Origin of the sequence: Cyclobacterium sp. SYSU L10401 (assembly GCF_010993705.1) — a bacterium.
Taxonomy (GTDB): domain Bacteria; phylum Bacteroidota; class Bacteroidia; order Cytophagales; family Cyclobacteriaceae; genus Cyclobacterium.
The window spans coordinates 1-115343 of record NZ_WOFO01000002.1 but is presented as its reverse complement, the minus strand read 5'-3'; the positions used below and the strand labels follow the sequence as shown (position 1 = coordinate 115343).

Below are 115343 nucleotides of genomic sequence, written 5' to 3'. Positions count from 1 at the left end.
TCTTTTATATACAGTAAATTGATTTTCAAAGACTTAAAAATACCTCCGGGTTAGTTTTCATTTTTTAGGGAGAGGAGTGAGATGCGGAATCGAATAATAAATACATTGTTTCTTAAGGGAGCGAACGAGGCGGATGATCCCATTTACCGAACCAGGATCACCATACTTTCATGGGCTTACTTATCCACCGCCCTTTGTTTTATTCAGTGTGTCATTTTGGTAGGGATATTTGGAGAAATACAGGCAAATTCATTGGCCTTTATCCCATTTATGTTGTTGCATCTTGTGCTTTTTTTCCTACTCATCTATAAGGAATGGTTGGTGTCACTGGCGCATGTAAAGATCATGATGTTGCTGGTACCCATATTGTTGAACCTGTTTTTAATGCAGGACAGGGCCTTGTTGATGCTGGATATTGCTTCGATTTTCAACATATTGGTTTTTAGCCTGATTATTCTTTCTCTGCGGTGGACCATTTTTTATTTTATATGCAGTGTAGTTCCTGTTTGTTTGGGTTATTTTTTTTACAATAACCACCAATTTTATGAGCTTTTTTACGGGTACGCGGCCGGTGATTATGTGTTTGCCTCGGTATTGGCCTATCTTTTTGTTATGGCTTTTATTTCTTTGTTGTGGATTAAAAATGCCCTGATGAAATCCATTTCCAACCTATCCGATCTGTCCAGTTTACTGATGAAGCAAAGGTCCAACCTATTGCTCCAATCCAAGGAATTGGAGAGAGCAAACAGAGATTTGGAAAACCAACGGCTTGCAGAGCAAAAAGCCCGTGAAGCTGCGGAAATGGCCAACAAAGCGAAAAGTACCTTCCTTGCCACCATGAGCCACGAAATCAGAACCCCTTTGAACGGGGTGTTGGGCATGGCCGGGTTGCTGAAAGAAACCCCATTGGACGAGGAGCAACGGGAATTTACTGATATCATCTGCAACAGTGGCGAATCCTTGTTGAATGTCATTAACGATATACTGGATTTTTCCCGGATGGAGTCCGGTGATGTTGAAATTGCTCCCCATGATTTCAATCTGAGGAGCAGCATTGAAGACGTATTGGATTTATTTTCCAGACAAGCCTCCAAAAAAGGAATAGACCTGCTCTATCATTTACCAGAAGGGATTCCTTGTCAGCTTTTTGCGGATGGGATGAGGTTGAAGCAGGTGTTGATGAACCTGGTGAATAATGCCATTAAATTTACTTTTTCAGGAGAAGTATTGGTGGAAGTGGAGGTGGTGAAGCACAAAGGAGCGGACTGGTGGCTTACCTTTCAAGTGAAGGATTCTGGTATTGGCATTCCACCTGAGAAAATCTCACGGCTATTCAAATCCTTTTCTCAGGTGGATGCTTCAACTACCAGGAAATATGGAGGAACAGGCCTGGGATTGGCCATTTGCCATCATTTGGTAACACTTATGGGAGGTAAAATAGGGGTAGAAAGTAAGGCGGAAAAAGGAAGCATATTCTATTTTACCCTACCCATGAAAGCTTCGACGAGCGGAACTATTTCTGAGAATCTAAAACCGGATAACCGTATGCTGAAAGGTCGGAAGGTGCTTATTGTCGACGACAATCTTACCAATTTGAAAATTCTTGGCCTGCAATTGGAAAACCTGAGCATGAAGCCCTTTTCAGCTTCTTCGGCTGATAGGGCTTTGAAAATATTAGAAAAAGAAAATGAAATTGAACTGATAATCACCGATATGGACATGCCGGAAAAAAACGGGGTGCAACTGGCAAAGGAAATTCAAAAAGGTTTCCGGAACAAAGCCATCCTGTTGTTAAGCTCCATAGGTGATCAATCCAAAAAAACGCATCCGGGATTGTTTACCACAGTCCTGACCAAACCGGTAAAATATACCCAGCTCATTCAGGCACTTCATGCAGGATTGAACAGTAAAGCAGTAGTGCCGCCTTCCTCACACAAACCAGAAAAAAAGCTGGACTTCGATTTTTCCGAAAAATACCCCTTGTCTATTCTTGTGGCGGAGGATACACCCATTAATCAAAAATTGATTTTAATGATTCTTCATCGCCTGGGATATCAGCCTGAATTTGTCAATAATGGTTTGGAGGCAGTTGAGAGGGTGTCCGAAAAAAAATTCGATTTAATTTTAATGGATATTCAAATGCCGGAAATGGATGGACTGCAGGCATCCAGGGAAATGCGGAATCAAAAGCATCAAAATACACCTCTGATTATCGCCATGACAGCGGGTGTCCTGGAAGAAGACAGGCAGCGCTGCGCTGCAGCTGGGATGGATGGCTATATTGCCAAGCCTCTTGAAATTGATAAGTTAAAGGAAATATTGAAAAAGTCTGGCAGAAAAATGCCATCTAAGGTTTAACTTGACCCTATGTCCGGTGGTCCCAACGGGATAGGACCTGTTAGGCCAAATCAATCCCTTGTCAAACTGTTTTCTCAGCAGTCAGGAAATAATTCCATACATTTTTTAAAGCTTTCATAAAAGGACCTCTCCGTTCATGAAAATCCGGGGCTGCACAGGAGAAAGTTGTTCCCAAAGGTAATGCCATCACTTCTAAGCCCTTACCCTCCTCAGCATGCTTTTGGTATTTGGGAATAAATCCTGGAATTTGGGAAATTTGGTGTTTCGTGGAATTGTCATGAGCACTTTTTTGATTTTTTTATTAAATTGACGCTTAAACAAGCAATTAATCGAAATAAAAATCCAGAAATCAATCAATAATTTTGTAAACGCATTCCAATATCATTTATGGACTCAGCACTAAACAGAAGAAAATTTATGGGAAAGGCAGCCTTGGCGGGTGTAGGCCTGAGCCTCGCACCACAGGCCATGACCTTTGCTTCCGCTCGCCCCAGGAACGAAAAGCGGGTGGGCATTATCGGCCTGGACACCTCGCACAGCATTGCCTTTACCAAAGCCTTTAATGCTTCAGATGCGGCGGCGGACCTGGGAGGCTATAAAGTGGTGGCGGCCTATCCACATGGCAGCAAGGATATACCCTCCTCAGTAGAACGAATTCCGGGATATACAGAAGAAATTCAAACCCTGGGCGTGGAAATCGTCGACTCCATCGCCTCCCTGCTGGACAAGGTGGATGTGGTGCTTCTGGAGACCAACGACGGGCGGCTTCACCTGGAGCAGGCCATGGAAGTATTCCAATCCGGGAAAACCGTTTTTATAGACAAGCCGGTTTCGGCATCCCTGGTAGATGCCATCGCCATTTTCGAGGCGGCAAAAAAATACAAGGTACCGGTATTTTCCAGCAGCTCCCTACGGTACATGGAGAATGCCATTGCGGTCAGAAACGGAAAAATAGGAAAGGTGATGGGAGCAGATGCCTTTAGCCCAGCTACCCTGGAACCTACTCATCCGGATTTGTTTTGGTATGGGATTCATGGTGTGGAAACGCTTTATACCCTAATGGGGACCGGTTGTGAAACCGTTCAGCGGACTCATACGCCCGGCGCAGATGTGGTGGTGGGCACCTGGGATGGAGGCCGGATAGGCACCTTCAGGGGTACCCGTTCGGGTAAAAGCGGTTATGGCGGAAGGGCCTTTGGTGAGGAAGGCATTATGGATATGGGCTCCTACGGAGGCTACCGACCACTTTTGGTGGAAATCGCGAAGTTTTTTGATTCCGGAAAAGCACCGGTATCTGAAGAAGAAACCATTGAAATCTTTGCCTTTATGCAAGCTGCAGACGAAAGCAAGAAAATCAATGGACAGGCCGTCTCCCTGCAGGCCGTTTTGGACAAAGGTAGGAGGGAAGCCGCTCAAATCAGCATTTAATTTATACCCAACATGATGAAAAATAGCAGAAGAACGTTTGTAAAAAAAGCAGTAGCAGGAGCAACCCTGGCATCGGTAGGAGGCATGCTACCCGGCATGTCCGCCAAAAGTTACGGAAAAATTATGGGAGCCAATGAGCGCATCCTGGCAGCCAGCATGGGCGTAGTGAGCAGAGGCCATGCCGTGGGTACCAACTTTGCCAGTCAGGAACAATGTGAGGTAATCTATAGCTGCGATGTGGATAGTCGCGCCGCCGAAAAGTTTGCGGGTTCGGTGAATGAGATTCAGGGGAGAGCACCTAAAATCGAAAAAGATGTGCGCAAAGTACTGGAAGACAAAGAGGTGGACGTACTGATCGTCACCGCTCCCGACCACTGGCATGCTCCGGCTGCCCTGATGGCCCTGAAGGCCGGAAAGCACGTGTACCTGGAAAAACCCTGTAGCCACAATCCCCATGAAGGCGAACTCCTGATGGACGCCCAAAAGAAATACAATAAGGTCATTCAAGTCGGCAATCAGCGCCGCTCCTGGCCCAATGTGATGAAAGGGATTGAGGAATTGCACAACGGCGTGATCGGCAGGCCCTATATGGCCAAAACCTGGTATGCCAATAACCGGGGCCCCATAGGGGTAGGAAAACAGGTGCCGGTGCCCGAATGGCTGGACTACGAACTCTGGCAGGGACCCGCACCCAGGGAAGCCTATAGAGACAATATTTTGCATTACAACTGGCATTGGTTCTGGAACTGGGGCACCGGGGAAGCCCTGAACAATGGTACCCACATGGTGGACCTGGCCCGATGGGGACTTCAGGTGGATTATCCTAACCGGGTCAATTCCTCCGGTGGCAGGTACCGGTACGATGACGACTGGGAAACGCCCGATACCCAAATCATCAACCTGGAATTTGACAACAATTCTGTAATCACCTGGGAGGGCAGAAGCTGTAACGGCAAGCATATTGAGAGCGGCAGCGTGGGCACTTTATTCTATGGAGAAGAGGGAAGCCTGTTGATTGAAGGAGGCAATTCCTACAAAATTTTCAACCTAAAAAATGAATTGGTAAAGGATGTGAAAAACGATCAGGTAATCGACCCGACCAACCGTACCAATCCGGCGCAGGCCCTGGATGCCTTGCACATCCAGAACTTTTTTGATGGCATTTCGAATGGTACAGAAGTTCGTTCAGAGATTGTAGGTGCCCACAAAAGTACACTACTGGTGCAATTGGGGAATATTGCCCAGCGGGTGGGCAGGACCCTGGATATTGATCCCAAAACCGGAAAGATACAATACGATCCTACCGCTATGGAACTCTGGAAAAGGGAATACGAACCCGGTTGGGAACCAAGCGTCTAAGTTTTCTTACTTATTTAAAAGGCCAAACAAACCTGGTTTGGCCTTTTTTCTTTCACCACCTTAATTGTCTGTTATGGAGTTGAGTACCCTTGACCTGATTGTGATTGGTCTGTTTTTTTTATTGATGCTGCTGATTGGCGTCTGGTCTTATTTCAGGAATACAGATTCAGAAGATTACTTTGTGGCCGGAGGTAAGCTGCCCTGGTGGCTATCGGGTATCAGTCACCATGTTTCAGGGTACAGTGGGGCAGTTTTCGTGGCCTATGCCGGCCTCGCCTATACGCATGGCTTTTCAGTGTACATCTGGTGGGCTTTGACCATTGGATTGACCGTGATGATTTCGGCCAAGGTATTTCCTGTATTCTGGGTCAGGCTTAGAAAGCGGTTTAAAATCCAATCTCCTTTGGAATTTTTGGAGACACGTTACAACCTGGCGACCCAGCAGTTGATGGCCTGGAGTGGAGTTATTTTGAAATTGTTTGACATCGGCGCCAAATGGGCTGCCATAGCCATTCTGCTAAATGTCTTTACCGGTATTTCCCTGACATGGGGGATTTTGATTTCGGGAGGAATTTCCCTGCTCTACATCACCTTTGGAGGACTATGGGCGGTGATCATCACCGATTTTGCCCAATTTGTCGTACAAATAATCGCCGGACTGGTCATGTTTGTGGTGGTCCTTCAGAAATTGGGTGGAGTGGATGCGATATTCACGGTTTGGGAGCAATTGCCCGAGGGCAATAGCCAGGCCTTTAACGATCCCTATACGGTTGGTTTTGCCCTGGCCTTTTTGTTTATCAATTTCCTTTCCTATAATGGCGGGCAGTGGAACCTGGCCACCCGCTACATTTCCTCTCCTACGGAACAACAGGCATCAAAAGCCGCCTGGCTCTCCGGCGCCTTGTACCTGGTTTGGCCATTGATTTTGTTTTTTCCCATGTGGGCTGCGCCGGTTCTCCTGCCCGACATGGAAGACCCCACCCAATCCTACGGTATCCTAACCATGGAGCTGCTGCCCATTGGACTGATTGGTTTGGTGATCGCTTCCTTATTTGCCAACACCATGTCCATGACTTCATCCGATATCAATACCATTTCGGCTGTGATCTCCCGGGACATTTTGCCGGCGGTCAATAAAAAATTCCGAAAGGAAGCCACCTCCCTCACCACTGCCAGGATTACCACTTTTCTGTTTACCCTGGGGACCATTGTGATTGCACTGCAGTTTGAACGGTTTGGTGGGGTACTTGGATTGATCATCAGTTGGTTTGGAGCTTTGGTAGGACCCATTGCTATTCCCATGTTGTTTGGCCTGATTCCCTGGTTCAAATCCTGCGGCCCAAAGGCAGCCATTGGATCCATACTGGTGGGGCTGCTGGCCTTTGTGATCACCAAAAATGTGGAATTAAACAGCCTGGCCCTGGAAGTAAGCCTGCCGGTACTTTCTTCTGCTATTACCTATATTCTAATCGGCTTTCTGGAAAGGGATACGGTACCCGATAAAGTCAAACAAATGCTATCGGATATAGCGCAGGAATAGCCTTGCGATTCCCAATCCTCCTTGCCAGGGTGCACCACAGATTACACAGATTTGCACAGATAATAATTCTGGGTGAAGTATGCTACTTCACCCAGGGGGTGCAATTGCAACCCACACCCAGAGAGGGTTTTGGGGATTACAAATCCCCTTTTTTATCTGAACCACGGAATTACAAATTCCGAGGAGCGGAGCTGTTCGACATTTGTAATGTCGAACTTCAGATAAACAGGATTTGCAATCCTGGTTTCGTGACCAACTTTGGATCTACTGCACATTCTTTAGATAAACGTTGATAAATGGGTGGCTACCGGAGTTTGCTCAGATTAACACAGATAATAAGATCAGGATTTGATGAAGTATGCGAATTACCCTGCTATTTTCGGAATCATAAACGGATAAAACCTGCCAAAAAGCCATTTATAATGGCTTATCGTATGCGTTTTAAATTACGGTTGGTCTTTGGTTTCCGGCATTGCAAATGCCTCGTTTGCGTAACGCACCGGATACCTGGTATGTAGTTTAAAATTACACCCAGAAAGGGGCTGTTCCATGGTAAACGGGTGTCGGATAGTTTTGGGGATTACAAATCCCCCATATCTTAACCACGGAATTACAAATTCCGGGGAGCGGAGTTAAAAAATGTCAAAACTATTTTTTATTTATCTATATACCGTATTTTTAGGTAAAATTACCTCTAGGTACACGATATGACTGATTTTTCCAGGAAATTAAAAGTGTTGTCTTGCTTTATGCTTTTTCAAGCTTTTATTTTCAGTGGATCATCCCAGGGGATCAGAGGTTTGGTCACTTCTGAAGAAGGCGAACCCCTGGCTTACGCTACTGTTTTTGCACGGAACCTGAATGATGGCATCCCCACCAACCAGGATGGGCGGTTTGAATGGAAATTACCACCTGGAAACTATGATATCATTGTCCAATACCTTGGCTACCAGTCCAAATTACAGACAGTGGAAGTAAAGGACAGTTGGGTAGATCTGGATGTAAGTCTGGAAATGCAAACGTTTGCCTTGCAGGAAGTAGAGGTAAAGGGGGATCAGGAAGATCCGGCACTTACCGTCATGCGTAAAGCCATAGCAAAAGCAAAATTTCACCGCCTGCAGGTTCAGGAATACAGCATGATGGTATATATTAAAGGAACGGGAGAACTGACCAATGCCCCCTTTTTCCTGAAGAAGAAACTGAAAGAGGAGGGAGTTGGACTCAATGAAGCCTATACTTCAGAATCGGTTTCTGAAATTCACTTTAAGCAGCCGGATGAAATTACTGAGACGGTCATCAGTATACGGTCCAGCGGTGAAAACAACCAGACTTCACCTGCTCCCTATATCGGGGCCAGTTTCTACGATGACCAGATCAATGGTGTGGTTTCTCCCCTCTCCAGGTCCGCCTTTGTTTATTATCGGTTCCGGTTAGAAGGTAATTTTTTCGATAACGGAATTTTGGTAAATAAAATAAGGGTTACGCCCCGTTCAAAAGGAGAAAAGGTATTTGATGGATATATTTATATCATTGAAGATTTATGGGCCATTCATAGCCTGAATTTGAAAACTTCCCTCATGGGTTTCGATATTGGAGTAACCCAACAATATGCTCCGGTGAAGGAAAACATTTGGATGCCCCTGACCCATACCTACACTTTCGGGGGAAAGTTTTTTGGTTTTGCAGGGGAGTACCAGTACCTGGCATCAACCAGGGATTACCAAATCACACTGAATCCCGATCTTCTGGTAGCTACCAAAATTCTGGATGAAAAGGTAGAAGAGATTCCCGATCACCTTCCGGAAGTTACCAAAAGCGCAGACCCCATAGCGCAGTTGGCAGCCGCTGATCAGATGAGCAGAAAGGATTTCAGAAAAATGGTCAATGCCTATGAAAAGGAATCCTTGAAGGAAAGAGAGCAGGCGGAAGTCCTATCCGAAAGAAACTATACCGTAGATTCCATGGCCACCAAAAGAGATCTTGTATATTGGGATAGCATCCGGCCGGTTCAGCTGACAGCCAAAGAAATACAAGGCTATCGCAGGGACGATAGTTTGGCTGTGGTGGAGGCGGCCCGTGAAAGTGATGTTGACTCCGTGGCCCAAAAAGCCAAAAGAAAATTCCAACCACTTGATTTTCTAACGGGAGGAGATTATAGTTTTGGGAAAGGCAGGTCTGCAGGTTTTCATTCCAATTGGACCAAAATGTCATTCAATACAGTAGAAGGGTTTAAAATCGGATTTTCAGGATACTACCGGGCTGAGAAGAACACAAAAATGGCAGACAGTGTAACCAACCACTTGCGGTCCTGGAATTTCAGACCGGAATTCAGGTATGGTTTTGCAAGTAGAAAGCCCTACGGAATGCTGCACATCAGGCGCTCCGTGACCAAAGGAAGGCCGGGCCATACCTGGGGAATAGAAGGAGGGAAGTACATTTTCCAATACAGTGGAGAGGACCCCATCAATGAGCAGGTCAATGCCCTTTATTCCTTATTTTTCAGGCAAAATTACATGAAATTGTATGAGAAAACCTTTACCAGATTATACCTGGCTCATAGAATTACGGATGCCTTCACCTATAGGGTGAATTTCCGATTCGAGGATCGGGTGAATCTGGAGAACAATTCCAATTACAGTTTTTACAATAAGCCGGAACGAATGTATAGTTCCAATCTACCAATCAACCAGGAAGCAGGGAACGAGGCCTTTGCAAATAATGAGGCCGTATTGGTAAGCGGCTCCATTGAGTGGCGTCCTGGATTGAAATACCGGATAAGAAACGGAAGAAAATTCCCGCTTATGGAAACGGCACCCCTGGTAAAATTTAACTATAACAAAAATTTTTCAGGAGCTGGCAAATTCGATCACCTGGAAGTAGGGGTGGAGCATGCACTTAATTTCGGAGTAAGTGGCAAATTGGATGTAAACGTGCAAACGGGTACTTTCCTGAATCATTCTCAGGTCTATTTTACGGACTTCAAACATTTTGGGGGTAACCGGACCATCTTTAGCAATATGGGAGCGGCCAGCAATTTCCGATTTTTGGATTACTACCAATACAGCACCGCAGGTCCTTATTTCAGTAGCATCATGCATTATCAATTCAGGAAATTTCTTTTTACCCAATTGCCGGTGCTCCGGTTTTCAGGCATCCGGGAAAATCTTTTCTTCAATTATCTAAAAACCCAAAACGCGCCCCATTATTGGGAGTTGGGTTATTCATTGGACAACCTGTATCGGATTTTTCGGGTAGAGATTGGTGCTGGTTTTGAAAACAGCAAGTACAAACGAGGCGGGATTCGCTTTGGTATCGCTACTTTCATTCAGATCAATGTAGGGGAATGAGGTTTGTTTGTGAGCGATTGTACACCTGGGAAAAATGTTCAAAATTAAACCGTCAGGTTAGCTGTTTTTTAGCCCATTAACCTTCGTATTATTTTTTTGCCCCGGGTTCTAAGAAGGCGGGAAAAAACGGTAAGAAGCCAACTGGTGTGATGCTGGCATTTTCTGATCGTATACCGATGACGGGTTTGGTCGTCACTGCGAGGGTGAAGACGGGAATAAAAAGGAATCGAAAATAGCCATCCACCCGCGGCAGTCTAAAGAGGTATGTAGACGAGCTTTCGATCCTACTCCCATTTCCCGATGGATTAATGTTGCCGCTCCGAATCAGATCGCTCCCTTCGACAGGCTCAGGGGCCAGCTGTGCTACCATTGACGGTAGGTGTACCGATGACGTATCCAAAACCGTTCTAAACTTAGAACTCAAGAAATAATTAAATAAAAACGAAGAACAATATTTAATAACGCAAAGAGCGCAGGCCCGACAAAAAACCGGGGAGTGCGGCAGGCTTGCGGGCAGAAGGATTTTTTTGTCTTGATTTTTTGGTACTTTTGGATCAAGCCAAAAGTACAATAAAAATAATATAAAATACTATAAATACCCTTTAACTCACCATTATACAATAAAAATTAATAAATTTATAATCCCATAAAATGAAAAAAACTAACGTCATCCCGATTTCTTCGTTTTTTAAAATTTTAGGTCTCGTAATGACACTATTCCATTCCAAAAAGGGACAGATGACAGGAAAAGGCTACTAGCTTTATATGATTGGAAATTTTCTTATCGATAATCGAAGTTCTCCAGGACAGCATTTTAAATCAGGCCTTTCCGGCCTTCAAAGGTTATTGCTAATTTGGGAACTTTATTGATGCTGTTTTATGAAAAGTAGGTTTATGATCCCGATGATGTTATTTTCAGTAATCATTTTGATGGCTTACGGGTTGTTATATGCTTTTCAGGAAAAGTTTCTTTTCTTCCCAGAAAAACTGAAAAACAATTTCCTCTTTCAATTTGACCAAAAATTTGAAGAAATGAACATTCGGATGAAAGATGGCATTTCATTGAATGCATTGCTATTCAAAACGGATCATCCAAAAGGCCTTATTTTTTACCTGCATGGAAATGCAGGGTCATTGAGGACCTGGGGCGGGGTAGCTGAGGTTTTTACCGAATTTGGTTATGACCTGTTTATACTGGATTATAGAGGTTATGGCAAAAGTGAAGGTACGATTCAGGGGCAGAAACAAATGTATCAGGATGTTCAAAGGGCTTATGATGTGCTCAAAAACGGGTATCTTGAGCAGCAGATCATCGTTTTGGGCTATTCTATGGGCACTGGTCCGGCTTCAAAATTGGCTTCCGTCAATCAACCCAGGCTTTTGATTTTGCAGGCACCTTATTACAGCTTATCCGACCTGGTGAATCATTATTTCCCTATTTTTCCCTCATTTTTGCACAAATATCCTTTTGAAAATTTCCGGCACATCCAAAACTGCAACATGCCGGTGGTGATTTTTCATGGTGATCAGGACGAAGTCATTTATCCAGGGTCCTCCCTAAAATTAAAAGAACATTTTAAAAAGCAGGACTCTCTGATCCTGCTTAGCGGTCAGCAGCACAATGGGATGACGTTTAACCCTGAATATCAATTAAAAATGAAAGAAGTATTGAGCCAATGACCCGCAACTGAACACTTTATTTGTTTTATATTAACCTGAAATGGTAAATTCTAAACGAATACAGCAGAGCGGCAAAGACGAAACCCAAGGTAGAAAGTGGAAATTGCTGAATTACCTGTTTAAAGCTGAATTGGTGCCATTTAGACGGGCTGAGGAAACTCCCGGGAAATACCGTTAGTAGTAAACCATACCAGTCCTAATCCCCCTTACCAAGGGGGAATGGGGGATTTTTACGCAGGCATCATTCCTTTTCAGTCCTTTCATTAAGGTTTGCAAGGCATTAAATATGCATTACAGTAACAACGATAGTTTTATTTAGGAACGTCTTTGAAAAACGGCTTTATCGTCACTGCGAAAACTAACCTTTTATAAGACAAAGTAATCGGAAGGACGATTTTTTTGTAATTTATGGGAAAATAAACATCTCATTGTTAATGGATAATTGTGAGTTAATGGGTTTTTTGTCGGGCCAGCGCTCTTTTTGTATTAAATTTTATACCTTCTTTATTTTACAGATTTTTCAGGGTTTCTTTTTAATAAAAAAACAACTGATGCAATTACGTCACCGGTAGGCTAAGGTCTTTATTGACAATATTTACTGTTTTTTATTATTTGATAAATACCTAATTCAATGGATTTTTTCCATTCCACCCAACATTTCTAACAAATTAGTTTCATTTCAACTAAAAAATAACTAGGTTTAACACCTTGTAAGCCACGTTAAAAAATCGACCAGGTCAATGGAACGCTTCTCCGGCTATTTGGAAAATAAAAATAGAACCTTAATGCTGTTTGGGTTAATTCTGATGGCATTGGGAAACTCCTGCACCAAGGACCAGTCCCTTAATCCCTTGCCCCGGGATTATACAGCACGCATGACCCTGCTTCCCTCAGATACCCTGAGAATCCCCATTGGGTACCGCTCGAATGTTTACAGCAAGTACATCAAGAAATGTGAGATTAATGGCGTCCCTTTCCTGGGAGTAGTCAATGAAAACACCAATGAACTGGAGTTTTATTCCTTAACCAAAAGAAAAGAAGACTTCAAGATTCCATTTCAGGCGGAAGGACCGAACGGGGTGGGCTCGATCAGGGGTTTTGAACTTATCTCAGACAGTACGCTGCTTATCGGAAGCTCCCTACGGATCCGTTTATATGTCACTGATTTGGAGGGTAACCTACAAAAAACCTTAAAAACAGATATTATAGAGCGTAAAGGCCTTCCGTTTGTTCAGCTATACTATACCTACCAGCCTTTGATGTTTAATAGGAAAAAAAATGATTTGTTCGTACTTGCACGGGCGGATACCGATGTTAACTTTCCAGGGAAATGGACGGGAACTGTGTTTCTGAAGATTCCCGAACTGGATGATGAATCAGCCAGACACATATTCGAACTGCCTTCCCATTTAGGCAAATATGTGCACGGCGCCTATTTTACCCACAGTTCCCATCTGTTGATGGACGACCGTTATCTGGTTTTGGCGATACCCTTTTACAATGATATCCTGATATATGACCTAGAGACGGAAGAACTGATTGAAAAACCAGCAGGAAGCAAACACTTTGGAGACGCTCTTCCTTGGGATAATGCAGTGAGTGGTATGAGCGAAAGCTTCTACGTTCCTTCCAACTCCTACAGAGAGATTGCCTATGATAAAGAAAACCAACTCCTCTATCGGCTGGCTTACCAAGGAGTGGATTATATCGGACCGGATGGACAAAGGCGCAACTGGGACAATAAACCCCCATCTGTAATTATTATCAATAGCGACTTTGAGAAGATAGGAGAGGTAGATCTCCCAGTCAATACCATCTATACCCGCATGTACTTTACCCATGACGGTAAGCTGTACCTTTCCCTAAACCATCCCGATAACAATCCATCGGAAGACCAGATGGTGTTTGTAGGGTTTAAACCGGAGGAGTTATGAAAATAATGATTTTATATACGGTTGATCATTGGTATCCGGCATTATAAATGCCTCGTATACGAAACCAATGAGATACCTGGGATGTAGTTTCACCCATAAATAAATAAGATGAAAAAAGGCCATTTAAAGATAATGTCCGGTTTTGTCTATAGATGTCCGAAACTGTCTTTTTTTGACCTATTTTTTACGGAATAATAGCTATACTTTTAAATATCATAAATTTTATAACATTTTAAACAGGTATTATTATGAAAAATGTAGTAAAAACAAGCAAATGGCTGCGATGGACTGCTGCCGGAGCGTTCGGGCTGATGCTGACGCTGAATGTAATGGTTGGTTTGGATTTTGAGAAGGGAAATGTATTGCCCTCCATAACCTTATCAAGCTTGAGCAACACCGCCAATGCCCAAAGTGAAACCGGTCACAATTGGAATGAGGACAATGGTATTAACTGCTGCTACGGATCAGGTAATTGTATGGTTTCTGATCCGAAAATTTGCTAAAAAATTAATGAAATTTGTCATCCAACTCCCTTAACTATGATTATCCATGGTTAAGGGTTTAATCAGTTTCACTATGATTAGAATACTTTTATTATTTTCTATTTTGTTAATTTTTATAATTTCCTGTAAAGAAGCAAACAATTTAGATCCTTTGCCTAGAGACTTTAACCCGTCGATGACATTAATTCCAACAGATACATTAATTTTTTCCATAGGCAACCAATCCAATGTTTACAGTAGATACATTAAAAAGGTAGTGATTAGCGGAGTTCCCTACTTGGGTGTAGTCAATGGAAATACGAATGAATTGGAGTTTTATTCACTTTCTAATGAGGTCGAAGATTTTAAAGTCCAATTCAAAACAGATGGTCCGAATGGAGTAGGTAAATTGATGGCATTTGAATTGATTTCTGATGATACCCTCCTGATAGGAAGTACCTACCGGATTCGTTTATATGTTACAAATTTTGAGGGGGACATTGTTAAAATATTAAAAACAGATATTGTAGAAAGGAAAGGGTATCCCTTTGTTCAGAATTATTATACCAATCAGCCATTAGTAAATAATCAAAGCAAGAAAGACCTATATATATATACTGGAGTAGACACTGATTACAATGGTCCAGGCATATGGTCTGGTACCATGTTTTTAAAGATACCGGATTTGGAGGATGAAGCGGCCAGCCATGTGTTCGAGCTTCCAGACCATTTCTTTGGGTATGTGCATGGTGCCTATTTTAGTCACAGTTCCCATCTGCTTATGGAAGATCGTTTTATAGTGTTTGGAATTCCATTTTACAATAACATATTGGTTTACGACCTGGAAAAGGAGGAACTGATGGAAAAGGAGGCAGGAAGCAAGCACTTTGGGGATGCACTGCCATGGGATGATGCCGAAAGTGGCTTCAGCGAAAGTTTTTATGTTCCTTCCAATTCTTATCGTGAGCTGGCCTTTGATGAGGAAAATCAAATGCTCTATCGCTTGGCATATCAAGGAGTGGACTATATCGGACCGGATGGACAACGGAGAAATTGGGACAATAAACCACCTTCCGTGATCATGATCAATCGTGACTTTGAGAAAGTAGGAGAGGTAGACCTGCCCCTTAATACGATCTATACCCGCATGTACTTCACCCATGATGGCAAGCTGTACCTTTCCCTAAACCACCCTGATAACAATCCCTCAGAAGACCAGATGGTGTTTGTAGGATTTAAACCGGAGGAGTTGTGAAAATGATGATTTTATATAAGGTTGATCTTTGGTATCCGGCATTATAAATGCCTCGTTTACAAAACCAATGAGATACCTGGGATGTAGTTGCAAACTACACCCATAAATAAATAAGATGAATAAAGGCCATTTAAAGATAATGTCCGGTTTTGTCTATAAATGTCCGAAACTGTCTTTTTTTGACCTATTTTTTACGGAATAATAGCTATACTTTTAATTATTATTAAATTTCTAACATTTTAAACAGGTATTATTATGAAAAATGTAGTAAAAACAAGCAAATGGCTGCGATGGACTGCTGCCGGAGCGTTCGGGCTGATGCTGACGCTGAATGTAATGGTTGGTTTGGATTTTGAGAAGGGAAATGTATTGCCCTCCCTTACCTTATCAAATTTGAGCAACACCGCCAATGCCCAAAGTGAAACCGGGCATAATTGGAACTGGGATAATGGTAGTGATTGCTGTAGTGGATCGGGTAATTGTATGGTCTCAGATCCGAAAATTTGTTAATAAAAATTTTTCAACAAATATCCGTAAACATGCTGAGCCATGTTTACGGATATATTAGCTTTTATTATGATTGAAAGAATAATATATTATTCGGTTTTGTTTTCTATTTTGATTTCCTGCCAAAAAAAGCATGACTTGGATCCCAATCCAAGGGATTTTAGTTCAAAAATGACGTTAGTTCCTGCAGATACCTTGACCATACCTATAGGATATAGGTCAAATGTGTATAGCAAGTATATTAAAAAAGTGGAGATCAACAGCACTCCTTATCTTGGAGTAGTCAATGAAAACACCAATGAACTGGAGTTTTATGCACTTTCTGAAAAGGAAGATGACTTCAACGTTCGATTCCAACTTGATGGACCAAATGCTGTAGGACAGCTTAAGGCCTTTGAAGTTATTTCAGACTCTACCCTACTTATAGCAAGTACCTATAGGATTCGACTCTATGTAACAGATTTTGATGGAAACCTCAAACGGACGATAAAAACAGATAATCCTGAGAGAATTGATAAACCTTATGTACAGATTTACTATTCAAACCAACCTCTGGTAATTGACAAGGATAAACAGGATGCCTACGTATTTACCAGGGTAGACACGGATTACAATGGACCTGGTATATGGTCAGGAACGATGTTTTTACAGACATCAACAAAAAAAGACGGATCAAATAACCATATATTTAAGTTACCTTCTCATTTTGACAGTTATATCCATGGTTCTCATTTCTGTCATGGCTCCCACGTGTTGATGGATGATCGTTACCTCGTTCTTGGAATAACTTTTTACAACAATATATTAATATACGACTTGGAAAAAGAGGATATGATGGAAAGGAAAGCCGGAAGTAAGTATTTTGGTGACGTATTTCCAATGGATGAACCAAAATCAACTTCGGATTTACATGAAAAATTCTACATTACATCCAATTCGTATCGGGAAGTAGTATCTGACGACTTTAACCAGATGCTCTACCGACTGGCTTACCGTGGTGTGGACTATATTGGACCTGATGGACAACGGCGAAATTGGGACAATAAACAGCCTTCTGTTATCATGATAAATAGCGACTTTGAGAAAGTAGGAGAGGTAGATCTCCCCATCAATACGATTTATACCCGGATGAACTTCACCCATGATGGCAAGCTGTACCTCTCCCTAAACCACCCTGATAACAATCCCTCAGAGGACCAGATGGTGTTTGTAGGGTTTAAACCGGAGGAGTTATGAAAACTCAAAGAAATTTTGTTTTATACGCTATATGTTTTTTTGTTATCGTTTCATCCTGTCAAAAAAAGGATGGCGATAGCGAAATATTTTCCAAATTGGAATCATTACTTCCGGATAGGGATTTAGGCGAGGTTGGTGCAGTGATAATTGTTCCTTTGGAAAATGCCTGTTCTTCTTGCTCCATATCAGCCTTACAGCAGCTTTCTCGAATAGAAAAAAGACATAAATCCAGAGTTCAGTTAGTCCTTACGGCAAAGTCCTTTAAACTAATTGATCAAGTCGCAACTGATTTAGACCTTTCAGGCTTTTTTCTCCATAGGGATGGGAATTATTCATTTTGGAAACATCAAATGGTGATGAATAGCCCTTCATTTTATCTGATAAAGGGTAACACGATAATTGAGGATGGAAATGTAGCAGTACAAGAGGTGCCTGATTTTGTTGAAAAATTATTGAACCATTTGGAAATTTAATCAGAATGAATATGCCCGTTAAGTATTCCCTATGGAGTATTTATATTGTATTCTGTATTATTTTTATGATACTTCCAAGTTTTACTTTTGGTATTGACATACCTGTCGGGAGTAAATCTTTGGGAAAAACTCTTTTTCTGCTATTTTCAATATCCATAATAGCAGTTCTTTATTTAGTTATTTTTCTTTTTAAGAAGGATTCGAATTTTTTGTTTAAACTATCTCTAAGTGATGGTGTTATTGCGATTTTAGTTTTATTTGTTTTAATAAACAGCACCATATTTCAACAACACCTATCCGTAAACTATCGCTTATATGATTTTGGTGCACTAATCTTCCTTTATTTAGCTGTAAGACTGATTGACTCAAAAAGTCTGATTTTATTTTCTGCTTTTTTAGTTATTGGAGGATTGATTCAGATTATATATGGAGAGCTTCAGCTTTACAATTTCTATCCCTCATTGAATATAAATTTCCCTATCACAGGTAGTTTTTTTAATCCCGGACCTTATTCAGGTTATCTTACTGCTGTATTTCCAATTGCTCTTGGGCTCTATTTTTTTATTGATCAGTGGAAACGTGATGATATTACTCCTTTCCGGGATTTGATTAAAATTACTGCTATCGTAACTGCGCTGGGTGTGATATTGGTACTTTCGGTAAGCGCATCAAGGGCTGCCTGGATAGCTTTAGTTATCTCTGGAGGTTTTTTAATGTTTTTCCGATTTCGCTGGAATAGGAGATTTCTAGAGGCTTTAGATACTCCAATTAAAAGAACAATTGGGATTTTGCTTGGCCTGGCCATAGTAGTTGGAGTGGGAACAGGTCTTTATTATTTGAAAAAGGACTCTGCCGATGGGAGAACATTAATCTGGAAAGCATCCTGGGAAATGATCCGGGAAAACCCATTGACCGGGTTGGGATTTGATCGTTTTCAGGCTGGCTATATGGAATCACAGGCGGCCTGGTTTCGCGGCAATCCGAATGATCCGGCGGCTTCCCTGGCTGATGACGTGGTCTATGCTTTTAATGAGGGGGTCCAGCTTATGGTGGAACAAGGGCTTTTTGGATTAGGATTGGTTCTAATATTGCTTTTTGCTGTTTTTAAAATACGGGGGTCATTGGAAAATCCGGAAATCTTGATAGCGCAGGCAGGCCTGGTATCCATATTGGTTTTTGGTATGTTTTCTTACCCCTCCCATATATTGTCTATAAAAATTTGTGGCATTTTCTATCTGGCTATTTTGGCTGGCAGAAGTCAGATTTTAGTTGATTGGAAGGTAGATCAATATGGGAAAACAGTCAAAGGTATTTTTGTTTTATTGGCTTTTTTCGTTGCGATGATAGCGTTTGTGACATCAAATAGCCTTTATAAGGCTGTAAAGGAGTGGAATTATGCCTATAGTTTATATCACGGGGGGGCATTTGCACCGGCAGTTGATGGTTATGAAAAGGCTTTACCCATGTTTGACCATAACGGGGAATTTCTCACCAATTATGGAAAGGCACTTTCAATGGCTGGAAAACATAAAGAGGCCATTTTTATACTGGAGTCAGCAAAGAAATACCTGGGTAATACAGTAATACAAACTACTTTGGGAGATAGTTATATGGCTTTAGGAAAGAATGAACAGGCAGAAACTGCCTATCAATTAGCTGCAGAGATGCTTCCGGACCGTTTTTATCCCCGATACTTGTTGGTAAAATTATATGCGTCCACCGGAGCCTGGGATAAGATGGAGCCACTTGCCCACCGATTGTTAGAAAAAGAACCAAAAATACCCTCCCGTGCAGTAGAGGAAATAAAAACAGAGATACAAGATTTACTGGAACGAATACCGGGGAGATGGACCAAATTTGAGCCTGATAATTTATAATTGCCATGAATCGTTTTTTTATTTTTACCATTTTAATTGTAATAATTGGGTGTAAACCTGAGGAAAGATATCCTGACGGTTTATTTGGCCAGGAAAATGCAATTTGGACGGAGAGTATCTATTTTCGTGGTCACAAGCCTTCTACAGGGGAGAAACTTACCCAAGAGCATATTCATGACTATGCTCGGACTATGGAGGAAAATGATATAAAGTATGCCTATATTTTCTCAGGCCCTTTTGGTATGGATGGTCGACTTCCTGAATATGCTTTCTCAGAGACGGCTATCAACTCTGTAAATTTAATTCAAAAGCTATATCCGGAATTGATAATTTTGCCCTGGATCGGAGGCTTGCAAAACAAGTCTGTTTACCTGGGGGATTCCCTATGGGTTGCGAATGCCCTGGAGGATACGGAAAGATTAATAGAGGTATTGGAAGTTCCCGGAATCCATGTGGACTTTGAGTTTATTTTATCAGGCAATCCCTATTTGGAAAATACAGTTAATCCGGAAAAGCCAGGGGATTTGGAAACCTATGGACATAATGTAAATGAATTTCACAGAAAACTTCGGGGGCGATTGCCAAAGGCATTTGTTTCCTCTGTTGTTGTAGCTACTTCCCCGGAAACCCGGCCCTGGAAAAGAAAAACCAGCATGGATGAACTTCACACCCTGATCAAATATGTAGACCAGCTTTCTTTTTTGTATTTCGATACACACCTTCACGACCAAAGGCTTTTCGAGGACAACTGTGAAGCGCTAATCCGTGATATTCAGACACTGAAAAATAGCAGGGATATACAATATCTTATAGCGGTGGGAACCTTCTTGAATGTACCAGAGATCCAGGAATACCGCAACCTTAAGATAGAAAGTATTCCTAATACCCTAAAGACCATCAAACAAAGCGTAATTCAAGTAGATACTATAAATCGACTGGTTGACGGAATCTCGATTTATAGTGACTGGGCAACTGACGAAAATGAGTGGAGGGATTTTAAAAGGTATTGGAGAGAGTAAAAACAAACTAAATTGAGAAATATCAACAGAATTCAATTTCTAAAAGGGAATTTGGCTTCCATGGTAATATGGTTAGCGATAGGTTTTTTATTTTTTGGGTGCAGTAGAACGGCAGTGGAGTGCAATATTGAAATTCGACCTTTTATTGCTGTTGCAATGGAAACAGACACCCGATTTCTGGTCCTTGATGACGGAGATGTTATTTTTTCAGCCAATAGTGGTCAATCCTTTTCTTTACATCGTTTTGACGGGGAGCATACCCATAAGCTTGATTCGTTTAAATATCAGCGTTTTCCCTTTCTGTTTGATGGAAAAATAACGGCACTTCAGGATAAAGATGGGAATGAAAAGTGGAGGGCTTCAGATGAGCTTTTTGAAAATTTTTTTCCCGAATCAAATAAGGTTCGATCAGTTTTCTCTTTTCGAAATGGTAATTTAGTAGTAGTGCAAATGCGGGATGACCCTACCTTGTATCTATTGGACCTTCAAAATGAAGAAAGGAGCATTCTACTTCCAAGGGTAAATCAACTTCACCACGTGGAATTCTCAGAAGAAGGAAATTATTTTGTTATTAATGCTGATGATCAACTTCTTTTTATAGAAAAGGAGGGAGATATTTTTCGATCATTGTTCCGGAACAGTGATGGTCATAAACTCAATCCCTTCCTGTTTAATGATTTGGTTTACTTTGCTAGCAATGAAGGAGGGGAATTTTTTAAAATTTATGCCATTAATTTGAAACTTCCTGAGGCAGATCCTATTCTAATCCTTGATGCCGGGCTTGATGTTAAGTTACCAAAAAGAAAGGGGGATGACCTATTCTATATGGAAGTAGCTGCCGGAGAGTATTTTTTGAAAAGAAAAAATCTGAAAACCGGAGAAATTGAATCAATTACTAAAAGAGGAGTAGTGTATGATTATTCCTTTTCCGGAAATAACCAATTGATCATGGTATATACTGATTTTTGGGTTCCCAAATCTCTTTATATTTACGATTTGGCAAATAGGTCTATTTACAGTGTTGCCGATAATATGCTGGACTTAACGATTGATTATCGATATTTACCGGCTTCAGAGGAGCTTTCCTCGGCATACGAATTTCAACCTCCTGATGCTTCCAGCCTTCAGGGAGTGATTCTTTATTTCCATCCCGGCTTGCACAGTGACTTTTCCCCCAGGTGGGACCCTGTTTTAGCTAATCTCACCAATAATGGATATCGAATTATTGCGCCCAATTACCCCATGTCTTTTGGATTCGGAAAGAAATTTAACAAAGCTGATTTCTCGGAAGGAAAGGAGGATATGATCCAATGGTTACACCATCTTTCGAAAGAAAATAAAGGAATTCCCATATATACCCTTGCGGCAAGTTCAGGGAATATACTAATGGAACACGTAGTGGAAGAGAATTTTGGAATTGTGAAAGCCACTGCTTCCCTGTTTGGTATGCCTGCTTCAGAACGGTATATCGGTCGGGTACCCCAAATTCATATATTGGGAGAAAATGATCCTATAGTGAGTTTTTCAGAAAGCGTAAAAAGAATAGAATATTCGGGAAATAAAAATGTGAATTGGATAAGTTATCCCAATGAAGGGCATTGGTTTATTAAATCCGAAAATACGGAGCATGCTGTAGGTTCCATCATTAAGTTTTTTTGTGAAAAAGGTTAGGTCTATTTCATTGACTATTACTTTTTTGGGGGTTCCCCAAATACTTCGTAGATTTGATTTTGTTCTTTTGGTGTTACAAACCCACTTGAAATGTCAAGGTTTTTCTTTTTAAGCCAACGAGAAAGAGTTTTTGTAGAAACGCCATATTCATCGGCTATTTCTTGTCTAGTTTTGACTTTATTACTCATAAAAATGAATTTCATATTAAAAATATAACAATTAAAAATAATTATTAAAAAAATAATATCAAAAATAATATCAAAAATAATATTTGTTAGCAGACCATCAACAAACAACCTGAAAATGTATAAATTTAACCTAAGTAATTAAGGGGTATTGGGAAGGTAAACTCCGCTCATTAAATTCCACAAAGTGAGAGATTTGCTGAAAACCAGATGTAATGCCAAATCGACACTCTTTAACCCGCCGTGGTTAAGACTCCATAGTTCATCAAGGAAATCCTGGGCGGATTATAGGAAAGCATTTTCAGAGCCCTTTTTTCATCCCGTTCAAAAACGTCCTTTAAGGTAGCAAAGTTTTATTTTTTCCCGGAACCGACCTGCTGCTCCCCAGCTAATGTTATGGTGTCGTGTCTCTCATACTTTTGAAATAAATTCAGACCATGAAACTATTTGGGTTTGCTTTAATTTACCCAACACTAATAAATCTGTGTCACCTGTTATTAAGAAATCTGCCTTGCCATCTATAGATAGACTTAATAAAAAATTATCCTTTTGGTCTCTGCATTTATCCACTTTGGTCTTCACTTTTACAAATTCTCCGACGCTGTCAATTTGACGTAGTAAGTCTTCAATATCGGATTTTTTAAAGAATTTCTTGAATTTGGGTCGATTTGAAACTTCTAGAAATTCTTCAAGCAATTCAGCAGAAAAAATAAGGATTATAGTACCAGATTCAAGAAGTAAATCCAACTCCTGCTGTCTTTTAGAAATTAAAAAACTAATCCAAAGGTTTGTATCTAAAATAACCCTTTTATTTTTCATAACGGGCTTTGCGAACTGCCTCAACCTCTAATGTGATTTCTTCCAGACTAGGAACTTTATCTGCTTTACTTCGGAATTTTTTAAGTAATTCAAAAAAATCTGTAGTTGGTTTTTCTTTCCTGATCCTTATCAACTCTAGATTTGCCAAATCTTTTAAAAGAGCTTTAGCCTTGGGGTTCAATATGTCGATTCTTATAGTTTCCATTTTCTTTGACTTTCTTAAATATACGAATTTTTTGATTTGTGTTCACCTTGGACAAGCGCCATAACTTCCAGATAATACCGTGACCAGTAATCCGTACAAGTCCAAATCCTACTTTCAAACCTAAAACTGCGCCGCTACCCGCTTGAAATAATCCATGCTTTCTTTGACTTCCGGCAGGTTGTTTTCCCAGTTGTGTTCGTATTCGGCAGAAAAGACGCCTTCAAACCCTTGCCGGTTTAATTCGTGCAGGACCCCGGCCACATCGCAGTTGCCTGTGCCCCAGGGGATATCGTGCGCATCCCGGACGCCGGCTTTGTTCAGGTCTTTCATGTGCAGGCTGATGATTCTTCCTTCCAGTTTGCGAAGGCTTGCTACCGGATCCAGACCGGAGCGCACCCAGTGGCCGATATCCGCACAGACCCCCATCAGTTCCGATCGACCTTCCAGAAAGCGAAGGGGTACTTCCGGATGCCAGTATAGGGAAGGCAGGGGGTGATTGTGCAGGGCGATCTTGATTTGATGCTCCTCAGCAAGTTCTTCTATCAGGTCAAACTGATTGGGCCTGGGTTCTGTTGTCAGGATGCCAATGCTCATTTCTTTGGCAAAAGCGAACAAGTCCGGCCATTCCTCATCACTGGGACTGGCTACCCCATAGGCTACAGCTTCGATATCGTACTGTTGCAGTAAGGATTTTATTTTGTCTTTATCTGCCTGGGAAGCGGAAAAATGCGTGGTGGCATCACCTGTTTTGGTGATTTTTTGTCCCGGGTACAGCTCCACATAGCGTACGCCGATACTGTTCAGCTTTTCAAGGGTTTCTTCCAGGGAAAACAGGCGAAAGGTATAGGCCTGGCTGCCTACTTTCCATCCGGAGGGTATTTCCTGCTGCGCCTGGGCAGAAAGGGTAAGGAAGGCGGTCAATGCTAGGATAAGGGAGCGAAGGAATAAGGTTTTCATAGAGATCAGGTTTTTGGGAAATAACTTTTTGTTAAAACTACTTATTTTTATTGAATTCTAAAATTCGAATTGCATCGGGTTATGTACCTTGCGAATAAGTCGTATCACACTTAAACCCTTTCGCCATGCTCGTTGAGGCACCCTTTTCCGGAAACCGTTCCCTTACTTCCCAAACCCTTTCTGCCGACCTGGTTGTCGTTGGTGGCGGGATGGCCGGTATTTGTGCCGCCATCACGGCCGCTCGGCAAAGTATGGAAGTGGTCCTGGTACAGGACCGCCCGGTGCTGGGGGGAAACGCCTCTTCCGAGATCCGGCTTTGGATCCTGGGAGCCACTTCCAGCATGGGCAATAACAACCGCTGGGCCAGGGAGGGGGGCATTATCGATGAAATCCTCTTGGAAAACCAATACCGCAATCCCGAGGGAAATGCCCTGATTCTGGATACGGTGCTGCTGGAAAAAGTAACCCAAGAGCCAAACATTACCCTTTTGCTAAACACGGCCGTCCATGCCTGTGAAAAAGCAGGCAGCAGCCGAATCGCCAAAGTGCTGGCTTTTTGCAGCCAAAATAGCACCCAGTACCGGCTGGAGGCCCCCTTGTTTGTGGACGCTTCCGGAGATGGCATCCTCGGATTTTTGTCCGGTGCGGCCTTTCGCATTGGCGCGGAATCCAGGGAGGAGTTTGGCGAAGCCTTTGCGCCGGAAAAGGCCTATGGGGAGCTGTTGGGACATTCCCTGTATTTCCACAGCAAGGATACGGGAAAGCCGGTGCGGTTTTTTCCTCCGGCATTTGCCAACACCGACCTGGCCAGCCTGCCCCGTTTCCATACCTTTAACCTGTACGACAGGGGTTGCCGCTTATGGTGGGTGGAATATGGGGGGCGATTGGATACCATTCACGCCACCGAAACCATCAAATGGGAGCTTTGGCGCATCATCTATGGCATCTGGGACCATATCAAAAATTCCGGAGACTACCCCGAGATGGAAACGCATACCCTGGAATGGGTGGGCATGATCCCCGGTAAGCGGGAGAGCCGGCGTTTTGAAGGGGATTACATGCTTTCCCAGCGGGATGTAGTGGAGCAGCGTAGGCCTACAGATATGGTTTCCTACGGAGGCTGGGCCCTGGACCTGCATCCGGCAGATGGCATTTACGGGGAGCTTCCCGGCTGCACCCAGTGGCATGCCAAAGGGGTGTACGGCATTCCCTACCGTTGCCTGTACAGCAGAAATATCGAAAACCTGTTTTTGGCCGGCAGGATCATCAGCGCCAGCCATGTGGCTTTCGGTTCCTCCAGGGTGATGGCCACTTGCGCCCATAACGCCCAGGCGGTGGGAATGGCGGCCGCCCTTTGCAGAGAACAGCACCTTTTGCCCCGGGAGCTGATGGACGAAGAGCTGATGGATAAGCTGCAGCAGCGCCTGATGGGCATGGGCCAATACCTGCCGGGCATGCATTTGGCGGATACCGACAATCGGGTCAAAACGGCTTCGGTATCTGTTTCTTCTACGTTTAGTTTGCAGCAGTTGCCGGCAGATGCCGGATGGAAAGACCTGGACAGCAGCATGGCGCAAATGCTTCCACTGGAAGCAGGTAGGATTCCGGTTTTTACCTTTGAGGTGAAGGCAAAGAAAGCAACCCATCTGGTGCTCCGCTTAATGGGCAGTAGCCTACCGGGTAACTTTACCCCGGACAGGCAATTGGCGGAAAAGGAGATTGCAGTATCAAGAGGGATACATAAACTGACCGTAGATTTTGATAGGCTGCTAGATGCGTCAGCGTACTACTTTATAGCTTTTGAAGCCAATCCACTTGTTCAGGTTGGCATTAGCCAGCTAAGGCTCACCGGCTTGCTGACGGTTTTTAACCGGGTCAATTTGGATGTTGCCAAAGGCAGCCGACAGGAACCGCCTGAAGGCCTGGGCGTGGATGCCTTTGATTTTTGGTTGCCGGAACGGAGGCCGGGAGGGCATAACCTGGCCATCAGCTGCGAACCAGCGCTGCGATTATACCGTCCTGAAAACCTGCTCAATGGCAGCTTCCGTCCCACCTTCCAAAGCAATGCCTGGGTGGCTGATCCAAAGGACCCCGAACCTACCCTTACTTTTTCCTGGCCCGTGCAGCAGGAAATCAGGAAAATTTTGCTTTGGTTTGATACGGACTATGATCACCCCCTGGAGTCGACCCTAAGGGGCCATGACGAGCGGGTGATGCCTTTTTGTGTGCGGGAGTTTCGGTTGCTCGATGAGCGGGGCAACCTGCTTTATGAGGAAAAAAATAATCACCAAAGCAGGTATGAGATTGTCCTTGCCCCCGCTATCAGGGCTAAAAAAATTGTGCTTCAGCTCAAACACCCCGAGAAGAAGGTACCCGCTGGTTTGTTTGGCATTGGAGTCTACGAAAGCTGAGACCCTTTAGGATCCAGGTGTTTTCGGGGGATTGGCTTCAGGTACTTTCCCGGACGATCAGCCTGGACTTGATGACCTCGTGCCTTTTCTCATGGGCCTCCCCGGAGCAGGCGATTTCCTCCAGCAGTACCCGGGCGGCCATTTCCCCCATTTCAAAAGAGGGTTGGGCCATGGTGGTAATGGCCGGACTGATGAATCGACTGGTTTCGTCGTTTCCGAACCCGGCAATGGACAACTGCTCCGGAACGCGAATGCCTAGTTGGTGGGCGGCATGCATGGCCCCAATAGCCAGAATATCCGCAAAACAAACGAGTCCATCCGGTTTGTCCGCATGGGCCCATAACTGTTGCAAGGCATCACCGGCAAGGTCAAAGGTAAAATCTTCCAGGGTAATGATCAGATGTTGTTTCACCTGTAATCCAGCTGCAATTAAAGCCTTTTGGTAGCCTTCCAGTCTGTCCTTGCATACCCCCAGGGCAAGTGGCCCCCCGATATAGGCAATGTTTTTTCTTCCCCTTTCTATCAAATGGTTGGTTAAAATAAAAGCTCCGTTTTTATCGTCCGTTTTGATTTTTGAGGTTCCCAGGTTGGCACAGGCTCGTTCATAGAGTACCACTGGCACCTCTCTATCGATTACATGTTGCACATGATCAAAAGTCCAGGTCTCCTTTGAAAAAGAGATGATAATGCCATCTACCTTACTATTGGCCAGTGTTTCCACAATTTCCACCTCCTTTTTAAAGGATTCACCGGATTGGAAAATCATCACTTTATAGCCTTCCTGATAGGCCATATTTTCAATTCCGGCGATGGAATTAGACCAGAAGTAGCGGTTGATGGTAGGCACGACCACACCGATTATTTTGGATTTTTTACTGCTCAGACTGCTGGCCAGCAGGTTGGGATGGTAATCCATGGATTTGGCCATTTTCAGCACAGCCTCTTTGGTTTCCTTTTTGATTTCCGAGGAATTCCGCAGTGCACGGGATACGGTTGCAATGGAAACCTGAAGCTTTTCGGCAATGTCTTTTATGGTGGTGGGTTTTTTCACATCAATGGTTGGTTTTTTTGAGCAATGGCTGGTATTGATTGTAAATTAAAGCATTTGTTATTAATTTCTTTTGTAATCTAGTTGTAAAAATCAAGCGTTGGCTTTGCTTATTTTTAAATACAACCGAGCTTCTTTGTAATATTATTAAATGAAAACGTTTCCGATAACGTTATCGATATAAAAGATCAAAAATAATTACATAGATCATTTTTTGTGTTGTAATTTACCATTAAATTAGAATATAGTTTTTGTATTATATTAATAACCATACGCTCGTGAAGAAGTATTACTTTGAGCGTATTCTCTATTATCTGCCAATAATATTGCTTGGGGTTTGGCGGTAAAAAATTGACATAAATAGGGTCATGAATTCCCGAATAACCACGTATGGGTTTATGAAAAAAATAAGTGTATCCAAGTTTCTCCCAAATTCGCTTTTTATTGTGTTTTGGATAATTTCCTGGGCGGTAGGTTCCTGCGGTGTTGAAAAGTCTTCCGAAATACTAGAAGCGGAGATTTCTTTATCGGAAGAAATTGATTACAACATCCACGTAAAGCCAATCTTATCCGATCGGTGTTTTTCTTGTCATGGTCCGGACCCCAATACCAGAGAAGCGGGTTTACGGCTAGATCAAGCGGAGGCGGCCCATGGGCATTTGGCAAATGATCCAAATAAACAAGCTATTTCACCCGGGAATCTTCGCCGCAGCGAAGTTTACGAACGATTGATTTCGGAAGATCCGGAACGAATGATGCCCCCTCCTCAGTCGAATTTAAGCCTTACTCCAAGAGAAAAGGCCATCATCATTCGATGGATAGAGCAGGGGGCGAAGTACAAGCCGCATTGGGCGTATACCAAACCGGAAAAAGGAATGCTACCTCCCGTTTCTGATGCCACCTGGCCCACCAATGAAATAGACTATTTTGTAATGGCAAAATTGGATCAAAAGGGATTAAAGCCCAGCCCACTTGCGGAGAAAGAAAGGTTAGTCCGAAGGGTTAGCCTGGATCTAACAGGATTGCCACCGGATTTGGAGCTGGTTGATCGTTTTTTAGCGGATACATCTTCCAATGCATATGAAAAGGTGGTAGACAGTTTGTTGGCAACAGTTGCCTACGCAGAGAGAATGGCACTGGAATGGCTCGATGTCGCGAGGTATGCAGATTCCAATGGCTTGCATGCGGATGGCTACCGGCTGATGTGGCCCTGGAGAGATTGGGTCATTGAGGCCTTTAACGAAAACATGCCCTACGATCGCTTTATTGAGTGGCAGGTAGCGGGCGACTTGATGCCAAATCCCTCCAAAAAGCAGATTTTGGCTACAGCTTTCAATCGGAATAACCAGACGAATTCGGAAGCTGGAATAATTGATGAAGAGTACCGTTTGGAATACGTATTCGACCGTTCGGAGACAATAGGAAAAGCATTTTTGGGCTTGACGTTGGATTGTGCCCGATGCCATGACCATAAATTTGACCCACTGTCGCAAAAGGACTACTTCAGCATGGCAGCTTTTTTCAACAACATGGACGAGTTGGGCATGACTGGGAATGATGGAAATTCAGGACCTCTGATGCTGTACCTGGAAGACGCGGAGGAAAGGGAACTGGAAAGGTTGAAAGCTAAAATCCTCGCATTAGAAAACAAAAAGGAAAAGGCACATCAAAGTTTTAGGCAACAGCAGGAGATCCGTAGCCTGCCCGAACAATGGTCATCCGAAAAAACGTTGAAAATGGGCTTGGTTGCGCATTTCGGTTTCGATACCGTTGACCAGGGCGTTACTCCTGACAAATCTGGAAAGATTCTGGCAAAGGTGAAAGGGAGTCCGGAATTTATTCCTTCTCCTGCGGGCACCGGGATGCTTTTTAAGAACGAGTCGGACTTTCTGGAAATTCCCGGGCAGGGACTTTTTGAAATGACTTCGTCGTTTTCCTTTTCGTTTTGGGCGAAGCCGGAAAGTCAGGAACCGTATCGTTCGCTGCTGGCTAATTCGGGCAATAAAAATAATTTTTTCAGAGGATATGAGGTGTACCTGGATAGCATCAATCGGCTGCATGTGCGCCTTATCCATGCCTTACCCCATAATTGTATCCACATAGCTTCCAGGGATCCGATTGTTGGGAACGATTGGAGTCACATTGCCCTTACCTACAACGGTTCTGCTTCGGCCTCCGGTACTCGGCTATACATCAATGGAAAACCATCCGCTTCCGATGTTCTCGTGGATAACCTTTACAAGAGTATCTTACCGGTGGGAGATAGTCGGGGAATTTCGGTAATAAGGCCCTTACGACTTGCAAGAAGTTATCGTGCATTCGGTGGAGACAACGGTATTTTTACGGGTGCATTGGACGAATTGTACATCTATAACAGGGCATTGACCGAGCTTGAAATTACCCAGCTATTTTATGATAAGGATTTTTCTCCGGTGAGGAAACATAAGCGTCCTGTTATGTTGGAGCACCTGGACTTTCATACAAATAGGGAGGCCAGGGAAATTCGTGAATTTTTGCACGCGGCAAGGAGTGAGCAGCTTGAGATGCTGGAGAATAAGACAGAGGTGATGGTCATGAAGGAAAGAGACCAACCCCGTAAAACGTACATACTAGACCGAGGAGAGTACAACTTGCCTACGAAGGAAGTAACTGCAGCAGTTCCGGGTGTGTTGCCAGCTTTGGCGAACGAATGGCCTCGAAATCGACTGGGATTGGCAAAGTGGCTCACTCATGCCGATCATCCACTGGTAAGCCGAGTAGCGGTAAACAGGTATTGGAATCAATTTTTCGGCAGAGGCATCGTCGCTTCCGTTGGTGATTTTGGTAGTCAGGGTGAACTGCCTTCTCATCCTTTATTACTGGATTGGTTAGCGGTGGATTTTATAGAATCGGGCTGGGATGTAAAAGCCCTGGTGAAGAAAATGGTACTGTCGTCCACGTACAAGCAACGATCCCTGGCAAGCGAGGAATTGGAGGAGTTAGATCCGGAAAACGTCTATTTAGCAAGGGGTCCACGGCATCGGCTGATGGGAGAGTTTATTCGTGACAGTTACTTACATGCGAGCGGTCTTTTGGTGGATGAGGTAGGCGGACCGAGTGTGAAGCCCTATCAGCCGGAAGGATTATGGAAGGAAAAAGGAGAGTTTTCGAATTTTTTACTCACCTATATTCCCGACAGAGGGAAAGACCTGTACCGTAGAAGCATGTATACCTTTATTCGGAGAACCTCACCGCCTCCGGCCATGACTGCCTTCGATGTCCCGGGCAGGGAGGATTGCATGGTGGAGAGACAAGAAACGAATACTCCATTGCAGTCACTGGTTTTGATGAACGACCCACAGATCGTCGAGGCTTCCCGTGTACTTGCTGAGAAAATGCAAAAAGAAGGTGGAAATAGTCTGGAAGATCAATTAAGCTATGGATACCGAAGGGTTGTTGGGAGGATGCCAGAGCCGGAAGAACTCAAGATTTTCCAAAAAATGTATTCGGAAGAACTACGTCATTTCAACCAGAATATACGAGAAAGAGAAGCATTATTGACAGTTGGCTCCTCGACGGTAGATCGGAGCCTTTCCGGAGAAAAAACAGCGGCCTTAACGATGGTGGCGAATTTAATGTTTAATCATTTCGATTTTTACACGAAACAGTAACCGATATGGTAGATTTGTGTTCCCAGGTGAACCACTATTCCAGAAGAGAGTTTCTTACCAAAGCCGGTTTGGGAATAGGAGGAATGGCCTTAGCCAGTTTGGTGAACCCCCTTTCTTCTCAGGCCTTGCCGGACCCGGGTATGGGTGGAACTCATTTTCCTCCCAGGGCGAAGCGGGTCATCTATTTATTTCAGAGCGGTGGTCCTTCACAGTTTGAATTATTTGACTTTAAACCCGAGTTGATCAAGCGAACCGGCGAGCAGCTTCCAGACTCGGTTCGACAAGGACAACGATTAACAGGCATGTCGGCAGGGCAGCAGTCGCTTCCGATGATCGGATCGAGATTTGGCTTCGAAAGACGGGGGGAATCCGGCTTGTACATCAGTGAACTTTTGCCGCATATCGCATCTATATCGGACGAAATTTGTGTCATCAAATCACTCCATACTGAGGCGATCAACCACGACCCGGCGATTACCTTTTTCCAGACGGGGTCTCAGCAAGCAGGACGACCCTCCATAGGGTCCTGGGTGAGTTATGGCCTGGGAAGTGAAAATGAAAATTTACCGGCTTTTTGTGTCCTGGTCTCCAAGGGACGATCGGGTGCGCAACCTGTCTACGGAAGGCTGTGGGGCAATGGCTTTTTGCCTTCTCAGTATCAAGGGGTGCAGTTCCGTTCGGGTAAAGACCCGGTGCTTTACCTGAATGATCCATCGGGTGTGGGAAGGGATCAACGTTCCAGGTACATGGGTCATTTGAAAGCCCTTTATGAACACGCATTTCAATCCAATCCCGACGAGGAAATCAATTCCAAAATAGCTCAATACGAAATGGCTTACCGCATGCAAACATCGGTTCCGGAAACCATGGATATTTCCGGAGAACCAGACCATGTGCTGGATCTATACGGGCCCGACGTGCATATTCCGGGTACCTATGCTGCCAATTGCCTTCTGGCCAGAAGGTTGGCAGAAAAAGATGTAAAATTTATTCAATTGTACCACAAGGGATGGGATCAACATGGAAACCTTCCGAACGATATCCAAACCATGGCCAGAAGTACGGACCAACCCACAGCAGGACTGATTCGGGATCTGAAACAACGGGGCCTTTTGGACGATACGCTGGTTATATGGGGAGGTGAATTTGGGAGAACCAGTTATTCTCAGGGTCAGATAACCAAGATTACGTACGGTCGGGATCACCATCCGAAATGTTTCTCCATGTGGATGGCCGGTGCTGGTGTGAAAAAAGGCTTTTCTTTTGGGCAAACCGACGATTTGGGATACAATATCACGGAGAATCCCGTACATGTGCATGATTTTCAGGCCACCCTTTTGCATTTGATGGGTGTGGATCACGAACGACTAAATTTTAAACACCAGGGTAGGAGGTATCGCCTGACGGATGTTCATGGGGAGGTTGTAAAATCGCTTTTGATCTAAAATTCACTGAAAGCTTGCATTTTCTTACCTTATATACCTTTACGTGAATAATAAAATAAACAGGAGTTAATTAGTATGAAAAAATTTATGTTACGCAGGAGAATCAGGGAAGGAAATGGAACATTATCCCCTTTGCAAAAATCCGGACTTTTAGGGCCGGTACGCCTGGTCGTACACAACGAATTCGTTAGGGCTAAAAATGGATAAAGTGATTTTACTGATATTATTTTATTGGAGGTAGCTTTTGTTCGGATGAAACATAAATTAGATATGATAAAAAAATTCAAGATTAAACACTTATTTCAACTATTGCTATTGGTAATTGTAGCAACGGTTATTGTTGATGTAATCCGCATTTCGAAGTATGAGGATATACCTGCAAGGCCCTCGGAAGGGATAAGTATAAAAAATAATCAGTTACAATACGATTTAGCCAATGGTGTAGATGAAATTGACTGGACCCAGTTAGACGGGGCGCTTGAATGGATTCTAAATGAATATGACTGCTCTGATTTTAGGCTGATAAACTTGGTACGAATTTTATACGAAGCAGGCGACCAGATTCCTGAATCTTATAGAGAAGAAATTGAACAAGTTCTTTTTAACTTCCGCTGGTGGTGGGACGATCCGGGTGAAAATTCAATGTGTTACTGGACCGAGAACCACCAAATTCTTTTTGCATCAGCCGAGTATTTGGTTGGCCAAATGTATCCGAACACGGTTTTCTCAAATAGTGGATTAACAGGAAAACAACACATGGCAAAAGCAAAAAAAAGGGCACTTGACTGGTTGGAAATGAGATGGAATTATGGTTTCAGTGAGTTTTATTCATCTTATTACCATGAAGATGTAGCTGCACTAATAAATATAATTGACTTTGCAGATGACGAAGAATTATTGATAAAAAGCCGTATGATTATGGATATGCTTTTTTATGATATAGCCACACAAAACATTAACGGCATGTTTGTGTCTACAAGTGCCAGAGCCCATGCAGCAGGCCGAAAAGGTGGTCCTGGCTCAACCCTAGGAGGAATTACAAGATACTACTGGGGAGATGGTAAAGCGCTAAATGAAGGGAAAGTCTATGGTATGATGACAACACAAAATTATAATCTTCCACCTGTTTTAATTGAAATTGCAAAAGATTCATCAGAAGTGATTATTAAGCAAAGTAACGGTTTAAATATATCTGAATTAAAATCGGAAGGATACTACGGAACCGACAACCGGAGTATGATGATGCAGTGGGGAATGGGAGCTTTTACACATCCTGAGGTAGTGAGAAACTCCCTGGCTCAGATTCGAAAATGCAACATGTTCTCAAACGATTTCTTAAAAGGTTTTAAAACAGTTGATTATACCTTAATCGATTGGCTACATTTAGAGCCTGCTATTTTCCGAGCACTCAATCCCCAGACAAACGGGGCAGCGATCCAGGAAGGCAATACTTACACCCTCAAAAACAAAGATTACACCTTATACACAGCACAAAGTTACCACCCCGGTACATATGGCGGTCAACACCACATTTCCGGAATGAATATTAAAAACCACTTTAGCATCTTCCATAATCATCCGGCTTTTGAAAAGCAATCAGAACAAGGCTATTGGAGGGGGTATGGGCATATCCCTCATTCCGCTCAGCATAAAAATGTGAACCTCTCAATTTATAATATTCCTGAAAAAAAGGCCATGATGGAAGTGGCCTTGCTTGATTATACGCATGCGTATTTTCCTTCAGAACTATTTGACTCGGTTTACATCGATCAGAATTATGTATTTGGCAAAAAAGGCGAAACCTATTGTGCATTTATTGGAGCAAACGACTTTAAATATAGAGATGGAACAAACGATGATATAATTCAAAAAGGGAAACAAACGTTTTGGATAACAGAGGCCGGCTCGCTTACCGAGGATGGCTCTTTTGAAACATTTATGCAAAGAATTCAAAATAACAAAGTGAGTTTTAATGCTGAAACGCTTGAACTAAATTATCAATCGAATAACGCAGCATACGATTTGAAATTTGGGGCTGACTTTAGTATTGATGGGAAAGTTATCGACACCAATTATAACCGCTACGATTCCCCCTATGCAAAAGCTAAAAAGAAAGATAAAACATTGACTTTTGAGTTTAATGGAAAATCGTTGTTTTTGGATTTTGAGAATTTAATCAGAAGATAAAAATACGAATCTGTACAGTTTCACCACGTTGTTAATGGAGGTAGCAACTCTGCCTTATTTCTCATTAATTCGCTCCTTTTACCTATGAAATGTTTGTCAAAAATTTGTGTTTTTCTTTGCCTTTATGCATTGGTTGGATGTAATTCCGGAAGTCGAGATAAGGTTTTTATAGAAGCGGACCAAATAGTCCTGTTGAAGAACGGAATACCGTATCGTTTTCAACCGAAATTTTCCATTATTTATAGTCAGGAAGACCCGAAAATGGCAATGCGGCCAGCTGGCATCGAGGGAGTACCATACAATATCATCACTTGGACAGCCTATCAGGGAAAGGATGCGGACTTGGATGAAGTAAAAAGAAGTGAAAGTTCGATAGGAGATGGGTTTGATGATGCTATTCTAGAAGGTGAGGCAGCCGAAAGAAGCTCCAATCCATTCAATGCAGGAACTGTCTTTTCCATCAGTGCTTCAGAAATGGAAATGACGGAAGGAACAATTCAACTTATTTTTGATGATCATGAGTGGTTTGATTTTTCGGGACAAATAGCAGATTTGGAAGGCCGGAATCCCTCCATCACCTTTACACTCAAGCCCAAAAAAGACGGTTTTTTCTCGGTTGGATATACCGGTGCGCCCGAATTTTCGCTTTCTGAGGTAGCAGAAATATGGCAGCCGCTGATTTGGCAGGAAAAAAGATTTCCGGAAAGCCCCATTATGACCTTGGCTTTTCGCTGCCCAATTCCTACGGCTTTAGTCCATGACGGCACCCATTCCCTTGGGGTAATGGCCGCCTCTGAGGAATTTCCTTTTGATCCTTTGCCATTGTCTACGAACAGTCGATTTGGTGTAATGGTCAGGAATGAAAATGGAAAAGCCCAGCCTCAGTTATTTGCCCCGGTGCCGGGAGGAGTAGGATCCCAAATGAAAACCGGGGAAGCCTTTGAGTTTAAATCCTTTTTGGTAATTGAACCGGGAAAAATCCATGAAGCCTATGAAACCATTGCGAGGAATGACTTCGGCTTTAAAAATTACCGAAAAAATGAGACGGTATCATTGAACCGGACGTTTGAAAATATGGTGGACTATTCCATGTCGGATTATGCCTGGTTTGTAGATTCATTAAAGGGCTTTGCTTATTCCACAGATGTTCCCGGCGCCGTAAAGAATGTTTCCAGTTTGAATCCCTTGGAATTAGCTATTGTGATGGATGACTCGGTGATGTTTGAACAAAGAGCTTACCCTACCTTGGAGTATATGTTGTCTAGGGAGAAATTTCTTTTTTCGCTTGACCCCGAACAAAAAATCCAGCATCCATCCAGAAGCATGACGGGACCTATAGCCCCTGTGTCTGAACTTACTTCATTGTATAATATTCTTGGCCATTCCAATGGGTTTTTCTTGGAATTGGCTAAAAAGGAGTTTACGGGGAGCCGAATCCGGAACCTGGATGTCGCCGAAAAGGGAGATTCCTGGGTCAATGCCATGCATTTGTACAAGGCCTCCGGGGATAAAAAATACCTTGACCTGGCCATTTCAGGTGCGGACGAATACCTCAGAAATAGGGTTGAAATCAAACAAGAGGATTTTGCGGACCCATATTCGCCGGGATCATTCTTTTGGAATGCTTTTACCCACAGATGGGTGGATTTGACCGAATTATATGAAATCACGCAAAACAAAAAGTACCTAGATGCAGCCCAAGATGGTGCCAGGCGATATACCATGTTTACCTGGATGTCACCTGAAATACCGAATACCCAAATTTTAGTAAACGAGGGCGGTAAAGCTCCGCTTTATTGGTACCTGAAATCCAAAGGCCATGAGCAGATGTATTTTCCGGAGGAAGAAGTGGAAGCATGGAGACTTTCTGAAATTGGACTAACTCCTGAGTCTTCCGGTACCAGCCAAGGTCACCGGGCTATTTTTATGGCTAATTATGCTCCGTGGATGTTGCGTTTGGGATACTACGCCGATGATTCACTCTTAAAGGAAGTTGCCAAATCAGCAATTATAGGTCGTTATCAAAACTTTCCTGGATACCATATTAATACCGCACGCACTACGGCCTATGAAAAGCCTGATTATCCCTTGCGGGAACATAAAGCGTTAAGCGTAAATTCCTTCCATTATAATCACATACTGCCCATGGCCAGTATGTTGTTGGATTATTTAGTCACAGATGCGTTTGTCAGGTCGGAGGGAAAGATCGATTTTCCGTCGGAGTATATTGAGGGATATGCCTATCTGCAAAATAAATTTTATGGCAGTCAACCCGGGAAATTTTATGGCGAAGATGGAGTACACCTGTGGATGCCAAAAAATTTGTTGACAGTTTCCCACCCGGAATTGAATTATATATCAGGATATAATGACACCGGACTTTTCTTGGCTTTTACAAATCAATCAGAAGATGCTGTGAAAGCCACAGTCAATATCAATCCTGAATGGACAACTAGCTCAATTGGAGAAATAAATGTTTTTTCAGACGAGGGAAATGCTTCTACAATAAATACCACTTCCTTTGAGGTAGAGGTGGCTGGCAATGGTATCACAGCGATCCAGGTGGGAGGACTTTTGGCAAAGGTTGATTTTCAACAGCGATTTTTGTCCAAAAGTACACCTCCCTTCAGCAGCCTTCAGGAAATTGACTTTGGTCAAGCACGGGCCATGGTGATTAATTTGGGGGAATATGACCGGAGGGGTTACATTTACCTTCAGGAGGATGATTCCCATTTTTCGAGTGTTACGCTGTTTTATACTGATAAGGATGGCAAAGTCAACCGTTTGTTGGATGAACACTATCCCTTTGAGTTTACTATTCCTTTAAAAGGAATGGAAGGGGGCGTTTCATTTTGGTTTTCAGCTAAAAATCAACAAGGTGGTATAGAGACAAGTGAAGAATATCGCCTTTGAGCCCAGACTCAGTTATTTGCCCCGGTGCCGGGAGGAGTAGGATCGCTAGTGAAAACCGGGGAAGCCTTTCAGTTTAAATCCTTTTTGGTAATTGAACCCGGAGAAATCCATGAGGCTTACGAGAGTATTGCAAGAAGTGACTTTGACTTTAAAGATTACCGAAAAAATGAAACCGTATCGTTGAATCAGACCTTCGAAAATATGGTGAACTATTCGATCCATAGCCCCGGTTTCATGGCTCACCTCCTTATATTACAATTTCGGCCCATCCAATGCTTTTTTTCCTGGAATTGGCAGAACGGGAGTTTGCTATCGTTCAAAACATCATTTTTTCAAAAAGCCCTCCCAATTTGCCATTGTTGGAATAAAATTAAGCATTATTGGAATGGTCGTTTGGTACATTATCCTGTTACCTGGTTTGCGGGACCACCTCTTTGGTACAGTTCATCAGGCCTAGTAGCTACTTCCTGAATGCGTTTTTTCTTTTGCCTGGATTACCAGCTCACGTTATCGAATTATTAAAAATAACGCTGATTTTTTATTAAATTTTTATATGTAAACGTTATCGGTAACGATTACGGAATAAAATTCCTTAATTTTATAAATAATGCCTTTTTTATTACGGTTTTTATATATAGTATTGATAGATATTCTGTGTATGCAGAAAGATTAACAATGTTTCGCCAAAATAACCGTAACAATGAAAAAAATCTTACCAAGTTTATTTGTATTGGTCCTAATGGTCGTTGCGACCAGTTCCATGGCCCAATCTATCACGGTCAGCGGTACTGTCTTCGACGAAAATGAGTCTCCCTTGCCAGGGGTCAGTATTTTGATAAAGAATTCCAGTTCAGGTACGGTGACAGATTTGGATGGAAGGTATCAAATCGAGGTGCCGAGCAGTAATTCGGTATTAGTATATTCCTTTTTGGGGTATTTTAAACAAGAGATTACCGTTGGTAACCAACGTTCCATTGATGTCAATTTAGATCCAGATATGAGTGATCTTAGTGAAGTGGTGGTAGTCGGATACGGAGACCAGCGGAGAATCAATTTAACAGGCTCGGTAGAATCCATAGATGGAGCTGCTATTTCGCGACAACCGGTATTCCAGGCTTCTCAGGCTTTGGTTGGTATGACACCAGGATTGACTGCTATCCAGTCCAGCAGCCGTCCGGGAGCGGATGGTGCTACCTTACGGGTAAGGGGTATTGGGTCTCTCGGTGCGTCTAATGATCCTTTAGTACTTGTAGACGGGATTCAAGGGGATATAAATAACATTGACCCAGCTGATATTGAAAGTATTTCGGTCCTGAAGGATGCAGCGGCATCTGCAATTTATGGGTCGAGGGGATCCAACGGAGTCATACTTGTGACCACGAAGCGCGGGAAAGTGGGAGCGATGACGGTTTCCTACAATACCTATGCCGGTTGGCAGGAACCTCAAACGTTACCGTCTTATTTGGGCGCGATTGATTTTTTAAGAGTGACTAATACGGACGAAGCCGCCATTGCCAATTACGAGCAGAACATGGCGACAAACCCCGACATTTATCCGGATACCGATTGGATGGATTTGCTGTTTTCAGAAAATGGATTCCAGCAATACCATAACCTCACCGTAAATGGTGGAACAGAAAACGTTCAGCTAATGGGATCTATCTCCTATACGGATCAGGGGGCCAATGTAAAGAATTACAATTTCAAGCGATATAATGGCCGATTCAATTCGGATATCAAGATTAACGATAAATTCGACCTGACATTTGATTTGAATTTTAGTCAGGAGTTGACTTCCCAGCCCAATTCGGGTTTGGACAGGGTTTTTCTGGATGCCTTTAGAATTGACCCTACACAAGTTGCCATACATACTGATGGGTCTTGGGGTGATGGTTGGAGTGGTCAAAATCCCATTGCGCACGCCACAGACGGGGGACTAAACCGAAATGAAAACAATTATTTTAGAGGGCTGATGCGGGTAAATTATTCGCCGGTGAAAGACCTAAATGTAAGTCTTACTTATTCTCCAGAGTATAGAGATCTTTTCGATCGTAACTTCAATAAGATGTATACAACAATTCTGGATTGGGACTCAAAGTCAACCAGAAATGTACCCGATAGAAATTCACTCAGCAATACCAATACCAGAATATTCGAGAACAACCTCATCGGTCTAATTACCTACAGCAAATCCATCACAGACCACCAATTTACGATACTTGGCGGTTACGAAATGATTAAGACCAATTGGATGCAATTTGGTGCTTCCAGGACTGATTTTATCATCGATCGTTTCGAACAGTTGAATGCGGGTGCAGAGACCAACATGAGAAATAATGGAAGTGCTACGCATTCCAGTTTGGTTTCCTATTTTTCCCGATTTAACTATTCCTATTTGGACAAATACCTTTTTGAGGCTAACGTACGAAGAGATGCTTCCTCAAGATTTGCACCGGAAAATCGGGTATCCATATTCCCTTCATTTTCTGCAGGCTGGCGTTTGACTGAAGAAGCATTTTTCAGTCCCTTAGATTTCTTTTCGGAATTTAAATTGCGAGCTTCCTGGGGTCGATTGGGTAATCAACAGATTGGTAGCCAGAATATCCGGACTATTGGTAATGATTTCCCGTATACCGCCAACATTCTTTTGGGGGCATCGAATTTTATTTTCGGCGATAACGTAGCTACAGGTGCTGCACAAAATGTATTGGCCAACCGAGGAATTCGATGGGAGTCAGCGGAAACTGCAAATATCGGATTGGATGCGGGCTTGATTAATAACCAGTTAACCTTTTCGGTTGAATATTATGTCCGGACTACCAATGATATTTTATTGGCCTTGCCTGTCCCCAGAGTAGTGGGATTGAGTGCTCCCCTTCAAAACGTAGGTTCTGTCGAAAATAGAGGGGTTGATTTCAATATCAATTGGAGGGATGCGATCGGACAGTTTAATTACAGTGCGAACTTCAATTTTTCCGACGTGAAAAATGAGGTGACCAATTTGGGTGGCTTGGGACAGATAATAAGTGGAAACTCGATTACCACCACAGGAAGTCCTATTGGTTCTATATTTGGGTACCAATCCATGGGGTATTTTCAGAATCAGGAAGAAATCGACAATGCTCCCAATCAATTTGGGGGGCTTATTCCAGGAAACATCAGGTATGTGGATCAACCTACCTTGGATACTAACGGCGACGGGATGAATGATTCCTCAGACGAGGTCATTAACCCCGATGATCGGGTTATTATCGGAGATCCATTTCCCCGGTATAGTTATGCATTAAACCTGACGGCGGATTACAAAGGCTTTGATTTTGCGTTGATGTTTCAAGGGGTAGGAAAAAGGGATTTGTTATTGCAAGGTGATGCCATTATGCCCTTGTGGAATGCGGGGAAGGTGCAAGAATGGCATGTGGAAGAATCCTGGACTCCTGAGAGGCAAAATGCCAGGATTCCAGTACTTGCGCCTACAAGCTCAGGTAGCAATGATGCGAGAGCTTCCGATGTGTGGGTATTTGACGCATCCTACCTGGCCATTCGAAATTTAAGTTTGGGGTATAACTTCCCCACCTTAAAGGATAGATTAAAAGCAAGGAGTTTACGGGTGTACACCTCGATCCAAAATCTGGCCAATTTTAACAGGCTCCCGAAAGGGACCAACCCACTAACTCCTAACGGTAGTTCCGGGGCATTTTTCCCAATTGCCAGAGCCTATACTTTCGGAGCCAGTCTAACCTTTTAACCAGAAAACACCATGAAAAAATTCATCTATTCTATATTAGTATTGTTTATGATCTCAGCATGTGATTCCGACTTGTTGGATTTGGAATCGCTTACAGAACCAACGGATGCCACCTTTTTTTCCAATGAGGAGGAATTAGACCTGGCACTTACAGGAGTTTATAACTCATTGATTTGGCTAGGTGGATACAACCTGCCGGTACAAGTAAATATGGACAACGGAGCCACAGATATTGGGCTTGTGAGGGGAGGTTTTAGCAGCTTTGACGAATTGGGAGCCGGATCCCACAGTGCAAATAGTGGAGGTTTTTTAAATATTTACACCCATATGTACCGGGGTATCGCCCGAGCCAATAACCTGATTAACAATTTGGATCGGGCCGCCGATATAGTACCCGCTGAGCGGTTAAATCAAATTAAGTATGAGGCTATGGTATTACGGGCTTATTTTTACCATTACCTTGTCTTTCTATTTGGGGATGTACCCTACACGGAAACAGTGATCGAAAACCCATTGGATGCACTATTGCCACGGGTAGACAAAGAAGAAATTATTGATAACCTATTAGCCGATCTTCAAGAAGCTTCACAGAATTTGCCAGCAACCGTGCAAGAAGGTAACCGGATATTCAGAGACGTCGCACTGACATTGCACTCAAGGATTGCGCTTTATTCAGGAAGGTATGAAGAAGCGGCTACCTCCTCGCAAGCAGTGATTAATGGTGGAAACCTAAATCTACACCCGGATTACGAAGAGCTTTTCACTCCGCAAGGAGAGGGTTCTACGGAGGCTATTTTGGTAATGCCATTCAGGGATGGTTTTGGAACCGTCCCAAACTTTTCAGTCGCTCAAGGTTCCAGGAATTTTGGAGCCTACAGTACAGTAGTGCCCACGCAATCCATGATCGATAGTTACGAAGCTACCGATGGGTTACCGATAGATGAGTCAGCTGTATACGACCCAAAAAATCCATTCGAAAATCGTGATCCTAGGTTGAAGGCCTCGATCATTACACCACAGAGTGAATGGGGAGGAATCATTTTCGAAAGCCATCCGGATAGCCTGGAAGTACGAAATGTGGATGGAACGATCAGGGGTAGGAACAACGATTCCAGGACGGTGATCTGGCCAGCTGCTTTTTGCGGATATCTTTGGAAAAAATATACCAACGTGGAATCCCAACTTCAAAATAGATTTTGGAGTGATACAGACTTCACGTTAATACGGTATGCAGAGGCGTTGTTAAACTATGCCGAAGCCAAGATAGAACTCAATGAAATAGATGCCTCTGTACACGAGGCACTGAATCGGGTAAGGGCAAGAGCATACGGAGTTCCAGTTGAAGCTTCAGACAGCTATCCAGCCGTTACTTCCATGGACCAGTCGTTTCTCCGAACCTTGATCAAAAGGGAACGAAAGGTGGAATTTGCTAACGAAGGATTTCGGCTGTTTGATATTCGCCGCTGGAATATTGCCGACAAGGTGATGCCAGTGGTCTTGTATGGAAGAATTTTAGATGAAGCAAACGCCGAACATGTACCGGAAATTGATGAAGATGGTTTTGTATCCTACGCAGGAATCGAATCTCAATACGATCTCAATACGGATGCCCGTTTTCCCAATGCTATTCGTGTATTCGCCAATCCCAGAGATTACTTGCTTCCCATTCCACAGGCCGAAATTGATACCTATAGGGCCAATGGTGCTACCATTAACCAAAATCCCGGAGGGTATTAAATCGCCTCAATGATTCTTTAAAAGGCAAAATTGAGCTTGCCGATTTTAGCGTACGCATCATAACCTTATTGGTTTTCCCGGTAGCAAAAATAGGGTTATGATGCGTAATTTCACCATCAATGAGCTGCTTGGATATACCTTCAGTAAATTCTGATTGTTTAGTTTATGCGGAAAAACGTCTATACAATATGGAAAGTAAGCAAGCGAAATTTCGCTGATTTTCTGGTGTTTTTGGTTTTATTTTCCTGTGTGAAAAAGGAAGAAGTCAAGACTTCACCGAATGTAATCATCGTTCTAGCGGACGACATGGGCTATTCCGATCTTGGAATTACCGGTTCCGAAATTCTTACGTCTAATCTGGACAAACTGGCCAGAAACGGGGTCTTGTTTACCGCCTGTTATAATGCTTCCAGGTGCTGCCCTTCCAGAGCAAGCCTGCTGACAGGCTTGTATTCTCATAAAGCCGGGATCGGTCACATGGACAGCGATCTGGGACTGTTCTCGTATCAAGGCTTTCTCGATGAAAATGTTACTACTATAGCCGAAGCCTTTCGCGATCAAGACTACAGAACCATCATGACCGGAAAATGGCACGTTGGAAATGAAAGAATCCATTGGCCCGATAGGAGAGGCTTCGACCGATTTTACGGAATACCTGCTGGCGGAGGCTTGTATTTTTACCCTTCAAACTATTTAGATCGACCCATTTACAGAAATCAAGAACAGGTTTTCCCTGACTCTGCGTCATTTTACTCAACGAATAATTTTACAACGGAAGCCATTGGCTTTATCGAAGAGGCGGTGTTGGATCAAAAACCTTTTTTTGCCTACCTGGCCTATATTGCCCCCCATTTTCCCTTACAGGCGCTACCTGAGGACATTAAAAAATACAATGGCGTCTACGATCAGGGATATGAATACATACGATCCAGGCGGTTTGAAAAGCAAAAAAAACTGGGCATCGTGTCGGATGATATTGAAATAAGTTTGCCCGAGTTTCCGTCGTGGGAAACGGTGGAAAACAAAGCAGAAGAGATTAAAAAAATGCAAGTATATGCGGCGCAGGTGGATCGGTTGGATCAAAATATCGGAATCCTAATCGATCAGTTAAAAAATTTAGGAGTATATGAGAATACGGTAATCATCTTTCTGTCCGATAATGGTGCGAGTAGGGAAGCGGTAAATAGGTCTGGGAATGCGCCGATTGGAGGCGCAGATTCATTCGTGTCTTATGGAATGCATTGGGCAAACGTCAGCAATACACCCTTCAGATCGTATAAAAGCGAAACCTACGAGGGTGGAATTCGGACCCCTTTGCTATTTTCCTTGCCATGCGACCCCAACTCCAATGGAAAAGTAATCGAGGAACCAATCCATATCATTGATATTATGCCTACTCTATTGGATATAACGGGTATTTCGTTGGAAGAGGGGGATTTTGACGGCAAGAGTTTTTTGGGATTGATAGCGGGTACCAAGGATAACCACCATCAGGCTCTTTTTTGGGAGCATCAGGGCAATAAAGCCGTTTGGAATAATGGATTTAAACTCGTTCAGATGCATGAAAAAGACTGGGAGTTGTATAACCTAACGAGAGATCCCTATGAAACAGAAGAATCGACATCGACCCTAAAAGATAGCCTGAAAAATAGGTGGAATCAGTGGGCATACGAATCAGGAGTGGAAAGCTGGCCAATACCAAAACCCAGATAGTATGGTTCGTTTATTACCGCTCATAACAGTATTCTATCCTTGTAAGCTATGCATTATTTAGTATATATATTTGTCTTTCTACTTTCAATTTCAACACAAGGTCTTTCTTTTCACGGAAAAAGCGGGGAAATGGAGAAAACGGTTGTTATGGCCGAGAATCAATCCTACGCCATCTTAATGCGTGGAGACGACGAAAACCCTGGACAGTTGCTTGTTCAAAGGAAGGGCGATCAAGTGGTTTCCCGGACGATTCTAGGCCGATTCACAATTTTCTATTCCACTGACGACCCTGTATTCGGATTTGGGAAGCGAGCTACAGGTGGGTCTCCTGTGGCAAATTGGGGAGAGGCGAAGGATGCCGATATCTGGAATCAAGCAATGCAAATCGACGTGTCAGCCATAGAAATTGCAGCGGAGGGAAATGCCATTCGATGGAAATACGAAGAGAATGAATTATTTTCATTTTCTGCCGCCCTATCCTTACCTGAAGGTGAAAGCGAACCGATTATTTCCTGGAATATCGTTTCTAAGGCAGATGGGTATTTCGCCGTAGCCTTTACGGGGTTGGCCGAGAGCGATTCTGAAAAATTAGACTTTTTGTACCAACCCTTGATTTGGTCATGGAAGCGGTTTCCGGATCAGGTCGTTGTCACGCCCGAGTCGTATGCAACTACCCCTTCGGTGTTTACGGCAAAAGAAGGGATCACAGAGGGGCTTTCCATAGCATCGGTTGAGATTCCCTACCGGTTCGCAACGGCAACTAACTCCAGATTTGGTTTGATGTTACGCACGAATACTGGAGCGGCCAAACCCATGGTAATGGCCCCGCTGTACGGGGGGCAGGGGTCTTATTTGAAAAAGGGCGAGACACGTCGGTTCTCCGTTCAGTACTTTTTGAATGCTGGGACCTGGATAGAGGGAGTAAATTACCTCTATAAAAACGTAATGGACTACCCACTTGAACGGCAAAATGCCATGGTGTCACTCAATGATACCTTTCATAATATGATTGACTTTGCGATGGATGATTATTACTCAGGTTGGGTGTCTGAGTACAAAGGGTACGATTACAAGTTTGATGTCCCTAACACGGTAAAAAATGTTTCCGCTTTACACCCCCTAAGTATTGCCTTAACTACCGATAACCGGCAAATCTATGATCGGAGGGCATTACCAATGTTGGAATACCTGATGTCAAGAGAAAAATACCTGTATGCGATCAATGCCTTTCCAGAAAAGCAAAACCAAAATCCTTCTCATTTTCTCAATGGTCCCGCGATGGAGCTCTGGGAAATGGCCAGCATCCACCAACTTCTTGGGAGATCCAACCCGGCCCTACCAAAAGAAATGGAGCGGCTATTTGGGAAAAGTAGGCAATTGAATCTTCAGACGGAAGTAAGTGGGGCAAGCTGGAAAGATTACCTCGCAAGATACTTGGTAGACCAAGGTCAGGAGTATTTGGATTCAGCGATCCGCTTAGCCGATGCTTATTTGGAATTAACTTTTTATCAGTATCCTACCGATTATTCTACAAATGCGGGACTCAGGGATTCACAAGCTACGTTCGTCAACGACTATTCGACTACCTGGCAGGAATTACTGGAATTATACGAATTAACCAAGGATGAAAAATACCTGGATGCTGCCTATGAAGGAGCGAAACAGCTTTCGCTTTGGACAAGGTCCACTCCATTCGCTCCAAAAGAAACCATCACTGTAAACGAAGGAGGTAAAGTGGATGGAGTATTTCCCGGGAGGAGGTTTAAGTCCGATAGCTACGAATGGCAGGAATTTGACATGACTACTCAAATTCAGGAGCAAGTCGTCCCGGCTTGGCATACCTCGCTGGTAGGATTATTGCCAGAACAACCGGGAACGTATGTGTATGGGCCCATAATGCTGTTTCACCAGGCAGGTGCCCTGCTAAGAATAGCCCACTTAAAAAAGGATGAGATCCTACAGAAAATAGCCTACAACGGGGTTTTGGGTCGGTATGCGAACTTTCCGGGCTACTATTTCACCTCGCTTTACACCAATGTATACCAACAGACAAACTATCCGTTGCACCCATACCTGGAAATCAACTACAATGCGGTATTCTACAACCACATTTGGCCCCATATTGCGCTAATTCAAGATTTCCTCGTCAGCGATGCCTATTTCAGATCCGACGGGAACGTTGACTTTCCCGGTCTTTTTTCTCCAGGGTATGCTTTTTTATCGAATAAGGTTTACGGGCATGCCCCGGGAACGATTTATGGACACGAGAACGTGAATCTCTGGTTGCCCAAGAACCCGTTCAAGACAAAGGATATCGGGTTCAATTACGTATTGGGCAGGGATGGATCGAATACTTACATCGTCTTGATGAACACAACATCCAGATTGATCTCAGATACCTTACACCTCAGTCAGGAGGTATTCAAATGGGATCATCATAAAGACTACCGCTATGATATTGTAAACGAGCCTGATTATCAAGCCGAAAACCTGTTTTCAGAGGGGATGCTACCCATTCAACTAGCTCCGCACGGCGTGAAGGTTATCAAGATTTCTGGCCTGAATCAGAAACCCTCGTTCCCTCCAGTAACTACCGCTGCCACCGTTTCCTCCATTCCGGGTTACTACAGAAATGAGTTCGGGCAAGCTGCACTGGGTACAATCACCGGGATGAGTCTGAAGGCAAATGATGAATTCAAAGATATCTTTCTTTACAGTTCTTCCCTCGAGAATGAAGTAAACCATGTCCAGCTACATTACCAAGTTGGAGACGGAGATTGGGTGGAAGAAACGGATCGGATGTATCCCTTTGAATTCAGTATTCGCGTGAGGGATGCTACATTACCGGTTCGATGGAAGTGGAAAGCGACGGACCACGAAGGTAGTAATCACGAAACAGAATTAATGAAAATATACTAAACCGATAAACTTATGGACGTTTTATCCCCAGAACAATTGCATGCCTACAAGGAGGATGGTTTTCTGATTGTCGAACAGTTTCTTTCCTCAGATGAAGTTCGTTTTCTATTTAAGGCTTCTACGCAAAGTACGGGCTTGACCAAGCACACGTATGCGGTGTTGGATGCCAATGGAAATGAATCCAGATTGGCCTTATGGAACGAACCCGGAAACGATCCTTTTGGTATGCTCTCGAGAGATGAGAAACTGGTTGCCATTATTCGGCAATTGATTGGAGGACCGGTTGCTCATTTTCATTCAAAGGTAATGCAGAAAGTGCCAAAAGTTGGCGGCGCATGGGAGTGGCATCAGGATTACGGTTACTGGTACAAAAACGGTTTTTTATTCCCGGATGAAATGCTTAGTGTCATGTTTGCGCTAACGCCAGCTACTAAAGAGAATGGCTGCCTGATGGTTCTTCCAAAATCCCATAGAATGGGTTGGATTGAGCATGGGAAAGTGGGGGAGCAAGTAGGTGCTGCCCTGGACAGAGTCAACCGATACGAAGAACGGGTTGATCGGGTATATTGTGAATTGAAACCGGGGGATGCATTGTTCTTTCACAGCAATCTTCTTCATGCTTCCAATCCAAATACATCGGAAAACCCGAGATGGTCCATTATTTCCTGTTACAACACCCTAAACAATGTACCCATCAACGAACCATCTTCCTGTTTTAATGAGATCAAAACAGTTCCTGCCGGATCGATTTTAACTGCCTCTGAACAGGGATTTGAAAAGACCTCTTTTAACAAGAAAAAAAGTGATATTTCGTTGCGATGATGGAAGCGTGGGTTGCTTACGCTTGTGTAAATGAATAAATTATTTGTTATTCACCTTATGTTTAAGATAAAAAAAGTCGTGTTAGGGTCGGTCGCTATAAAGGATGTTTTTATAGTGGGCATTGTCTGTGTCGTTATCGGGTTTGGTTGTGATTCCGGAAGCAATGCTTCGTTGGTTTCTAACTCCCACCCCTCCATCAGCGGCATCTATCCCCACCTGGCCTATTATAACGAGGAAGGCGAATGTGGCACAGGTGCCGTAGTGCCCTGGGCGGATAAGCTTTGGGTGGTGACCTATGGTCCTCATTTCCCGTTCGGCTCCTCCGATAAACTCTATGAGATCAACCCCGATCTGAGTTTTACCACCCGGGAGGAAAGCATTGGAGGTACCCCTGCCAACCGGATGATCCATAAGGAAAGCGAGCAACTTTTTATCGGACCTTATGCCATCGACAAGGCAGGGGAGGTTCGGACGATTTCCTATGAAACCATGCCGGGAAGGCATACTGGCAATGCCAGGCACCTGACCGATCCGGCAAATAAGATCTATTATGGAACCATGGAGGAAGGTTTTTACGAAGTAGATGTGGATAACCTGGAAACCAAAACCTTGCATGTAGACGGGAATGTAACCCGGAAAGAAGGGGAAATGGCGCAGGAAGCGGAATTGCTGCTGGGAGCCCATGGGAAAGGGCTGTATTCCGGACAGGGGGTTATGGTCTACTCAAACAACGGAGAGACAGGTCAGGAAGCCCTTGAAGATTTTTCTATAGAAGCCGGAGCCCTGTATGAGTGGGATGGAGCCGATTGGCACCTGATCAGAAGAAATCAATTTGTGGAAGTGACGGGCCCGGGGGGAATTTATGGTAACCCAAATCCCGAAACCGACCCGATATGGGCCACCGGATGGGATCACAAATCCGTAATCCTTGGGGTACGGGACGCAGATGAAGGTTGGGAGTTTTTTCGAATTCCCAAAGCAAGTCACAGTTACGATGGGGCACATGGCTGGAACACCGAATGGCCCCGCATCCGGGATGTGGGCACGGAAGAAGCGCCGGATTACCTGATGACCATGCACGGCATGTTTTGGAAATTTCCGGAGACCTTCCAAAAGGGCCAGACTGCCGGTCTCCGGCCCCGATCGGCCTACTTGAAGGTCATCGGCGATTTTACCCGCTGGCAGGACGGATTGGTTTTCGGTTGCGATGATTCTGCCCAGCGGGAATTCCTCAACAAGCGAAGCGCCAAAGGAAATATAGAAGGACCAGGGCAATCCAACTCCAACCTCTGGTTTACCGATATGGATATGCCGGATAAATTGGGACCGGCCACCGCCAACGGTGCCCTATGGCTGGAGGAGCAGGTAAGAGCCAATGAACCCTCCGAACCCATGCTGTTTTCCGGATGGCAAGAGAAAAATGTATGGCTGCAAAACCAGGGTGATAAGGCAGTAAATTTCACCCTTGAAATTGATCGGTCGGGTAATGGAGAATGGGAAGAACTGGAACAAGTTTCTCTGGACGGTGCTGAAAGTAGCTGGCTTTCCTTCGATCAGGAAACGGCTGGAGAGTGGATCCGGGTCCAAAGCGATGCCGCTACCCGGGCCACCGTGCATTTGGCTTTTTCCAATCCGGAAAGCCGATCTGCTTATCAAAAGGATATTTTTCAGGGGATTCATTCCATTGAGGAAGATGAATTTACGGGTGGATTGTTGTACGGATTAGGAGATAACCGAAGGAAACTGGGCATTGCTGCGAGGCGTTATCAGGGAGAAAGCACTGAAAATGCCGGTTATTATGAAATGGACGAGAAGCTTCAATTGGTCAAAGTGAACGATTCCGAAACCGAGGCATTTATCAATGAAGGTTTTGCCATTCCCGAAAACGTATTCGAGGTGGATGAAGCATCCGTGTTGATAAAAGACGATCAGGGCAGGAGGTGGCGACTCCCCAAAGGAGAGGCAGCCTTTACGGATCCATCGCTGAAAGGAAAGCTGCGCATTGCCCGAGAGGTAGCCACCGAAAGGGATTTATTCAATTGTCACGGTACCTTCTATGAATTGCCGGCAGAAAATGCCGACGGATTTGCCAAGATCAGGCCCGTCGCCTCCCATACATTGCGTATCAATGATTATGCCTCCTACAGGGGCATGTTGCTGCTGACAGGGGTGGACCCTGAGGCAGCCGCTACCAATGAGCACATTATTCTTTCGGAAGATGGCGAACTGGCGGTTTGGGCCGGGGTGATCGATGACCTGTGGAAACTGGGCAAGCCGGTTGGAAAGGGAGGCCCCTGGGCCGGTACGGCAGTAGAAGCCGGAGTTCCATCCGACCCGTATTTGTTTGCCTTTTATGATCAGCGGAAATTGGAGCTTCAGCATGACGCTTCGGAGGAAGTTACCTTTACCATCCAATTTGAACCCATAGGCCATGGTCCCTGGATGGATTGGAAAGAAGTTACGGTAGCACCGGGTCAAACACATATGGAGACCTTTCCAGAGGAGCTGGAGGCCAGGTGGGTTCGCTTGGCGGCGAACAATAAATGTACTGCTACAGCCCTATTTACCTATGAATAAAGGCACTGATTTGTTATTGAATAATAATGGTTGAACCTGGTTTAAAAATATTGACCTATAGTCTAACCCTGTTGATCGGTTTGGCTGCGAGCTTACAAGACCCGCAGGAGGATCAGGTGGAAAACAAGCGCTTGATTGAGGTGGTTGAAACCGATTCCATCCGCTACGAGCTGTTTGTCATAGAAGATGCTGAAGGTCTTGCCAGGCAATACATGGCGGAGATTTTTACGCCGGTATGTCATACCGATAAGTGCTATCCGGTGTATATTAATTTTTACTGGGACCTGTTGGGTAATTTTCAGCAATTTGAGATGCCCGAAGGCGAGATCCTGACCAAGCTGGATCATATTCCCTTTGAAGAGGAGGATTATGACCAATTGGAAGCCATACTCAGCAATGAAAATTCCATTCTAGGGGATTATTCCATCACGGATTTGGTAGGGAGCACCAACACGGCAGAATCCAATGGGGTAGATGCCGTAACGGGTGCGACCTCCAAAACCATTCAGAATGAAGTGATATCGGGAGCCGTTTATTCCTGTTACACCCTTTGGCACCTGGCCCATGGCAATCTTGCTGAAAGGACAAGAGCACATACGGAAGATCAACATACCGATAAGACCTTAGTCCGGTTTTTAGAGAGCGGCCATCATCCTTACCAATACTGGGCGCTGGAAAAAATTCAGGAAAAGGGTGCTGAAAATGATCCCCGCTTTGCGGGCCCCTTGCTGCAAATGATCAGGGGAAAGAATATTTTCCTGGCTACCCATCTACTGGAAGAATTACCGACGGAGATGTTTCAGTCTCAGGAACGGCAGACCTGGCTCTGGGAAACCTTCGAACAAGCTCCATACCGCCTTCAAACGGATATTTTGGAAAAGATGGCTTCGCTGGAATTAAAGCCGGAAAGCCAAATGCAGCTACTGGCCCAATTAGAAGAGAGCAATCCTGCCCAGCGAAATAAGTTATTTGAGGTGTTGCGAAAACAGCAAAATCTGGGAAAGGCGCAGCAAGAAATGATATTGACCTATCTGGATAAAGGCTTGTGGGAGCAGGAATTGCTCGCGGTATTGGAGATCCAGCACAAACCTGAGAAGGAGGTAAAAAAAGCATTGAAAAATAATCGATAATTACTATAAACGAACCCAAAACATGAAACGAATCATTATAACCTGTAGCCTGTTGCTAGGCATATCCCTGGTGTCCTTCGCCCAAAATAGGGTATTGGTAGAAGCCGAATCATTTAAAGACATCGGAGGCTGGGTAATCGACCAACAGTCCTTTGACGTACTCTATTCCTCTTACCTCATGGCCCATGGAATGGGCAGACCTGTGGAAGATGCCCGGACTACGGTCCATTTTTCAGAGGGGGGAAAGTACCACGTATGGGTGAGGACCAAAGATTGGGCACCTTTTCCTACCGGGCCGGGCGAATTTCAACTCGCGATTAATGAGGAGCCGCTGGATGATTCTTTTGGAGTAAGCGGTTCTGCCGACTGGGATTGGTACTACGGTGGGCAAGTTGACATGAAGAAGGGCGAAAACACCCTTGAAGCCAAGGATCTGACGGGCTTCAATGGTCGTTTTGATGCCATTTATTTTTCTACGGAGGAGGGGGATGTGCCCACCAACGACAACGAAGCACTACTGGCTTTCCGGAAAGAGATGTTGAATCTGACCGAAAAAGCCAAAGATGTGGGGCAATTTGATCTGGTTGTTGTCGGTGGAGGTATGGCAGGCACCTGTGCAGCCATCTCCGGAGCGCGCATGGGATTGAAGGTGGCGTTGATCCAGAACCGGCCGGTTTTGGGAGGTAATAACAGTTCCGAAATACGAGTGCATCTGATGGGCCGGGTGGATCAAAACCATAATGCCAAATTGGGCCGGATTGTCAGAGAATTGGATAATGGGGATCCCGGAAATGGAAACCCGGATGCGGATCGTTACGGAGACGAGCGAAAATTACAGATTGTACGGGCAGAGCCCAATATTTCCCTCCACTTGAATACCCACGTTTACGAGGTGGAAATGGAGGACAATACGATCAAAGCAGTAATCGGCCGAGACATCGCTACCAATCAGGAATACCGTTTTGAAGGGGTTTATTTTTCCGATTGCACCGGAGATGGTACGCTGGGTTACCTGGCAGGAGCGGAATACCGAATGGGCCGTGAAAGCCGGGCAGAGACCGGTGAATCCCTGGCCCCCGAAGAGCCGGATGATTTCACCCTGGGCACCTCTAATCTTTGGGCCTCCCTGGAGCGGGAGGAGCCTTCTGATTTTCCAGAAACGCCCTGGGCAATTCAGTTTTCGGACGAATACCATATCGACGATCACAAAGCCGACTGGCAATGGGAAACCGGATTTGGTAATTTCAATACCATTTATGAAGCCGAGGAGATCCGGGACCATAATTTGCGGGCGATTTACGGCAACTGGTCGTACCTGAAAAACGAGAAACCGGAAAAGTACAGCCACCATGAACTGGCCTGGGTAGCTTATATCGGAGGTAAGCGCGAGTCCAGACGGTTGATGGGCGACCATGTTTTGACCCAGATGGACATACAGGACGGAATCATGTATCCGGACGGAAGTGTGACCGCCACCTGGACCATTGACCTGCATTTTCCGGATGCGAAAAACTCCCAGTATTTCGAGGGGGAAGAGTTCTTTGCCGCCACCAAGCACATCAAAGTTCAGCCCTATACCATCCCTTACCGTTGTTTGTATTCCAGAAATATAGACAATTTGTACATGGCGGGAAGGGATATCAGTACCACTCACGTGGCTTTCGGGAGTACCCGCGTCATGAGAACCTGTGGGATGATGGGGGAAGCGGTTGGCTATGCAGCTTATGTGGCCAGGAAGAACAATGCCAGTCCCAGAGAGGTATATACCCTGCACCTCAACGAATTTATGGACATTATTGAATCGCCATTAAGCATTCACAACCTCCCGACTTTGCCCCAGGATTGATTGCATGGAACTACTTGATTTTTTAACGATCGGCATTTTTACTGGAGTTATTCTTATTGCCGGCCTGTCTTTCGGAAAACAGGGCGGGGATATGAAGTCGTTTTTTGCTGCGGGAGGGGCTGTGCCATGGCCCATAAATGGGTTGTCTTTGTTTATGAGTTTTTTCTCAGCAGGAACATTTGTGGTTTGGGGTTCCATTGCTTATGAATGGGGATGGGTGGCCATTTCCATTCAGATGGCCATGTGCATCAGTGGTTTTTTGATCGGTGCATATATCGCACCCAAGTGGAAAAATGCCCAGGTGCTTACCGTTGCCGAATACCTTACCCAAAGATTCGGAAGGAAAACGCAGCAGTATTACACTTATGTCTTTCTGGTGTTATCCCTGGGATATACCGGAGCTTTTTTATACCCCGTTGCTAAGATTCTCAATGTGGTTACCGGTTTTGATATTTACCATGCGATCATGTTATTGGGAGCAATTATCATGATATACACGGCAGTAGGAGGGCTTTGGGCGGTGGTGGTCACAGACGTGCTGCAGTTTGTAATCCTAACGGCCGCGGTATTGATTGTACTGCCCTTATCTCTGGAAAAAGTAGGTGGTTTCCAGCAGTTTGTCCAGGCTGCTCCGGATACCTTTTTCCATTTGTTCAATGAGGAATACAACTTTTGGTTCATTTTAGCCTTTGTGGGATACAATACGGTATTTATTGGTGGGAATTGGGCGTATGTGCAGCGTTATACCTCCGTGGCGGATATGCGGTCGGCACAAAAAGTCGGCTACTTGTTTGGCGCACTGTATTTGATCAGTCCCTTGATTTGGATGTTGCCGCCCATGATTTACCGGGTGGTGGATCCCGGGTTGGTCGGCCTGGAAACTGAGGGTGCTTACCTAATGATGTGTATGAATGTGCTACCGGTGGGGATGCTGGGCTTGATGTTGGGAGGGATGATTTTTGCTACGGCCAGCTCTGTCAATACCTCCCTCAACCTGGCAGCGGCGGTGTTGACCAACGACGTGTACAAACCCTTGTTTCCGGATTCCAAGGCGATCCATTTGATGCGCGTGGCTCGCTGGGCCACGTTGATTTTTGGCTTAGGTACGGTTGGGGTTGCCTTTTTGGTGCCCATGGCAGGAGGAATTGTGGAAGTCGTCCTGAGTATTGGAGCCGTCACAGGTGGTGCCTTGTATGCACCGGCTATCTGGGGCTTGTTTTCGAAAAGGCAAACCGGAGCCAGTATTCTGACGGTTACGGCCATTAGTCTCCTGATCAATCTGCATTTTAAATTTATCCAACCCTTACTTAATGGAATTACATTAAATAGAAGTGAGGAGATGGTACTGGGGGTAGTCTTGCCGTTATTGCTTCTGGCTACATATGAAATGTATGCTGCTAAAAAAGGCAAAATAAGCGAAAGGATGCCATTTTTCAGCGATTGGAAGCAGCGGCAAGGAGCGCCAAGCGATTCCCATTACAAAGAAGCCGAGATCCAAAACCGTTTTGGCATAAAAGTGATCGGTTTGGCCCTGATTTCCATAGGGATAATGTTTTTGGTGCTGGGCCTGATTGCCAAAAAGGGGATCTTCTACACGCTATTGATGGGGGTGATAATTTTAATATTAGGCTTGGGCCTGGTGAAATTTACACGAACGAATAGGAAGGGAAGTTAATAGTAAAATCAATTGAGGGAATAAATATTTGGTATGATCAAGGAAGGTTTTAATACGGAAAAAAGAGGATTAAAAACAGCAAACATCACTTCTGATTTGGTGATTGTGGGCGGTGGAATGGCAGGCACCTGTTGTGCCATCACGGCTGCCAGACAGGGTCTAACCGTAACGCTCGTGCAGGACAGACCAGTACTGGGCGGAAATGGGTCCTCGGAAATCAGGCTTTGGATGCTGGGGGCCACTTCTCATATGGGTAATAATAACCGATGGGCCAGGGAAGGAGGGGTCATGGATGAAATTTTGGTGGAAAACCTTTACCGCAACCCGGAAGGTAATCCATTGATATTGGATACCATTCTGATCGAGAAAATATCCCTGGAACCCAACATTAAATTACTTTTAAACACGGCCATGTATGATTTGGTCAAAAGAGGAGCCGATGAAATCGACTATGTGTTGGCGTTTTGCAGTCAAAATTCCACTCAATACCATCTAAAATCCCCCTTATTCGTAGATGCTTCCGGGGATGGTATCATGGCCTTTCTGGCAGGTGCGGCTTTCCGGATGGGAGCTGAATCTGCCGATGAATTTGACGAACCCTTCGCTCCGGATCACAAGTATGGGGAATTGCTGGGGCATAGCCTCTATTTTTACAGCAAGGATACCGGAAAGCCCGTCCGATTTGTGGCCCCGTCCTATACCAATAAAGAACTAGCAAAATTACCCCGGTTTAAATCCTTTAACCTCAAGGATCATGGTTGCCGGCTTTGGTGGGTAGAGTACGGGGGGCGGAATGACACCATTCATGAAAGTGAAAATATCAAATGGGAACTTTGGCGGGTGATTTACGGGATCTGGGATTACCTTAAGAATTCAGGGGAATTTCCTGATATGGATACCCATACGCTGGAATGGGTAGGAACCATTCCAGGCAAAAGGGAGAGCAGGCGCTTCGAAGGGGCGTTTATGTTGTCCCAAAAAGATCTGGTGCAACAGCGGCAATTCGACGATGCCGTTTCCTTTGGGGGTTGGGCATTGGACCTGCATCCGGCTGATGGGGTATACGGAGATCAACCCGGTTGTACCCAATGGCATACCAAGGGAGTATATCAGATTCCCTATCGGATCATGTACAGCAAAAACGTTAAAAACCTGTTTTTGGCGGGACGAATAGTAAGTAGCAGCCACGTGGCATTTGGGTCTACTCGGGTAATGGCGACTTGCGGACACAATGCACAGGCAGTGGCCATGGCTGCCGTTTTGTGCAAGGAAAATGAAATAACACCTGCGGAGATAACCGGTAGCTCAACGATGCAACTGCTTCAGCGCCGCCTGATCAGATCCGGACAGTATATACCCGGAATAGAATTATCGGATCCAGATGAATTGGCACAACAGGCCACCATATATACATCGGACACATTTACGCTCACAGGCCTTCCCGCAGATGGTCCCTGGAAGTCATTGGAATTTGCCATGGCCCAGATGCTGCCTTTGCAAAAGGGAAAAATTCCATCGATTAGGTTCCAGGTTAAAGTGGCTGAACCTACCCAAATAACCGTTAGGCTTCTGAAAAGTCTGAAGAAGGGAAACTTTACTCCTGAAGTTATTTTGGCTGAAGAGACATTTGATTTAGCTTTAGGTGAGCGGTTTATATCAGTTGATTTACAATGTATTATAGAAAATTCAGAATATTATTTTGTGGCCTTTTCTGCCAATGATAAGGTGCAAATCAAGTGCTCGGAAACCCGTTTGACGGGCATATTGACGGTTTTTCAAAAGTTTAATAAAGCAGTGGCGACCAGTAGCAGGCAAGAACCGCCCGAAAACATTGGTATGGAGGCATTTGACTTCTGGTTGCCCGAGCGCAGACCTGCGGGGCATAACCTGAATTTTGAGCTGGAAAGCCCGGTGAACTGCTTTTCTTCCGAGCAATTGGTAAATGGATTTTTCCGCCCTACCACTCGGACCAATGCCTGGGTAGCGGCCATAAATGAGAGTCAACCGTTTGTTGAGTTGAAATGGGATAAAATACAAGTAATCAGAGAAATAAAGTTGTTTTTTGATACCGACTTTGATCATGCGATGGAATCTACTTTAATGGGGCATCCCGAATCTGTGATGCCATTTTGTGTGAGGAAATTTTCCATTTTTGATGGGAATGGGACACTTCTGTCCGAGGTTCGGGAAAATCATCAGTCCAGCTACACCCTGAAACTGGATCAACCCCTAAAAACCAATTCACTTACATTCAGGCTGGAACATCCTTCCGCTACTACCCCTGCCGCTTTGTTTGGAATTTTGTGTTATTAATTATCTATGAAAATGAAAGCTACCTTATTACTAATCACTTCCTTTCTTCTTCTGGCCACGGGTCATAATAACGCTGTCCTGGCGCAACAAAATTTAGCGCCTTCGGGCATGGTTTCCAGCAGTTCCTCTGTGGAAGACCAGGAGGCAAGGTTGGCCATTGACAACGATAGCCTGAGCTATTGGGAAAGTGCAGCCGGAGATACGGAACCCTGGATAGCAATACGTTTTCCGGGTGCTACTGAAATCGCCGGTTTCAAGGTGATTTTCCAGGAAGGGACGGTTCCTAACGAACGCTTTCATTTTCAATATTTACTAAACGGGGATTGGAGAAACCATCATTCGGTAAAAGAAAACCAAAACGATAAGCTCGCAGTTACCTTCGAAAAAGTATTGCTTACCGATCGGGTACGATTGATCGCTACCGATAATCAAGCCCTGCACATTGCCGAACTGCAAGTCCTTGGACAGCAGTATGTGGATGACAATGCAGGCGAAGTCAAGCCTCTGTTGGTTAATCAAAGCGGTTATAACCTGGGTAGGCCAAAGCGCTTTACAGCATCGGGCCTAGCAGATGAAACTCCTTTTTTGATACAGGAGAAGGGTAGTGAACAAGAAGTATTTTCGGGATTAATTAAAGGAGAAAAAGGTGATTTTTCGGAATTTGACCCGAAATCAACCTCGGAATATCTCGTAGTTTCGGGAGACAAGACTTCTTTTCCTTTCCGTATTGGTCCTTATTGGTTGGAGCGGGTTACCTACCGGAATATGGTGGATTTTATGCTGGATGCCCGGCATTATGTGGGCAACGTGGATGATATCAGACCCATATCCTTCGCCTGGAGAGATGGTGATTTTTTCAATTGGTCCATGCAGAGTCTTGTGGCCATGTACCTGTCCAATCCGGAAGCCTATGAAAGGATGGAAGTCACTTCCCGGTATGTTCCGAATGAATCTTTTCCGGAAAAATATCAAGGTTTATGGGGAAATTTAAAGCCTTTTGGACCGAATACTCCTGACATTATCCAATTGATCCATTGGGACGCGGATGTGAAGGTGTCACAGAAGTTGGACCATGAAATGCAAAAGGCCGAATTGGCCCATTTCCTCTATGCCTGGCCCTACCTAAAAAAGTGGTTGCCGGAGGAAAATCTTGACCGGGTGTATGAATATGCAAGTTCGGTTTGGGAGAAAAGGGAGGTTTCCGAGCATTCTCTTTCTCAATACAATAGAAGCCCAGAGCATAATTTGTTAACGCTTAAAACCCAATTGGGTACTACCAAGGGAGAAATGCCACCGGGATTTTCAGTGATCCCAAATCTCATGATGTATGAAGTGAGCAAGCGTCAAAATGAACCGGATGCGGATAAGTATTTTGATGCTGCTTATCGGCAGATGGCATGGATGATCCAAAACCTGGACTGGGAAGATCCCATGACCACCAAAGGGCAACGAATGTCCGAACACATGACCATGCGGGCATTTGCATACTTTCATACCCAATATCCCGACAGGGCACCGGCAGGTTTAATTGAAAAAGTGAGGGACTGGGCAAGAATAGCCCTTTCCCGCTCGGATAACATGTGGGATTTTAGAAAATACGATGAAACGGAATGGACTCCTCCCGGATGGAATGAAACCGGAAATATCCTGGGGTTTCCAGCGGCAGCTTTTGCTGCAATGACCCTGCTGGAGGACAAAGAGTTGATCCGGGATATGGAGGTGTTGGCCTGGTCACATTTTGAAAATGCTTTTGGCAGAAATCCTACCGGAAGGCATTTTTCATTTAAGGGCCCGCAGGAAATCGAAGGAGTGGACCTGGGATGGTACAGCAGGCATAAGGGAGGCATAGGCTTGCTGGACGAGGTCCCGTTTGTGTTTGATGGATCTCCCAAGTCTTTCCATTACCCCAACTATCCGGAGGCCGGAGACCTGGGCTGGACCGAAGGCTGGGTACAATTCAATACGGCTTTCAATTTGAGCATGGCTTACATGGCCAATTATTATACCCGTCTGGAGTGCAGGCAAAGCGATGTTGGTGATCTGATCATCCGATTGGAGGCTCCGGTAAATTTTTACCCGGATAAGGAGGAGCCGGTTAGGGTTTGGCTTAGCAATAAAGCTGGTAATAGCATCCCTGTGGAATTGAAAGAAGCCGCTCCCTTTTCCCTGGCAATGGAGGGAAGGATAAAAAAGCAGGATTCCCAACTTAGCGTCGGAGCTCATGTACTTCCTCTGGAAGAAAATGATCAACTTAAGCTGAGTTATGGCTATGGCTTTTTTGAAAAAAGTGTCCCGGTTAGTTGGAAATAATCAATCAAATTTAATAAGTATATCCAAATGCAGGAAAAGAAAGGCCCTGACAAAATCTAATATTCAACTGATTAAGAGAGGGTTAAACGGGTCAGGTTTCTTCTAGTCAAAGCTTCTTGTTGGTGGAAAAACGGTACAGGTTTGCGGATTTTAGTTACTTGATTCTTTTTCGTATTATAGTCAGATGAAGCAGGGAGAAGCGAAAAATGAAATTAGGGAACCCTTTACCGATTATGGAACGTATTCCTATGCCGATTACCTGACCTGGCAGATAGATGAAATGGTGGAGTTGATTAAAGGTAAAGTATTCAAAGCAGCTGCCGCACCGGGAAGAAAGCACCAGGAAGTCTCCCTGAAAATAGCTTCCCAGCTGTACTATTTGTTGAAAAATAAGACATGCAAGGTTTTCGAGGCCCCTTTTGATGTTCGGCTACCTGCTCATTCGGAAAAAAATGAAGACATCTTCACGGTAGTGCAACCCGACATCTGCGTGGTATCTGACAGGACAAAGCTGGATGAGGCGGGATGTATAGGGGCACCAGATCTGATAGTCGAGATACTCTCTCCGGGAAACAACCCGAAAGAAATCTATAACAAATTCATCGTTTACGAAGAATCCGGAGTTAAGGAATATTGGGTTATTCATCCTTCAGAGCAGACTTTACTGGTTTATACCCTCAGGCAGGGGGAATATATTCCTTCAAGACTTTTTACAGGAGGAGATATCGTATCTTCCAGCTGCATTGCAGGTTTTCACCTGGATGTAAGGGAGCTTTTTGAGGACTTGGATTAGGGGTGTGGTATTCCTAACCTGAGTTCGATTGTAATAGATGGCAATTTGGTTCGTTTGAACGGTTTTGTACTTGATTCCGGGCTTTTTTGGAAAAAATGTTCAACCCTCTCCGGGGTTGGTGGAAGGATATATCCGCTCATATACCCCGGGTTTCGCCCGGGGTTATTATTGTTGAAGCCCTCCAGGCTTCGGAGTTGATTAAAAGCTTTTTTTGGAGAAGGGATAGCGGACTTCACTTCATTTGATAGGACTAAAAAAAGTTAATTCTTTAAATGCCGTTCCATACGAATGATATTTTTCTCTGTAAAAGCAGGCCTGAAGGGCCTGAACAACAATAACCGTGGGTGCCGCCCACGGAAAAAAGCTAACAAAAACGAACCTTAAACCCCGGAAGGGGTTGAACCATTTTACGCAAAATAGATCGAACTTGGGTTCCGGCTAGAACACAATGAATTCGGCGAAACGATGAGGACTAAAATACCCTTTCCGGATAAGCTTAATTTGTGCCCATTAGTTCCCCCAACTGATATTGAATCGGCTATTTTTATTCGGTATTTTTTTGTATTTTGGTGAAATGGAGGAGGAAGAAACCAAAAATAAAATCAAAGAACCTTTTACGGACTATGGCAGGTATTCCTATGCAGATTACCTGACCTGGCAGCTGGATGAAATGGTAGAATTGATTAAAGGCAAGGTATTCAGGTCTGCTGCGGCTGCGCCAAGAAGGATTCATCAGGAGATCTCCGGAAAGGTTTTTAATAAGTTGTTTAATTTTCTGGAGAAGCATCCCTGCAAGGTTTACGTAGCGCCATTTGATGTAAGGTTGCCCGTAAAATCAAAGAAAAATGAGGACATTTATACCGTGGTCCAACCAGACATTTGCGTAATATGTGATAAAAGCAAATTAGATGTTATGGGATGCATCGGTGCCCCAGACTTGATTGTAGAGATTTTATCTCCCGGAAGCAATAAAAAAGAACTGAAAAACAAATATGAAGTATTTGAAGAAAGTGGAGTGCAGGAATATTGGATTATCCATCCTGACGAGCAGACCGTCATGACTTATACCCTTACCACAGGGAAATATATTCCATCCCGGCTTTTCACTTCAGGGGATGTTATTGAATCCAATAGTATCCCTGGATACCGACTTGATCTGGAATATGTATTTAAAGATCTGGATTAGTTTTTGATAATTTTCATTATCAAATTTTATGATGGTAAATTTATCATTGATTGGATAGTATGCTTTCAAATTCTTTACAATCAAATAGTACCAATTATCAACGGATTTTTTTAAATTGATAATCAGTTATTTTCTTCTTATTTTACATAATTCACCAATTAACCCAACACTATGAAAACCGCAGGCATCATTTTATTGATTTTAGGGGCCGTTGGCACCATTGTATTTGGCATCCAGGCGATGCAAGACTCAGAAAGTTTCAGTCTACTGGGTATGGATATAGCAGTCAGTTCGGCCAATTGGACACCTGTGATCGTTAGCGTCGTACTGCTGATCATTGGTTTGGTAATGACTTTCCGAGATAAAAAATAGGCCAGCTACTGGATTTCACCTTTGAAACCCATTGTAATTTTATTTTCTGAAATAGTATGTTTAATAGAATCGTTAAATCATGCTGTTTCATTGTTTTGAGCATTGGTAAAAAGTAATTCGATGCAATGGTTAAAAGAATTATAGTCTTTTGGATGCTCCTTTTCACGCCTTTTCTGGGGATTTCACAAAGTAAGGGCTTAGGGCAACTCATTATCCTTGAAGCAGATGTGCTCAAGGGAGTTAAGCAAAAATTAACCTCAGAACAGGATAAAGCTTTTCCGGTTGAATTAAAGCAACTGATGGACCGGGCTGATGAAAAGTTGACGAAGGGACCCTTTTCTGTGGTACATAAAACACAAGTGCCACCCAGCGGTGACAAACACGATTATATCAGCATGGGTACTTACTGGTGGCCTGACCCTGACACGGACGATGGGCTTCCCTATATCAGGAAAGACGGTCAGGCGAATCCTGAAATTTATGAATACCAGGACCAATGGGTGCTGGAAGAAATGATGAACGCCATGGAAGTGTTGGCCATGGCTTATTATTTTACGGAAGAAGAAAAGTACGGCGCACATGCCATTGCTCTTTTGCATAGCTGGTTTTTAGATCCCGAAACCAGGATGAACCCTAATTTGAATTTTGGCCAGCGGATTCCCGGAATTACAGAGGGTAGGCGTTCAGGTATCATTGATACGCGGAGTTTTGTGCTGTTGCCTGATTTGATCACTTTGCTTTCCGCTTCCAGCCATTGGCAAAGCTCCTACGAAAAAGGCATGAAGGAGTGGCTGGGATCCTATGGAAATTGGTTGATCACCAGCAAACATGGCAAGGAAGAAGCGGTGCATGGTAACAATCATTCTACCTGGTACTATACCCAGCTAATTCCCATGATGATTTATTCCGGTCAACTGGAAAGGGCTGATAGCCTTGTTCAAAGGGGCATTCCCATGATCATGGACCGGATGATCGCCAAAGATGGCGGTCAACCGGAGGAATTGGGAAGAACCAGGACCTGGGACTACAGTACCATGAACCTCAAAGCCATGCTTTATTTTGCAAAAGGATGCGAGTACCTGGGCCGGGATCTTTGGGAGTACAAAAATGAGGAAGGAGCCGGACTTAAAGAAGCATTGGCGTTTTTGGCTCCCTATGCAAAAGGTGAAAAAAGCTGGGAATACAAGCAAATTTTGGACCTGGAACCCGAAAAACTCAAAAACAGCCTTAACATAGGGGCTTTTAAATACCAGAATGAGGAATTCAAAAAGATAGCGGATCAGTTAATCACCGGAAATGGCGAATTTATATATTGGGATTTGGCCGAATATGATTTGATGAGTAAAGAGTAGCCATTTGTAATACCCGCATCCACCTAACGAACCAATGACATGAAAATTCAAAATAATTTGATAAACATTGCGTATCATCACCTGATCATTTTCCTGCTGTTGCCAACTTTTGCCCTCTCGCAGGAAGCCCAGCCTACAGTTGATGAATTCATTTTACTTGATGGGAAAATGTTGCACCGTGCGAAAACCCAGGTTTCCCTTGTTTCGGAAAAGCCGAAATTTCCAGAATTGCAGGCCCTTCTCAGGGAAGCAGATCAAAAATTATTGGAGGGGCCCTTTTCTGTTACCCATAAAACCCAGTTGCCTCCAAGTGGCGACATACACGATTACACCAGCATGGGTCCCTACTGGTGGCCCGATCCGGAAAAAGAGGATGGGCTTCCCTACATCCGAAGGGATGGGGAAATCAATCCGGAATATTACGAATACAAGGATAAGGAAGAACTGGGAAAACTGATGGGTGCCCTGAGGACTTTGAGTGAAGCTTACTATTTTTCGGCAGAAGAAGCCTATGCAGCCCATGCCATCAGGTTACTCAAGGCATGGTTTTTAGATCCTGACAGTAAAATGAACCCTAATCTGAACTATGCCCAGCGCATTCCGGGAAGGACGGAAGGCAGGGGGATAGGGATTATTGATACCCGCTCTTTTTCCGAATTACCGGATATGTTATTCATGCTTTCAGATTCAAAACACTGGAATACAGCAATAGAAAATGGCTTAGAGGATTGGATATCCCAATACCTGGATTGGCTGATCAATAGTGACCATGGAAAAGATGAAGCCGTCCATGGTAATAACCATACCACCTGGTATTTTGCCCAGGCCATTCCCCTGGCCCTTTATGTAGACCAGCAGGAGATTGCCGACAGCCTGGCTCAGGTGGGGCTTCCTTTGATCATGGATGAAATGATCGAGGCAGACGGGTCTCAACCTAAAGAACTGGACCGTACACGATCCTGGGACTACAGTGCCATGAACCTGCTGGGAATCATGAGCTACGCCAAAGCAGCTGACCATACCGGTTTGGATCTTTGGACGTACGAAAATTCAAAGGGAGGGAGTATCCGCAGGGCACTGGAGTTTATGGTGCCTTATTTAAAGTCAGGGAAAGATTGGCCCTATGAACAGATTCATGAGAAGGACGATTCCCGTTTGGCCAAACCCCTATCCATAGCAGCAAGGGTTTATCAGCAGAAAAGCTTTAAACTCTGGGCAGAGAAAATAAGCCATGATTCCGAGGCGTTTCTTTATTGGAACCTGCTAAAATACAAGGATTTGCAGCATTGATCAGCCCGTATTCTTCAGGCCGCTGGCCAGAGCGGTGGTTATTTTCAGCAAGCGGGTGACAAGAGGTGAGTCGATCTCTTTGGAAGCCCGCCAACTTTTGAGGTTCTTCAATTGCAATTGGTGCAGCCCGTGTAGTGCATTCTTTCTCCGCAGGATACTGTCCAGCAGGCTTGCCCTTCTTTCCTCTCTTTCCTTTCCCAATAATACTCCTATATGTTCCAGTGCCAGTTTGTGTTCTTCCATGATGCTTTTGGTGAATTTTACTCCGGTTTCCCGGTTTTCCACCAAGCCGGCATACTGGTTCATGATTTCTTCATCGGCATTCAATAAATTCGTTTCCACTTGTATCAATATATACCTTAATAAAGGCCAGGTTTCTGAATTTGATTTTAATTCCCGGTAATCTTCAGCATGCGATTTCTTTAATTGTTCAAAAGCTGTCCCAATACCAAACCAACCCGTGAGGTTGAACCTGGACTGGCTCCAGCTAAATACCCAGGGGATGGCTCTCAGGTCATCCAATGTTCTTTTTCCACTTCTCCGGGAAGGCCTTGACCCAATTTTGCTGAGTTCCAACACATCGATTGGAGTAGCTTGTCCATAGAATTCCAGAAAATCAGGATGGCGGACCAGTTCCTGATAATGATTTTGGGCCAACGCAGACAGCTTTTCTAAAGCCGTTACAGGATATTCCCGGTTTTTTTCCGGATACAAGGTATAGGAGGTCTGAAGTGCCGTGCCTGAAAAAAGCATTTCCAGGTTGTAGCCGGCGGTGAGGAGATTGGCAAACTGCTGGGAAATGGTTTCTCCCTGCACAGTAATTTTAAGGGATCCCTGCAGGCTGCCCGGCGGCATGCTTTCCAGAAAACGGTGATATTTTCCACCTCCCCGACTAATGGTTCCTCCTATCCCGTGGAAAAAGCGCAGATTTTTTCCATACTTGTTTCCAGTCTCAGTCAATTCCTGCTCGGCCTGATAGATATGCCACCTGCTGGCCATGATCCCCCCATCCTTATTGCTGTCACTATAACCCAGCATGATCTCCTGCAGGTTGTTATTTTTAGGATAGGCAGCATGGCTGAGGAAAGCTTCCAGAATACGGCCGGATTCCTGTAAATCTTCAATGGTTTCAAACAGCGGAACTACCTGAAAGTGATTTCTGTCCAAACCGGACTCTCGCAAAAACAAATAGACCACCAAAAGGTCGCTCAGGCTTCGGGTCATGCTGACGATAAACGAACCGATTCCATCAGCACCAAACTGATCGATGTGGTTTCTAATGACCTGAAAACAAGCCAATACCTTATCTGCTTCCGGACCAAAGGATTTGCCGGGGTAGGCAAATGGCCTGTTGCTTTGAAGTTCATCACCGATAAACTGTACCTTTTCCGCTTCCGTCCAGGAGGAATAAGGGCTTAAACCGGTAAAAGTGCCAGCGATGATTTGCTCCATGGCTTTCTCATGAAAGCTGCTGTTTTGCCGGATATCCAGGCGGGCCAGGTGAAACCCAAAACATTTGATCTGCCTCTCAAGGGGTAAAATAAATTGGGTGACCACATTTCCGGCATCTATTTCTAACAGGCTTTTTCTAAGGATATGCAGGTCATCCAATAATGCATTGGCATGGGGATAATTTGCTTGATCCCATCGCTGCAGGGAAGTGTTTCTGGCCTGCACCAACATCAGGTTGATAAATTGCCTCCAGGGTTCTCTGGGATTGCGGCTTAGGGCAGGCTCACTTTCCGGACCTAATGCCGCAGCTTTTTCCTGTATTTTTTCCTTGAAAAATTCCGGGACCGGATTCCTTATGGCAGAAAAACTCATTCTTGATCCCAATAATTCCAGGTTTCCGAGAATCAGGGATAAGGCTGTCTTTCTATGCTCCAATAAGGTGTTTTGGGTAAGTTCGGCACTGACATAAGGGTGACCATCCCGGTCTCCACCCACCCAACTGCCCAATTGAAAATCAGGAAAGGCCTCTGCCTCATTAAAAACGGAGGGGTCAAACCCCATGGCGGACCAGCTATCCATCAGCTGTTGGTCGGCCTTGAGCAGTGCTTTAGGAAAGACTTTGCTAAAATAATGCATCACGTTATTCCTTTCCATTTCAAGGGTAGGTTTCTCCAGGTATACTTCGCCTGTTCTCCACCAGCGCTCCAGAAGGGCTACTATTTCCCTTTCCAAACCAGTCCTTTCAAATTTTGAATAGGCATTGTTTTCCAATTTGACCAGGTTCAGGTAAATTTCCCGGTGAAGCTCCAGGATGGATTTTCTTTTGGCCTCCGTAGGATGGGCAGTCAATACCGGATAGACCTGTATTTGTTGAATGGCTTTCGCCATTTGATTGGCTGTCAAACCTTGCTTTTGCCATCGCTGCAGGGTTTCTCCCCAAGACCCCCGGATGGACCCAAAACCATTTTCATTGATCATCTTCCGGCGCATCTGAACCCCGGCATTTTCCTCTACTAAATTCATTAACTGCAGGTAAATGCTGAGGACCTGAATGTGCTTCTCTTCCAACTCTCCCGCCTCCAGATCGATTTCCATAGCTTCAGTTTTTTGGATGACCATTTTTTCCAAATCATGTTCACCTAACTGCTGCAATACCTTTCGGAAGCAGTTGGTCAGAAAGTCCATGTCACGTGAAATTTTTTCGAAGAGGGGCTTGTTAGTTGTCATCGCTGAAATTTAATGGTGTTTAAAAGTGAAGCTATAAATATAAGCCTTAGTGCCATGAGATAAAAATCAAAGCCTATTCAATGCTTTTGGTTTAAAGTTTTTTAATGACTGTATACTTTAATCAAAGGAGTAAAATGGCTACATTCAATCGTAATTTTACTTTGGATCGATAAAATCATCAAATGAATTTACCTTCAGCACCATCCATAGTGATCATGGGTTGTTTTGACACCAAGGCTGCCGTTTTTTCCCGGCTCCGGGAACAGATTCTGGCTACCGGCGAAAATGTTTTTTGCATCAACGCAGGTATCATGGGCTCTACGGATATTTTCCCCGTGGACCTGGAAGCTGATCAGGTAGCGGCATATGGGGGCAGGGCACTTCAGGAATTGAGGAGCAAGAAAGACCGGGGACTCGCCCTTGAAGTGATGGGAGAAGGATTGAGAAAAATTCTCAGTTCTTATTCCAGACAAAACAAGCTTAAAGGGGTGATTGCCATGGGTGGAGGAGGGGGGACCTTTCTCGCTCTTTCTGGAATGCAGGGCTTGCCCTTGGGTCTACCCAAGCTTTGTATATCCACCCTGGCCACAAAAGATGTTTCTTCCCTGGTGGGTCTGAAGGATATCGTCCTTATTCCGTCAGTCGTGGATGTGGCTGAATTGAACAGCATTATTGTGCCCATCATTGACCAGGCCGCAGCAGCCATTATGGCCATGGCGAGGGTGAAGGTGACCCAAATGAAGCAAGCGAAAGGTGTCATTGCCATCAGCATGTTTGGCAATACAACGGATTGCGTCAATGAATGTACCCGTATTTTGCAGGAGAAGGGCTTTGAGGTAATGGCCTTTCATGCCAATGGTTTGGGAGGGAAGGCCATGGAAGCTTTGATCAACGAAGGGGTTTTTGATGGCGTATTGGACCTGACCACTACCGAGCTGGCAGATGAGCTCTGCGGAGGAATCTTAAGTGCCGGTCCTGAAAGGTTGAATGCGGCGGTGGAAATGAACCTGCCCCTGGTGCTTGCCCCGGGATGCCTGGACATGGTTAATTTTGGCACCCAATCATCCGTTCCGAAGCCATACAAAGACAGGCTTTTCTATCAATGGGCTCCGGATGTAACCCTGATGCGGACAAATGAAGCAGAAAATATGGCGATGGCAAAGCAAATTGCGAATAAACTGAACAAAAGCCAGGATAAATCAAAAATAACGGTCATTACTCCGCTCAATGGTTTTTCCCAGCTGGATGCCCCCGGCAATATTTTTTTTGATAAAAAATGTACGGTTGCATTTGAAGACACCTTATCCAGGCAACTGAATCCGGAAATCACAACGAGCCTAATAGCTGCCAATATCAATGATCAGGCTTTTGCCAGGGCCGCAGTCGAACTGCTCTTAGGGATTTTGGAAAGGGTTAAACCTTAATATAAAAACCTGACAGGTCTATTTTCAATTAACTCTTCCAAATAAATAATTAACTCTTCCAAAGTTTTAAACTTTGGAAGAGTTAATTGATTTTCATCAATAAGCCAGCGGATCGGGTCGCATTTGGAAATGGTACACCTTGCTGGTGGTACCTTTTCCTCCCTCCATGTGAAAAGGTGTACGGGTACTGATCGTAGCCCAGATTCCCCTTCCTTTCCATCCTGCATCGGGATCATCGATACGTCCGTCCATCCATTTGGTATAAAAGCCCATGGGATAAGGAACCCGCAGCACTACCCACTCTCCGTCTTTTAATACCAGTAGGCCTTCTGATTCATTTCCTGTGTTGATAGGTATATTTTCTCCCAAACCCAAGGTATTGAATTGATCCACCCAGGTGTAATAGCTGGATTCGGCACTTCCCGGATAGTCCACTCCTTTCATCTGGGGAAGTGGTTCCGGGTAAAAGGTCCAGCCTTCGGGGCAGTGTTGTCCGGTGGCATCCGGTCCATTTAAAGGTCCACTGCACTTACTCCTGTCAAAGCTGGCCATGTGGCCACTGGCAAGGGCTACCCAGGCCACCCCATTCCGGTCAATATCCATTCCCCGGGGAGACCAACCCTCTACTGGTTCTCCCGCCTCATCCAGAGGTAATTCATAATATTCCGTCAGCGCAGTTTCAGAGGGATTATCACCGGGAACTATACGTACGACAGCTCCGGGGTAACCCAGGGAAGAACCCCAAACAGATCCATCTGCAGCGGGAGCCACTGCATAAAGCCCATTGGTAATTCTTTTGTCTTTTTTAGGATCTATGGCTTCATTGGGCTCCACATAAGCATCTCTTTTTCCATTGCCATTGGTATCCAGAATCAGGGGGGTCCATCCCTGAGAAGCGATTTCATCTCCGGTTTCAAGGTATTTTTTGGTGTCCAGCCAACCTACCGCCTGACCTCCGCCGCTGGTCCAAAGGGTGTTGTTTTCGTCTTCGGCAAACATCAGGTGATGGGTGCTGTATCCGGTACTGATATGTTTGTATGTTTCGGTCTCGGGATCATAAACCCCAAGATGACGGCTGGATCGGTTGAGCGGAAAAACTTTGGCGGATGGATGATCGGATCCTTCCTTAAATACTGCAGGATTATCAAAAGGACGAACTGCAGCCGTTATCCATACCCGGCCTTCTTCATCCAGCATGGGGTTGTGTACATTGGCTTTGCTGTTCCAGATGGCTTCTTCTCCCCAATAGGGGGAAGCAGCAGGCATCTCCGGGCCGGAGGCAACAGGGGTATTGGGATCTCTTACTGTCAGGGGTACCCTGGACGTGGTATGGTTTACGGGATCAAGCACGGGAAGGTAATCGGCACTGGCTTCCAGGGCACCATAAATCAGCCCATTGGCATTGACCGTCGGGTTTCTTCTGTTGGTGGAAACCAGGTCATGTAAATAGGCCTTGGGATCAGCCCAGTCCCATTGGGTGATGACCACATTTCTTTCCAGCCCTTCCGGCCTTTGGGGCATTTCCGGAATTTCCCCTTCTTCTATGCGGTCTGTCCAGTCCGCAAACATTTTTAAAAATCCCTCTTTCCCCAATTGGTGCAGGGAAGAGGTCATGCTAGCACCGGCCTGACCGGACTGTAACCTTCTCTCCCAGGCGGCCTCTGAACTTTCAATTTCCCTAAAACTGGGATGAAACTCCCGCGTACCCTTGCTGCCCAGTTGGTGGCAGGCCAGGCAGTTGCCATTTTTTATATTTCTCAGGTATTGGGCCTGATTGGTAATGCTGGGAGCTATGCCGTTTCCTTCAGGACCGGTTCCGGGGAAATGACTTTTATCAGGAACTTCCAATAGCGAAAACCAATACCCGGCAGGATAGTATTGTGCTGCCTCTTCCGGACTTGGAGCCGCTGTTGCATGGAGGTTTAATGATTGACCCGGTCTGGCCTTTTCTTTGGGTGAATCCACCAACCCATAACCCCTTACCCAAATATCAAATTCCGCATCCGGTAATTCGGGTATCAGGTACCTGCCTTCATCATCCGTGACCACGATTTTAGCATAGCGGGTGGGGAGGTCCAGGGTTTCTGCGATCACCCATACCCCCGCCTCAGGACCATTATCTCCCGTAACCACACCCGAAATGTCCGTTTCTCCTCTGGGAACAGATTCCTCGTCTTCCTGGCATGCCATAAAGGCAAATAGCGATAACAGCAAAACAAATGTTTTTAGTGAGATGTAATTTGTCTGAAGGGAATTGTTTTCTTTTGATTCCATAGTAATGTTTGGGTTTATATACTGCAAAAAATCGACACTAAGAAATTTCCTATAATTTAATCAAATTAAAAAAGCCAGGCAAAAGTTTGGAAAAATAACTTCTAAAAGCCTGCTGCTTCCTTGAATCAACGAGGCTTTTGAGGTAACTTGCTTTTTTAAAAATAATTTTAAATTCCAAAAAACCATGCCTAACCCCTGGACAGGTAAGGGCAACCCTTACAGCCGACAAGAAGTAAGGGATCGCCTGAAGAAAACCATTGATAATAAAAAAGCCATCATAGCTGCCGGTGCCGGAACAGGTATCAGCGCCAAATTTATCGAAAAAGGCGGAGCGGACTTGATCATTATCTACAATTCGGGCCGTTTTCGCATGTCCGGTCATGGGTCTACGGCCGGTCTGATGGCCTATGGAGATGCCAATGCGGTAGCCATGGAAATCGGTGAATTTGAGGTTTTGCCAGTGGTGGAAGAGGTGCCCGTGATTTGCGGCGTTCACGGATCGGATCCCCGACGAAGGATCTGGCATCATTTATTGAAGGTAAAGGACATGGGCTTCTCGGGAATCAATAATTTCCCCACCCACTGCATCGTAGATGGAAATTTCCGTCAGATATTGGAGGAGACGGGAATGAGTTTTGACAAAGAGGTGGAGATGGTGCGTATCGCCGATAAAATGGAACTGTTTTCCATTGTGTATGTGGCCAAACCCGAGGAGGCAATCAAAATGGCGGAAGCCGGAGCGGATGCCATCATTGCACACGTTGGCACCACCGTCGGGGGCTCCGTGGGGGTTACCGGCGCTTCCTGTACCATGGAGGAAGCGATTGACAAAACCCGTGAAATAATGGATGCCTGCCAATCCATTAATCCCAACCTGTTTTTCTTGACCCATGGCGGCCCGATCAATACCCCGGAGGACGTGCGGCAGGTGCTGGAAGCCACCGATGTGCACGGTTTTGTGGGTGCCTCTTCCCTGGAGCGTATGGGAGTAGAGCAATCCCTGCTTAACCTTACTCGTTCTTTTAAGCAATTAAGGTTATAAAAATAGACCTACTAAATTCTCAGTGGCATGAAATTGGATTTGTCTGTAGGACAGGGATAACTCAAGCGAAATATGGCGTTTTAAAATAAATGAAAAGACATTTGATTTCACGCAGCGCTCGCTGCGTGAAATAGTTACCTTTCACATGTCAATGGGAGACTTAATATTTAAATAACGCAGAAATCGGGATGACGGTATTTATTTTTAACTATTTAAAAATCAAAATATTAAAAAAATTAAAGAATGGCATCAAATCACCTCCCCCCTGTCTCCCCCTCCTGTTTTCAGGAGGGGGAGACAGGGGGTGGTAAAAATACGTCATCGGTAGGTGTTTCCTGTTCAGGATCGGAACTGGCTATCCCGACCTTCGGAGCGGGTCAAGTTATGACCATTAAGAAAAAATCATAAACACATGAATTGGAAACAGCGTATTCAGAAAGATCTGAGCCAGCTTAGGCTCGGCGAGGGAGACCATGTGTTGGTTCATGCCTCTTTGAATTCCTTAGGAAGGTTTCCAGACAGGGCCAAAATCGTCGTTTCGGCCCTTTTGGACTTGCTGGGGCCCGGGGGAACCTTGTTGATGCCTGCATTATCCTATCAAACGGTCACTCCGGAGAATCCCATTTTTGATCTGTCGAAAACACCCGCTTGTGTTGGTGCCTTGCCGGAGTTTTTCCGCACCTTTCCAGGCGCACAAAGAAGCATGCATCCCACGCATTCGGTATGTGCTATAGGAGAATTAAGCGATTATTTTCTCTCAGATCATTTGCTGGATGACACGCCCTGCGGTCCCCATTCACCCTTTGCCAAACTTCCTGAAGTGCATGGTAAAATTCTGTTCCTGGGTTGCGGCACCCGGCCCAATACCTCCATGCATGCCGTGGAAGAAAGGATCAAGCCACCTTACCTATTGGGCGCAAGGGTAAATTATACCTTAAAAGATCAGACAGGGAGGAAGATGTCGAAATCGTATTTTAGGCATGATTTTGCTGGATTTGAACAGCGCTACGAGCGGGTGGAAGGGCTTTTGGGATCGGATTCCTGCCAAAAAGGAAAGGTGTTGCAGGCAGCATCAGTACTGATGGATGCCCGGAGCCTTTGGGAAAAAGGGACCCTCCAATTAAAGAAGGATCCCTATTTTTTTGTAGACCGAAAAGGGTCTTAGTGCCTGCCAACGCCGCAGCCGCATCCGCTGTGCATGTACGTTTGGATGCTCTCGTGCCAGGGAAAGGCTTCCTGAAACAGGCGATTTTCCCAGTAAAAGGGCGGCCTCTCGCGGTTACGGTGGCCGATCTCGTTCATGTTTTCCGTTTCATACAGGCGTCCGTTGATCATGGTATGGCTGATACTTTCCGAGTGGCGGATATCCGCTAACGGATTTTTTTCCATAACGATCAAATCGGCCAGTTTACCGGGCTTGAGTGATCCCAGGTCCGCATCCATCCCGATATACCGGGCGCCGTTGATGGTGGCCGCTTTCAACGCCTCGTGGTTAGACATGCCCCCCTGCGCCAGGCTCCACAATTCCCAGTGGGCACCCAGGCCTTGCAGTTGTCCGTGACCACCCAGATTTACGGTGACGCCTTTTTTCGCCAGATCGGTGACCTGCCGGGAAGTGAGGATATGGCTGTTTTCGTAGGTTTCCTCCGGGACCATCGTGCGGTGACGAGACCGTGAATCGATCATTCCCCGGGGACTGAAGCGCAGTAATTTTTCGTTTTCCCAAACGTTTGTTTTCTGGTACCAGTAATATTCTGCGTTGATGCCGCCGTAGTTTACAATGAGTGTGGGAGTGTAGCCCACCTCCGTTTGGCCCCAGAGCTCCAACACGTCTTTGTACACCGGTGCGATGGGGATGTTGTGTTCGATCCCAGTGTGCCCGTCCTGAATCATGGAAAGGTTGTGGAAAAAGGTGGAGCCACCCTCCGGTACCACGTTTACCCCGAGTTCCCGGGCAGCCTGCAATACCTGCTGTCGTTGATCCCGGCGGGGCTGGTTATAGGATTTTACGGCTGTGGCACCGAAGGCCTTTGTACGGCGTACCGAAAATCGGGCATCTTCCAGCTTGTTGATGACCGCTTTGAAATCGCCATCCGCCCCATAGAGGATAAAACCTGTGCTGAAAATCCGGGGCCCTACCAGTGCACCACTTTGCACCATTTCGGAAAGGGTAAATACCGTTTCGGTATTGGCCGAAGGGTCGTGGGCGGTGGTCACGCCATAGGCCAGGTTGGCGTACAATTGCCAGTTTTGCTGCACGGTGAGCCCATCCCGAAAAGCGCCGATATGGGCGTGGGCATCCACGATGCCAGGCATGATGGTTTTTCCAGCCATATCGTAAACAACTGCTCCATCGGGGATGGAAACGGCAGCGGAGGCACCTACTTCTTTGATAGTGGAACCCTCGACGATGACCGTGCCGTTTTCGATTACTTCATCTCCTTCCATGGTGATCAGGGTGGCACCGGTAAAGGCAATGATACCTTCCGGCCGATCGACCGCAGCCTCCAATCCTATTTTTATCGGTTCGTTTTCGGTTTTTTCCTCTTTCCTATCTGATTGGCCCAGAAAATCAAAGTTTTCGTCCAGTCGCTTGCTGTGATAGGCATCCCCCAGCGTCCAAAAAATGCTCTCACTGTCTGGAGGCCAGTGCAGGTTTAGGCCGGCATCTTCGGATAGTTGGGCCACCGGCAGGGATTTGGTTTTATCATCCAGGTTGACCGTTTGTCCATTGAGTACAAGGGGTGCCAGGTAGGCTTTGTGCAAGTGGATAAAGGCTACCCATTGGTTGTCCGGGCTGGGGACGAGGCGGTTGGCGTATTTGGATTCAATGTGTGTGCGCTCGTCCTGTCCGTTAAGGTCTACGGATTTCAGGCTTTTGGTCAGGTTTCCGAAGAACTTTCCGCCGGTCTGAAAAAACACCCGTTTGCCTTCTTTGGTAAATACCGGGAAATCGCCATTTTCTACCAGCTTTTTGGGCTCCCGGGATTCGCGATCCATCAGGTAGATGCCGGGATTTTTGGTAAAGGTACGGCCCTGGTCCAGGTTTCCCGGTTCCTTCCGGTAAAGAATTTGGGACCCATCCGGAGAATAGGAGGGATTTCTGTAGATTCCTCTTTCCTGGCTGAGGGTGGTTATCCGATTATTGCTCAAATTCACTTCTTTAATGGCTCCTTTATTCAGGTCATTCCAGGTTACAAAAAGGAGTCTGTCCCCTCTCGGAGAAAAGGCAGGTTCTGCTTCAAAGTCCGTACCCTCCGTAATTCTTTTCGGTTTTCCATTTGGCAAATCTTTGATCCAGAGATAGCCCAATGCCCGGAATACGAGTTGCTGGCCATCCGGCGAAGTGACTGCATCCCGGATCATGCGGGGGGTGAAGGTCTCCCTTGCGATGGGATGGCTGAAATGAACCCGTTCGGCTACCGGAATAGCCACTTCTACCGTAAAAGGGATGCTGCTTTGGTCCAGGTTTTCGGTATCGATTTTCTGGATTTTCCCCTTGGCCCAAATAAGAATCTGCCGGTTGTCGGGCATCCAGGCGAATCCGGGGTATACCCCAAAAATAGCCCAGGCGGTTTGTTGATCTTTGTTTAGTTCATCATAGACCGGCCATTCTTCCCCTGTTTCCAGGTCGTGGATGTAGAGCACTGATTTGGTTCGGACTCGTTTTACAAAGGCCAGTTTTTTTCCATCCGGAGAAACCTGGGGCCGGGCCGCACCTCCGGGTCCTCCGGTGAGGATTTCCGTTTCGCCCGTTTCAAAATCGTAGCGTTTGATCACATAAATCTGCCCATTGGGATCCCGGTTGTATTCAAAGCTGCCCCCGGGGGCCATGTCTTCGCTAAAATACAGGTACCTGCCATCGGGGGATACGCTAGGTTCATTGACGTCTTGCTGATCGTTTTTACGTTGGGTAAGCTGCAAGCCTTCTCCGCCGGAAATATGGTACTGCCACATTTCTCCGGCACCCAGCGATCGACCGGAGGTAAAGTGTTTTCGGGCCACCAGGTAGTTGCCATCCGGCATCCACACCGCATTATTGAGCAGGCGGAAGGACTCTTTGGTAACCTGACGGGCATCGCTGCCATCGGGCTTCATCACCCAGACGTTGTCCCCTCCTCCGGCATCAGATGTGAAGGAAATCCATTTCCCGTCCGGGCTAAAACGTGGCTGAACCTCAAAAGGCAAGCCGGATCTCAGGACAGTTGCGGTTCCTCCGGAGATCGGCATGGAGTAGATATCTCCCAACAGGTCGAAAACAATGGTATTCCCATCAGGGCTGACATCCAGGTTCATCCAGGTGCCTTCATCGGTGGTAAAGGCTACGTTTTTAAATTCCCAATTTCCTTCGGGTGCAGCTACCTGCCAGTCGGTTTCTTCCTGGGCCAGGATAGGAAAGGTGATGAATAGGAGTATAAAAGTTGTTTTGATAAGAATACTACGCATGAAATTCCGGATTATTGATTTGGAGCGTAAAGATAGGGAGAAATTGCTGGTCTGCGATTTTTTTGGTGAACTTGGAGGAACGGAAAATGGCGGTACAGCAACACCGCCCGTCGGGATGAATCAAATCCATAAATAAATCGTTAACTTTACTGTGTAAAATGATGATAGGTATGGACGTTAAATCTATTAAAATCGATCTTATCCACTGGCTTACCGAGCTCCAGGACATATCCGTTCTTAAAGAACTTCAAGGTCTAAAAGAAGCGCAGGAAAGTTCTTTTGAATTAAGTGCAGAACAAAATAAGGAGCTGGATAGCAGGCTTGGAAAGTATGAAACCGGGGATATGAAGTTTTCTTCATGGGAGAAGGTAAAGGAAGGAGTAATTATTATGGGAGCAATAGACATAAAACAGGAATTAAGGACGCTGATCGAAAAGGAGAATGACCTTCATGTGTTGGAGGCGATTAAAACCTTACTTATAAAGTCCAGTTTAGATCCGGTCCTTAAAGAGAGACTGACCTCCAGGGCATTAAAAGCCGAAGAAGATATCCGGACAGGTAGTGTATATACAAGGAAAGAGTTAGAGAAGAAGTTGGACGACAGTCCCCGGAAAAAATGAAAGGATAACCAACCTCCCGTCAGAATAAACATTGAACCAACGGCAGATTTTTCAGATTAGGCGGTTTTTGTCATCAGTCGTCAGCAAAATACGCTCCTTTTTCATACCTATTGGCGGATTAATTTTTACGGATACTTTTCAACTTAAAATGAATAAACTATCTTTATGGTTGACGGATGAAGCAAAACGTTCTTTGTTTACCTCCCACCAGGCCCAGGAAAGTGGTCAACGGAAAGGCTTAGAATCATTGAAATGGTGGTGCGGGGCCTAAGCGTTTTTAATTTATTCATAAGTTTTCCTGATGACAAAGGTAAACGACCCGAAAACATCTTCAGCCAGCGGACCCATTTTCCTGATGCGTTGGGGGAACAGGCGAGTACTGCTTAAAATTAATCCGTCAAAGGAGGTAGTCAATAAATGAAAGGCTGTAAAATGGAAGCACTTTAAATGTATGAGTAGTTGATATGGAAATCACTTAACCAACGGAAGAAATGCCAAAGGTAAATTTGAATTGGTTGGAGCTTATTAAAGAGCGCTTACATTATCTGCGTCAATCGGGTGAATTATATAAATTCTGGAATTGGAAGTATTTCTTATTTTCAGTACTGTTTTATCTGTCCTTATCTTGTCAGGAGAGGAGTACCGAACAAGGTAGTCAGGTCATTGAATATTCAGTAGATACAGTTCTCATAGACTCAAAAGAACGGATCTTGGATTTGAGAGGAAATTTGATGCATTTAACCTTGGATGATGAAAGAAAATCGTTTTTTCTGTTGAATCACTTTGATCTTTCTATTGACGAAATAGACCTTGATCGGCATGTATTTGTCAAAACCTATCGATTGGAGCCTGAAGGACCAAATGGTGTAGGGGATTATATTTATAGTCTTCAATCGATGAATGACAGCTTATTTTTCACTAAATCAATTACCGGCTCCTCATTGTTCGATAAAGATGGCCACATAATTGAAAGAATGGTCTGGGAAGATCCAAGGGATTCAAACGGTTTGAAATTGACTCAATTCTATAGAGGAAAAGAGCTGGTGTCCGGTACCGATGATTTGAAAGTGTTCGGGGTAAATATTGACTCTAAAAATGGGAAAGTTTATTTGGATGTCCTTTCAGTCAAAGAAAATACAGTAAAAACTTTTGATGACCCTGAAAACTCTTATCATGATTTTATACTTAGGTGGGATGATAACGTTTTTCCCCCGGTGGTCGAACTCAGCTCGGACAAGAATTTTATTCAAATAAGCCATGAATATTCAAATGAAATAATACTTTATAATCCGGAAGGAGAATTTGTGAAAGTTGTCTACTACGAGCCACAAAAGACACCTAAACGGGCTAAAACCCCTAACGGTCCAGAAATCAAATCCAGGGGTCGGGCAGGGAAAGATTATCAGCGTATTTTGGAGCAAGTCCGGTTTGAATCCCCGGTGTGGGATAGTGTAAAAAAGCGTTATTTGCGTCTGTCTGCCAGAAGAACATTCACAGATACCTACATTGATGATAGTTTTCTCCCGGAAATAAAAGAGGAAATGGTATTTTTGACAATTTTTGATGCAGAGTTTAATTTGATTTCGGAGATGGAAATTGATGAATTGGATAATGAACGAGTAAAGTATTTTGCCAAGGACGGGAAGCTTTGGGTATGTCAGAATTTTTCGGATGAACTAGGATTTGTTGTCTTTGATCTGTGATGCTGATGATTGCTTGCCTATCCCACCTTTTTCCGAATAAGCCCTATTTTATCCGGAAAGGATTGATCATCTTTTAATTTCAGTTGTATGGAATGAACGGGTTCTAAGGTGTAAAGCTAGCGATACGGAGAAATATCCATCATGGCGGGCACCAAATTGAGCCTTCCTTAAAGGGAAATTGCACCAGGTGCATGGGTAAGTTATGGCCGGATTTAGTAAGAGATAGTCGATTCGTCTGTTTCCGAAAGGACCCTCAACAAGAGTATACTGTAAATTTTTTGGAATGTAATCAGCCATATATTGAGCTAATCTAAGCTTCCTGTTAATTCAAATGAGATATCGTTAGTTTTCCATTGATGGATTATTTCTTTTAATGAATTTAGATGACTCTTAGTAAGAAGTAATTCGTATTTTTTGCTGTGTTCCGGATAATTTATAGACAAATAATTTCCTGATCCATCGTCGGGAACCACCGATTTTGGGTTTAATAAATCGTATTTTCCTTTATATCCGTAATATTTTAAGTGAATACTCTGAATTTTGTTAAGGAGGAATTTAATCTCAGATTCTTCATTCTTAAAAATAATTTTTTGAGAGTCAAAAAATAGGAAACCTCTAATGGTAAATCGTTTTGAAAACGTAATTAAAAGCAATGAGGAGAAAGAAATTAAAATTAGCATGATAAAAATGACATTATTGTCAATAAATATAACCAAAACGAAAAATAAAAATAAAGAAATAATGAATACCGTCCTTAATATCTTCTGAAGTTGGGGTCTTTTTTGGTCGACGACGGGAATTTTCACAGAATGTTCCATGGTGATATTTTCAGATGGCCTTTAGCTTTGCGTTTTTGATCATAACATTAAGTAGGTAAAGGATATACTGCTTGTCAAGTTCGGGGAAATTTGCGATTCCGTTAAGGTACCTCATCATGGATGGGTTCTTGAGAAGTTACAGTCTCTTCAGTTTCCCAGAGGAGATAGCCTACCGTGGAATGTAGCACCTCGGCCAGGTGTAGTAGAAAGGAGCAGAAGCTAATACTATTCCCACTCATCTCTCATTTTTTTCTGAATCTCCAAAGGATCTTCCTTCAAGCTAAGTGTCCCACAATATTTATAGGCATCAAATTTCTTTTTGCGCTTAATTTTAGAAAGTGCTTTTTCAACCTCCTTTTTGTCAGAACCCTTTTTTATGATTGTAACCATATTTTTACTATTTGCCAATTAAACGATTTTCTGGTTAATTTGATTCAAAATTTAGTTTTATGAAAAAGGAAAGAAGCTGAATATCCAGACAAAGAAATCAAGGTAGTTAATTTTTTTATCCCGACGGTATTGAAAATTTTATTAATTCACCTTTTCCATATGAACAATCAAATGAGGAGAATCGGCAGGTATCCGGACTGACAGCCGTTTGGTGGAATGTTGGATGGTTTCTTCCTTCATTTGCAAACCGGTTGATGGATTGATCCATGAAATTTTCCAACTGCCCTCAGGCAGCTCCAGGTCCATGGTGGCATTTGCTTTCCCATCCAGCAATTGAATCGCCAGAACATCCAGCCCATTACTGAGTACGTTGGCAGCCATCCCATCGGGTAAGGAGGAAAGGAGCTCGGGATGGGGAGATAATTCCCAGAAGGGCAGTCCGGATACAAATTTACCCAGGCGCAACATGGCTGCGTGCTGGTAGTCCACTACGGAAGCTGGGGTTTCGGCTGCCGGCCGGTGAAAGCGGGTACTGGCGGTACCGTTGATAAACCGGCTCCAAATGACGATGTCTCCACCATTTTCATCCCGGGTGTAGTCCTTGGAGACCAGCAAAGGCTTGACCTGGCCGTTTGCCTTCATGGCTTCCCGGTACTGCCTGATTCGCTTTCCTCCTTCGATGGCCTGGGCTTGCGGACTGTTGAATTCATGCCCCGAAACCCCCTGGGAAATATCCACAAATCCATATAGCTCATCCAATGCCAGGGTCATGGGGTTGAAGTCATCCTCACATTCCCCTCCGCCATCCTTCCTATTGGTAGAGGGCATGTCTCCGACCATCGGAAACTTCTCTTTCACATAACCCGCCCAAAAGCGACTCCATTCCAGATCTGCCCGGCTTTCATTGTTGACGTTTAGCAGGATATGGGGATAGGGCTCGATGATGCCTAAAAGCCGGTCAATATATAGTTTTTGATAGTGAAATACCTCCTGATTATTGGATTTTGATGGCAGGGTCTGATAGAAGGGTGCGGCACAGGCCAGGGTACTGGCAGGTAGGCTTTGCTCATCGTAGTAGATGTTGTTGTTGGGGTTAAAAGGATGCCCGTTCCAACCAAAATTATCCCCGGGATCATAGGCCCCTTCCGGACCACGGGTGACGGACCAGTCATCCCACAGTTCCAGAACGACGATGATTCTTTTTTTCAGGGCACTTTCCAACAATTTTTTTAGTCGGGTTTCCCATTCCACAGAAAATTGACTTAAATCGTACCTGCCGTCAGCGTCCTGTTTCCATGGCTGCAGCACACGCTTTACGGTGCCGTCATGCAGGTGGTTCATGGGGTCATAGGGTAGCCAACGGACCAATCCCATGATGTGTGGGCTGTTGATTTCATCGATCAAATTGCCCATTCTTTCCAATTGTTGCTCCATCTGGGCGGTTCCGGGACGACTGACGGGTGCCCAGCTGTGGAAGCCAGCTGCCCCGATCAAAAATACCGGCGTACTTCCCCAAGAGAAATAATGGGGATTTTTAGCATGGGGCTGAATTTGGTTTTGGGCAGGGAGGGAGCTGCATGTCAAACATAGTAGGGCAATCAAGAAGAACCGGCTCATTTTAGTTGGGAATCAGTTATAAGAAAGATGAAATCGAATTTTTAAGATAAATAAATCCCGGTAGCAATAAAATACATTTATCGCATTACCTTAATTCTTCATCAACAATTTGGGTGAACGCCAGTTAGGTAGTCAATGGAAAACGGGAAAAAAAAGGTGCTGGCCATCGCCGGTGCGACGGGGTATATCGGTCGTTGGTTTATGGAGCGATTTAAGGACAATTACCATATTATTGGTTTGAGCAGGAGGGAGGTACAGGACAATCCCTATCCCGAAATCGAATGGCGGCAGGTGGAATTGTATTCGATCAGTTCTACACAAAAAGCCCTGGAGGGAGTTGATTATGCGCTGTATCTGGTACATTCCATGAATGCGTCCACCCGTTTGAATCAGGGGAGCTTTGAGGATACGGACCTTTTGCTGGCCGACAATTTTGCCCGGGCAGCTTCGGCCAACGGGGTCGAGCAAGTGGTTTATTTGGGAGGCATTCTGCCAAAAAACGAACCGGAGAGCACCTGGTCCCGGCACCTTAGGAGCCGCTTGGAAGTAGAAAAAACGCTGGCTTATGGCACTGCTGCCCTCACGGCCCTCCGGGCGAGTATCATCGTGGGTCCCGGTGGATCTTCCTTCCAAATGATCAAAAACCTGGTCGAAAAATTACCGGTAATGATCTGTCCGAAATGGACGGAATCCAAAACCCAACCCATCTCCCTGCAGGATACGCTGACCATTATTGACGGCTGCCTTGGAAATCCGAATGTCTTTGGAAAAGCCATTGAAATTGGCTCCCCGGAAGTCATGTCTTACCAGGAGATGATGCTGAAAACCGCCGCAGTGATGGGCAAAAAGCGGTATATTTTTTCCGTGCCGTTTTTTCCCCGGGCCTCTCCAAACTCTGGGTGGGCTATTTTGGCGAGAGTCCGGCGCAGTTGGTATCCCCACTGGTGGAAAGCCTCAAACATACCATGACCGTCTCCGATGAATTGGCCTTTCGGGAATTTCCCATCGCGTACCAGTCGTATGAGGAATCGGTGAATATCGCCTTGCGTTCCGGACGGGAACCGCTGTTACCAACATTTATACCCCTGGGTCGTCGGGAAAATACCGTAAGAAGCATTCAGCGGCTTTCCAATACCTTTGGTAAAAGTGCCTATTGGGCTTCCAATCGTTACAAAGTTTGGCTGCCAACGTTTTTCAAATCGATTGTCAAGGCCCGGGAAAATCGGGAAGGCGTGGTCAGTTTTTACCTTTTTTTTATCACCGTTCCCATGTTGCAACTAAGCTGGATCAAAGACCGAAGTGAGAAGAAAAGGCAATTGTTTTACATCAGTGGGGGCTGGCTGGTCGGTCGTCCGGATTACGGATGGCTGGAATTCCGAGAAGTGCTGGGAGGTAAGTACATCATTACGGCCATTCACGAATTTGTTCCCAAAATACCCTGGTACCTGTACGTCTCTACCCAGGCGCGCCTACATCTCTGGGTGATGAATCGCTACGGTCGGTACCTGCAAAAACTTGGTCCACGTGCTGCTCCTTTGCGTTGATAGGGTTGTTATTTCCTTGCTGGTAACTTCTGCTGATGCCTTTTTTGCGGGTACACCTGGCCGACCTTGTGTGGCGTCCCATAAAAGGAGAGAGTCGTGGAATCATTCCCGGCGTTTTGAACGTCCGCTCGTCCGTCGTGCAAAAATGCGTGGGTAAAAAAAATCCCCGGCTGTACCGGGGATAATTGGTGGTTTGTAGGTGGTAAAGAAGGAGGGGCCTATACCTTGAGTTTAGGTTCCCATCCTTTTTCGTATTCTCGTTTCCACAGCTTACTGGCTTGGTTGCTATTTTTGATGTGCCCATTGGAGGAATCGCATTCCAATACTTCGCCTGTTCGGGAAGCGATGTTTGCCAAGTGGCAAAGCAACACGGATTTTGCACCTTCATCGATGGGGCTGTTTTGCGTTTGTTTTCCCCGAATGGCTTCAAAGAAATTGACCACGTGCAGGGTGGACATGTCGCCGCCACCGCCAAGGGCAGTTCCGGCCTCGCTACCACCGGATTCATTGGTTTTGACCACTTTTCCGCTTCTGTCAAAATGTTTGTATCCGCCGCGGTCTACATATACCGAACCATCGGTACCATAGATGACGGTACCTCTTCCGGGTCCATAGGTATTGTGTCCGTTTCGGCTTTTGCCGTCCCACTGAATGGTGCGGTTGCCGGAGAATTTGAACACCGCATCCATGGTATCGTACATTTCCCAGCCATCATTCGGCCAGTGGTATTTACCTGAATCGACCATTACCTTTTCCGGAAAGTCAACTTGCAGGGCCCATCGGGCTACATCCAGCTCATGGGTGGCATTATTGCCTGTTTCTGCGGTACCATAATCCCAGCCATACCAGTGCCAGTTGTAATTCCAGGTATCGTCGGTGTACTCCCTTCTTGGGGCAGGCCCTTGAAACAGTTCCCAATCCAAACCTTGCGGCGGGGCTGCTTTTGTCTGGTTGGGTACTTCACCTCTGGCGGAGTTATAAAAGGCCGTGGCTTTATACACATCACCTATGGCACCCTCATGTATGGCCTTGATGATTTCGATGCTTTCAGGAGCAGAGCGTTGTTGATTACCCATTTGCACCACTTTTCCATATTGTTTCTGGTAGGCGACCAGCAGTTCTCCTTCGTAAGGATTATGGCTACAAGGTTTCTCTACATAAACGTGTTTGCCAGCCTCCAGGGCCAGCCAGGTTCCCGGAGCATGCCAGTGATCCGGAGTAGCATTGATCAGGGCATCTACCTCCTGGTCCTCTATCACCTTCAGGATACTGTTTTCCAGCTTTGGTTTGTAATCAATGTGTTTTTCAAAATTTTTAGCTGCTTTTTCTCTTTGAGACTGCATCACATCACAGAGATACATTAGATTGACATTACTGGATTTCAGCCCAATGGGGTTGTAAAAAGCACCCAATCTTCGGCCCAAACCTGCTATGGCAATGTTCAACCGGTCGTTTGCACCCAGAATTTTGCCATAACTTTTGGCAGAAAATCCAACAGCTCCCAGGGCAGAAATGCCCATGGTGGTCATGGCGGATTTTTTTATAAAATCTCTTCTGCCATTTGTTTTCTCACTCATAACTATTTTCAGGTTAGTTGATATATTGACTTTAATTTATTGCTTTCAATATTTAATCAAAAATACTTCTTGCGAGGCCAATTTCCAAACCCCTTAACTCGGCCAGTCCCCTGAGCCTGCCAATGGCAGAATAGCCCGGGTTGGTCACTTTTCCCAAATCATCCAACATCTGGTGGCCATGGTCGGGCCGCATGGGTAAGGATTTGCCCCGCCTTTGTTGTAGCCTGATGATGGCTTCAACCACTTCGGCCATGGGCACATTGCCTTCCAGATGATTGGCTTCATAAAAATTACCTTCCTCGTCTCTCTGCGTACTTCTGAGGTGCAGGAAATGGATGTAATCTCCGTATTGCGTTACCATTGCCGGCAAATCATTGTCCGCCCTTACGCCCAAAGACCCGGTGCAAAAGGTAAAGCCATTGTAGGGACTGTCGTTGGCTTGGAGGATGCGGTCGTAATCAGCGGCAGTGCTGACCACTCTTGGCAATCCAAAAATGGGGTAGGGGGGATCATCAGGATGAATGCAAAGGAAAACCTTGTTTTCCTCCGCTACCGGTACAATCTCACTCAGAAAGGCATTCAGGTTATTTCCCAAAGTGGCGGCATCTATGCCATCATAAGTGTTCAGGGCGTCCTGAAAATCTTCTACCGAATAGCCTGCTTCTGCTCCGGGCAATCCCGCAATGATGGTGTTCACCAGCTTGTCCTTATCCTCACTACTCAAAGCTTCAAAATAAGTTTTTGCCAGTTGAAGCATTTCTTCCGGGTAGTCCTTAGATGCGCCGGGACGTTTTAAAATGTGCACATCGAAAGCCGCAATGGCCTTCATTTCAAATCGCAAAGCCCTGGAACCATCCGGCAGGAGATAGGCCAGATTGGTTCGGGTCCAGTCCAGGATGGGCATAAAGTTATAACAAACGGTATGGACCCCTTCTGCTGCCAGGTTTCGGATGCTTTCCTGATAGTTTTTAATGTATTGTTCGAAATTGCCCGATCGGGTTTTGATGTTTTCGTGTACCGGTACACTTTCCACCACAGACCAGGTAAGGCCGGCTTGTTCGATTAGGTTTTTTTGTTCCCGAATGGCTTCTCTGGGCCATGCTTCTCCATTGGGGATCTGGTGCAGGGCAGTTACAATTCCGGTAGCACCGGATTGTCGTATATCGGCCAGACTTACCGGATCATTGGGACCATACCAGCGCATGGTTTGCTCCATCATTATTGGTTTGTCAACTTTGCTCATACTCCTGAAAATGCACTGAAGCCTCCATCCACTTCGGTTATGGTTCCTGTTACAAATTTTGATGCCTCGCTGCTGAGCCATTGCACAGCTCCGAAAAGTTCTTCCGGTTTTCCAAATCTGGCCATGGGGGTATGTTCCTTGATCAGGTTTCCTCTTTCGGTCAGGCTGCCATCCTTATTGGTCAGCAGGCGCTCATTTTGTGCAGTAAGAAAGAATCCGGGAGCCACGGCATTGACACGAATCCCTTCTCCGTATTTTTTGGCGAATTCTACCGACATCCATTTGGTCATGTTGTCAATGGCGGCTTTGGCTGAAGCATATCCCATCACCCGGGTCATGGGCCGACTGGCCGCCATGGAGGAGATATTGATGATGGATGCTTTTTTATTTTTGATCAGTAGCGGTAAAAAAACCTTGGTTGGCAAAAAAGTACCCATGTAATTCAGATCCATGATGGACTTGACCGCCTCTGAAGAGAGGTCTGTGAAAAATTGATCCGGCATCACTGTCGCACCCGGCATATTGCCACCAGCGGCATTGATCAGTCCGTCGATCTGTTCAAAGGATTTTTCCAATTGCTCTTTTACCTGGATGATTTCTGCCTCTTTGGTGACGTCTGCCACCGCCGGAAAGGCAAATCCTCCCTCATCCTTTATTTCGTTGACCAGATCGGCTACTTTTTGTTGGTTTCGGCCCAGGATGATCATCTGCGCCCCCTCCTTGGCCAGGTGTTTGGCCAGGGCTTTGCCCAACACCCCTGTTCCACCACTGATAATGATTACTTTGTTTTTTACTGAAAATAGTTGAGACATAATTTAAAAACGTTATTGTTGGTATGAATATTAAAGAGAAACTCCCCTTTTCCAAGGTATAAAATCGTCCTGGTTTAACAAAACGGCTTTGGCCTGAACCTTTCCACTGGCCACCTGAATGATGAATTCCAATAATTCCACTCCCATTTCTTCAATGGTTTTTTCTCCTGAAATAATCCCTCCGGTATCCACATCGATGATGTCTGGCATTTTTTCTGCCAGTTTATGGTTGGAAGATACTTTGATAACCGGAGTCACGGGATTGCCGGTGGGAGTACCCAGGCCGGTGGTGAAAAGGATGATATTTGCGCCGGATCCGGCCATGGCGGTGGTACTTTCCACATCATTACCGGGAGAACATAACAAACTCAGTCCGGGTTTGGTGGCTATTTCTGTATAATCTAAAATATCTTCTATGGGAGAGGTGCCGCCTTTTTTGGCAGCTCCTGCCGATTTGATGGCGTCGGTGATCAGTCCGTCTTTGATATTGCCCGGGCTGGGGTTCATGTCGAAACCAGAACCTACTGCCTCAGCAGAAGCAGCATAGGCCCGCATGAGTTTCACGAATTTTTCCGCTTTCTCATCGCTCGTACAGCGGTTGATCAGTTCCTGTTCTACCCCGCACAGCTCTGGAAATTCAGATAAGATGGTTTTGCCGCCCAAAGCTGCGAGAATATCGGATACCTGCCCAAGGCTCGGGTTGGCAGAAATCCCCGAAAACCCATCTGATCCGCCACATTCCAGACCTATGGTCAGTTTGCTAAGGGGAGCGGGCTTTCTTTTCATTTGATCCGCCTCTGCCAGGCCTATAAAAGTAGACTGAATGGCCCGGGTAAGCAGTTGGGTTTCCGTTCCTTCTTCCTGCTGCTCCAGAATGATGACAGGCTTTTTAAAATTCGGGTCTATATTGGCCAGCTTTTCTTTCAGGATGGCCGGTTGGGCATTCTGACAGCCCAAACTTAGTATGGTAGCCCCGGCCACATTGGGGTTGTTGATGTATCCGGCAATAAGGGCACACAAGGCTTCTGAATCCTGTCGTGTACCTCCGCAGCCTCCGTTGTGGGTAAGAAATTTGATGCCATCTATATTTTTAAATAGCTTTTGTTCCCCACTTTGCTCTAAGGTAGCTACCCCAACCTGTTGCAAGCCCTCCTTATTTCCCTGCAAATACAGCTCCTTCATTTCTTTGACGAAAGATTTGTAGGGGTTGGGTTTGGCAAAGCCCAATTCTTCCACAAAAGCCTGTTTCATGATGTCCACATTCCTGTTTTCACAAAAGACCAGGGGTACCACCAGCCAATAATTGGCCGTGCCTACCTGGCCATCGGGCCTGTGGTAGCCATCAAAAGTCCTGTTTTTCCAGGAGCTGACATCGGGGGCCTGCCAGGAGAAAGGCTTTCTTTTGCCGGTATAGGGAGCTGTCTGATGGGCGATATTTTCCGTAGTGATTACCTCTCCTTCAGCTATTGGCAGTAAGGCTTTTCCTACGATGATCCCATACATGTATATTTTATCACCCGGACGCATGCCTTGCATGGTGAATTTATGTTTGGCAGGTACCTGGCTGGTCAATAGGATGTCTTTTCCTTCAAATGGGACCTTTTCCCCTTTTTTCAGGTCGGTTAAGGCCACCAGAACATTGTCTTCAGGATGAATTCGTAAAACTTTATGCAACATTTCGAATATTTGATTATCTTGAGCAATCGATTGCACAATTTAGAAATAAATTAAAAGAAAAAGAGGCGAAGGGCTTCTTTTTTTTTAAATCACGGTTAAATTTGACGGATAAACTACAGCTACCAAATAACCAAACAGGTAAATGCGTAAACGGATAGTCACTTTAGGAGAGGTCATGATGCGGTTTTCTACTCCCGGGCACGAAAGGTTTATTCAGGCAAGGAATTACGATGCCGAATTTGGCGGTTCTGAAGCAAATGTTGGCGTTTCCCTGGCGTATTGGCAGCAAGATGTTTCCCTCATCAGTGCCTTGCCTGCCAATGACATGGGCCGGGCGGCAATTCGCTACCTGAAGACAGGAGGAATTGATACTTCCTACATACAGGTGCAGGAGGGGCGGATGGGCCTTTATTTTTTGGAAAATGGAGCCATGCAGCGATCCTCCAAAATTATTTACGACAGGTTTGATTCCGTTTTTTCTCACTTTGACGGTCAGGATGTAGATTGGGATATCGTATTTAAAGGGGTAGATTGGTTTCATTGGTCCGGGATCACTCCTGCTGTATCTGCCTCTGCTGCCTCCTTGTGTCTGAAAGTGCTGCAAGCCGCCAAAAAAAATGGGGTGATGGTCAGCGGAGATATTAATTACAGAAGAAATTTATGGCGGTATGGGAAATCACCTTTGGAGATCATGCCCGAATTGATTGCCCATAGCCAGGTAATCATTGCCGGCCTGACCGATTTGGCCAATTGTATGGATATTCATGATACAGACTTCGGGCAAGCCTGTGAAAAGGCAAAGGAGCAGTGTCCTGCTATCCAGGTGGTTTCTACCACAGAGCGGGATTCACTTTCAGCCTCCCATAATAAATTGAAAGGAATTTTGTGGAGTGAAAATACTTTGATACATTCCAAAACCTATGATATGCCCAATATAGTGGACCGGATTGGTGGTGGGGATGCTTTTATGGCCGGGTTGATTTTTGGTTTGATGCACCGAACCAAACAAGAAGCCCTGGAGTTTGCCGTTGCCGCTTCCGTTTTGAAACACTCTGTTCCTGGTGATGCCAATTTCGTTACTGTAGAGGAAGTAGACCAACTGGTAATAGGAGAAAATGTGGGGAAATTGTTGCGCTAAGCCTGATTAAATTCATGTGAGATACCGAGATTAACAAATAATGAAAACCAAAATAATACCACAATAAGTATGTTGAAAATTACAATGAGGAAATCCGTGAGTTATCTGGGGACACTGTTGCTTGCGGCCGTTTTGATCGGATGTTCAAAACCGGGAGGAGTAAGGATACTGAAGCTCGGCCATGGGCTGGATACCAGTCATCCTGTACATGAAGCCATGTTATTTCTGGCACAAAAGGCAGAGGAAAAATCAGGAGGGGAAATGATTGTTCAGGTTTACCCCAACCAGCAATTGGGCACGGAAAGGGAATTGGTAGAGCTGTTGCAAATCGGCAGTTTGTCCATGACCAAGGTATCGACAGCTGCCATGGAGGGATTTGCTCCTGAAATTAAGATCCTCGGACAGCCCTACTTATTCAGGGACGATGAACATCAGGCCAGGGTTTTGGAAGGCCCCATTGGGGAGCAGTTTTTGGCAGCCGGGGAAAAATACTGGCTGAAGGGGCTTTGTTTTTATGATGCCGGCAAAAGAAGTTTTTACACCATCAACACCCCGGTAGAAAAGCCTGAGGATATCCAGGGCCTCAAAGTAAGGGTAATGGAAAGCCCTACTGCCGTCAATATGGTTCAGAGTTTTGGGGGATCACCCACTCCCGTTTCCTTTGGGGAGTTGTATACGGCGCTACAGCAGGGAATTGTAGATGGGGCTGAAAATAACCCGCCCAGTCTGGTAACCTCCAGGCACTATGAAGTATGCAAGTATTATTCCCTGAATGAACATACGGCCATTCCAGACATGATGATCGTCAGTACCAAGGTATGGGATATTTTGTCCGACGAAGAAAAGCAATGGCTTCAGGAAGCCGCAGATGAATCAGCCGTTTATCAATTCAAACTTTGGGAAGAGTCCGTAGCGGAATCCATGAGGATTCTTGAAGAGGCAGGAGTGAATATCTCTTACCCTGATAAAGAACCTTTTCGGAAGGCAGCCGAAAGTGTTTATGAAAGGATGAAGATCAATGATCCTGAAATGTATGCATTGGTGGAAAAAATCAGAGAATATTGAAAATATGGAAAGATTTAAATTGAAAATCGATAAATGGGTTTCTATATTATTAATAATTATCATGGGAGCCATGGTCCTGAATGTGAGCTGGCAGGTTTTTTCAAGGTATGTGGTACAGTCACCCAGTTCATTTACAGATGAACTTTCCCGGTACCTGTTGGTATGGTTGGGAATGTTGGGAGCGGCGTATGTGGCCGGACAGGACAATCACCTGGCCATAGACCTGCTGCCCACCAAATTGAAGGGAGAAGCCCATCGGAAATTAATGATGCTGATCAGAGTGGTGATCGTTCTTTTTGTCATTCCTGTCATGATCCTCGGAGGAGCTAATCTGGTTTTTATAACCTATACGCTGGAGCAAAAATCAGCCACCCTCCAACTACCCCTGGCCTATGTCTATACGATGATTCCGCTCAGCGGTCTGTTGGTACTTTTTTACCAATTGGTAGGTCTGAAAACGTTGATGAATAAACCTAAAGCCCAAATTTAATCGAAATGGAAGAATATTTAAGTATACTCATATTGGTGGTCAGTTTTATTACGCTCATGGGGATCGGTGTTCCCGTAGCCTGGGCACTGGGTTTTTCCAGTTTTTTGACCCTGACCGTTACCATTGCCACGGTACCATCGGCCACTACCATTGCCCAGAGGATGGGTGTAGGTTTGGATAGTTTTGCCTTGCTGGCCATTCCTTTTTTTATTCTGGCAGGAGAGATCATGAATAAGGGCGGTATTGCCAACAGGTTAATTAACCTGGCCAAAGCCATGACGGGCAGGTTGCCGGGTGGACTGCTATATGTGAACGTGATTGCCGCCATGCTCTTTGGTGCCATTGCTGGTTCAGCGGCAGCAGCTGCCTCTGCCATTGGCGGGATATTGGGGCCAAGAATGGAAAAAGAAGGCTACCCCAGAGAGTTGGGTGCTGCCGTCAACATCACGTCCTCCACTACCGGATTGATCATTCCCCCCTCCAATGTATTGATTGTGTATTCCCTGGCAAGCGGTGGCGTTTCCATTGCCGCCCTTTTTGTAGCGGGTTATATACCGGGATTGCTTATTGGAATGTTTTTGATGATTACGGCTGCCATTTTTATAAAAAAACACAACCTCAAGGGAGGAGAAATTACCAGTTTAAAGGAATTGACCAAAAAGTTTTTGGCAGCCTTTCCCAGCCTGATGCTTTTAGTGGTTGTGATTGGGGGTATTGTGGTCGGCGTTTTCACCGCCACAGAGGCTTCAGCCATAGCTGTGATTTACACCCTTGTACTGTCTTTTATTTATGGTGAAATCAAAATCAAGGATCTTCCTGGCGTATTGTTGAAATCTTCTGAAACAACGGCCATTGTGATGCTCCTGATTGCTACATCCATGAGCATGTCCTGGGCCATGTCCAGTGAGAACATTCCCCAGTCCATTAGTGCGGCCTTATTGGCACTTAGTGACAATAAATTTGTGATCCTGATCATGATCAACCTGATCCTGTTATTTGTAGGCACCTTTATGGACATGACGCCGGCAGTACTTATTTTTACGCCGATATTCCTTCCTGCAGTGGTGACACTGGGCATTGACCCGGTACACTTCGGCATCATGATGGTATTGAATTTGTGTATTGGAATTTGTACGCCTCCGGTAGGTTCTGTACTATTTATTGGTGTGGGGGTAGCCAGGACCAGTATTGCCAAGGTATTTCTGCCTTTGTTGCCCTTTTTCCTGGCCATGATTCTTGGATTGCTGGTGATCACTTTGGTGCCGGAGTTAACCCTTTGGTTGCCAGGTTTGTTTGGTTTGTAAGCAGTAAAGAAGTATTGATAACCCGCCGGGAAGATTTATTCCGGCGGTTTTTTGTTTTCAATGAATGAATTGCGCTATTTTTTTCTAACCTGAGTTCGATTTTAAATCTTTACGAATTATAGTGCCTATTCTTTCATAAGGATGGTAATTATATGATGACTCAAACCTATTAATCATGACTCACCCTGGAATGGGACGCAAAAAAATCCCCCTTCCCCCTTATTAAGGGGGATTTTGTGCAGTCTGATTTTTTTACTTTCTTTTTTGATTTACACTTCCGTAAACCTTATCTAGAGTCGAACTCAGGTTTCTACATTCAGTGCTCAATAACAATTTTAATCATGTTTCTCAAGGAAAAATACATATACACCGGATAGATCCTGCACCGGGGTGGAACCCTACCTATGTCGCCAATCTGGTTCCGGGAATTGCCCCCAATTGGACCAGACAGATGTTTCTGATACAAGTATTGTCAATAAAATTTAATAATTTTTTTATGAAATCAGTTCAAAATCAGGTAACTATAAATCACTAATCGTAGGAAATGGTTGCTGATATAAAAAAAGCCCGGAAATTCCTTCCGGGCTATTGTAATTTGTGAATAGGCTGATTTTAATCCTCAGTGCCGCTGTGGTTTCCATCCTCTGTTGTCAGCGGGGGTACATTGTTTTCAAAGCCTGAGTAACCCTGGTTTTGGTTGATGATGCCCTGCGTATTGGTATTGATGGCATTGGCAGGAATAGGCCATAACACATGGTAAGGACTATAGGTATAGGTATCACCATGACGCGTAAAAACACCTTTGTTGTAATAATCCGTAAATTCCATGATCCTGTCATATAGAAAATTATCCTCTGAGAAATTTTCTGCAGAATAGGTTTTCCCATTGTAGGCCTGAATACCGGTGTTGGCAAAGATATATGCCATACGGGTCAGTTCCGTTTTTCTGGGTTCTTCATAGTACAGCTCTCTAGCTCTTTCATCCAGAATAGTCCCTATGTTCATCTCTTCAGGACCATAAGGTGCAGCGCCGGCCCGGGTTCTGACGGCATTTACATCTGCTGCTGCATTGGCCATATCCCCTTTCCATACATAGGCTTCAGCCCGGAGAAGATAGGTTTCTGCCAGACGGAAAATGTACCAGTCACTGTGTCCTCCACTGGGCCTGATATTTTGTGGTTGTGGGACATATAATTTGTAGTGTGGCCATGAAAACCAGCTTCTGATGGTGTCGACTACTAATACGGTGCCTTGCGCATTTCTTAATTGCAAGGGTTGTCCATAATATTCATCATCCTGGCCGATTAGATCCGGATTGTTGTAGACCAGATCGGTCATGTCCATCCAGTTTCCGGGTGCATGTCTGAGGTCATTTTCATCATCCCAAATCATGCTTTGGTGGTACCAGGTACCTCTCAGCCTTCCGATTCCCCTTCCGTAGCGGGTAACATGGTCATACTCAATTCCTGGTTGATCGATGGTACCCCTGTTGCCGTTGGGGGTATTGATATTGGTAAGCCAAAAGGGTACCCCCTGACGCATAGAGGACATTCCCCCGGAGTTGCCGTCGGTGTCCAAACGGTCCATCACCATTAATATGGCTTCTGTATTGGCATTCAGGGATTTGTTTTCCGGCCGGTGAAGATCCCATATCAGGTTTCTTTCCGGATCATTTCCAGTGGAGCCAAACCTCTCTGTCATCAAGGCATGTGTACCTCCGTCAATCAGGCGGCTGGCAGAAGCGATGGCATCATCAAATTCTCCCAGGGCAAGATTTACCTTGGTCAGCAGATGTTGAATGGCTCCCTTTGGAACCTGGCCCCGGTCCATTACTTCGGGAACCCAGGGCTCTGCCCATTCCAAATCTTCTTTCATCTTCCGGAGAATAACTTCCCTGTCGGTAGAATAAAAATCAAGTCTGGGTTCCAGAATTTCTTCCAGAATCAAGGGCACATCTCCAAATTGATTGGTCAGGCGATAATACCGTAATGCCCGGTGGAAATAAGCCGTGCCCAGGATATGGTTGCGTTCTTCCTCCGATTCGTAATCTACAGGATCATCTATTCTGGATATCACCGTGTTGGCATACTTGATGCCTTTAAAACCCTCATACCAGTACCAACCTATTTTATTCGTGTTGACACTATTCAGGTTGGCATCGGGGGTAATCAGCAGGTTCATGTCCTGTGCCGGTCCTGACTTATCCGTAGTGCCTTCCACAGCCACTTCGGTAAAAATATGTTCGGTCAGGATAGGCGGTCCATCGCCGGTATACTCATGGCGCATGTTTCGCTCACAGGCTACCAACGCACCCCAAAGTCCGCTGGCGGCGTTAAAGGTGTTTTCCGGTGCGTAGAAGGAAAGCGGTTTGGGTTCCAGCCAGGATTCATCGCATCCTGTTGTGGTAAGCATCATACCTGTCGCTAAAAGGGCCAGGTAAAACGATGATTTCTTTATATTTATTTTCATGATGATTTCTTTTAAATACTCAATCATTAAAGCGTCAAATCCAGTCCTAAAGTAAAGATTCTTGGGGTTGGACCTGCAGATTCAGGATCCCAGAAGTTGAATTCAGGCGCCCAGAATCCCACATTTCTTACATTCATGTACAGCCTTAAATTCTGAATTTTCGCTCTTTCCACAATTGGCTGAGGTACGGTATAGGCCATGGAGATATTTTCAAATCTCACAAAGGACCTGCTCTGGTACACATTGAAACCACCGGCTCCTCCTTCACTGGAATACAGCCTGGCCCATTCATTGCTTGGGTTTTCCTCTGTCCAATACGGCAGAATGTAAGAGTTGGATCGATCCAGAAATCCCTGACGGTTTTTCCTTTGGTTGAAGGTTCCTATATGCCCCAGATAGGCGTACATCATAAAGGAAATGTCGAAATTTTTCCCAATTTTAAATTCATTTCTCAAACTCCATCGGGATCTGGGCTGGGTAAAGCCTAGAAACTGCCGGTCAGCATTGGTATACAAGCCATCATCATTGACATCTTCGATTTTAAAATCTCCCGGTTTGACCCCATAATCACTGGCCTCATCAGCTTCAGGGGTTTGCCAGATACCGTCTGTTTTATAATCCCAGACAGCATCAATGGCCCTGTCGATAAACCAACGGTTACCGATATCATCCAATTCTTCACCGTTTTCATCCAGGTCACCATACAGGCTTACAATTTTGTTGCGGTTCATTTGGAAATTGAGGCTTGTCCGCCAGGTCAGATTGGAGCGATTCATCAGGAGGCTGTTTAAGCTGACTTCCACGCCCCGGTTTCTGACTTCACCAAGGTTGTCATACACAAAGTTGAAACCCAGGATATCCGGAAGACTCCTCTCAACCAAAAGGTCGGTGGTAGACATGTCATACACTTCTACCGTACCATCCAGGATGTTGTTGAACAAGGAGAAGTCCAGGCCCAGGTTGGTGGAAGTGGTTTTTTCCCAGCGCAGGTTTTCGTTTTGCATGGTGTTCACATACAACTGGCTCACAAAGTACAATTCTCCACTGGTACTCTGGTAAAAATATTTACCTGTTTGCAAATCAGACAAGGCCGCATAACGACCAATATCCCTGTTTCCGTTTACTCCCCAGGAAGCCCTTAATTTACCATAGTCCAGCCAGGGGATATTTACAAAGTCTTCATCGGTAAATAACCAGCCAAAAGCCGCTGAAGTAAAAGTAGCCCTTGGATTACTTTGACCAAAGGCTGAATAACCATCCCTACGTACGGAAAGGGTGGTAATGTATTTGTCGGAAAGGGAATAAATCACCCTGCCCATCAGGGCATCTGCGGTATGTTGCTGATCATTGCTTGAAATGATGGGATTGATACCTGCACCGATGTTATGGTATCCCAATCTGTCATGTGGTTCAAAACCCACATTTTGCATGGAATTATCCCAACTTTGAAATTTTTCGGCATTTGCCAACAAGGTCACATCAAAATTATGAATATTGTTGAAGTTTTTATTCCAGCTCAGGATATTATCTACTTGCCAGAAATACACCTTTCTCTGCTGCCTGCTGGCTCTTCCTCCCATGTTTTCAAAATCCTGGTGGGCAGCCATTTCATGGTTGTACCGTTCGTAAAATTCATACCTGGGAGTGAAATTGGTCCTGAACTTGATTCCAAAAGGTAATTCGATGGAAGCAAAGAGCGTAGAGTTGATGGTGGTCTCCTTTTGCAGGCGATCGGTATAGCTTGGCGTGTAATAAGGATGGCGACCTCCACTTACTTCTTCATTGGGTCTGAACCTTAAGCTAACACCATCCTCAAGGAATGGTTCTCCCCAGGGCGAAAGGTTGACCATATTGCCCCAGCTTACGGGGATCTGGCTTTCATCCCTGTCTGCAAATTGGGTGTTCATTCCTACCGTCAACCACTCGTTGACATTGCCTTCTATATTGAACCGGCTTCTGATGGTGGTAAACTTATCACCAACGATAAGTCCTTCGTTGTCAAGGTAACCCATGGACCAGTAATACTGAAAATCCTCGCTTCTACCGGAAAGGCTTACGGTATGGTCTTGTCGCAAACCATTCTGAAACATCATGTTGTACCAGTTGGTACTTTCGCCAGCCTTGTAATTGGCTATTTCAAGTGGTTGCATGTTTAGGCGCTGCAACCAGACCGTTTCCGGGTCTCCATCTGATCCGTCGTAATCCAACCAGGTTTCCAGGGAAATATCTGAAGGAAGGGTATTGGGATTTGAAAAGCGGTAGGGTTCAAAACCTCCGGCATTGATACTTTCCATTACATCTTCTCTCCAGGACAAAAAGCCTTGTGGACCGTATACGGGCTCGTTTTTGGCCATGCTGGCCACCCCCCAGTTGGTGTTGATTTTTACCTGAGGTTTACCCAAAGCTCCTTTTTTCGTGTTGACCAAAACTACACCGTTGGCCGCTTTCGCACCAAATACGGCAGCCGAACTGGCATCCTTTAAGACATCGATGCTTTCGATATCGTTGGGGTTGATATCGGCCAGTTGTCCGTAATAAATAGCCCCATCCAAAACGATCAGTGGACTGGATCCGGCATTCAGGGAGGTTCTACCCCTTACTTCCAGGCTGCCACCTCCTTTTGCAGAGGTGCTTAAACCTACATTCAGGCCTGCAATGTTTCCGCGGAGTACATCCTGTACGGAGTTGGGGTTTTCATTTTCCAGTCTGGTAGCGGTAACGGAAGAAACCGCCCCGGTTAAATCCCTCTTTCTGGCGGTACCATACCCAATGACAACAACCTCTTCCAGGGAAGCGGTATCCATTAACAAGGTAATATTGATTTCAGACTGGTTTCCTACAGTTATGGTTTGGGAAACAAATCCAACATAGGAGTAAGTGAGTTCTGCTCCTTCTGGTACAGACAGTGAATAACTACCATCAATGTCCGTAACCGTACCTGTTCCTGTACCCGCAATGAATACAGTAACACCAGGAATCCCTTCTCCGGATTCATCAGTAACAATACCCGAAACGGTAATGTCCTCTTCCTGGGCAATCACCAGTAGGCGATTTTCCTCCCGGGGCTTCTCGGATGGCTCATTCTTAGCCATGTCTGCCGCAGAAGTGCTTGCGGCAAACAAAAGGCTGACCCAAAGAGCAAGGCTTTGACGGCCTATCCCTTTGACGCCACGCAATTGTAAGCATTTTTTCATTTTTTTTGGGTTAGAATTAATGAATAATTGAATTGTTTTCAGGACTTTATCCCTGAGTATCGGCTTGAAAATGGTTGTTGTTCAAGCCATTATTCGCCTAACATAAGAATATTTTATAGACAATGCAATCGGTTTCATTAATATAATAAAAGGTTACTACAAAAAATTATATTTTAAAAATTTAATAAATTGCTATTACACAAAATAAAATTTTTAGAATATGATAACAAAATTTTAGTTTTTCAAATGGGTAGCGCATTTAGATACGCATTACGGAATAAGTTTCGGATTTAGGCCAAAAGCCCTTTAAATAGATTTATTTTTATTGCATTTTACCTATTAATAGGAATATAAAAATAAATAAAGATATATTTAATATTTATCTTTATAGGATAAAAGTATTCAATATGAACTCAAGATGGAGGGTACGATATGCAGGGTTCCACATTTCCCTTTCGGTTAGTCCAGGCTAAATAGTCCGAATGCCGACCTTGCAGGAAGTTTACCACTAACAGAAAATCACACAACCATCGAAGTGATTGGCACCGGTAAACTAAGTACTCATTAAGACCCAACAAGTACCATTGGTTAAACAAGTAAATGTCAACCTTTGTTTAGAATTTTATCTCCTTCTATTGAAATTGTTGTGAATATGACTAAATTTAAAATAAAGTATTTTAATTGGTATTGAAGGATATGTTATTGCATGCTGTAGGCAGAAAATGGATACAAGTCTTTGGCCCGCTGTTGATTTTTATCATGGGACTGCTGGTGTTTTTTTCTTGCCAAAGAAATGAATTGGCGGAAGAGATGCCTGCCCAGGTTGATTTCAATTACCATATCAAGCCCATTTTGGTCCAAAAATGTTATTTGTGTCACGGACCAGATCCCAGCAGCCGGGAAGCAGGATTACGGTTGGATGTACCAGAAGGTGCTACCAAACTTCTGGAAAGTGGGCACGCTGCTATCGTTCCGGGATCAGCCTCCAAAAGCAACTTATTGGACCGCATTACCCAGAATGATCCCGAGCTGAGGATGCCACCCCCTTCATCCAAACTGGAATTAAGCGAAAAAGAGATCGCTTTATTAAAGAAATGGGTTGCTCAGGGAGCCGAATACCAGCCCCATTGGTCGTTTATACCCCCAAAGATGCAGCAGGAACACGAAGCTATTCCTACCCACCAAATCATCGATGGGTTGCTCGATAAAAAAATTCAGGAATCCGCCATTAGCGCCAGTGAGCGGGCAGATAAATACAGCTTGCTCAGGCGGCTTTCTTTAGTATTGACGGGCTTGCCTCCCGATCCGGAAATCATTCATTCATTTGTCGCCAATGAGGATCCAAAGGCCTACGAGCAATTGGTGGATCAATACTTACAGAGCCCGGCTTTTGGGGAAAAATGGGCCAGCCACTGGATGGATGTGGTCCGGTATGCGGAAACCAAAGGTCACGAATTCGATTATGAGATTCAGGGAGCCTGGAAATACAGGGATTATTTGATCCGTGCATTTAATGCAGATGTACCCTATGATCAATTGGTAAGGGAACACCTGATGGGTGACCTTCTGCCCGTACCCAGGATAGATCCGGAAACAGGCCATAATGAGTCGGTGATTGCTACCCTGTTTTTGACCATGACAGAGGGAACCCATAGCCCGGTGGACACCAAAAAGGATGAGGCAGACCGCATTGACAACATGATTGACGTGATTGGTAAAAGTTTCCAGGGACTAACGGTAGCCTGCTCCAGGTGTCATGACCACAAGTTTGACCCCATTCCCACTTCAGATTATTATGCTTTATATGGTATATTGGGTAGTACCCGTTTTAGCCCGGTACCCCTGGGAGATACCCAAATGAAAACTTCCAAAATTAAAGAAGCGCATCAGCTCAAACGACAAATTAAAGAAATGCTTGCAGCCTCCTGGAAGGGGCAGTCGCAGGATTCTGTGCCGGTATTTTTTGTACATGACCAATCACCGGCTGAGGACAAGGGTATTGAAAAAAACGTTAAGGTATTGGGTGATTTCAGGGGGCAGGATTTTGACGGCTGGCTGGCCGATGGCTGGGCTTTTGGTCAAAGTACCACTCTGGGGGATCCTTTAATCAAAACCGGTACTGGTCAGTTAGTGGGCTTGAGTCCGGGGATGGCTTCGAGCAGGAAATTCGGACCCGGAAAATACGGTGCCCTGAGGTCAGGAAATTTCACCTTGGAAAATAAGCACCTGGGGGTCAGGGCAAGAGGAAAAGGGGGCAGTATCCGCCTGGTAATGGACAATTTTCAACTGATCAGCTATCCCATCTATGGAGGACTTGACCAGAAAGTCAATGAGGAAGAGTGGAAAAACTACGTCTTTGATGTAGGGGACTGGCTGGGGCATGAGGCCTATATTGAAATATTACCAGGCAGATATGTCCGCCATCAATACGAACAGGATCAGGAGGCTTACATTGAGGCAGCTTATGCCATTGCCTATGATGAATCCTGGCTAACTCCCCCCCTGGATAGCCACTCAACAGCAGGTTCCCTATCCGGTATGCTTGATAGCTGGCAGGCAGGAAATAGCAGGATAAACGAGGTGACTTATATTAATAAAGGCATTGAAGATGGAAATCTTGAAACTGAGTTTCCGGACTTGGTTAATTTGGTGTTGAGAAAAGACTTGCTACAGGCTTCAGTTGCTGACAGTATATTTATTCAGGGAGTGGCAGATGGATTGGCCAGAGAAAGCCCTGTATTCAACAGGGGAAATCACCTTGATACGGGGAATAAAGTAGTGGAAAGGAGTTTTCTTTCCGAAATATTGGACTGGCAAAACCCCATACAAACAAAGGGAAGCGGAAGAGCTAAAATGACGGAAACCATTCTGGATCCTAAAAATCCCCTAACGGCCAGGGTAATGGTGAACCGGATTTGGTATCATGTCTTCGGTAAGGGATTGGTAGAAACCGTGGATAACTTTGGCTTGCAGGGAAAGCTACCCAGTCATCCTGAGTTGCTGGATTTCTTGGCTATAAAATTCCAGGAAGAAAATTGGTCTGTCAAAAAGATGATTAAGGCCATGGTCATGACTGAGGCCTTCCAAAGGAGCACAGAAAAAAATGGGAGGGATTTAGATCCTGAAAATATCTATTTGGCGCATTATCCTGTAAGGCGTTTGGAGGCTGAAGCCATTAGAGATGCCATGCTTTTTTCCTCCGGAGCATTGGATAGCAGCCTACAGGGTCCACCTGTTCCGGTATATTTGACCTCTTTTATGCAAGGCAGGGGAAGGCCAGGAAAATCCGGTCCCCTGGACGGGGCAGGTCGCAGGTCCATCTACCTGGAGGTCCGGAGAAATTTTCTTGACAGGATGATGATGGCTTTTGACCGTCCCACGCCATTTACCACATTTGGCAGGAGGGATGTAACCAATGTTCCGGCGCAGTCTCTTTTTTTGATGAACGATCCTTTTGTTGCGGAGCAGGCCGAGATTATGGCAAAATCCCTGATTGCTGCTCCCGGATTAAGTACAGCGCAACGAATTAATGAGGCATACTTGCGTGCTTTTTCCCGGCCTGCCTCAGAATTTGAGCGAGAGAAGGGGCTGACTTTTCTTCGGGAAATAGGTGATTCCCTCGAATCACCGGATGGCATTCCTTCCGAAGAAAAACAAATTCAGGTTTGGAAAGAATATTGTCATGCCTTGTTCAATATGAAATCATTTATCTATTTAATGTAGTCCCATGAACAAACATAAACCCCTAATGAATCAAGCATTGAGCCGCAGGAAGATGCTGGAAATTTGCAGGTGTGGCTTTGGATCGATGGCTTTGATGGGCATGATGGGATCCCTGGCTTCTGCCTGTAAATCCCCTGACAAGGGTTCCCGGGATTTGCTATCTCAACTGGCGCATTCCCCTCATTATTTACCAAAGGCAAAAAACATCATTTTTCTTTACATGGATGGAGGCGTGTCCCAGGTGGACTCCTTCGATCCAAAGCCCAGGTTGGCCAAAGAGAATGGGCAGGATCCAAAATTCAAAATAGATGCGACTCAGTTTAATAATAACGGCAAAATACTTCAAAGTCCCTGGGCTTTTAAACGTTATGGTGAGTCTGGGATGGCTGTGAGCGAACTTTTTCCTCAGGTTGCTACCTGTGTGGATGACCTGGCACTGATCCGTTCCATGGTATCTAATTTTCCGGAACATACCAATGCGAATTATTTTTTGCATACCGGAAGCGGTCTGCAGGGACGTCCCAGCATGGGGGCCTGGATCAATTATGGTTTGGGCTCAGAAAACAGTAATTTACCGGGTTATGTGGTGCTGGATGGCGGTTTGGTGCCTCCCGGAGGCGTAGATAACTTTAAAAATGGTTTTTTACCGGCTGATTTCCAAGCTTCTATTATGAAAACCGGAAGCATGCCCGTTGCCAATATTAAGTCTGATAACAGCCTGTCTGCCCAACAAAGAAAGAAATTAGATTTCATCCATCAAATGGATGATAAAAATGCAGGCAAATCAGACGAGTTGGAGGCAGCGATCAGGAATTATGAACTTGCCTATCAAATGCAGTCATCTGTTCCTGAATTGACGGAGTTCAAATCGGAGACCAAAGCTACCCGGGAATTGTATGGTTTATTTGATGAAGATCCCCATACACGGAATTACGGTGCCCAATGCCTGATGGCTCGCAGGTTGGTGGAAAGAGGGGTGAGGTTTGTGGAGCTGACCTGCCCAAGTCTCGATGGTATTGACCGCTGGGACCAACACCATAACCTTAAGGATGGACATGAACGGAATGCCCACGCAGTAGACAAGCCCATTGCAGGATTGTTAAAGGACCTCAAATCCAGGGGTCTTTTGGAAGAGACCCTGGTGGTTTGGACCGGTGAGTTTGGGCGTACGCCTTTTGCCCAGGGTATGGATGGCAGGGACCATAATCCTTCAGCATTTAGCATGTGGATGGCGGGGGCAGGGATAAAAGGAGGCACCATTTATGGTCAGACGGATGAATATGGATACAGGGTAGTAGAAAATCCCGTTACCATTCACGACCTGCATGCTACCATGCTTCACCTACTGGGGGTAGATCACAAATTACTTACTTATCACTTTGGAGGCAGGGATTTTAGATTGACCGATGTGCATGGTCGGGTAATTAAGGATGTTTTGACGTAGCTATGAAGCAAAGCGTCCTGGATAGTTCAGCAGTGGCCGGTTTAATGGTGCGGGTAGCTCCCCTTACTGCCCTAACCAAACCCTCCTGGGGTAGGATGAATGCTACCGAAATGCTTCACCACTGTAATTTGGCTAACCAAAGAATTCTGGCCTGGAACAAACCGGTCCTACCAGGAAGTTTCAAGCAAAAAGCATTAAAATTTCTAATCCTCCGTATTTTACCCTGGTTTCCCAAAAATGTCAAAACGGCTGCCCCATTTGAAACCAAAGGGAAAATAAAACCGGAGGTATTTGAGGAGGAGAAATTACTTTTTGTCTCCTGTTTACAGCAATTTGCAGCACCGGGTCAGGTCTTTACAGCCCCACATCCTTTTTTTGGCCCCCTGAATACCCAAGAATGGGGAAAGGTGGTTTGGCTGCATATGGACCATCACCTCAGGCAATTTGGGTTATAGGAGGAAATAGGTAAGCTTCATTGAGTCTGCATTGGAAACGTTTCCCAGGAGAAAGATTTACTGTTATTTAAGTCATAAAAAAACGGGTATTACCCTTTCGCGTTTACCAATCCGCCCTTGTCCATTTTTCCAGAGATGGACACAATCAGGATAGAGGCCACGAACATGATCAAGCTGTAAATAACGACAGGTATGGACATGGCTGAATTCTGCAATAAGGTAGCAGCAATCATGATACCTAAGGTACCATTTTGAATGCCGGATTCGATGCTGATCGCCAATTGTTGCGGCACTGGAAGTGTCAATAGCCGAGAAAATAGTAGGGATAGTCCAAACGTGAGTACATTCAGCAATAAAGTTACCGGCCCAGCTACGGCAAAGAAGTTAACGATTTGATCCTTTTCGTTTAAGATAGCTCCTCCCACGACCAAAACGAAAAATAAGATGGAAGCAATCCGAACGGGCCGGTCCGCCTTTTGTGCCATTGCTGCAAAACGGTGTTTTAGCCACATGCCAATGGCGACAGGAACCAAGGTTACTCCAGTAATCCGAAGTACGGTAGGGATAAAGGGGAGGGAAACACTCCCTTCTTCCCCAAAATAAACAATGGAAAAATTAACCAATAAGGGAATGGTGAAAATGGTTATCACCGAACTCATAGCGGTCAGACTAATGGACAAAGCCGTATCTCCTTTACTCAAGTGGGTGATCATGTTGGAGGTGGGTCCGCCGGGGCAGCAAGCTATGATCATAATCCCCACCGCCATCGTTCCTTTCAGTCCGAAACTCAAGATCAAAAAAAAACCGAGTACCGGTAATAATACCAATTGACAAAACAATCCCAAGACCATGGCCTTGGGATATCTAAAAATGTTTTTAAAATCGCCAAGGTTTAAGCTTAGACCCATCCCCAGCATGATAAATGCCAGTGCTAAGGGTAAAAAAGCGGTGGTTATCAGATTACTTTCCATTTGGGTCTCTTTAGAAGTATACTTCTTCCTAACCAAATCAGGCTATGAAAGTTAGCAAACGGAGTATTGAAAAATGTTTGAAATATACTTAAATTTAGCAAAAGTCCATTTCATGATAACACCAATTGGGTGTAAGCCTGTTTCAATCAAATACTATCATTTTCTTCCCGCTTTCTTCAGAAAGTTATAATGTGATTTTAGCGCTGAGGCAAAGCTCTTATTTTCATGATAGGGCAGGCCAAATTCCTGAGCGGTTTCTTTGACAATCCCTGAGATTTGCGGGTAGTGGATATGGCAAATTTTTGGGAACAAATGGTGTTCTACCTGCAAATTCAAGCCCCCGCAAAGGAAGGTGGTCAAGCGGCTTTTTCGGGCGAAATTAGCCGTGGTTTTCATCTGATGTACTGCCCAGGCATCTTCAATATTTTCTTCCTCCCCGGGATTGGGAAATTCGGTTTGCTCAACAAGATGAGCCAATTGAAATACCAATCCTAGAACCAATCCCTCAGCAAAATTCAATGCCAGAAAACCAATCAAAAACTGCCACCAGGTAATATCCATCACGATCAATGGCACTATGATAAAAAGACTGTAATAGAGCAGCTTATAGAAGAAAAGGTTGAAATATTCGATTTTAGGATGTTTGTTCTCATGTTTTCCTATCCGCTTCTGAAAGAACTTTTTATAATCCTTTCTGAAAAACCAGGATATGGAGGCCAGAGAATAAAGAAAAAAAGCATAGATGTGCTGAAACCGATGGATGGGATGGTACTTCTCCTCAGGAGAAACCCTGACAATCCCGGGTGCTACTTCAAGATCTCCGTCATGGCCAACAATATTGGTATAGGTATGGTGTATTTTATTGTGGGTTATTTTCCAAACATATACGTTTGCTCCAATGATATTGAAAAGAAAACCCAACGAACTATTGACCCATTTTTTTGAAGAATAGGATCCGTGCAGGGCATCATGGCAAATATTGAAGCCAATGAATGCCATGTTCATGCCCAAAGCAATGGCCAGCAACAGGGAAACCCAGGAAGGAAACACTTCCAACAAAATGGTCAGATAAAGGCCTGCAAAGGTAACCAGATAGGTGATAGTTTTGAGTACCATGGACCCATTGGCGCGCTTGGAGATTTCATTGGTATCAAAATACCGGTCCACTCTTTGTCTGACTGTAGCGAAAAAACCTGAATTATTTTTATCTATGAATTTTAGAGGTAATGACATATTAACGATTTATATCCCTGATAAATGGGATTTCCAAATTTTACATAATTAAAACAAATTTTTTTAGTAAATAATTTAAAAAACATCCATTATTTAGAAAAAAATCTTTAGAGTCACCTGTTTGGGTTAGCTGTAACTAAGACTATCATTTCATCCCGTATAGTGCTTGTATCTTTGCCGCTTGATTTTCTGCCAACCCATTTAAATCTATATCCAGCAAGTCTTGATTGACAGAGATAACCTGGTGTTTCATGGTATCAGGAAGCTTCTCAAAACCATGAAAGGCTCCTAAAATGGCTCCGGCAATGGCAGCAGTGGTATCATTGTCCCGGCCAAAATTAACCAGAAAGACCAGGGTGTTTTGAAAGTCAAAATCACTAAACAACATGGCAGTGAGCACTTGCAGGTGAATCTCTCCTGCATGGAAGGGCATGTCCTGCAAATGTTCATCCAAAAGATAAAAAGCTTCCTCGATGGCTTCCTTTGTCGGTTCGCCCGGCTCGTTTAATCCGTTTTCAAAGGACATCTGGCCTTTGGCCTCTTCTACAATAGAAAGGGCAGTTTGCAGGATGCGATAACTACTTCTACCTACCAACCGGCTTTTGAAGTAGTTTTCAGGATCTATCCCTCGCAGCACCTCCAGCATTGCGGCTGGTTTACCATCTGCGGTCATGGCTGCTGCAGTCATGGCAGCCGATAAAGCACTGATGTCCTTGGCATAACCCAGGTCAAACAAGCTCAGGTTGAAAGCCTGCTCATAGGCTTTTTCGGGTTGACCGGGATACAAAGTGCCCAGGGCCGGAGCATAAAGCAAACCGGCACAAACCATTTCTCCTCCATAGAATTTTCCCAACGCTTTTTGGTAAGCCATCAGGTCATTGTCCATCAAAGGCTGGGATACTTTGTACCACTCCTGCAGCCACAATACCCTGAGATTAGCATATTCCAGGGCCTCGGTCTGTTCGGGTTGAAGGGTCTTAAAATCTTCAAAATACATTTCATATTCATTCAGGATATGCTCTGAAAATCCGATGGGATCAAGTTCCAGGCTTTGCTGTTTATCCAGATATTCAAAGACCAGCTTTTTCCACCGGGTATCATCGGTCGTGCCTCCGGCCGGTAAATTCACCTTCCAGGTACCTTCAGGGGAAACTTCACGGACCATATCATCCAGTGACGTGACCCAACCATATTCCCTGTTAATGGCATCGCGGCTCCACATCTCGGTAGGTGCTCCCATGGCATCCCCAATCGCACTTCCAATAAGCATTCCCTTTACCTTGTCCTCCAGTTGAGTTTTGTCGATACTTAATGTGAAAGGTATATCTTCAGACTTTTCTGGTTTTTCACGGGGCTGATTTTCAGTACTGCAGGCACTGATCCCTAAAAGCAACAGAAAAATAAGTTTAAAATTGTTCATATACGAGTAGATCAATGGCATCATGAGTTAGCTTTTCTTTCTCCGGTAAAGTTAATGATAAGGGCAGTTGGGCAAGACCAAATATCCGGCGCAATATTTCTGCCCCTGTATACTGGGAGAGCAATTGGGTGTTTAGCGGATAGGTTTTGAGTATGTCCGCAATCATGGGTTCGGAAACCTGAGCCATTTTAAGATGTGCCAGCATCACAGACAGATCAAATTCCGGATCACCCATAAAAGCAAATTCGGTATCAATGACCTTCATTCCTTCAGCCGTTTGCAGCCAGCTTCCGGGATAAAAATCCCCATGTATCAGGTGTTTTCCTTGGCGCAGGTACCTTTCTCCCAATGATTTGATTTTATTTAGCAATGGCTGTTGACTTTTTACTGTCCGGGCCAAGTCTTGCAGGCCGGGTTGGATTTGATCCAGGTCAATTCCATTGTCCTTCTGATAGGGGAGTACAAAGATGTGCTGGTGGTTGAGCTCTCGCATTTTCCTATTTTCCGGAAAATCTGAAAGAGGTATTTGGTGCAGTCTTTTAAGGTACTGCAGCAACGCTGTCACACGACCCCATTCCAGAATTTCAGGCTGCCGGTAAATGTCCAGGTAATCCTTACCGCCTTTCAAATAAGCCAGTGCCAGCAGCCAGTTCGATTTATCAAAGCCCAGTATTTTAGGAGAGAAGGAAGCCAGGACCTCATCCTTTGCGAGGGTCTGGTAAAAGGTATATTCAATTCCGGTCCTTTCTCTGGGTGCAGGCACCTGGGGGTATTTGGCTACAAAGTCCCTGGACTGCTTCAATACAAATGATCGCTTTTCTGTTTTAATGACTAGCGTGATGTTCATGTTTCCTTCTCCGGCTTTTTCACTGCTGATTACCATTTCATCCGGGTGAAGCATTCCAATTTTACGTAAATGATCAATTTGTACCTGGTCAAGAGGGGCTTGTAGTAACATTATCTTTTGGGTGAATGAAAAGCATGTGTAAGGAACTTCAAAAATAGAAACCAAAATTGAATCAACTGTGCTTTTATTGAAATAAAATCCCCGCTGCCAGTTCATTTCTAGCATTAACTGTTATATTTTTGATCCATGAGTAAAGATACAAAGGACTTTAATTCCCTTTTGAAGCGTTTGGCAGGAGAGTTGGACGGGGAACTGCATTTCGACAGTTTAATGAAAACCTTATATGCTACTGATGCATCGGTTTACCGTTCGCTCCCTCTGGCCGTGGCCCTGCCAAAGAATACTTCTGATATTAAAAAGCTGATTCAGTTTGCTGCTGAAAACGAAACCTCGTTGATCCCACGTACAGCAGGGACTTCCCTTGCGGGCCAATGTGTGGGTGAAGGGATAGTGTTGGATGTTTCCAAATACCTGAACAAAGTAATAGAATTCAATAAAAACGAAGGCTGGATCCGGGTGCAACCGGGCGTGGTTCGGAATGAGCTCAACAACTACCTCAAAGATCACGGATACTTCTTTAGTCCCATTACCAGTACAGCTTCCCGGGCTATGATTGGAGGGATGGTAGGCAACAACAGTTGTGGGACCACGTCCATAGTCTATGGAAGTACCCGCGAACATGTCATGGAATTGAAAGTCCTGCTCAGCGATGGGTCGGAGGTCATGTTTAAACCCATGAGTCCGGATGATTTTGCGTTGAAGTGTAAACAGGATGACAAAGAAGGAGCGCTTTACCGACATATACGCCAAGAGCTGGGTAATCCCGATATTCAGAAAAACATCCGGGAACATTTTCCGAAAGCCAGTATCCACAGAAGAAATACGGGATATGCCGTAGATTATCTATTGGAATCTCAATTGTTTTCTTCCTCAAATGATCCTTTTGATTTTTGTAAACTGCTTTGCGGATCTGAGGGTACACTGGCAATTACCACTGAAATTAAAATTCACCTGGATCCCTTGCCGGATCCCTGTGATATAGTGGTTGCCGCTCATTTCAATAGCATACATGAAAGCATGAAAGCGGCACAGGTGGCCATGAAATATACGCCTACGGCTGTGGAACTGATGGATAAAATCATTCTGGATTGTACGAAGGAGAATGTAGAGCAAAGTAAAAACCGCGATTTTGTAGAAGGAGACCCCAAGGCCATTTTGATGGTTGAATTCAGGGGAAAAACCATAGCTGAAGCCCGGGAACAGGGACTGGTATTTGTGGATGCGCTTAAAGAGGTAGGGCTGGGATATGCCTATCCGGTCATCGGTCCTGAGCGGACCAGCAGTGCCTGGGAGCTTAGAAGTGCTGGCCTTGGCCTCCTGGCCAATATTCCGGGCGATAAAAAAGCAGTGGCCTGCATCGAGGATACTGCAGTGGATATCGATGACCTGGCTGCCTATATTGATGAATTTGCAGAAATCATGAAAGGGTTTGGGCAGGAGCCGGTCTATTATGCCCATGCAGGAGCCGGAGAGATCCATCTTCGACCTATCCTTGACCTAAAAAAGGCCAAAGATGTGGAAGAATTTTATCAAATCAGCGAAGCCAGTGCGAAACTGGTCAAGAAGTACCATGGATCACTCAGTGGGGAACACGGTGACGGCCGGGTAAGGGCTGCCTTTATCCCTATGATGGTGGGGCAGGATAATTATGAGCTCTTCAAAAGATTGAAAGCTACCTGGGATCCCAAAGGAATTTTTAATCCGGGAAAAATTGTGGATGCGCCTCCCATGAATACCTCCCTGAGGTATGAACCGGATATGGTTACCCCTGAGCATGAGACCAAATTTGATTTCAGCCATGTGGGAGGAATCCTGCGCATGGCGGAGAAATGCAATGGCTCAGGTGATTGCAGGAAATTGCCCAATTCAGGTGGAGGCACCATGTGTCCCAGCTTCCAGGCCACGCGCTATGAAAAGGATACTACCCGGGGAAGGGCCAACACCCTCAGGGAGTTTTTAACCAACAGCAATAAGTCCAATCCTTTTGATCACCCTGAAATCAAAGAGGTAATGGACCTGTGTCTTTCCTGCAAGGGCTGTACCTCGGAGTGTCCTTCTAATGTGGACATGGCCACTCTCAAAGCAGAATTCCAATACCAATACCACAAATCCAATGGGGTACCGCTGAGGTCCAGGGCATTTGCCTACATCAATAAATTGAATGGTCTGGGGAGTTTGGTTCCCGGTATAGCTAATTTTTTCCTCTCCAACGGGACCACAGGTGCGGGATTGAAAAAAATGCTTGATGTAGCACCGGAACGGAACCTGCCTGCCATCAGCAAACAATCCTTGCGGCAATGGTATAAGAAGGAATATCCCCGGTTAAAAGGAAAGGAAATCATCAAAACAGTCTACTTTTTTTGTGATGAATTTACCAACCACAATGATACGGCCACCGGAATTAAAGCCATCCAGTTGCTCAGGCATTTGGGTTATGGCGTAAAGATGGTGGAACATGCGGAAAGTGGGAGGGGAGCCCTTTCAAAAGGGCTTCTGGATTATGCTCAGAAAGTTGCAGAAAAGAATGTGAGGGTATTTTCGGAGCTGGTGGACGCAGAGCACCCCCTCATAGGTTTGGAACCATCAGCTATTCTTAGTTTCAGGGATGAATATCCAAGACTGGTAGACAAAGGGTTACGGGAAAAGGCCAAGTCCCTGAAGTTTCACTGCGAAATGATTGATGAGTTTCTGGCCAAGGAAATCATTGCTGGAAATATTGATAGTCAGTCATTTATTACTGATAAAAAGCAGGTCAGTCTTCACGGGCATTGTCACCAAAAGGCATTGTCCTCCGTCAATTATTCCAGAAAAATACTGGAACTGCCCCAAAATTATAAGGTAAAGGTAATCCCCTCCGGATGTTGTGGCATGGCAGGATCATTTGGATATGAAAAGGAGCATTATGCCTTGAGCATGCAGATAGGGGAAATGGTATTGTTTCCGGCAGTACGGGAGGCGGAGGAAGATGCGCTGATCGCAGCTCCGGGTACCAGCTGCAGGCACCAGATTGCAGATGGCACAGGGAGAAAGGCCCTGCATCCGGTGGAAATTTTATTTGATGCTTTGAAAAGATAAATCTATGTTGAAAGCAGATTGGGAAAAGATCTGTTGGTAGGAGCCTTGAAGATTATTTACAGAATAAATAAGGATAAGGTATACGTCAATTTTTTTTAATACCCCTCCTAAGCCAGGGGAGATTAAAGGTTATATCATTATTAAATAGGTAAACTTATTCCTTAAAATACGGTCTCACGTTTGTTTTTTTATAGGTCTTATTGAAACATTTTTTTCCCTGTTCTTGAAAGACAGTAATAAAATTTATTTGGTCTGGTACTCATTACCATGATTTGCTTTACTGATTAATTGTTTTTTTGAATACAAAATAGCGAACAATTTCCCATAATTGTTGAGTATTTCTCTGTTCTGTAGGGTGCGGATAAAAAATATTATTTTTTGATACAACCTTTTATATGCCAAATAATGGTCTTTAAATCTTATAAATTCCTGTTTAATCAAAGCCTGTTTCATGAATCTTTTTTGAAACATACAAATTTTGAATGGGGACTTAGAAATAGGTTGCTTTACAAAAAAAGTAATGAGAAAAAGGCAACACTCCCTTTTTAATCGAAGCTCATTTTTCAAAATAAAATGAATGTTCTCCGGGGCATTTTCATGGTGATTGCCATATTGACACTATTTGAATAAAGCTTTAGTCACATTGATCAGACCAGAAAAATTATTTTAAAATTTATAAAAAGTAAAATGAAGAAAAATCTACTCTTGCTAGCCCTTCTTTTTTTAGCTCCTTTTTTGATTCATGCCCAGGTAGGAATAGGAACAGAAAACCCTCATGTTTCTGCCGCTTTGGAAATTGAATCCAATGATAAGGGACTTTTAATACCCCGTTTAACCCAGGGACAAAGAAATGGAATCCAAAACCCAGCAGAGTCCTTATTGATTTACCAAATAGATGGTACAGCAGGATTTTATTTTTTTAATGGAAATATTTGGACCTTGCTTAAAAATCCGGTTCAACAAAATTCAGATTGGGAGGCAAATAGTGGAGAGACAGAAATTTTAAACAAACCTGATTTGTCAAAAGTGGCACTTTCAGGTAATTTCTCTGATCTCGATAATGTACCGGCGCTTGTCTTTGCATCGGATACATCCAAAATGCTATTGCCTTTTTTGACCCTGGCCAAGATTCAGCCATTTTTGGATTTAAAAGTAGATGAATCAGCCTTTGCATCAGAAATGGCTGCAACTAAAGCGGTAGCAGCAGCAAATTCAATTAATATCGCCTTAAAGGAGGATGCCGCCAATAAATCGGAGGATGTCTTATTGTCGGATGAGACGAACACAAAATTCCCGACCGAGCTGGCCGTAAAAACCTTTGTGGATGCCTCCGTTGCTGCCGGCAGTGAGGCCCTTTCTGAAGAGATAGACCGTGCCACTGCTGCCGAAATGCAACTGGCCGAAGACCTGGAAGCGGAAACGATCCGTGCCACAGGTGCTGAAAACACATTAACGACCAACCTCTCCACAGAAGCAAGCCGTGCCATGGCTGCCGAGGATAAGTTAACCGCTGATCTTTTTGCGGAAACAACCCGTGCCATTGATGCCGAGAATACATTAACCACAGATCTTGCCGCTGAAACCAGTCGGGCCAAAGATGCCGAAAATACATTGGCAACTGACCTAGCCACAGAAACGGCCCGAGCGATCGATGCTGAAGGAGTTCTGCAGTCTAATATAGAAACCGTACAGGAGGATGTGGATACCAACCAAACGGCCGCTGAAACGGCCATCGCCTTAAAAGAGGATGCGGCTAACAAATCGGAGGATGTTTTATTGTCGGATGAGACGAACACAAAATTCCCGACCGAATTGGCCGTCAAAACCTTTGTGAATGCTTCCGCTGCTGCCGGCAGTGAGGCGCTTTCTGAAGAGATAGACCGTGCCACTACTGCCGAAATGCAACTGGCCGAGGACCTGGAAGCAGAGATGCTCCGGGCAACAGACGCTGAAAATACACTGGCTGCTGACCTTGACGCCGAGACCACCCGTGCAACAGGTGCTGAAAACACCTTGACCGACAACCTTGCCTCCGAAGCAACCCGTGCCATGGCCGCCGAGGACAAACTGACCGCCGACCTTGCCACTGAAACAAGCCGGGCCATAGATGCGGAAAATACCTTGACCACCGGCCTTGCCGCAGAAACGACCCGTGCAACTACTGCCGAAGGTGTTTTGCAGGGCAACATAGAAACAGTTCAGGAGAATGTGGACACCAACAAAACGTCTGCCGAAACTGCGATAGCTTTAAAGGAAGATGCAGCCAACAAATCGTCCGACGTGACCCTGTCGGATGAGACGAACACAAAATTTCCGACCGAATTGGCCGTCAAAACCTTTGTGAATGCCTCCGCTGCTGCCGGCAGTGAGGCGCTTTCTGAAGAGATAGACCGAGCCACTGCTGCCGAAATGCAACTGGCCGAAGACCTGGAAGCAGAGATGCTCCGGGCAACAGACGCAGAAAATACACTGGCTATTGACCTTGCCACAGAAACGACTCGAGCGGTCAATGCTGAAGGAGTTCTCCAAGGCAGTATAGAAACGGTACAGGAGGATGTGGATGCCAACCAAACGGCTGCCGAAGCGGCCATTGCCTTAAAGGAGGATGCCGCCAATAAGTCGGACGATGTCCTATTGTCGGATGAGACGAACACAAAATTCCCGGTCGAGTAGGTAAAGGGGAATCCCACCCCTAAACCTCTCACAGAACCGTACGTGAACCTCTCAATTCATACGGCTCTTATTATGCAGTCGGTTATTAGT

Annotated in this window: 74 protein-coding genes; 54 read left to right on the top strand and 20 right to left on the bottom strand. The window is 44.8% G+C overall.

Annotated features, from left to right (window positions below):
- Nucleotides 1–105 precede the first annotated feature (105 nt).
- The 15 genes from GL182_RS05515 to GL182_RS05445 all read left to right on the top strand — a co-directional run bounded on the left by GL182_RS05515 (nt 106) and on the right by GL182_RS05445 (nt 22166).
- On the top strand, nt 106–2358 hold the full coding sequence (locus GL182_RS05515; RefSeq protein ID WP_205603588.1) for a response regulator: 2253 nt from the start codon (nt 106–108) through the stop codon (nt 2356–2358).
- 417 nt (nt 2359–2775) lie between these two features.
- Nucleotides 2776–3786, top strand: coding sequence for a Gfo/Idh/MocA family protein (locus GL182_RS05510; protein WP_205603587.1), 1011 nt, complete (start codon nt 2776–2778; stop codon nt 3784–3786).
- Between the two features lie 15 nt (nt 3787–3801).
- The gene (locus GL182_RS05505) at nt 3802–5145 is read left to right on the top strand and encodes a Gfo/Idh/MocA family protein (protein ID WP_163379118.1); all 1344 of its coding nucleotides are present in this window, start codon (nt 3802–3804) and stop codon (nt 5143–5145) included.
- Nucleotides 5146–5218: 73 nt separating this feature from the next.
- Entirely contained in the window at nt 5219–6685 is a 1467-nt protein-coding gene (locus GL182_RS05500) for a sodium:solute symporter family protein (RefSeq protein ID WP_163378662.1), read from the top strand.
- A gap of 749 nt (nt 6686–7434) precedes the next feature.
- The gene (locus GL182_RS05495; RefSeq protein ID WP_240469669.1) at nt 7435–10032 is read left to right on the top strand and encodes a DUF5686 and carboxypeptidase regulatory-like domain-containing protein; all 2598 of its coding nucleotides are present in this window, start codon (nt 7435–7437) and stop codon (nt 10030–10032) included.
- An 879-nt stretch (nt 10033–10911) separates the two neighbouring features.
- The gene (locus tag GL182_RS05490) at nt 10912–11712 is read left to right on the top strand and encodes an alpha/beta hydrolase (RefSeq protein ID WP_163378658.1); all 801 of its coding nucleotides are present in this window, start codon (nt 10912–10914) and stop codon (nt 11710–11712) included.
- Nucleotides 11713–12452: 740 nt separating this feature from the next.
- Nucleotides 12453–13646 carry a DUF4221 family protein gene (locus tag GL182_RS05485; RefSeq protein WP_240469667.1) on the top strand — a complete coding sequence of 398 codons (1194 nt, stop codon included), beginning with the start codon at nt 12453–12455 and terminating at the stop codon, nt 13644–13646.
- A gap of 248 nt (nt 13647–13894) precedes the next feature.
- On the top strand, nt 13895–14149 hold the full coding sequence (locus GL182_RS05480; protein ID WP_163378655.1) for a hypothetical protein: 255 nt from the start codon (nt 13895–13897) through the stop codon (nt 14147–14149).
- A gap of 175 nt (nt 14150–14324) precedes the next feature.
- Nucleotides 14325–15383, top strand: a complete 1059-nt coding sequence (locus GL182_RS05475) for a DUF4221 family protein (protein WP_240469665.1) — start codon at nt 14325–14327, stop codon at nt 15381–15383.
- 255 nt (nt 15384–15638) lie between these two features.
- Nucleotides 15639–15893, top strand: a complete 255-nt coding sequence (locus tag GL182_RS05470; RefSeq protein ID WP_163378652.1) for a hypothetical protein — start codon at nt 15639–15641, stop codon at nt 15891–15893.
- Nucleotides 15894–16061: 168 nt separating this feature from the next.
- On the top strand, nt 16062–17126 hold the full coding sequence (locus GL182_RS05465) for a DUF4221 family protein (protein ID WP_240469663.1): 1065 nt from the start codon (nt 16062–16064) through the stop codon (nt 17124–17126).
- Nucleotides 17123–17599 carry a hypothetical protein gene (locus GL182_RS05460; protein ID WP_163378648.1) on the top strand — a complete coding sequence of 159 codons (477 nt, stop codon included), beginning with the start codon at nt 17123–17125 and terminating at the stop codon, nt 17597–17599. The genes GL182_RS05465 and GL182_RS05460 overlap by 4 nt, the downstream gene beginning before the upstream one ends.
- A gap of 410 nt (nt 17600–18009) precedes the next feature.
- Entirely contained in the window at nt 18010–19476 is a 1467-nt protein-coding gene (locus GL182_RS05455; RefSeq protein ID WP_163378646.1) for an O-antigen ligase family protein, read from the top strand.
- Nucleotides 19477–19667: 191 nt separating this feature from the next.
- The gene (locus GL182_RS05450) at nt 19668–20495 is read left to right on the top strand and encodes a hypothetical protein (RefSeq protein ID WP_163378644.1); all 828 of its coding nucleotides are present in this window, start codon (nt 19668–19670) and stop codon (nt 20493–20495) included.
- 156 nt (nt 20496–20651) lie between these two features.
- A complete protein-coding gene (locus GL182_RS05445; protein ID WP_163378642.1) occupies nt 20652–22166 on the top strand; it encodes an alpha/beta hydrolase in 1515 nt (504 codons plus the stop codon).
- Between the two features lie 17 nt (nt 22167–22183).
- On the opposite strand, the gene GL182_RS05440 is transcribed toward GL182_RS05445, so the two are convergent.
- The 4 genes from GL182_RS05440 to GL182_RS05425 form a co-directional block, all read right to left on the bottom strand.
- Nucleotides 22184–22354, bottom strand: a complete 171-nt coding sequence (locus GL182_RS05440; RefSeq protein WP_163378640.1) for a helix-turn-helix domain-containing protein — start codon at nt 22352–22354, stop codon at nt 22184–22186.
- A gap of 408 nt (nt 22355–22762) precedes the next feature.
- Nucleotides 22763–23170, bottom strand: a complete 408-nt coding sequence (locus tag GL182_RS05435) for a putative toxin-antitoxin system toxin component, PIN family (protein WP_163378638.1) — start codon at nt 23168–23170, stop codon at nt 22763–22765.
- Nucleotides 23160–23375 (bottom strand): hypothetical protein, encoded by a 216-nt coding sequence (locus GL182_RS05430; protein WP_073097509.1) that lies wholly within the window; start codon nt 23373–23375, stop codon nt 23160–23162. The genes GL182_RS05435 and GL182_RS05430 overlap by 11 nt, the downstream gene beginning before the upstream one ends.
- A gap of 120 nt (nt 23376–23495) precedes the next feature.
- The gene (locus GL182_RS05425) at nt 23496–24332 is read right to left on the bottom strand and encodes a sugar phosphate isomerase/epimerase family protein (RefSeq protein ID WP_163378636.1); all 837 of its coding nucleotides are present in this window, start codon (nt 24330–24332) and stop codon (nt 23496–23498) included.
- 125 nt (nt 24333–24457) lie between these two features.
- Between GL182_RS05425 and GL182_RS05420 the strand changes: the two genes are divergently transcribed.
- Complete coding sequence (locus GL182_RS05420) at nt 24458–26743, top strand: FAD-dependent oxidoreductase (RefSeq protein WP_163378634.1); 2286 nt, start codon at nt 24458–24460, stop codon at nt 26741–26743.
- A gap of 37 nt (nt 26744–26780) precedes the next feature.
- Here GL182_RS05420 and GL182_RS05415 read toward each other — a convergent pair whose 3' ends face one another.
- Entirely contained in the window at nt 26781–27794 is a 1014-nt protein-coding gene (locus GL182_RS05415) for a LacI family DNA-binding transcriptional regulator (RefSeq protein WP_163378632.1), read from the bottom strand.
- Nucleotides 27795–28189: 395 nt separating this feature from the next.
- Here GL182_RS05415 and GL182_RS05410 point away from each other — a divergent pair, with 395 nt between their 5' ends.
- The 21 genes from GL182_RS05410 (at nt 28190) to GL182_RS05315 (ending at nt 65766) form a co-directional block, all read left to right on the top strand.
- Nucleotides 28190–31441, top strand: a complete 3252-nt coding sequence (locus GL182_RS05410) for a DUF1553 domain-containing protein (protein WP_163378630.1) — start codon at nt 28190–28192, stop codon at nt 31439–31441.
- Between the two features lie 5 nt (nt 31442–31446).
- On the top strand, nt 31447–32886 hold the full coding sequence (locus GL182_RS05405; RefSeq protein ID WP_163378628.1) for a DUF1501 domain-containing protein: 1440 nt from the start codon (nt 31447–31449) through the stop codon (nt 32884–32886).
- A 75-nt stretch (nt 32887–32961) separates the two neighbouring features.
- A complete protein-coding gene (locus GL182_RS24375) occupies nt 32962–33093 on the top strand; it encodes a hypothetical protein (RefSeq protein ID WP_262889321.1) in 132 nt (43 codons plus the stop codon).
- A gap of 45 nt (nt 33094–33138) precedes the next feature.
- Nucleotides 33139–35073 carry a hypothetical protein gene (locus GL182_RS05400; RefSeq protein WP_163378626.1) on the top strand — a complete coding sequence of 645 codons (1935 nt, stop codon included), beginning with the start codon at nt 33139–33141 and terminating at the stop codon, nt 35071–35073.
- Nucleotides 35074–35334: 261 nt separating this feature from the next.
- Complete coding sequence (locus GL182_RS05395; protein WP_240469661.1) at nt 35335–37986, top strand: hypothetical protein; 2652 nt, start codon at nt 35335–35337, stop codon at nt 37984–37986.
- A 700-nt stretch (nt 37987–38686) separates the two neighbouring features.
- Complete coding sequence (locus GL182_RS05390; RefSeq protein WP_163378623.1) at nt 38687–41731, top strand: SusC/RagA family TonB-linked outer membrane protein; 3045 nt, start codon at nt 38687–38689, stop codon at nt 41729–41731.
- A gap of 12 nt (nt 41732–41743) precedes the next feature.
- A complete protein-coding gene (locus GL182_RS05385) occupies nt 41744–43468 on the top strand; it encodes a RagB/SusD family nutrient uptake outer membrane protein (RefSeq protein ID WP_163378621.1) in 1725 nt (574 codons plus the stop codon).
- A gap of 165 nt (nt 43469–43633) precedes the next feature.
- On the top strand, nt 43634–45181 hold the full coding sequence (locus GL182_RS05380) for an arylsulfatase (protein WP_163378619.1): 1548 nt from the start codon (nt 43634–43636) through the stop codon (nt 45179–45181).
- 147 nt (nt 45182–45328) lie between these two features.
- Entirely contained in the window at nt 45329–48100 is a 2772-nt protein-coding gene (locus GL182_RS05375; RefSeq protein WP_163378617.1) for a hypothetical protein, read from the top strand.
- 12 nt (nt 48101–48112) lie between these two features.
- Nucleotides 48113–48922, top strand: coding sequence for a phytanoyl-CoA dioxygenase family protein (locus GL182_RS05370; RefSeq protein WP_163378615.1), 810 nt, complete (start codon nt 48113–48115; stop codon nt 48920–48922).
- Nucleotides 48923–48979: 57 nt separating this feature from the next.
- Entirely contained in the window at nt 48980–51499 is a 2520-nt protein-coding gene (locus GL182_RS05365) for a hypothetical protein (RefSeq protein ID WP_205603586.1), read from the top strand.
- 50 nt (nt 51500–51549) lie between these two features.
- On the top strand, nt 51550–52629 hold the full coding sequence (locus tag GL182_RS05360; protein ID WP_240469659.1) for a hypothetical protein: 1080 nt from the start codon (nt 51550–51552) through the stop codon (nt 52627–52629).
- A 22-nt stretch (nt 52630–52651) separates the two neighbouring features.
- On the top strand, nt 52652–54475 hold the full coding sequence (locus tag GL182_RS05355) for an FAD-dependent oxidoreductase (RefSeq protein WP_163378612.1): 1824 nt from the start codon (nt 52652–52654) through the stop codon (nt 54473–54475).
- Nucleotides 54476–54566: 91 nt separating this feature from the next.
- Complete coding sequence (locus tag GL182_RS05350) at nt 54567–56150, top strand: sodium:solute symporter family protein (protein ID WP_240469651.1); 1584 nt, start codon at nt 54567–54569, stop codon at nt 56148–56150.
- Between the two features lie 33 nt (nt 56151–56183).
- Nucleotides 56184–58463, top strand: a complete 2280-nt coding sequence (locus tag GL182_RS05345) for an FAD-dependent oxidoreductase (RefSeq protein ID WP_163378609.1) — start codon at nt 56184–56186, stop codon at nt 58461–58463.
- Between the two features lie 12 nt (nt 58464–58475).
- Entirely contained in the window at nt 58476–60773 is a 2298-nt protein-coding gene (locus tag GL182_RS05340; protein ID WP_163378607.1) for a discoidin domain-containing protein, read from the top strand.
- Between the two features lie 184 nt (nt 60774–60957).
- A complete protein-coding gene (locus GL182_RS05335) occupies nt 60958–61566 on the top strand; it encodes a Uma2 family endonuclease (RefSeq protein ID WP_163378605.1) in 609 nt (202 codons plus the stop codon).
- Between the two features lie 574 nt (nt 61567–62140).
- Complete coding sequence (locus GL182_RS05330; protein WP_163378603.1) at nt 62141–62752, top strand: Uma2 family endonuclease; 612 nt, start codon at nt 62141–62143, stop codon at nt 62750–62752.
- A gap of 171 nt (nt 62753–62923) precedes the next feature.
- Nucleotides 62924–63124, top strand: coding sequence for a hypothetical protein (locus GL182_RS05325; RefSeq protein WP_163378601.1), 201 nt, complete (start codon nt 62924–62926; stop codon nt 63122–63124).
- 125 nt (nt 63125–63249) lie between these two features.
- Nucleotides 63250–64476 carry an alginate lyase family protein gene (locus GL182_RS05320; protein WP_163378599.1) on the top strand — a complete coding sequence of 409 codons (1227 nt, stop codon included), beginning with the start codon at nt 63250–63252 and terminating at the stop codon, nt 64474–64476.
- 39 nt (nt 64477–64515) lie between these two features.
- Nucleotides 64516–65766: an alginate lyase family protein gene (locus GL182_RS05315; RefSeq protein ID WP_163378597.1), complete on the top strand. Its 1251-nt coding sequence runs from the start codon at nt 64516–64518 to the stop codon at nt 65764–65766.
- Here the strand turns inward: GL182_RS05315 and GL182_RS05310 are convergent, their stop codons facing one another.
- A complete protein-coding gene (locus GL182_RS05310) occupies nt 65767–68445 on the bottom strand; it encodes a phosphoenolpyruvate carboxylase (RefSeq protein WP_163378595.1) in 2679 nt (892 codons plus the stop codon).
- 182 nt (nt 68446–68627) lie between these two features.
- Here GL182_RS05310 and GL182_RS05305 point away from each other — a divergent pair, with 182 nt between their 5' ends.
- Nucleotides 68628–69869: a Tm-1-like ATP-binding domain-containing protein gene (locus GL182_RS05305; RefSeq protein WP_163378593.1), complete on the top strand. Its 1242-nt coding sequence runs from the start codon at nt 68628–68630 to the stop codon at nt 69867–69869.
- A 96-nt stretch (nt 69870–69965) separates the two neighbouring features.
- Here GL182_RS05305 and GL182_RS05300 read toward each other — a convergent pair whose 3' ends face one another.
- Nucleotides 69966–72143, bottom strand: a complete 2178-nt coding sequence (locus GL182_RS05300; protein WP_163378590.1) for a carboxypeptidase-like regulatory domain-containing protein — start codon at nt 72141–72143, stop codon at nt 69966–69968.
- Nucleotides 72144–72327: 184 nt separating this feature from the next.
- Between GL182_RS05300 and GL182_RS05295 the strand changes: the two genes are divergently transcribed.
- The gene (locus tag GL182_RS05295; RefSeq protein WP_163378589.1) at nt 72328–73185 is read left to right on the top strand and encodes a phosphoenolpyruvate hydrolase family protein; all 858 of its coding nucleotides are present in this window, start codon (nt 72328–72330) and stop codon (nt 73183–73185) included.
- A 412-nt stretch (nt 73186–73597) separates the two neighbouring features.
- Nucleotides 73598–74350, top strand: a complete 753-nt coding sequence (locus GL182_RS05290) for an AAC(3) family N-acetyltransferase (protein ID WP_163378587.1) — start codon at nt 73598–73600, stop codon at nt 74348–74350.
- Here GL182_RS05290 and GL182_RS05285 read toward each other — a convergent pair.
- Entirely contained in the window at nt 74347–77631 is a 3285-nt protein-coding gene (locus GL182_RS05285; RefSeq protein WP_163378585.1) for an amidohydrolase family protein, read from the bottom strand. The genes GL182_RS05290 and GL182_RS05285 overlap by 4 nt on opposite strands.
- On the opposite strand from GL182_RS05285, the gene GL182_RS05280 reads away from it, so the two are divergent.
- From GL182_RS05280 to GL182_RS05265, 3 genes are all read left to right on the top strand, one after another.
- A complete protein-coding gene (locus GL182_RS05280) occupies nt 77630–77767 on the top strand; it encodes a hypothetical protein (RefSeq protein WP_163378583.1) in 138 nt (45 codons plus the stop codon). The two genes, GL182_RS05285 and GL182_RS05280, sit on opposite strands and share 2 nt — an antisense overlap.
- A gap of 34 nt (nt 77768–77801) precedes the next feature.
- Entirely contained in the window at nt 77802–78251 is a 450-nt protein-coding gene (locus GL182_RS24205; RefSeq protein WP_240469643.1) for an addiction module protein, read from the top strand.
- A gap of 515 nt (nt 78252–78766) precedes the next feature.
- Entirely contained in the window at nt 78767–79954 is a 1188-nt protein-coding gene (locus GL182_RS05265; protein ID WP_163378581.1) for a DUF4221 family protein, read from the top strand.
- Between the two features lie 1043 nt (nt 79955–80997).
- Here the strand turns inward: GL182_RS05265 and GL182_RS05260 are convergent.
- Both GL182_RS05260 and GL182_RS05255 read right to left on the bottom strand, forming a co-directional pair.
- Entirely contained in the window at nt 80998–81180 is a 183-nt protein-coding gene (locus GL182_RS05260) for a hypothetical protein (RefSeq protein ID WP_154857585.1), read from the bottom strand.
- Nucleotides 81181–81303: 123 nt separating this feature from the next.
- Nucleotides 81304–82779 carry a hypothetical protein gene (locus tag GL182_RS05255; protein ID WP_163378579.1) on the bottom strand — a complete coding sequence of 492 codons (1476 nt, stop codon included), beginning with the start codon at nt 82777–82779 and terminating at the stop codon, nt 81304–81306.
- 135 nt (nt 82780–82914) lie between these two features.
- Here GL182_RS05255 and GL182_RS24435 point away from each other — a divergent pair, with 135 nt between their 5' ends.
- Both GL182_RS24435 and GL182_RS24430 read left to right on the top strand, forming a co-directional pair.
- Nucleotides 82915–83748: an NAD-dependent epimerase/dehydratase family protein gene (locus GL182_RS24435; RefSeq protein ID WP_317167786.1), complete on the top strand. Its 834-nt coding sequence runs from the start codon at nt 82915–82917 to the stop codon at nt 83746–83748.
- The gene (locus GL182_RS24430; protein ID WP_317167785.1) at nt 83745–84323 is read left to right on the top strand and encodes a hypothetical protein; all 579 of its coding nucleotides are present in this window, start codon (nt 83745–83747) and stop codon (nt 84321–84323) included. The genes GL182_RS24435 and GL182_RS24430 overlap by 4 nt, the downstream gene beginning before the upstream one ends.
- A 218-nt stretch (nt 84324–84541) precedes the next feature.
- Here the strand turns inward: GL182_RS24430 and GL182_RS05245 are convergent, their stop codons facing one another.
- The 4 genes from GL182_RS05245 to GL182_RS05230 are packed head-to-tail and all read right to left on the bottom strand — an operon-like array spanning nt 84542 to nt 89632.
- Nucleotides 84542–85900 (bottom strand): Gfo/Idh/MocA family protein, encoded by a 1359-nt coding sequence (locus tag GL182_RS05245; protein ID WP_163378577.1) that lies wholly within the window; start codon nt 85898–85900, stop codon nt 84542–84544.
- A gap of 52 nt (nt 85901–85952) precedes the next feature.
- The gene (gene uxuA / locus GL182_RS05240) at nt 85953–87116 is read right to left on the bottom strand and encodes a mannonate dehydratase (protein ID WP_163379114.1); all 1164 of its coding nucleotides are present in this window, start codon (nt 87114–87116) and stop codon (nt 85953–85955) included.
- A 23-nt stretch (nt 87117–87139) separates the two neighbouring features.
- On the bottom strand, nt 87140–87955 hold the full coding sequence (locus GL182_RS05235) for an SDR family oxidoreductase (protein ID WP_163378575.1): 816 nt from the start codon (nt 87953–87955) through the stop codon (nt 87140–87142).
- 30 nt (nt 87956–87985) lie between these two features.
- The gene (locus GL182_RS05230) at nt 87986–89632 is read right to left on the bottom strand and encodes a UxaA family hydrolase (protein WP_163378573.1); all 1647 of its coding nucleotides are present in this window, start codon (nt 89630–89632) and stop codon (nt 87986–87988) included.
- A 142-nt stretch (nt 89633–89774) separates the two neighbouring features.
- On the opposite strand from GL182_RS05230, the gene GL182_RS05225 reads away from it, so the two are divergent.
- The 4 genes from GL182_RS05225 to GL182_RS05210 all read left to right on the top strand — a co-directional run bounded on the left by GL182_RS05225 (nt 89775) and on the right by GL182_RS05210 (nt 93629).
- Nucleotides 89775–90770 carry a sugar kinase gene (locus GL182_RS05225; protein ID WP_163378571.1) on the top strand — a complete coding sequence of 332 codons (996 nt, stop codon included), beginning with the start codon at nt 89775–89777 and terminating at the stop codon, nt 90768–90770.
- Between the two features lie 69 nt (nt 90771–90839).
- Nucleotides 90840–91835, top strand: coding sequence for a TRAP transporter substrate-binding protein (locus tag GL182_RS05220; RefSeq protein ID WP_163378569.1), 996 nt, complete (start codon nt 90840–90842; stop codon nt 91833–91835).
- Between the two features lie 4 nt (nt 91836–91839).
- On the top strand, nt 91840–92325 hold the full coding sequence (locus GL182_RS05215) for a TRAP transporter small permease (protein ID WP_163378567.1): 486 nt from the start codon (nt 91840–91842) through the stop codon (nt 92323–92325).
- 5 nt (nt 92326–92330) lie between these two features.
- The gene (locus tag GL182_RS05210) at nt 92331–93629 is read left to right on the top strand and encodes a TRAP transporter large permease (RefSeq protein ID WP_163378565.1); all 1299 of its coding nucleotides are present in this window, start codon (nt 92331–92333) and stop codon (nt 93627–93629) included.
- A gap of 612 nt (nt 93630–94241) precedes the next feature.
- Here the strand turns inward: GL182_RS05210 and GL182_RS05205 are convergent.
- Nucleotides 94242–96098, bottom strand: a complete 1857-nt coding sequence (locus GL182_RS05205) for a RagB/SusD family nutrient uptake outer membrane protein (protein ID WP_163378563.1) — start codon at nt 96096–96098, stop codon at nt 94242–94244.
- A 26-nt stretch (nt 96099–96124) separates the two neighbouring features.
- Nucleotides 96125–99292, bottom strand: coding sequence for a SusC/RagA family TonB-linked outer membrane protein (locus tag GL182_RS05200; RefSeq protein ID WP_240469642.1), 3168 nt, complete (start codon nt 99290–99292; stop codon nt 96125–96127).
- Between the two features lie 681 nt (nt 99293–99973).
- Between GL182_RS05200 and GL182_RS05195 the strand changes: the two genes are divergently transcribed.
- From GL182_RS05195 to GL182_RS05185, 3 genes are read left to right on the top strand one after another with little or no spacing between them, the layout of a single operon-like run.
- Nucleotides 99974–103015 carry a PSD1 and planctomycete cytochrome C domain-containing protein gene (locus GL182_RS05195; RefSeq protein ID WP_240469633.1) on the top strand — a complete coding sequence of 1014 codons (3042 nt, stop codon included), beginning with the start codon at nt 99974–99976 and terminating at the stop codon, nt 103013–103015.
- A 25-nt stretch (nt 103016–103040) separates the two neighbouring features.
- Entirely contained in the window at nt 103041–104459 is a 1419-nt protein-coding gene (locus GL182_RS05190) for a DUF1501 domain-containing protein (RefSeq protein WP_240469632.1), read from the top strand.
- Between the two features lie 2 nt (nt 104460–104461).
- The gene (locus GL182_RS05185) at nt 104462–104914 is read left to right on the top strand and encodes a DUF1569 domain-containing protein (RefSeq protein WP_163378561.1); all 453 of its coding nucleotides are present in this window, start codon (nt 104462–104464) and stop codon (nt 104912–104914) included.
- An 89-nt stretch (nt 104915–105003) separates the two neighbouring features.
- On the opposite strand, the gene GL182_RS05180 is transcribed toward GL182_RS05185, so the two are convergent.
- The 4 genes from GL182_RS05180 to GL182_RS05165 form a co-directional block, all read right to left on the bottom strand.
- Nucleotides 105004–105885 (bottom strand): bile acid:sodium symporter family protein, encoded by an 882-nt coding sequence (locus GL182_RS05180; RefSeq protein ID WP_163378559.1) that lies wholly within the window; start codon nt 105883–105885, stop codon nt 105004–105006.
- A 156-nt stretch (nt 105886–106041) separates the two neighbouring features.
- Nucleotides 106042–107118, bottom strand: coding sequence for a fatty acid desaturase family protein (locus GL182_RS05175; protein ID WP_163378558.1), 1077 nt, complete (start codon nt 107116–107118; stop codon nt 106042–106044).
- 145 nt (nt 107119–107263) lie between these two features.
- Nucleotides 107264–108538, bottom strand: coding sequence for an ADP-ribosylglycohydrolase family protein (locus GL182_RS05170; protein WP_163378556.1), 1275 nt, complete (start codon nt 108536–108538; stop codon nt 107264–107266).
- The gene (locus GL182_RS05165) at nt 108525–109496 is read right to left on the bottom strand and encodes a phosphotransferase (RefSeq protein ID WP_163378554.1); all 972 of its coding nucleotides are present in this window, start codon (nt 109494–109496) and stop codon (nt 108525–108527) included. Before GL182_RS05165 ends, GL182_RS05170 begins: the two co-directional genes overlap by 14 nt.
- Before the next feature lie 135 nt (nt 109497–109631).
- Here GL182_RS05165 and GL182_RS05160 point away from each other — a divergent pair, with 135 nt between their 5' ends.
- Nucleotides 109632–112580, top strand: coding sequence for an FAD-binding and (Fe-S)-binding domain-containing protein (locus GL182_RS05160; RefSeq protein WP_163378552.1), 2949 nt, complete (start codon nt 109632–109634; stop codon nt 112578–112580).
- A 687-nt stretch (nt 112581–113267) separates the two neighbouring features.
- Nucleotides 113268–115253: a hypothetical protein gene (locus tag GL182_RS05155; RefSeq protein ID WP_163378550.1), complete on the top strand. Its 1986-nt coding sequence runs from the start codon at nt 113268–113270 to the stop codon at nt 115251–115253.
- The last annotated feature ends 90 nt before the right edge of the window (nt 115254–115343 follow it).

Coding starts and splice junctions, on each gene's coding strand:
- GL182_RS05355 (WP_163378612.1), top strand. CDS start 52,652: ATGAAACGAATCATTATAACCTGTAGCCTGTTGCTAGGCATATCCCTG.
- GL182_RS05425 (WP_163378636.1), bottom strand. CDS start 24,332: ATGAAAACCTTATTCCTTCGCTCCCTTATCCTAGCATTGACCGCCTTC.
- GL182_RS05160 (WP_163378552.1), top strand. CDS start 109,632: ATGAGTAAAGATACAAAGGACTTTAATTCCCTTTTGAAGCGTTTGGCA.
- GL182_RS05200 (WP_240469642.1), bottom strand. CDS start 99,292: ATGAAAAAATGCTTACAATTGCGTGGCGTCAAAGGGATAGGCCGTCAA.
- GL182_RS05175 (WP_163378558.1), bottom strand. CDS start 107,118: ATGTCATTACCTCTAAAATTCATAGATAAAAATAATTCAGGTTTTTTC.
- GL182_RS05370 (WP_163378615.1), top strand. CDS start 48,113: ATGGACGTTTTATCCCCAGAACAATTGCATGCCTACAAGGAGGATGGT.
- GL182_RS05335 (WP_163378605.1), top strand. CDS start 60,958: ATGAAGCAGGGAGAAGCGAAAAATGAAATTAGGGAACCCTTTACCGAT.
- GL182_RS05165 (WP_163378554.1), bottom strand. CDS start 109,496: ATGTTACTACAAGCCCCTCTTGACCAGGTACAAATTGATCATTTACGT.
- GL182_RS05390 (WP_163378623.1), top strand. CDS start 38,687: ATGAAAAAAATCTTACCAAGTTTATTTGTATTGGTCCTAATGGTCGTT.
- GL182_RS05310 (WP_163378595.1), bottom strand. CDS start 68,445: ATGACAACTAACAAGCCCCTCTTCGAAAAAATTTCACGTGACATGGAC.
- GL182_RS24435 (WP_317167786.1), top strand. CDS start 82,915: ATGGAAAACGGGAAAAAAAAGGTGCTGGCCATCGCCGGTGCGACGGGG.
- GL182_RS05185 (WP_163378561.1), top strand. CDS start 104,462: ATGAAGCAAAGCGTCCTGGATAGTTCAGCAGTGGCCGGTTTAATGGTG.
- GL182_RS05465 (WP_240469663.1), top strand. CDS start 16,062: ATGACGTTAGTTCCTGCAGATACCTTGACCATACCTATAGGATATAGG.
- GL182_RS05495 (WP_240469669.1), top strand. CDS start 7,435: ATGCTTTTTCAAGCTTTTATTTTCAGTGGATCATCCCAGGGGATCAGA.
- GL182_RS05405 (WP_163378628.1), top strand. CDS start 31,447: ATGGTAGATTTGTGTTCCCAGGTGAACCACTATTCCAGAAGAGAGTTT.
- GL182_RS05235 (WP_163378575.1), bottom strand. CDS start 87,955: ATGTCTCAACTATTTTCAGTAAAAAACAAAGTAATCATTATCAGTGGT.
- GL182_RS24205 (WP_240469643.1), top strand. CDS start 77,802: ATGGACGTTAAATCTATTAAAATCGATCTTATCCACTGGCTTACCGAG.
- GL182_RS05490 (WP_163378658.1), top strand. CDS start 10,912: ATGAAAAGTAGGTTTATGATCCCGATGATGTTATTTTCAGTAATCATT.
- GL182_RS05290 (WP_163378587.1), top strand. CDS start 73,598: ATGAATTGGAAACAGCGTATTCAGAAAGATCTGAGCCAGCTTAGGCTC.
- GL182_RS05445 (WP_163378642.1), top strand. CDS start 20,652: ATGGAAACAGACACCCGATTTCTGGTCCTTGATGACGGAGATGTTATT.
- GL182_RS05485 (WP_240469667.1), top strand. CDS start 12,453: ATGGAACGCTTCTCCGGCTATTTGGAAAATAAAAATAGAACCTTAATG.
- GL182_RS05345 (WP_163378609.1), top strand. CDS start 56,184: ATGATCAAGGAAGGTTTTAATACGGAAAAAAGAGGATTAAAAACAGCA.
- GL182_RS05320 (WP_163378599.1), top strand. CDS start 63,250: ATGGTTAAAAGAATTATAGTCTTTTGGATGCTCCTTTTCACGCCTTTT.
- GL182_RS05170 (WP_163378556.1), bottom strand. CDS start 108,538: ATGAACAATTTTAAACTTATTTTTCTGTTGCTTTTAGGGATCAGTGCC.
- GL182_RS05430 (WP_073097509.1), bottom strand. CDS start 23,375: ATGGAAACTATAAGAATCGACATATTGAACCCCAAGGCTAAAGCTCTT.
- GL182_RS05245 (WP_163378577.1), bottom strand. CDS start 85,900: ATGAGTGAGAAAACAAATGGCAGAAGAGATTTTATAAAAAAATCCGCC.
- GL182_RS05155 (WP_163378550.1), top strand. CDS start 113,268: ATGAAGAAAAATCTACTCTTGCTAGCCCTTCTTTTTTTAGCTCCTTTT.
- GL182_RS05505 (WP_163379118.1), top strand. CDS start 3,802: ATGAAAAATAGCAGAAGAACGTTTGTAAAAAAAGCAGTAGCAGGAGCA.
- GL182_RS05440 (WP_163378640.1), bottom strand. CDS start 22,354: ATGAGTAATAAAGTCAAAACTAGACAAGAAATAGCCGATGAATATGGC.
- GL182_RS05295 (WP_163378589.1), top strand. CDS start 72,328: ATGCCTAACCCCTGGACAGGTAAGGGCAACCCTTACAGCCGACAAGAA.
- GL182_RS05475 (WP_240469665.1), top strand. CDS start 14,325: ATGACATTAATTCCAACAGATACATTAATTTTTTCCATAGGCAACCAA.
- GL182_RS05205 (WP_163378563.1), bottom strand. CDS start 96,098: ATGAAAATAAATATAAAGAAATCATCGTTTTACCTGGCCCTTTTAGCG.
- GL182_RS05315 (WP_163378597.1), top strand. CDS start 64,516: ATGAAAATTCAAAATAATTTGATAAACATTGCGTATCATCACCTGATC.
- GL182_RS24430 (WP_317167785.1), top strand. CDS start 83,745: ATGACCGTCTCCGATGAATTGGCCTTTCGGGAATTTCCCATCGCGTAC.
- GL182_RS05325 (WP_163378601.1), top strand. CDS start 62,924: ATGAAAACCGCAGGCATCATTTTATTGATTTTAGGGGCCGTTGGCACC.
- GL182_RS05230 (WP_163378573.1), bottom strand. CDS start 89,632: ATGTTGCATAAAGTTTTACGAATTCATCCTGAAGACAATGTTCTGGTG.
- GL182_RS05210 (WP_163378565.1), top strand. CDS start 92,331: ATGGAAGAATATTTAAGTATACTCATATTGGTGGTCAGTTTTATTACG.
- GL182_RS05375 (WP_163378617.1), top strand. CDS start 45,329: ATGGCCGAGAATCAATCCTACGCCATCTTAATGCGTGGAGACGACGAA.
- GL182_RS05180 (WP_163378559.1), bottom strand. CDS start 105,885: ATGGAAAGTAATCTGATAACCACCGCTTTTTTACCCTTAGCACTGGCA.
- GL182_RS05255 (WP_163378579.1), bottom strand. CDS start 82,779: ATGAGCCGGTTCTTCTTGATTGCCCTACTATGTTTGACATGCAGCTCC.
- GL182_RS05330 (WP_163378603.1), top strand. CDS start 62,141: ATGGAGGAGGAAGAAACCAAAAATAAAATCAAAGAACCTTTTACGGAC.
- GL182_RS05385 (WP_163378621.1), top strand. CDS start 41,744: ATGAAAAAATTCATCTATTCTATATTAGTATTGTTTATGATCTCAGCA.
- GL182_RS05400 (WP_163378626.1), top strand. CDS start 33,139: ATGAAACATAAATTAGATATGATAAAAAAATTCAAGATTAAACACTTA.
- GL182_RS05300 (WP_163378590.1), bottom strand. CDS start 72,143: ATGGAATCAAAAGAAAACAATTCCCTTCAGACAAATTACATCTCACTA.
- GL182_RS05410 (WP_163378630.1), top strand. CDS start 28,190: ATGAAAAAAATAAGTGTATCCAAGTTTCTCCCAAATTCGCTTTTTATT.
- GL182_RS05365 (WP_205603586.1), top strand. CDS start 48,980: ATGTTTAAGATAAAAAAAGTCGTGTTAGGGTCGGTCGCTATAAAGGAT.
- GL182_RS05395 (WP_240469661.1), top strand. CDS start 35,335: ATGGCAATGCGGCCAGCTGGCATCGAGGGAGTACCATACAATATCATC.
- GL182_RS05420 (WP_163378634.1), top strand. CDS start 24,458: ATGCTCGTTGAGGCACCCTTTTCCGGAAACCGTTCCCTTACTTCCCAA.
- GL182_RS05215 (WP_163378567.1), top strand. CDS start 91,840: ATGGAAAGATTTAAATTGAAAATCGATAAATGGGTTTCTATATTATTA.
- GL182_RS05305 (WP_163378593.1), top strand. CDS start 68,628: ATGAATTTACCTTCAGCACCATCCATAGTGATCATGGGTTGTTTTGAC.
- GL182_RS05435 (WP_163378638.1), bottom strand. CDS start 23,170: ATGAAAAATAAAAGGGTTATTTTAGATACAAACCTTTGGATTAGTTTT.
- GL182_RS05280 (WP_163378583.1), top strand. CDS start 77,630: ATGAAATTCCGGATTATTGATTTGGAGCGTAAAGATAGGGAGAAATTG.
- GL182_RS05380 (WP_163378619.1), top strand. CDS start 43,634: ATGCGGAAAAACGTCTATACAATATGGAAAGTAAGCAAGCGAAATTTC.
- GL182_RS05225 (WP_163378571.1), top strand. CDS start 89,775: ATGCGTAAACGGATAGTCACTTTAGGAGAGGTCATGATGCGGTTTTCT.
- GL182_RS05480 (WP_163378655.1), top strand. CDS start 13,895: ATGAAAAATGTAGTAAAAACAAGCAAATGGCTGCGATGGACTGCTGCC.
- GL182_RS05460 (WP_163378648.1), top strand. CDS start 17,123: ATGAAAACTCAAAGAAATTTTGTTTTATACGCTATATGTTTTTTTGTT.
- GL182_RS05510 (WP_205603587.1), top strand. CDS start 2,776: ATGGGAAAGGCAGCCTTGGCGGGTGTAGGCCTGAGCCTCGCACCACAG.
- GL182_RS05340 (WP_163378607.1), top strand. CDS start 58,476: ATGAAAGCTACCTTATTACTAATCACTTCCTTTCTTCTTCTGGCCACG.
- GL182_RS05500 (WP_163378662.1), top strand. CDS start 5,219: ATGGAGTTGAGTACCCTTGACCTGATTGTGATTGGTCTGTTTTTTTTA.
- GL182_RS05285 (WP_163378585.1), bottom strand. CDS start 77,631: ATGCGTAGTATTCTTATCAAAACAACTTTTATACTCCTATTCATCACC.
- GL182_RS05350 (WP_240469651.1), top strand. CDS start 54,567: ATGAAGTCGTTTTTTGCTGCGGGAGGGGCTGTGCCATGGCCCATAAAT.
- GL182_RS24375 (WP_262889321.1), top strand. CDS start 32,962: ATGAAAAAATTTATGTTACGCAGGAGAATCAGGGAAGGAAATGGAACA.
- GL182_RS05450 (WP_163378644.1), top strand. CDS start 19,668: ATGGAGGAAAATGATATAAAGTATGCCTATATTTTCTCAGGCCCTTTT.
- GL182_RS05220 (WP_163378569.1), top strand. CDS start 90,840: ATGTTGAAAATTACAATGAGGAAATCCGTGAGTTATCTGGGGACACTG.
- GL182_RS05470 (WP_163378652.1), top strand. CDS start 15,639: ATGAAAAATGTAGTAAAAACAAGCAAATGGCTGCGATGGACTGCTGCC.
- uxuA (WP_163379114.1), bottom strand. CDS start 87,116: ATGGAGCAAACCATGCGCTGGTATGGTCCCAATGATCCGGTAAGTCTG.
- GL182_RS05190 (WP_240469632.1), top strand. CDS start 103,041: ATGAATCAAGCATTGAGCCGCAGGAAGATGCTGGAAATTTGCAGGTGT.